The sequence below is a fragment of the Paenibacillus salivarius genome (genome assembly GCF_051307165.1).
Taxonomy (GTDB): domain Bacteria; phylum Bacillota; class Bacilli; order Paenibacillales; family Paenibacillaceae; genus Fontibacillus.
On sequence record NZ_CP195592.1, the window covers coordinates 957,672 to 1,073,014 of the forward strand.

The following is a 115,343-nucleotide window of genomic DNA, read 5'->3' on the forward strand; positions in this document are numbered from 1 at the left end:
TTAGAAATTACGCGGCTTGGGTCAAAGAAAATCAAATCATTATTGAAGGTCATATTGAGCCGGAGCCTTCTATGATTTTCTTTGACAACTGGGGAGTATACTGTGTTCGCTCGAAAATAAAGTTCAAATTTACATCCTTCAATGAATCAAGAGATTTATTGTATAACGCGGATGATCGAGGAAAGTTTAAAAAGAATGTCTGGTACACAGGATATGTAGATGTTGAAATGTTTACAAATGTAGGCGGAGTCTGGGGAGATACTCTTAAAGTTGACGGGGGAGCCGATTTACTGAAATATTCTAATTTAAAAATATTAAAGAAGTAAATCGTTCGTAATTAATGCAAGAAAAGGGTGAAAGTGATGAAAAGGAAAATCGTTAAAAATATCGTTATAGGTATAACCGTAAGCTCCATGCTGACTCCTTTGTTAGCTTCGCCGTCACACGCAGAATCGTCAGGTTTTAAAGATGTATCCGATAACCACTGGGCTAAATCCGGCATACTAAATGCTGTGCAACAAGGAATTGTAGGTGGATACCCGGACGGTTTATTCCATCCCGACAATGAGGTGTCCCGAGCCGAATTCATCAAAATGACAGCCGCCGCATTGAAACTTCAGGTGGAGACGGCGGAGCCCTCCGAGAGATGGTATGAGCCGTTCTTTGAAGCTGCGACCTCTGCCGGAATCTATGTGGAGGGGGATTTTGCCACCAAAGATTGGACGAAGCCGATGACTCGTTTGGAAATGGTGCATATTGCTGTCCGGGCGATCGGGGAAACGGGAGAAGATGATTACGAATTTATGTATAAAGCCGCAAAATCGGGGCTGATCTCCGGCACGGGAGACGGAAACCTAAATCCTGACGGCACAACCACAAGAGCGCAGGCCGTTGCAGTCATCCAGCGTATTCAACAAGTTAAGGGAGGTGCGACCCTTCCAATAGATGAAGCTGCCGTTACCCGAGCCGAAAAACTGATGAATGCCGAAAAAGATCCTTGGGGCAGGCCCATACGGACAACGAATCTTCCCTCTAATTACAAGGAGTACCCTTACATTCTCGAGGAATTGCCCAATGAAATGTATGAGATGAAAATCGGGTTTGGCAATGCTTTTGGTTATACACCTCCGGCAAAACTTCTAAAAAAGGATCCCGAATTTACGAAAGAAAATATCGACATATGGATGGACCATATTGTGAAATTTGGAGATTTATCGCTAAATATCGACTACAGAACTATGGACAGTCAGAAGTGGGTGGACGATATGTTAGTGCATATTCTTGAGCAATCCCAGGGATCTATTTCTAGACCGCTTAAAAAATATGCTGCTTGGGTCAAGGAAAATCAAATTATTATTGAGGGTCATATTGAGCCGGAGCCTTCCATGATTTTCTTCGACAATTGGGGAAAATACTATGTTCGCTCGAAAGTGAAATTCAAATTCACATCCTTTAAAGAATCGAAAGATTTACTATATAACGCAGATGATCGAGGAAAGTTTAAAAAGAATGTCTGGTACACGGGATATGTGGATATGGAGATGTTTACTAATGTAAGCGGGGTTTGGGGGGATACTCTTAAAGTTGGTGGCGGGGCCGATTTAATAAAATATTCGAATTTAAAAATATTAAAGAAGTGATTCTGAATTATGAAGCATTTATTCAAGAAAATTATTGTAACTATTGGGGTTTTAATTTTAATTTTTCCTTATATAGGGACAAATATTGCTCAAAGTGCTAATTCGATACGTGCTGAGATAGTTAATGGTGCGATAGAATTTCAAATTCCTTCTACCGCGGCAAGTTCTTCGATTCGCTACAAAACAATAGGATGGACGGTTCGTAGAGATAAAGTTTGTACGTATAAAAGTAACGGGAATAAGGATGTTTGCAATCCAAGGCAGGATAGCGACTATGTAGGATTTGAAGGGAGCAAGGAAGTTAAGCAAATTAAGCAAGAGCCCCAAAATCCCAAACCCGGAGAAACTGTAGTCACTTACTTTTCAGTTCCCGAACCGATGGTTTCTGCCAAGTTAATGGCTCATAATATGGGGGATGTAAAAGACGGGCAAGAAGTCTATTTAAGTGCAATCATGATCTCCATTGATAAGAATGGTAACAAACGAAGTGGGCCCTGGTACACATTATCTGATATTAAAAAGGCGGAAGGTTGGGCGCATCCCGAGGATTTGGACGATTATTTTGACATACCAACGATTTATCACAGCGCTGAATACCCAATAAAGCATGTTTTTGTCAAAGAGAGCAAGGAGGACCCGAGGTATCCTTTTAAATGGGAGGATGCAGGGAAATCCAAACCAGGGGTCGCGTTTCCATATACGATTAACGGCGGAAACGGCACGACGACGGATTCTGGTGGAAGAGAATACAAGATCGTAAAATCTTATCTAGTACCTATCGGAGAGTTATCCAAACGGAAATTTGAAGTTATTGCTGACGGTAGTGACCGCGTATTTAAAAGGAATTTTACGGTTGATTTAGGCGGCACCTATGTCGTATCGGTATGGAGGGAGAAATGTAAAGATGAACCGGGGGGCTGTGGTACGGGAGGCGAAGGATCCGGTGACTGCACCTACACCATCGAGCCCCCGGATCAGGTGGGAGACCTCACCGCCTCCGTCCTGGATCCCGATGCAACCGGGGAGATCCTGGCTGACGATGGGGCGAACCAGGGCATCCATTTTGACGCCGAAAGGGCGATTCCCACCTCGGAATACTTGTATGCCAATACGTGGGGCTTGAATTATCTCTTCCAGCATACTTTTGGACAGTTGGAAGGGGAGGTCATTTATCAATGCAAGGTGGATGTCACTTATCCGACGAAATGGGAAGAGGAACAGCCGGATATTCCCGGCCCTGACGGGAACCCGGTTCCCCAGGATCCGATTCCCCGAACGGGGAAGCTGGACATCACCTATGAATTTGAGTTGGAACCCCGGCGGTATTCGTACTGGCAGATCAACCAGCTTGAAGTGTTCGAAATCGATCAGGCGATCATGGAGAACTATGCCCTGCCGGGCGGCCAAGTTACGCTATACCCGAACGGGTATGATCCGCCAACGGTTGAACTCCGTAACAGCACGATCGTTGAGGACCATGTATTTCCGAAGGATACCGGAACGATCAGCTTTACTCCGGAAGTGATCGATGGCGGGAACCAGGAACCGACCGAAGCGGATGCTCCGGATGACACGGAAGCGCTGAAGGCTATCGCCGAATCCCAAACGGAAGATCCTGAAGTGCAGAATGACGGACTTATTTTTAATAGCGAAACGATCATGGATGATTCCTTGGTTGTCCAGGATGGGCCGATGCCTTCGGAAATTCCTTACCCGGACAGGATCGGGGACGATGTGCTTTATGAAGGCGGGCAATGGATCAGCAGCTCGCTGTTGAACAAAGCGAATGCCGAAAGTGACGGAACCATTTATTATCGCCTGCTGCCGGAACAGGTGGACGGGGGAAGCGACCGGCAATTTCCCATTTACGGCATTAACGACGTCACCGTCCATACGCCGGTGGTGAACTATTCGTCGGTCAGCGACGATCAACTGCACAACCAGAAAACAAAGCCGAACACCGCGCGGGCGGCGTTGATCCTGGAGCGGCCGTTTACGGTGCGGATTCCGACGAACGGTCAGCATTTGAGCGAATGGTCTTACCCGGGATACGGGGATCGTGACTATGCCAAATACTACCGGACGAAGCAGGTCCTGTTCCCTTTTGATGTGTATAACGAGAGTCAAACCCAGTTCATTCCTAAAAATACATGGATCGATATCCCCGTGGATCAACTGGATACGACGTTCTTTTTACCGGTATGGGTAGATGAAGGGGACTACCAGGTATACTTCCGGAATATTGCCGAAAACTCCCCGTATAACTACGCAAACCAGGGAGAACCCGATGCCAACCTGGATCTGATCCATCATATGGCGACCGACGAGGTATCGGTGGAGGTGATCGGTCGGGTCTATGATTTTCATGTAACGGATATCGCCGATTATAACTGGGAGACGGTGTTCCGGACCGGGAAAGGCAGCCCGGATGTACGAGGACTCTCCTACTGGATCGGCCGGAGAGGCATTGACGGCGATCCCCGCGGGAACAGCGCGACGTACACGCTGCCGATTCGTCCCGGAAGCCACCCGCAGAAAGGGTTTATGAACACGGCGATAAAGACGGGCTACCACTTCAAATTCGACTTCAAAACGAAGGGAAATATGTTCGGTAAACAGGACGGAATCCGCATCACGCCGACCTTTTACTTCGTGAGCAAGGACGGAAAGCAGCGGTTTGAGGCGGATGTCTATTACAAAACGAATACCCGCCAGTTTGTGAAGATCGGTTCGCCGGAGGATCAGGTACAGCGGTATGTTATTTTGAATGACCGGCTGCGAAATGTACCGACCGAGGAACTGAAGGATACGGCTTCTTACAAGTTCGAGAAATACGATATTTTCGGCAACATGATGAAGCACAGTACGAGAAGCAGTATTTGGAGAAGGTGACGAAGCAAAAGACGCCGGTAGGCGGGTATAGTCTGCTATTATTGCCCGAGCAATTACGGACGTTTATCGGGCCGAAGACGAATTTGCCGCCGTCCGTGGATCAGCTGAGAGCCAATGCGGCGATCCAAAAATGGTATGGGGAATACAGCTTGCCGGCCGATCCGTATGTCGTGAAAGCGGGAACGAATATCGCGGAATACGGACGGACGCACGGAGGGCTGGACGAAAAGTCGCCGATTTTCCGGAAAAACGGATACATCATCGTCAATTTCAACATCGAAACGATCCGGGATGGCGACCTGAATGACCCTCACCTGCAGTATATTGATGCTCCCATGATGAACAAGGTCGACCCGCAGACCAACCTGAAGCGGGAGAACCAGTGGGAAATGGAAGGCTTCCTGCCGGTCGTCAGCGATTCATTTGGAAATACGTTCGAACTCACGTATGGAGATGTTGTGTTCTATCATGCGGACAAGTCCAGCAGAGATGATTTTAGCTCCCAAGTGCCGCAGTAAAGAGGGGGTAGCGAACAAAAGGCCTCAAACTTCATGATGGCCTTTTGTTCTGCACCCGAAGCGAAAAAAGTCATGGGAGGAAGTCGTTTGAAAATAGAAGTGGATGCGAACAGCCTGAAGCAAACGGGGCGAACGCTGAATTCCACGGCTCAAAGCATCGATCAGATCCGGGACACCCTGCGGCGTGCAATGGGAAACTTAACGATGGAAAGCCGCTCGCGGCCGGACGTGGATGGAATGTACCGGCAAATCGATCAGCGCCTTGGGGAATTGGAGCAGAATTTGGCGCAATGGTCCGGCTTTGCCATCCGCAAGGCGGAACAGTTTACTACGGATGATGCTGCCGGGAAAAGGATCGAGTCGAATGCGGGCTGGGATTGGCTCAAGATTATCGGCAAGGCGTTGGATTTTTTGCCGGTGATCGGGATCAAGGGTGTAATTGAGGGGCTAGGCCGATATGTCATCGGCACCGCGGAAGGGATCAGGCTCTTGGGGATGGCGGATGAGTCACCGGGAGATGTTCGTTTTGCCGCCCGGCAAACCAACGGAGAAAATCAACCGGATTCGGTGGTTTTATTGGCGGGCCGAGGAGGAGACGTGGCCGGTTCTGTCCAACTGGCTAGTCAAAAGGAGCCGGGTGAGCCGAATATAAACGAGACGAATCTGGCGATGCTGCTGGAGCTATATGAAAATGAAAGAGGATACTCGCTATTTCGGGGCGAAGTGGTTTATAGAGATATGGCCATGGAGCATGTCCCGCTATTTTTGAAATTTGCCCTGGATAAAGGATATGATCCGGACACCTTCGAATACCTGGAATTCCGGGATCGATCCGAAGCGTATCGGAGAATGGAAGAAACAATAAGCGGTCTGCAAGAAGCGCATCAGGCATATAAGGAGAGTCTGCTTGACGGATATGAAACTCTGGCATTTGGCCGGGGATTATATATGGGGCTGGAAAATAGCGTCAACAAAACGGCGAATCAATTCGTTGAGATCGTTTCCCATCCGTTGGAAAGCGGCAAAGCAGCATTGCAAGGCATCAAGCAGATCTATATAGACCTAAATGAAGAAGCAAGAAAATTTGCAGCGGATCCGGTAGGCTACATCAAACAAACGGCAACAGATAAGTGGAATGATTATGCAGGCTTATATGCTGAACTGGAAAGTCTTGAACCGAGTCAGAGATGGGAACGCATCGGCGGAATCATTGGAGAAAATATGCTCGCCGTCGCGGCAAGTCTGATTGGGGGAGGCGTGGCTGGACAGGCGGTCAAGAAGGTATCCATAGTCGTCGGGTCAAAGATAGATGTAGATGTCCCGATAAAGGACAAGGTCCCCGATAAGCGGAAAGAGTCTTCTTCTGAGTCTAATGAGGATGAGAGGGGGGATGAGGGGACGGGTAAACCTGTACCTAAACACAACTATTCTGCTAACAGCAAAAATCATTTGATAAAACCTGAGGGTGTTAATAAAACAGGCGTAAGTGGCGGTCATAATGCAAAGGAGTTTTTCGACTATTTGGATGCCAATGGAATTCCATATAAAGTAGAGAACAAGGTTCCACATCCTTCTGTCTCTGGTGTATACGATGTGTACTATAAGATAGCAAAACAAGATCGTGGTGTATACACAAGTGAATTTAAAGCTTCAACTCATAAAAAGACAGTTTACGATGAAACTGTGTTTACAGATGAACAAATGTATAAATATTGTCAAGAGGCAATGGATAACGGAACCGAATATTTAACTAGAGGTGGGCAACAGGTAATACAAGGCACCGCATCAAATGGATTAAAATTTGAAGGATGGAAAAATCCAACTACTGGAGAAATAGAAAGTGTATACCCTGTATTAGAATGGAAAAATTATGGAAATTAGGAGGGTTTTATGTTAATAGATAAACAGCCGGTCATTCAAGATTTTTTTTCCTTTTTGAAGAGCGATTTACTTGATGTGCTAGAGTGTTTATCCAATGGAGAGCCGTGGCAAGATCATATGATGGGATATGAACTTCCAGAGCATTCTGAGGAGATTGAATTTAAAGAAGGCATAATGATATTCATTAACACTTCTTCGTATAACGAAATCATTATGAAAAGTACAGATTTCTATGATTGCTTGAAAGAAATATGTGTAGAATTTATTGGGGAAAACCCGGAACAAAAAGACCAAGTGAATCTACTTATTGACAAGATAAAGGTTGTTTTAAATTTGTAAAAACTCCACCCAGCGCTAGATAAACCAACAAAAAAACCAAGAAAAATAGGCAGGGTTTACATCTTACACATAAGGTCGTACAATACAACCAACAAACCAAACACTAAACAATTCAAACACTTGATAAACTTTCAAAAGCTCTTTCCAACTTGAACCATGAGTAGGAATGAGCTTTTTTGCATGCACAAAATCAAAGGAGGATGAAACGAATGGCAAAACGTGAACAGGTAGTGGTAGAAGAGTTGAAGAACCAGCAACTAGCACAGGAAGTAGAAAAAGAAGTGAGGTCTATTGCCCAGGCTCGCGCAGCATACGAACAGCTTATGGATGAAATTCGTGTTTACTGTCAGCAAGCAAGGGAATTACGTGAACAGGCGGCAGAGTTGCAGCAAACAGGACTTACAGATTTTCAGGTTAGCGAAGAGATTCAGCAGTTGTTGAAGCATGCGGAGCATCTGGATGCGGTAGCAGATCAGAAGGATGGACTTCCACGCCAACAAGCACTAGAACTCATAGACAGACTAGAGCAAGAAGCATCAGATTGCAAGCAGCTTGTACAGTATAACGAGGCAGTTCAAGCACGGCAGGAGCAAGAACTTGAAGATGCAAAGGCAGCGGCGGCGAAAATGGTTCAGGACGTAGCGGAACGGCTGGAACAAACAAGGCAGGTACTGGCTGAAAAAGTGGTTCAGCTTGCAGAACTGGAGGGCTAAGCAGATGAGTAACCGTATACCACAAACCGATCAGGACATGATGAATGCTCTGTTGCAGCGATACAAGGGAACAGGCAAACGAATTGAACTGATTACAGAAAAGGGAGCCTATGCGATGCAGGCGAGCAAAGATAACAGCAACTTCGTCATTGAGATCGTGGACGATAGTGAAGTCATTGAAGTTAATGGTGTAGGCTCTACAGAAGAATTGAGAGCGGCTGTTCAAGACACAGTACGTGAAACAATCAGCAACGCTATAGGCAGAACATAACCAGAGGGAGGAATAGAGAGATGTTGAACCTAAGTCCCGAAGCATTAGAAGCACGCCGGCAATACAGAAGACAGTATGAGCGTGAGTATAGGCGCAAATGGCGGCAGAAACCAGAGAATCGTTTGAAAGTAAAGGAGTACGAGCGCAGATACTGGGAACGCAAGGTACAGCAATCCAAGGAATAACACATGCAGCCCGACGCTCTTAGGCAGCACACCAATTCAAATGTACAACCAAGGACTTTTTACGGCAGCAGGCACGAAACCACGAAACCACGAGAGCAACCAAATACGAAAGTCACAGGAGAAAATAGGACAATGACGAAACATGAAGAATTCTTATGGGAACTACTACTTCACGAGATCGAAACGAAAGCAGAGTTAACACGTCTGTACTTTGATTGCTTTACATTCATCACTCAAACAGAACAGCTTGAGGCATTTCAATTGCATAAGAAACAAAGGGCAGAGAGTAGGAAGGCGTTAGAAGAATCCTGCTCTATGGATGAACCAGAATATTGAACATGTAATGAAACAAGGTCAGAGAATATTCATAGGTAGATGGATAAACAGCTTGGAGGCAAGATGCCCTCCCCCCGGTCGGGGAAACGATACCCCATGAAATGAGGTTAGGCGGTGAAAGCATGGAGAAAAAGCTGTGCGGAGCTAAAACGAGACGCGGCGAACCTTGTAAGAAAGCTGTTCTAGCAAATGGTCGTTGTAGGTTACATGGTGGAAAATCTACGGGGCCAAAGAATAAGGTTAAACATAGCGAGAGATTAAAGGGTAATAAAAACGCATTGAAACATGGGCTGTATGAAGCAATCTGGGAGGATACGCTCGGGCGGCCAAGTTACGCTATACCCGAACGGATATGATCCGCCAACGGTTGAACTCCGTAACAGCACGATCGTCGAGGATCATGTATTTCCGAAGGATACCGGAACGATCAGCTTTACTCCGGAAGTGATCGATGGCGGGAACCAGGAACCGACCGAAGCGGATGCTCCGGATGACACGGAAGCGCTGAAGGCTATCGCCGAATCCCAAACGGAAGATCCTGAAGTGCAGAATGACGGACTTATTTTTAATAGCGAAACGATCATGGATGATTCCTTGGTTGTCCAGGATGGGCCGATGCCTTCGGAAATTCCTTACCCGGACAGGATCGGGGACGATGTGCTTTATGAAGGCGGGCAATGGATCAGCAGCTCGCTGTTGAACAAAGCGAATGCCGAAAGTGACGGAACCATTTATTATCGCCTGCTGCCGGAACAGGTGGACGGGGGAAGCGACCGGCAATTTCCCATTTACGGCATTAACGACGTCACCGTCCATACGCCGGTGGTGAACTATTCGTCGGTCAGCGACGATCAACTGCACAACCAGAAAACAAAGCCGAACACCGCGCGGGCGGCGTTGATCCTGGAGCGGCCGTTTACGGTGCGGATTCCGACAAACGGTCAGCATTTGAGCGAATGGTCTTACCCGGGATACGGGGATCGTGACTATGCCAAATACTACCGGACGAAGCAGGTCCTGTTCCCTTTTGATGTATATAACGAGAGTCAAACCCAGTTCATTCCTAAAAATACATGGATCGATATCCCCGTGGATCAACTGGATACGACATTCTTTTTACCGGTATGGGTAGATGAAGGGGATTACCAGGTATACTTCCGGAATATTGCGGAGAACTCCCCGTATAACTACGCAAACCAGGGAGAACCCGATGCCAACCTGGATCTGATCCATCATATGGCGACCGACGAGGTATCGGTGGAGGTGATCGGTCGGGTCTATGATTTTCATGTAACGGATATCGCCGATTATAACTGGGAGACGGTGTTCCGGACCGGGAAAGGCAGCCCGGATGTACGAGGACTCTCCTACTGGATCGGCCGGAGAGGCATTGACGGCGATCCCCGCGGGAACAGCGCGACGTACACGCTGCCGATTCGTCCCGGAAGCCACCCGCAGAAAGGGTTTATGAACACGGCGATAAAGACGGGCTACCACTTCAAATTCGACTTCAAAACGAAGGGAAATATGTTCGGTAAACAGGACGGAATCCGCATCACGCCGACCTTTTACTTCGTGAGCAAGGACGGAAAGCAGCGGTTTGAGGCGGATGTCTATTACAAAACGAATACCCGCCAGTTTGTGAAGATCGGTTCGCCGGAGGATCAGGTACAGCGGTATGTTATTTTGAATGACCGGCTGCGAAATGTACCGACCGAGGAACTGAAGGATACGGCTTCTTACAAGTTCGAGAAATACGATATTTTCGGCAACATGATGAAGCACAGTACGAGAAGCAGTATTTGGAGAAGGTGACGAAGCAAAAGACGCCGGTAGGCGGGTATAGTCTGCTATTATTGCCCGAGCAATTACGGACGTTTATCGGGCCGAAGACGAATTTGCCGCCGTCCGTGGATCAGCTGAGAGCCAATGCGGCGATCCAAAAATGGTATGGGGAATACAGCTTGCCGGCCGATCCGTATGTCGTGAAAGCGGGAACGAATATCGCGGAATACGGACGGACGCACGGAGGGCTGGACGAAAAGTCGCCGATTTTCCGGAAAAACGGATACATCATCGTCAATTTCAACATCGAAACGATCCGGGATGGCGACCTGAATGACCCTCACCTGCAGTATATTGATGCTCCCATGATGAACAAGGTCGACCCGCAGACCAACCTGAAGCGGGAGAACCAGTGGGAAATGGAAGGCTTCCTGCCGGTCGTCAGCGATTCATTTGGAAATACGTTCGAACTCACGTATGGAGATGTTGTGTTCTATCATGCGGACAAGTCCAGCAGAGATGATTTTAGCTCCCAAGTGCCGCAGTAAAGAGGGGGTAGCGAACAAAAGGCCTCAAACTTCATGATGGCCTTTTGTTCTGCACCCGAAGCGAAAAAAGTCATGGGAGGAAGTCGTTTGAAAATAGAAGTGGATGCGAACAGCCTGAAGCAAACGGGGCGAACGCTGAATTCCACGGCTCAAAGCATCGATCAGATCCGGGACACCCTGCGGCGTGCAATGGGAAACTTAACGATGGAAAGCCGCTCGCGGCCGGACGTGGATGGAATGTACCGGCAAATCGATCAGCGCCTTGGGGAATTGGAGCAGAATTTGGCGCAATGGTCCGGCTTTGCCATCCGCAAGGCGGAACAGTTTACTACGGATGATGCTGCCGGGAAAAGGATCGAGTCGAATGCGGGCTGGGATTGGCTCAAGATTATCGGCAAGGCGTTGGATTTTTTGCCGGTGATCGGGATCAAGGGTGTAATTGAGGGGCTAGGCCGATATGTCATCGGCACCGCGGAAGGGATCAGGCTCTTGGGGATGGCGGATGAGTCACCGGGAGATGTTCGTTTTGCCGCCCGGCAAACCAACGGAGAAAATCAACCGGATTCGGTGGTTTTATTGGCGGGCCGAGGAGGAGACGTGGCCGGTTCTGTCCAACTGGCTAGTCAAAAGGAGCCGGGTGAGCCGAATATAAACGAGACGAATCTGGCGATGCTGCTGGAGCTATATGAAAATGAAAGAGGATACTCGCTATTTCGGGGCGAAGTGGTTTATAGAGATATGGCCATGGAGCATGTCCCGCTATTTTTGAAATTTGCCCTGGATAAAGGATATGATCCGGACACCTTCGAATACCTGGAATTCCGGGATCGATCCGAAGCGTATCGGAGAATGGAAGAAACAATAAGCGGTCTGCAAGAAGCGCATCAGGCATATAAGGAGAGTCTGCTTGACGGATATGAAACTCTGGCATTTGGCCGGGGATTATATATGGGGCTGGAAAATAGCGTCAACAAAACGGCGAATCAATTCGTTGAGATCGTTTCCCATCCGTTGGAAAGCGGCAAAGCAGCATTGCAAGGCATCAAGCAGATCTATATAGACCTAAATGAAGAAGCAAGAAAATTTGCAGCGGATCCGGTAGGCTACATCAAACAAACGGCAACAGATAAGTGGAATGATTATGCAGGCTTATATGCTGAACTGGAAAGTCTTGAACCGAGTCAGAGATGGGAACGCATCGGCGGAATCATTGGAGAAAATATGCTCGCCGTCGCGGCAAGTCTGATTGGGGGAGGCGTGGCTGGACAGGCGGTCAAGAAGGTATCCATAGTCGTCGGGTCAAAGATAGATGTAGATGTTCCGGTGAAGGACAAGGCCCCCGATAAGCGGAAAGAGTCTTCTTCTGAGTCTAATGAGGATGAGAGGGGGGATGAGGGGACGGGAAAAGCTAATCTAACAGAACCTTCTTTACCTAAAGGTGGAAAACCTAGAGGAAACTATACAAAAGGTGACTCACACGGTATTAAGAAAGAGAGTGAAACAGCCGATCTAATGGCAGATCAAGGATATGACATTGAGATGCTAGATGAAGTAAACGGTGGTAATGGATACGGAATAAAAGAGTCGTCAAATCCAGATTTTCTAATTGAAGGTAAGGTATTTGACTGTTATGCACCAACAATAGACACAAATGTAGATAACCTTCTTAGAAACATAACTAAAAAAACTAAAACACAAGCAGAAAGAATAGTTCTAAATTTAGATCAGTTCCCTTCTGGGAAAGTCGCCGAAATTATTCAAGGGATTTTAAGAAAAGCAAATCCAAATGGTGATTTAAAGAACTTAAAAGAACTATTTATTGTGAAAGATGGGGAAATTACACGAGTTTTTGGGGGATAGAAGTTAATGGATTATGAATTGTTTTTACTATCTAATGTAGATAATAATTCATTAGGTGAGATGCTAGAAAGATTTACGACTGAGTATGCGAACAGGAAGGCTTCGTTGAGTTGTAACGATGAGGAAATAGTTATTGGGTCTGAACTATTTTCATTAGTTCTTGAAATTGAAGATATTTCTGATATCGATTTTGTTAAAAATCATTATAACTTAGATGTGAATGTTTGTATTAGAGTTCAATTATTTGGTAATACGTTCTATCAAGGACTAGAGCTTTTGTTTAAAATTATGGGAAGGCTTATAAAACATATTGATGGAAATCTATTATTTCTAGAAGATGGTTCAGCTCAGTTGCTTAGAATTGAGAATGGTCAGCTAATTGTCAATAACGCTTTAGATCAGTATCAGACGAAATATTTAACCACAAGTCTACTTAGACTACTTGACCGTCCTTACATTGAAAAGGAATTGTCAAACTAAGATGTAAATGTGAATCTGTGGGGCTACCCAGTGCCGAATGACTCAATCATTCAACCAATAACACATATAACCCATGTAATACCCGTAAAAAGATTTCTTCATTTCGGTTGTACACACATCAAATGCTTTAGTTTTATAACCTAAATAACGCTATTCCGTTACATTGAACAGGTCGATTATGGTCAGATACCACCATAATTGATCTGTTTTTTGTTATCTTCGTTTTCTTGCGTTTTTTTCAATTTTACTCGCAACTGTAGAATACGCGCCACGATAGAGAGGATGAAATAACAGTAAATCGCATCTTTTAGGGTAGATACCGTCACTATTAAGAGTAGGGCGGCTAAAACGAAGGTTTTTTTCATAACGTCCGCAACTTAATTAAACCATTCAACGATTGTTACAGCGCAAGGAAGAAATCTGCTGACGAGCAGTTGACATAGAACAGGCAGGGAACGTATAAGGCTAGCCACCTGCCCTCTAATAAAGCCCGAAATTCATGAAAAAATTCGGGAGGGGGCGGCACATGAAAAGGGTAACGGTATCCATAGACCGTATAGTCATTGACTTTACAGACGTGTACTGGGACTTCTTCAATGAGTTCCATAAACGAATTTGTTACTATTACGGGGTCAGGATGACGGTGGGGGACAGGGGATTTCAATACCGTATCAGAATCAACACAGGGGAACACTTCCTGCATATCTCCTATAAGTTGGTTTATGCTCCGAAAACTCGAAAGAACACGCTCAGGATCGAAGCCTATCCGAAGTCGCTTGTTTACTTCCGTCATTGGCTCGAACAAATCCGAGAGTACGCTGATCAGATCTTGTTTGTAAGGTGTGATGTAGCATTTGACATTCCTGTTCAATTAAGTGATCTGTTCACGATGTCTACGAAGGGTCGTAAGCTACGCCTGTTTAAAAACACTCGCTATTACAACGGCAAGCATCAGCGTCAGGAGGATGGTTATTGTCGGGTGTATGACAAGAAACGTCAGTTGTTGGAGACAAGGCGACAGAAAATCAGAGGGGAGCGAACGAGAATGGAAATTGTATATGCCCCTAAGGAGAAGATACCGCTTGCTACACTCGTTCAGTATCCGCCGCAATTTAACAGCAAGTATCTATGTGCTGTACTGACAGACCTGTCCAAGTTCAGCCCAAAGGTGGGGCGGCTAGTGCAGGAAATTCAGCAAGAAGAACTTCTGACGCAGGATACGACCCCTTATTACCGTAAGCAAATTCAGGAACAAATGAAAACTCAGGATGTTATTGACCTGAATGAAGTAGCGGCAGAGCAATGGCAGAAAGCGATAACTCTCCCCTGCGCCATTCTATCCGGTAAGGTTAGTCATCTTCCTGTACAAGAAGTTCGCTTAGGCTGATGTTTAATGTCTTACAGATAATATCGAATGTACTGAGATGAACTCTGTCAACATCACTGGAGCATAGATGACTTATGGTATTTGGTCGCAGTCCTGTTAACCTTGCTAGTTCACGCTGAGACATATTACGTTCAGCTAGAATCTCTTTGAGTTTGACGACAACGGGCAATATGACACCAACTTCCGACCGGATATAATTACCCCTATCATACGATTTCTTATCACCTTATGGAAATGATTGATTGTATCGCTTAGTAGGTATATAATCGCATTGTATCTACTAAGCGTTACAGTAATTCAGATTTCTGTAACGGTGGGGAGGAATCAGAGTGAATGTCATCGGTTACGTCAGAGTATCAACGCAAGGACAAGCCAAAGATGGCTACAGTTTATCGTATCAGCAGGATGCAATTCGCTCCTACTGTCAGGAGCAAGGATGGAATCTGATGAACATATACAGCGATGAAGGTATCAGTGGGGCGAAGGTCGATGAAGAAGCCCTAGAAGTGGACAGAATCGGCTTTCAGAGCATATTAGCCGCCCTGTCTACTCAATCCATTGATTCAGTTATCGTCCTCAATACAAGCCGTTTATGGCGGTCTGACATTGTGAAAGTGTTGGTGCATCGAGAGTTCAAGAAGCATGGGGTGGACGTTCGGAGCATCGAACAGCCGACCTATAGCATTTACAAGAAAGACCCAAACGACTTCTTGATTAACGGAATGATGGAACTGCTTGACCAGTATCAACGGCTCGAAATCGCCCTCAAGCTAGGCAGGGGGCGTTACAAGAAAGCGGAGCAAGGCGGTTATGCCGGAGGGAGAGCCACCTTCGGCTACAAGGCAAAGAAAGGTCAGAAGTACATCCAAGTGGACGAGAAGCAAGCTATAACCGTCCGCAGAGTATTTCAGCTAAAGGAAAAGCATCCGGCATGGACTTTGACCCAAGTTGCAGAAACTATGAATGAGGAAGGATATAAAACTGGGCAAGGAAGATTGTTTACGAAAGTGCAAATTAAACGAATTTTGGACAAACGTGATTTTTATAGTGGAACATACCGCTATGGAAATATAGAAGCAGATGGCTTGCATGAAGCCATACTGTGACAAGTATTGATTGGAGAGGCTTGCGTCCCGTTGCGAACCGAAAGGTTAACGCTTGAACTGAGGTTGCCCCCATTCTTTACCTATCACGACAAACTAACAATCCGTACACAGGGGTGATTTCTTTTATGCACTACAAAATGCGTCATGTCTATGTTGGTTTAGACCTGCATAAGGCCCACCATACAGCGGTTATCATTAACTGTTAGCATGAGCGACTGGGTGAAATTCAAATCCAGAATAAGCCATCTGCCTTTGACGACTTGGTGAAGTTCGTCAAGAAACATACGCCAAAAGGGATGACCCCTGTCTATGGATTAGAGGATACGGGCGGCAACGGCAGAGCATTAGCCGTTCACCTTGTCGAGAAGAAGCAAATCGTCAAAGAAGTCAATTCTGCTCTGTCCTACAACGAACGTATGAGTAATGCAACGACCCAAAAGAGCGACAGCTGGGATGCGTTTTGCATTGCGAAGGTTCTGTTTGCAAGGCTCGATGACCTGCCGGATGCGAATCCGCAGGACATTTACTGGACTATCGGGCAACTGGTTGCAAGAAGGAATTCTATCATAAAACATGCCGCAACGCTCAAGAACCAGCTTCATCAGCAGTTAAGCTATCATTATCCGTCCTACAAGAAGTTCTTCTGTGATATTGACGGGAAGGCGGCTCTAGCCTTTTGGGAGAAGTACCCTGCTCCACATCACTTGGAGTCGGTGGGGGCGGAGGAACTAGCGGCATACCTCCGTAAAGCTAGCCATAACACCTGTTCTACACGGAAAGCAGAGGAAATCTTGGAACTGATGAAGAAGGACGGGGAAACGAAACGGAACTACCAAGCATCAAGAGACTTCCTAGTCGTGAATATGGTACAGGACATGAAGCGGAGCAGAGAACTGATTAAGGAGACGGAAGCACAGCTTCGTCAGGTGCTAGCCGAAACCGACTTTAAGTTGCAGTCGATGGACGGAATCAGTACCGTTACAGCGGCGGAACTGATTGCCGAAATCGGGGACATTCGCCGCTTCTCCAACGCTGACAAGCTAGCCCGTTTTGCAGGAATCGCTCCTATCCGTTTTAGTTCAGGAGGCAAGGGAAAAGACCAAGCAAGCGGACAAGGAAATCGTGTATTAAACGCCATTTTCCATAACCTAGCCGTTCAACAAATTCAAGTAGCTAAAGGCGACAACAAGAAGCAACGTAATCCTGTATTCTACGAGTATTACCAACGGAAGCTAGCTGAAGGAAAAACCAAGAAGCAAGCCCTTATATGCGTCATGAGAAGGCTTGTAAACATCATCTACAGCATGATGAAGAACAAGACAGAGTATCGGGTGGCAACTCTAACAGAACGCCAAGCAAGCTGATATAATGGTGGTAATTGGAAGAACCAGTTGCCACCTTCTTTATTCCCAAGTTTAAGATTACAACTTAGGGGACGCCTAAAGCTGAAAATGATGTCGACATAGAAAATGCTAAAAAAATAACTCATTTTGATAATCCAGCAGACCCATTTAGAGATGCATTTGGTGCGGGTTCAAAATCACATCCAGAAGAATGGAATAAACTAATCAAGGATATGGAGGATAGTGGTGTTGAGGTGGTTTATCGAGAAGGTGCAATGGGTTATGGACCTCTGAGAAAAGGCGAACCAGGCCAGATTCTAATAGATCCTGAAGCATCCATGAGTGCTTTGAGACATGAATATAGTCACTATACAGAGGCTAAATCAAATGGATTCCCATCTGCTGCCGAATCATATCAGGACTGGGAAGGGAGAATTGCAGATGAACTTAAAGCATATACAATTGAAATTGAAGAAGCTAAAAGATTAGGATTGGATAATATAGCAGAACAACTGCAAAAGAACTTTGAGGCAGAGAAGCAGTACATTTTGGATAGATACGGACCAATAACCGAATGAGTATTTATTATTAAAGGGGGGAGATTTACTATGGCTTCAATAGCTGAATTAGTAGAAGAAATTAAAACTGATAAGATTAAAAACGGTGATTTAATAGTATGTTTAGAAGCTAAGAATTTAAGAGTTGTTGCGATGGCAATGTTCAAATTGATTGAAAGAAATTACTGTGATTATAGAATTGTTGACAGGTTAGCTGAACTTGGAGAACTTTTAACTGACAATAAATTTATTGGACCATGGCAATTCGGTCATGTTGCAATCGCTACACTATCCCTTTTGGATAATGAGGATGCAAAGGTTAAGTTTAACGAACTTTTTGAGGGCCTAAGCGATAATGATAAATTTTTAGTAGAGAATTTTATTGAGTCAGAGTCATACAAAGCTTAGAGGAAACCTTTTATTCTTTACCCATACTGCACCATCCTAAGCGCACCATGCACCATCCATTGAACTGGCGGGTGGTAACGAAGCTAAGCAAATTCGATTATTCATGCTCTGCGAAGATTAAACCTAATCGGTAAATCATTCAAAAGTGTGATGTGATGCGGCACTCTAATCGAATCTATTCGGGAGTTACCGTTAATATCTAGGCAGTCTTGTTATTCATGGAATATTCCAATGTGACAAATTCAAGATTCAAATAACGCTCAATGCTTCTGTATGTCTGGTGTGATTCCTGCCTGTAGAGTGTCTAACCTATAAGGGAAGACAACTTGAAAGGAGAAATTAATCATGATGCATCCCGTAAAAGAATGCATTCAGAAGCTAGGACTAACACATCGGGCGTTTGTTGTCCTGTATGACATCTCATGGGAGAGGCTTCGTAGTTGCTTGTATGGCTACACCGATTCCATCCCCCGCGCCATCCTGAATGTTATGATACAGAATGGCTATGATGAACTAGAGGCACAGCGTCAATATCTCGTATGGCGGAAATGGAGAGTACAACAAGAGCTTGCCGCCCCCGCCGCCGTGCTAGAAGGGAGGGCTAACGCATGACAAGACTACCGTTAGATACAGTCCTAACCCTAATGCGGCGGGAAAACGTGCTCGGTCATGGCTCTGATATGGACGAGCTTGCCCGTATCTTTGCCAAGCATGTTAACGATACTCTGTCACAGGAGCAAGCCGAACTAAGCCTAGCTCACTACCTCGCCAAATCAACGCATAAGGATGTCGTTCATCGAAATCAAGTATTAGCAAAGTTAGCTCGGTTCCTGAATCAGTATGGATGGGATCTATCCGATTATCATGTAGACTACTACAAAAAATACCTGCCGTTGTTTCGATAAACCTTTTCCCCCGCCATTGTGCTGGGGTTCTTTTTGCTGTTTCGTTGGGGTTTATAAAAATATGGGGGCGGGGATGGTTCGGGGTTATTTCACGATCTCAATCATCTACATATCTATTCTTGGGTCATTAATGGCTGATTCAAGTATATTCAACTGTATCTGCCTATCGTTGTTGGATGACTTCTTTAGAGCTTCTTTTCTTCCTGTTATGCTATCCTCTATTTCTATCTTACTCGTGTTCCTATTCTCTATTCTTACAGTTTAGCGTCCATTTCAGTCTCACCCCCCGCCCGCTCCGCAGGCGGGGAGTTCACCTGTGTGAAGGGAGGACAACAGAGCGTTCCCCCTCTTGCGAGGGAGAACGACTAGGCTGTGTGAAGTTGAGGTATCCCGAGCCTACGAGACATCTGGCGCACCCAGGTGTAGCTTTACTGCGCGGATAGTCGGAACCATCACTCTGTCAAGGTTCCCTGTCCATTTGGACACTACGACGGAAAATCTGGGGAAGTTGAAGTAAGGCATCACGTCTTACTTTGCCAAAGGCGAATCTTCCGCTTCTAACGCGACTTTGTTCATGTAATGGAAAGGAATTACATGATCACATTCGGCTGATGAACGCCGAGGCATTTTTTAACGTGTTCTTCTGCGACCACGGGTAGAGCTTCGTATATTCATTTTTACGACCTTAATAGACCTGTTACTTTCTCTATACGACTAGACTAGGACAGAGTTAAGGGAACCGCATCAAGTTTCTATAAAATATTCTCATAGGAAACACGCTGCCCCTGCGCCAGCGAGGGCGGTTCCTTCTTTCCCAAGACACTGGGGGGGTTCTTCGATTGCCCAGTCCTGATTCCACGAAATGATTAAAAATATATATACTATGCGTCCCGCCCCCCCTTTACATGCCTCCCGTGATATGGTTCTGTATTTCCCACAGCAAGTTGATTTCGCCCTTTGACAATCGCATATAGAAGCCTGTGAACTGCCCCGCCGTCCGCCTGTTTGACGTATGCGGAATACGCGGCGGCAGTGGATGATTCCAAGGGCGTTACGAAAACTGGAATTACTGAAACGGGGTGATGTCATGAAAGAGCGTGTAATCGGTTATGTCCGTGTCTCTACGCAAGGACAGGTCAAGGATGGCTATTCCCTTGCCTACCAAACGGAGGAGATACAGCGGTACTGCGCCGCCCACAACCTCGAACTGCTGGACATCTATAAGGATGAAGGCATTTCAGGGGCAAAGGTGGACGAGGACGAGCTAACCATAGAACGCGAGGGGCTTCAAGAAATGCTGTCTGATCTGAAATGGCGAGATGTGAAGTTTATCGTTGTTCTGAACACTAGCCGTCTATGGCGAGCAGATATCGTGAAGGTGCTGATTCAGCGGGAGCTAAAGCGGCATCAAGTCAATGTCAAAGCCATTGAACAGTCGCAATACAGCATCTATGCCCATGATCCAAACGATTTCCTAGTCAATGGCATGATGGAGCTACTAGACCAATACCAGCGGTTAGAGATTGCCTTGAAGCTAAGCCGAGGGCGGCTATGCGGGAGGTAGAGTAGCATATGGCTATTCAGCCGCCAAAGGACAAAAGACGCTCTCCAGCGACCCTGTACAGGCTGAGACGGTACGTAGGCTGTTCGAGATCAAGGCAGAGCATTCGTCATGGTCGTTGTCCTAAATCGCGGCAGAACTGAATCAGGCGGGCTACAGAACGGTTCAAGGCAAGCCATTCACGAAGGTGCAGGTGAAGCGAATCCTAGACCGTGAGGACTTCTATCGGGGGATGTATCGCTATGGACAGATAGAAGCGAAAGGTGTACACCAGCCGATTATTCTCTAATCTCCACCGCCACGCTTAAATGTGGCGTAGCCGTATCGTATAGAGCAAGTAGAAGTACCTTTTATTAATGGTTAAACCAGAAAAGAATGGATAGGCTTGCGTCCCAATGCGGGTCATGCGAATGACTAACGCTCGAACTGAGGTTGCCGACTTTCTTTTCTATTTATTACATTCGTAGATCGAGGTGATTTCTTTTGAATCAACATTATAAACAAAAGCATATTTACGTAGGTGTAGACCTTCATAAGGCTACTCATACTGCCGTGATCGTAAACTGCTGGTATGAGAAGTTGGGCGAAATCCAGTTTGAGAACAAGCCCGCCGCCTTCGAGGAATTGCTTCCGTTTGTTAAGAAGTTATGCAAAAGAGGCATGACCCCGATCTATGGATTGGAGGATGCGAGCGGCTATGGGCGGTCATTAGCCGTATTCCTCGTAGAGAATAAGCAGAAGGTGAAAGAAGTCAATTCGGCATTGTCCTTTGCTGAGCGCAAGAGCTACCCGACTACACAGAAAAGCGATAGCTGGGATGCAGAGTGTGTGGCGAAGATACTTGTTAGCAAGCTCGAAATCCTACCCGATGCGAATCCGCAGGACATCTATTGGACAATCGGGCAACTTGTAGCGAGGAGAAACGCGCTGATTAAGGCTCATACTGCGCTCAAAAACCAGCTTCACATGCAGTTGTCCCATCACTATCCTAGCTACAAGAAGTTCTTTAGCGGTATTGATGGGAAATGTGCCTTGGAGTTCTGGCATACCTACCCCGCCCCGCACCATCTGAAAGGCGTTGGTTTAGAGGATTTGCGGGAGATGCTGTTGAAATCCAGTCACAACACCTGTTCGACTAAGAAAGCCGAGGAAATCATGGCATGGGTGGCGGCTGATGGCGAGACTAAGCGGGAGTATCAAGAATCTAGGGATTTCCTGATTCAAAGCCATGTCCGAGACATCCGTTTTAAGAAGGAAGAAGTTCTGAAGGTAGAAGATCAACTAAGCCGCATGATGAAGCAACTGGGCTTCCAGCTAGAGACAATGCCAGGCATCGACCTAGTAACAGCATCGGCTCTAGTTGCTGAGATCGGAGACATTCACCGTTTTTCCTGTCCTGACAAGCTGGCTCGTTTTGCTGGCATTGCTCCTGTAAAGTTCAGTTCGGGTGGGAAAGGCAAAGAACAGAAGAGCAAGCAGGGCAACCGCACCCTACATGGCATCTTCTATAACCTTGCTGTCCAGCAGGTGCAAGTTTCCAAAGGAAGCAAGCTCCCCCGCAACCCTGCTTTCCTAGCCTACTATGAACGAAAGCAAGAGGAAGGCAAAACGAAAGGACAAGCATTAGTTTGCATCATGCGGCGGCTGGTCAACATCATTTACGGCATGATGAAGAACAAAACACCGTACATCGCCCCGCCCCTCGCTGAACAAGTTGCCTAATGATAGAATGGTGGTAGTTGGAAAATCTGACTGCCACCATCCTTTTAGTGGGATTTAGCTTTACCACATAGGGGACGGGTGAAATTCCTAAGATTAAAAGTGCTAAAGAGGTTGAAATAGTAAACCACAGAGGAGAATCTTTAGGAGCGAATCAATTCGTTGAGATCGTTTCCCATCCGTTGGAAAGCGGCAAAGCAGCATTGCAAGGCATCAAGCAGATCTATATAGACCTAAATGAAGAAGCAAGAAAATTTGCAGCGGATCCGGTAGGCTACTTTAAACAAACGGCAACAGATAAGTGGAATGATTATGCGGGCTTATACGCTGAACTGGAGAATCTTGAACCGAGTCAGAGATGGGAACGCATCGGCGGAATCATTGGAGAAAATATGCTCGCCGTTGCGGCAAGTCTGATTGGGGGAGGCGTGGCTGGACAGGCGGTCAAGAAGGTATCCATAGTCGTCGGGTCGAAGGATTGATGTAGATGTCCCGATAAAGGACAAGGTCCCCGATAAGCAGAAAGAGTCTTCTTCTGAGTCTAATGAGGATGAGGGGACGGGCAAATCTATTGGTAATCAGTCAGTAATCAAGGTGATGTCCGAAAATGATGCAAATGTATAGATCAAATCCAAATTATGATTGCTCTGAAATAGCAGATGATTTGGCCAATGCATCAGGTGGCAAAGGAGAGATAATAACAATACGCTCTTCAGATAAGTATGGACAAATAGAAGTGAATGAATATGATCGAAGGTTGAATTTGAGTACCACACAGTGTACTCAGACGGTAAATATGTCTATGATCCTCGATATAGCAAAGTGCCAGTACTAAAAGAAACATATTTAGATCGATTAAGCAAAGACAATGATGGGAAGATAGCTATTACAAATCAAGTGCTAGAGTAAAGGAGAAATAAGATGAACCGAAAAAGTTTTTATTTTAAAGATTCATCGGAAATAAATCGGGATCAGAGAATGGCATATACTATTTCGAAGCTTGGTACATTTGATTGGGTTAGATTTAATATGTACTCTGAAGATGATATATATAAGACGACTCCAGGATTTTACTTTAGATTCTCAAATGGCGGTAATCTATACAATAAATTGAAAGAGTGTATAAAGGAGTATGAAGGGAAACTAAGTTGGAGTATGTATATGAGTAGAGATACAAAGCATCAAAATTATATTATTGAACCCAGCGAAGTTTGTGTGGCAAAATCTACAAAAGAATATTATGAGTATTATGATGTGAGGAGGATTTTAAAAGAGAGGTATGGCTATATATGTGAAACAGCAATTGAGGACATAGAACCTCTGTGCAATCATATTGAGACATGGTTTAACCTGAAAGACGCAAAACCAAAACTTCCTGATTAATATAGAAACTAATGATTCAGTTTTACAACTCAATAACAAGATCGAATCATATAACCAACAAAGCCACAATACGAGCTATCCGGCCGTATTGTGGCCTTTTTCATTCTCTGATATGACGAAGGTTGGATGCAATAGACCCCTCCCAGTGCCCAATGAATCCATCATTCAACCAATAACACATAAATCCATTAAATACCCGAAGGCTTCCCGTCAGCCATTTAAATATGATTAGTCAGCATTGTCACTGATTACCGCCCGGTCCATGATTTCGCTAGCTCCGCCCAAGCTAGTGACTTCATAAGACTTGTGGTTAATTGCAATGTGGAAGTTTTCCTCCGGATCACTGACCATATGGCCGTATAACACGATTTCGTAAGTGATGGGATCATTGATTTCATAATATTCGGAAATAACGACATCCGTGTTGAAATGAGTTTTCATATATTCTTTTGCAATAGGAACAGCCTTGTTAAAAATGGCGTTTTTCTGTGATTTGGGGATACACCCGGCGAGCAGGCTTAGAGTGAGAACGGAAATAAAAGTGATTTTCAATATTCTTAACATAATTCACCTCGTTTTCTATATAAGTGCTATGTCATCCTGTGTATTTCTATACTATAGTTCAACTTATATAGCACAATAAAAAACCTTTTTATCTGTATGTTTCTATGTATGATACTATATTGATATAATTTTTAAGAATTTCAATACGGATAAAATTGTTATCGTATAACGCAGCACTGAACCTCCAGGTCAACCCTTGTGGAGTATCTGGTGGATTATGAAATCGATAGGGTAGACGTTGTTTGCGGCAGGATGGAAAATTTTGGATGGATTCTATGAGTTCTACGGAAAAATAAAGGGCAACCCCTGGAACATGTCTCAGTCTGATGCGGCACGGATGTATCATAAGCTAGAGTCCGATTATCAGACGAATCAGTTCCGTCAAGCGGAGGTGCTCTATGAAGCCGTCACAAAGGCTATGAATAACATTGGAGTTTAGGCCTTGATAATACGTATCTGTAATTACGGTATTAACCTTGTGGCAGAATAATCAAGAAAAGATAGCTGAACCGGTTTATAGACCCGATGAGAAAATACCCTTAGAGAACATCATTCAATTCCCTCTCCACCTTTTTTTCTTTGATAATCTTTGCCACGCTAATACTGGAAACTTCATATGTTTTATGATTGATGCTTATGGTGAAAGTTGCTCCAGAATCATCAACCATATGACCATACAGAACAATTACAGAGTTAGCTGGGTCGTGAATTTCATAGTTGCTGAGAATTGTGACGTCAATATTATAATTATCTTTCATGTATTCTTTCGCAATAGGAACGGCCCTGATATAAATGGCCTCTTTCTGCGCTTTGGACATACAACCGACAAGTAAACTTAAAATTAAAATCGATACCAGAGTTACTTTGAACAATTTCAACGAATTACCCACCGCCATTCTTCTCCTTTCTTCTATCTGTTTAGTTTATCTGCTACAATTTCACTGGCAATCACGACTTCATTGTAAATGAGATTTCATAATAACCTTCGCACAGGTCTTTTATATCTTGAGATTGTTATTTATAATACTTCTATACTATATTAACCTATACTTGAATATTGTGGAATGGGAGGGGCGGCATTGTCTTGAATTATACATCTGATCAGGATTATCATACTTTTTCTTCTCAAGCTTATGTTAGAGCATCAAAAAATGGTGAAATCGTGGGTCGCAATCAGGATTGGGAAATCACCACACCCGTTGGGACGGTGCTGCATGATACGAATGGTTCCGGATTCGATGCAACGATTTTTAAGAATATCAATACGGATGAAATTGTCATCGCTTACCGCGGAACAGAACCGCCGGGCCGGCCATTGTGGAGTATGCTGGTGGATTATGAGACCGATGGGATGGACGTGGTTGGCGGCAGGATGAAAAACTTGGAGGAATTCCATGAGTCCTACGAAAAAATAAAGGACAACCCTTGGATCATGTCTCAGCCCGATGCGGCACGGATGTATCACAAGCTGGAATCCGATTATCAAACGAATCAGTTCCGTCAGGCGGAGGTACTCTATGAAACCGTTGCAAAGACGTATCCGAATTCGGAGATTACGACCACGGGCCACTCTTTGGGCGGGGCGTTGGCGGAATATGTAGCCGTTCGCAACGGACTCTCCTCCACCAGCTTTAATGCGCCCAGCATTAACCATCTCCTGTCCGACGAGCTCAGAGAGAAAAGCGAGAGAGGCGACTTCGACAAAACCAACGTAGCTTATGTGGACCCGGGGGATTCCATCGGTTCAGGATTGGCCGATCCGGATAGACATGCAGGTTCAACCTACTATACATATTCAACTTATGAAGAAGCCAACAAGAAGTACCAGGATTATACATACACATATAAGGTTCCCCTGGTTGTAGCCGTCGGGGAGCCCGATTTTTGGAATTTTCCGAAATTTAAAATTATTTATGTACCGGTAACAAGATCTATACAAAGCTTTGGGGTTTTCAGGAAAATGTATAATTCCATCTCAGGCGAAGCGCGTCATGGGCTGGATAGGTTTACCTTCGATGATGAAGGCAACATATCCAATGATCTATTTACCATGGATGGCCAGCGTCTGGATGGTTCGCCAAGGTGGAATTCTTACGAAGAGAGCTTGAGGGTACAGGAACAGATCTCCGGTCAGGGAACCGGAATCGGAATGAGCGGGATTTTTTCAACCGTCAACGGGACGATTCAACTCAGGCCGGAAGCATTAAAGGAAGCGGGACAAATCTTAAATCGTCACGTTCTGGAGTTTCAGGGGGAGCTGCCCGCCGCGATTCGGACGATCCAGCGTTTGGTGGAGTCGAGCAGCAGCCGTTCACTCCAGCCGATCGTAATAAGCTTGATTCAAACGTTGCATACGTTCAATAACTGGTATGTGAACGAAGGGCAGCAAATCGCCGACTATATTAACAAGAAGGCGGACGACTTTATCCGTGCGGATCGTGGTTAGAAGGGGGAACGCAGTTGAGCAGAATCATGGTGGAATTGACGGATCTCATGAATGCGGACCGGGAACTGACCAAATTGCTTTGGACGCTTCAGGAAAATGAACAGCATGTCCGCGCCGTCACGGAGGGAATTGCCGACTGGAAGGGACAGGCCGCGGACGAACTGCGGAACCGGCTGAACGTATTCTTTAAAGGATTACAGAATCAAATTCATTTTATTGAAGAGCGGAGAACGGAATTGGTCAAATATACCTACCGGATGGAACGGATTGACCAACAATAGTAAGTATGAGATAAAAATAGTTTTAAATGACCAGCTCCGGGGAATGAGACCCGGGGTTTTTTTAACATTGAACTACACAATTCGACATTTTTCTCAAAAATTAGGTGATATAATTTTCCTACGACTACAGTCGCAAACCGAGAAAATGACGAAAGGCAGTTGGTTTTGAGGCATGTCTTCTTTTTACTATCGCAGATCGCCCCGGATCATCCATGAACAGGGTGAGCGGAAGCTCGAGGTGTTTCGGCCGCCGAATATCCCGCAAGCTCCGTCGCTGAATCTGATTTCGATTATGGTTCCCATTATTGTTACAGTGACGGGAGCCGCGGCGATGATGATGTTTTACAAACGGGCCGGCAACTCTTCCTTTGTCGTGGTGCAAATGATCTCGCTTTGTACGATGGTAGCTTCCTATTTCGTCCCGGTATTGGTGCATTTGCAGCAAAAAGGCAAGCACCGCCGCGCGATAAAAAAACGGAATCAAGGCTATGAAGCGCATCTGAACGAGCAGCGCGAGATACTGCAGAGCTGGAAGAACGAGCTGATTTTAAATTGGCACCAAACCCACTTGGAGCCGCTGTTTTGCACTCAGGCTTTTATCGATCGAAGCCCGTCGATTTGGGAACGGATTCCCCAGGATGCCGACTTCTTGAAAATTCGGGCCGGGATCGGTACGGTACCGAGCGGCTTCGATGTTTCGGTCCCCAAGCGCGAAGGCATCGAGAAGGACCCGCTGGTCGAGAAGGCCAACGAACTGGCCGAACGGTTCTCGACCATACCGAATGCTCCGGCACTTATGGATTTAAACAAATACAGGGTCGTGGGACTCGTCGGGAACGAAGAGGATTTAAAAGGGTTTTGCAGAGCCTTGGTTACTCAAATCGTAACCCACCATTCGCCGGATGAAGTCAAGCTTGCGGCATTCATGAGCAAAATGCAGACGGGGGAATGGGATTGGCTCCGCTGGCTCCCGCATGTATGGGACGACAAGCGGTCCGGCCGCTTCCTTTTCCAGGACGGTTCCTATCAGGCTCAAGTTTTGGAGCAGCTTCATTCGTTGCTGCAGCGCCGGCTATGGATGAAAGAGAAAGAGCAGGCAATTCCGTTTTTCGTCTGCTTCCTCCCCTATATCGATATGCTGGAACACGAGCCCATTTTGCCGCTGCTTATGAAAGAAGGCGACGCCATCGGCGCAACCTCGATTGTGCTGGCCGAGAGGCGGGATCTGCTTCCGAAAGAATGTCAGTTGGTGGTGGAGCTGCATGGGGATGAGGCCGTCATGCGCTCGACGAACGTAACGGGAGGCTCGGCGGGAGCGTCGTACGCAAAGCCAAAAGATGAGGTGCCTTATGTGCAGGCGTTCAAGCCCGATCGGATGTCCGCCGGGGAAGCGGACCATTTTGCCCGCATGGCGGCGCCATATCGCGTGAAGACAAGCTCGGCGGATGAAGTGGTCAATGTCCTGACGTTATTCGATCTTTACGGTATCCAGAAGATTGACGAATTGGACGTCGCAGGCAAATGGGAGGAGCACCGGTATCCGAATACCCTGCCTTTCCCGGTAGGGGTACGAGGCGGCATGAAGCCAGTCGTCATGAATTTGCATGACAAAATTGAACGAAAAGGTCATGGTCCTCACGGCTTGATGGCCGGGACGACCGGTTCGGGGAAAAGTGAGGTCATCCAATCCATGATCGCCTCGCTGGCCGTTCAATACCATCCGCACGACCTTGCGCTGATGCTTATCGACTATAAGGGCGGCGGCATGTCGAATACCTTTGCCGATTTGCCGCATGTCATCGCCACGATCACCAACCTGGAGGAAGAAGGGTTGATCGAACGCTCCAAGGTTTCCTTGAAGGCGGAATTGAACCGGAGACAGAAGCTGTTCGTCGCTGCCGGCAACGTCCAGCATATTGACGAATACTACAAGACGGAATGGAGAAGCAAAGAGCCTTTGCCGCATTTGTTCATCGTGATTGACGAGTTCGCCCAGCTCAAGAAGGACCAGCCGGAATTTATGAGCGAGCTGGTGTCCATTGCGGCGATCGGCAGAACCTTGGGCGTGCACCTGCTTCTCGCCACGCAAAAACCGGGCGGGGTCGTGGATGACAAGATCTGGAGCAACTCCAGATACAGAGTCTGTCTGCGGGTACAGGACGAAGGGGATAGCCGTGAAATGCTGAAAATTAGCGACGCCGCCTATATTACGACCCCCGGACGAGGATACTTCCAGGTGGGAAGCAATGAGGTTTTCGAGCTCGTCCAGTTTGCCTGGAGCGGCGCGCCGTATGACCCGAACAAATCGGTTCGGCAATCCAGCTTTTCCGCTTACCGCTTGGGATTGGACGGCGGGCGCAGCAAAATCGCCAATCCGTTGGAGGGGTCCTCGGCAGGACTGGAGCGAAGCAGCGGCGGCAAAGCAACGGGACTCGAGGAGAAACAACTGAGCGTGCTTATTCGTTACGTTGCGGATTACTGCAGTCAAGCGGGAATCGAACGGTTACCCGGACCTTGGCTTCCGCCTCTTCCGTCATATTTGACGCTCGATCAAATTCCGGAATCGCCGGAAATCGGGGATAAAATCATTTATCCGACCGTGGGACTGGTGGATGACGTCGCCAATCAAACCCAATTTCCGCTGAGGATCGACATCGAGTCGGGCAACTGGGTCGTTTTTGGCATGCCGGGCACGGGGAAAACCACGTTTATTCAAACGCTGCTCTACTCGATTGCCGGGAATTGTACGCCTGACGATATTCACGTCTATGCGCTCGATTTCGGCAGAATGCTTAAGGATTATCTTTTGATGCCGCATACGGGAGATATCATTCTCGATGAAGAGGAAGAAAAGCTCGTACGCATGGTCGCCTTGCTGGAAGAAGAATTGTCCAGCCGGAAAATGCTTTTTGCGGAAACCGGCGTCAAATCGAGACTCGCGTACTGTGCGGATACGAATCAAAAACTGCCGGCATTCTTTGTCATCATTGACGGTTATGTCAACTTCAAAAAGCAATATGAAACCCTTCACGACAAATTGGAAGTGTTATTCCGGGAAGGCTCCAGTTACGGGATCTATTTCCTGCTTACGGCCAACCGGGTATCCGATATTTACGACAAAGTCCGCAGTAATTTTCCAAATGCGGTGTCCTTCCTGCTGTCGGACGCCGGGGATTACCATTACGCCGTAGGACGTCTTGGCAAAAACCCGGCAGACCTTCCGGAAGGCCGCGGCTTTATCAAAGGCCATATGCCGCCTTATGAATTCCAAACGGCGCTTTCCGTGGACGGCTTGAACGAGTCCACAAGAGCGAAGCTGGTGAAGGAATACTTCCAGCAGTTGGATGCAAACTGGAAGGGCACAAGGCCTACCTCGATCCGGGTCCTGCCGGATACGATCCCGCTGGAAGAAATTTGGAGTGCGGGGGCAAGCGGAGACAAGGGGACGATGATTCTCGGCCTTCAAGTCGCAAATCTACGGGAATTTTCGTGGAGCATGGAAGAAGGACCGTATTTTATAATCGGCGGAAGGATGGAAAGCGGCAAAACCTCGATGCTGATGACGCTTGGCATCACGGCTTCGCGCCATTTCTCGCCGGAAGAGCTGCATTTGTTTTTGTTCGACATCCGGCGCTCGTCTCCAGGTTTAAGCTCATTGAGAGACTTGGCGCACACCCGTGGCTTTGCTTCAGACGAACGCGCGCTGGAGAAGATATTGTCGGAGTTGAACCAGGAAATCGAAAGAAGGGTCCAGGCCGAAATCCCGGCAGTTGGCCTTCCGCGGCTCATGCTATTGATCGACGACGCCGATGTGATGGCCAAACGGATCTCCTCCAACTATGCCTTAACGGAGAAACTCGAATATATCGCCCGGTACGGCAGGGAGTACGGGGTGTACATTATCGCTGCCGGACAAGCAAACGATATGAACCAAAACTGGGATGCGTGGCTGAAGGAAGTCAAGTCGGCGCAAATCGGATGGCTCCTTGGAACTACGGATTTAACGGAAGCCCAGTTATTCAATATTAAAATTCCATACGAGCAAAGCGGAAAGATGCTTCCGTCCGGCGAAGGCTTCTATATCAAACGAAAATATGAGCGAGTAAAAATAGCCCATGCCTTCGCGCACGGTAACGAACAATTTATCGAACAAGCAAATCTGGTTAATTCGTCATGGGTAGAAGGGTTGAGCACACGTTAAAAAATCGACATAAACTACCAAATATTGTATTGATAAAAGTTGGGTCTCTTGGTACTATTTTATTAGATTCTATTAAATATTGATATTTAAGGAGGGTATGACATGGCTCGCATTTTAATTACTCCCGAAGAAATTGATAAGGTAGCTTCCCAGTTTACATCAAGCGCCGAGCAAAGCGAACAGATGAAGAACAAATTGAATTCCGCGATCCAAGCGATGCAAGGACAGTGGGAAGGGATGACGCAGCAGAAGTTTTTCAACCAATTCGAGCAAGATAAGAAGAACATGGACTTATACATAACCATGCTGCGCGAAGTTGCCAAAGAATTGACCGCGATCGCGACTCGCTTCAGAAATGCGGACCAACAAAGCTAAGGCAACCATCAAGGGCCAGGTACTTGTTTACCTGGTCTTTACTATATCTGCAGCATGAAATAGAAGGAGACTGATTGCTTGTGAGCTACCAGATTCAAGCAACCGCCGAGACCCCCGCTTTAATCATCTATTTGCTGGATATCAGCGGCTCAATGACACTTGAATTCGAAGGCAGACGAAGAATGGATATTTTGAACGAAGCGCTAAGAACAGCTATCCGGCAAATCGTCTACCGTTCGACGAAAGGTTCCAGATTATCGCCGAGGTACCGAATAGCCATATTGGCATACAGCGACGAGGTTTACGATCTTTTGGACGGCGTGAAATCCATCGATCGGATTGCCAACAGCGGCAGCTTGCCCGAGTTATATCCGAAGCGGTTCACGGATACGGCCAAGGCGTTCAGACAAGCCGAGAAAATACTGTTGTCGGAGCTGCCGAATCTGATGCATGGGCCGGCACCGCTTGTTTGCCACATTACGGACGGCGTATACACCGGAGAGGACCCGGAGCCAATTGCCGAACGCATCAAGACGCTTCGGGTCAACGACGGAAACGTGCTGGTGGAGAATATTTTCATGACGGACGAGGCTGCCGGAGGCAAGATAAGGGATATTAAAGCTTGGGGAGGCATGCTGCCGGGCAGTTTCTCGGCGGATCCTTATACCGAGAAGCTCAAGCGCATGTCTTCCGTGCTTCCTGAATCTTATCGCGAGTTGATGATCGAGTCCGCCTACTCCATTCGCCAAGGGGCCTTGATGATGTTGCCCGGCACCAGCGCGGACCTGATTTCCCTTGGATTTCAAATGTCGGCCGCTACCCCGATCGGGTAACGGACAGGAGGAGTAAAGCATGAATACGACGTTACTGACCTTGATGATCGAGTCGACGGGCAGAAGCCTGGATTTGGAGCTGCCCGGGGATGTCCCTATTAGGGAAGTGCTGGAGCGGGTTCTGCCCGGTCTTGAAGAATGGGGGCCATACCCGTTCATGGAGAAGGAATGTCAGTTCTTGATCAGCGGCGGAGATCAGCGATGGAAGACGATCGACATAAGTCGTACCTTAAATGAACTTGAAGTGTTGGACGGCTCTTATTTTCGCATCGAGAAAAAACAGAATTTTTCAACGCATACCATCGATGAATCGGAAAAGGTGAAGTGAATTGTTTCCACCCGAACAAAATCAATTGTTTTCACTGCTGGGACGCGGTTATCGTGTCGAGGAGCATCCGCGCTTCGCGGGTTTTCCTTACGGGCAAGAAGGCCGGCAGGGAACGGTTTATAAAATCGTTCGCTCCGAAGATGAAGAGACCTTTGCATTAAAAGTATTCCGTCCCTCGTTCAGGTACCCGACGATCGTGAAAAAGGCGGAGATTTTGGGGAATTTCTCGCATTTGCCGGGATTGAAAATCTGCGCGCGAACGGTCATTCAACCGCAAGAGAGCAGAGAGCTGCTGGGCGCGTACCCGGAGCTGTTGTATGCCGTACAGATGCCGTGGATTGATGCGGATACGTGGAGCGATATTTTAACTGCCCGAGAAGAATTGCCGTTGGAACAAAGCATACGGATCGCCGAGAGCTTTATCGAAATTATGATCGCCTTGGAAGAAAACGGCCTGGCTCATACCGATCTGTCCTCATCCAATGTGATGATCGGGGACCTGGTTTCCGGAAGCTCCGTTCAGTTGGTGGATTTGGAGGATCTCTATATAAGCAAGCTTGAGGAACCGGATGACTTGCCGGATGGCGTCGACGGATACAGGCCCCCCTTTATGATTCAGCAGGAATGGCAGTGGGGGCCCTATGCGGACAGGTTTGCCGGGGGTATTTTGGTTGCGGAAATGCTTACGTGGCCGGACCCGGAGATTCGCGAGAAATGTTGGGGAGAAAGCTATTTTTCACCAAAGGAGCTGCAAAAAAACGGCGAACGGCAAGCTCTGATGATCCGCACGCTTGAACGTTTATACGGGGGGCCGGTCTCGGGCTTGTTCGAGAGACTGTGGAACGCGGAGCAGCCGCAGCAGTGCCCGTCCTTTGCGGAATGGTCGGTCATGCTCGCGGCAGGGCTCGAACAGGTTGCCCTCCAAGCTTCGGTATCCGCTGAAAAAGATGAGGATTGTACAGTTGCCGTTGAGGATAACGCCGCTTCCTCTTTTTTACATGAGGAGACGGAGGAGAACCTCCCTAGAACATCCATAGAACAGATGCCCGACGAGGAAATGGAGAACATGCTGCATCGGGCCAGATCGCTTGAAGGGCAAGGGAAAATGCCGGCAGCCCTTTGGGAGTACGGCCGATTGATCGATATGCTCCAGCGGGGCTCTTCGCTCCATAGAGAGATTGAAATGGTTATGACTCAAATCCAAGAAACCATCGATGTTCCCGAGGATGAACGGAATACAGGTGTCGAAAAGATTCGAAAACAATACAAGGCTTCAACCCAGGAAGGCACCAATCTGTATGCGAAGCTGTGGATCATCCTGTTGGGTTTGTCGTTTGTGATCCTTTTTATCGCTGTACTGCTCTACTTGATTTGACTTTGGTTGTGAAGGAGGAAGGCGCGGATGGCTGAAAATGTCCGGGAGGATACTTTTCATTTCACGGTTTCGGAATTTTATTTTATTACTCAAATGCTGGGCCTTCAACATATCGCCGGCTTTACGGACCCGTTCCCGGGGTACCTGATCGAGGAGCTGGAGGAGGAGTTTTCGAAGGTTCGACGACAGCTTATGGACAGAGGCGTTCTTCTTGAAAAGGAAGGCTCGGAGGAGCTGGAAATCGATGAATTGTTGGGCTTATGCCTGGCCTGCTGCGGTTCGGATACCGCCGTGTACTTGAAGAAGACGATTCTGGGGGAAGGGGACTATGAAGCGTTTCTATATTTCACCCCCAGCTTGGTCGTGGAACGGACCTGGAGTGCCGGCGGCGTGATCACGATCAGTCCTTTGGCGAATCCGGAGCTGACCATGAATATTCTCGCGAAGTTTTTTCCGCTTACGCTGGATGGGGCGACGCCGGTCCAGGTTTTGCTGAAAGATACGAACGCGAATGCCTGGGAATCCTCTACCGGGCCGGAGCGGGAATCTCTATTAAAAGAACGGCTTACCGTTAAAGAAGAAATCGACTTTTTGCTTCGGCTGGAAGGAAATCCGGATCGCTCGGGAACGATGGCATTTTGGACCCGATACGGGGCGAGCTGGGGGGAGACCGGTTATCGTTACCGGCAGCAGGGGGAGGATCTCCTTCTGATTACGGAGCCTGGCGAGAACGAGCTTTCCATTCAGGATTACCGGCCGGGGCCTGTTCTTGCGGCATTGGAGCGACTGGCGGCGAAATATGATTTGGTGAATGAGGGGGCAAGAGCATGAGCAATCGCATCAAAATTGAACCGGAGCAAATCAAGAAGATCGGGGATCGTTTTTTGCAGTGCTGCGAATCGAACCTGACGATGGCCAAGGAATTGAAGTCTTTAATCGACGGACTTGAAGGGAACTGGGAGGGGAAATCCCGCGAAAAGTTTTATTCTTCCTACCAGGATGCCCATAAGCAGTTAGAGAGCGCGTCTACGCTGCTTAAGAGCGTAGGGACCGAGTTGAACGCGATTGCCGAAAGATTCAGAAAAACGGATGAAAGCACTTAAGCGAGGGAGGGATCTTCATGCCAATACGTGTTGATGTCGCGATTCTGGAGAGCATCGCCAGACAGGTGCGCAACGGAAGCAGAAGCTTATTGAATGAGGGATCCAGCATGAAGAATACCGTGCAGAACATGCTGTGGAAAGGGAAGTCCTTTCAACGATTCAATGAGGGATTTCAAGATGCTTGTACCAAATTAAACCGGACAAGAGAGCAGATGGATGCGTTTGCCGATCAGCTCGAAAGAATTGCGGAGGCGTTTCGGCAGGCGGATTTGGCGGAGGACCGGCGAAGAGAGCAGGAGGAACGGGCTCGCCGGGAACGTGAGGCTGCGGCTCGTTCGTCCAGGTACAGATAGGAGGTTAACGGTTTGAAAATCGAGTTGAATCCGGGCGATTTGAAGCAAACCGGGAAGACGCTGAAATCGGCGGCCCGTGAAATGGAGGACCTTCAATCGGATCTGCAGCGGGCGATGAACCGGTTGACGCTGGAGAGCCGCAGCCGCTCCGATGTGGACGGCAATTTCAGAAGAATCAGTCAAAGCCTCGGGGAACTGAATAAGGAGCTTCTTGAGCTGTCCGACCTGTCCACACGCAAAGGGGAAGAGTTCGCGGATGACGATGCCTACGGCCAAAAGATCGAAAAAGGGAAATGGTGGGAGGTCTTTAAGACAGGCGTCAGCATGGCGCTGGACTTCGTCCCGATCATCGGGAATGCGAAAGGGATCATCGAGGCCGTGACCGGTCGGGATTTAATTACCGGGGAGAAGCTGGCCGCGTGGGAGCGGGCCTTGGCGATTGCAGGTCCGCTGGGCAAGACGGTGCGCAACGGGGCCAAAGTCCTGAAGTTTGCCGATGAGGTCGCGGACGGGGTCCAATTCGTCGCCAAGCATGGCGATGAGGTTGCCGGCCTAGCAGGGAAAACGGATGACGTTGCCGCCGCCGTGAATCATGGTGCGGATATCGCCGGAGCGGCTGCCGGCACGACCAAGGCGGGAGATGCGGTTAGCGATGCCGGCAAGTTGTCCGGGCAGCTCGGGAGTAAGACCGCGAATGCCGCAGATGTGCTGAAGGATGGTGAAAAGCTGTCCGATTCCGTGGCAACCGTGGCTCAGGCCGGAAACCGGGCTGCGAACGCCGCGGAAGTTGCGGACGGCTTAAGCGATGCCGAAAAGCTGGCCGCGGTGGCGGCGGCAGGCGGGGCCGGAACGGTCGTGGGCGGGATTGCCGCCGGCATGGCGAAAGCGGGCAAAGCCGCGGATACGGCCGGAGATGCGGTGAGCGATGTGACCAGAGCGGCGGATAAAGCCAGCGATGCGAGAAAAGCGGGAGACAGCGCCTCGCATACGCCGGACGTTTCCCAGAAGCAAAGCAAAAACCCTGAATCCGGGAACCCCAAAAGCATGGCGGGCGACCCGATCCATATGGGGACAGGGGATCAGTTGATCAGTCATACGGTGCTCAAGCTGTACGGCGCGGCCGTGTGGCCGTTCACCCTTCACTATCACTCGGGATTACTGCAAGTGAGCGAGATGGGGGCGGCATGGACTCATAACTATGCGATGCGTCTGGATCTCGAGGAAGCGTCTTCTTCCGAGAATCCCGTCATCACGGTATGCTGGAACGCCTCCCGCAAAAACAAATATGAACGGAGAACTGACGGGGTCTATCAGACGGAAGACATCGGCGTAAAATTCGATGAGCTACATCCGGTAGAGGACGGGTATGAACTGATTTATCGGAGCAAGCAGGAGACGTTCCTGTTTTCCAAGGACGGGCGGCTGCTCGAGCATCGCAATGCGGAAGGACAGGTGCTCCTAGTGGAGCAGAACGAGCCGGGGTTGACGGAGCGCTTGACCGACAACATCACGGGACGGAGCTTGCGGTTCGTGTATAACGAAACCGGGCTGCTGACTGCGGTGGAAGACGGGAAACGGACCGTCCGTTTTGCGTATAATGAAAATCGTCACATGAGCCGTTTGGTGGACGCTAACGGACAGGCGACGGACATCGTTTGCGACGAGGAAGGACGCATCTTGTCCGTATCGACCAATGGGAAGCTGGAGTTTGAGAACACGTTCGATGAACGGCACCGGATCGTGGCCCAGCTCGATCCGAACGGACAGATGACTTATCTGGACTACGATACGGATTCGCTTCCTGGACACACGATCACCACATTGACCAATCCGCTGGGACTTCAAACGCGGTATGTCCATAATGCCCATGACCTGCTGACGGAAATGGAGCACCCGGACGGACGGAAAATCAACTATACATACAATGAACAGGGGCAGGAAGTCCGCCGCGCTTACTCGGATGGACGCGTCATCTCCCGGAGCTACGACGAACGGGGAAGGCTCGCCGAGGTTACGGATGAACTTGGCCGCTCGACCCGCTACGCGTATAACGAGCGGGATCAACGGGTACGGGAGATTGATGCCGAAGGCCGCGAAACCCGTTACGAATACGATGAGCTGCATCGTTTGGTGAAGGTGATCAGGGCGGATGGAAGCTTGTCGGAAACGGGGTATACGGCTGCAGGACAAATCTCGTTCTACCGGGATTTCAGCGGCGCGGTCCGAACCTTCACTTACGGAACTAGCAGAGAGCTTGCGGGATGGGAGGACGCGGAAGGCCGGCGGACCGAGGTTGCCGTGGACGAAGCCGGGCGGATCGCGACGGTGGAAGATGCGCTTGGCAATGTGTTCATGCGCGAATATGACGGTAACGACAACCTGATCCGCGCGCAAGATGCGCTGGGACATACGTGGGAATATTTTTATGATGCAGACAATCATCTGATCGTAAGCAAGGATCCTTTGGGAGCGGAAACCCGGTATACGTATACGGTTTCGGGAAAACTGGCCAGTGTAACCGACCCGCTGGGGCATACCGCTGAGTACCGCTATGATGAGGCGGACCGGCTTATAACCCAAATCAATCCGGCCGGAGAGCGGACGACGCTGGAGTATGACGCGGGAGATCGGCTGGTCGCGGTTGTCGATCCTTTGGGACGCAAAACGCAGTACCAATATGATGCGGCGGGCAGAATGCAAGCGGTGATTGACGGGGAAGGGCGTCTGGTCCGGCAGTTGACGTACGACCAGGCGGGCAACCCGATTGCGGTCACGAACGGGCTGGGACATACCGCCCGGTACCGGTTTAACGAAGTGAACCGGTTAACCGAGGAAACCGACGCTTCCGGGCGCGTGACCCGGTACAAGTACGACGCGCTTTCGCGGCTGACGGAAGTGACGGAGGCGGACCAAGCCGTCTATCGTCAGGAGTGTGACAGGGAAGGAAGAATCACCGCTTATGAAGACGCGGGAGGCAGCCGGACGGAGCTGCGTTATGACCAAACGGGTCTGCTGATCGAGGAACGAAACGCGTCCGGTCACGGAATCACGTATGCCTACGATTTGCGGGGATTGCTCTCGAACCGGGTCAACGCCAGACAGCAGTCGACCGCCTACCGTTACGATGCGGCCGGGCGTCTGGTGGGCCTGGAGGATGAGGCCGGTGAAATCCGGATCGCTTATGATGCCGGCGGCCGTGTCGTCTCCCTCACGGAAGGGGAGGCCGTGCTCTCCCGTGTTTACGACGCGGCAGGGCGGTTAGTCTCCAGCACCGACACGCTGGGGTACACGATCGGCTACAAGTATGACGAGGCCGGGCGTCTGACAAGGCTCACCTACCCGGACGGCAAACAGGTACACTACCGCTATAACGCCGCCGGAGAAATGGTGGAGGTCAAGGACTGGAAGGGACGCTTGACCCGGTACGGGTATGACCAAAGCGGGAAGCTGGCGGAGACGATCCGGAGCAACGGAAGCAGGGAGAAGCGGACGTACGATGCCGCGGGGCAACTGATCCGCATCCAGGACAGTACCCCGCAAGGCGTGATGCTGCAGCAGTACCGGTTAACCTATAACGGGATCGGGCAAATCGTCCAGGAAGAAGACAAGCAGTATACGTACGACAACCTGCGGCGCTTGAGCAGCGGAGCAGCCAAGGGCCGGATTGTCAGCTATGAGTACGATCGGACCGGGAACATCACTTTGACGCGGGATTCTCTGAATGGCAAGGGATCCTCTTTCAGTTATACAGCGGATAACCGGCTGCAGGCTCTCGGAGACTACCCGGTGGAGATGGACGCGGACGGGAACCTGCTGTACCGGAGCAACGGGGAGAGCATGGCTTCGTATGAGTACGATGCTCGCAATCGCTTGGTAAAATCCGGGAAGGCCAAGTATACTTATAACATGCTGGGCACCCGGACCACCCTGACCTGGAGAGGGAAAACGACACAGTACGTGACGGACGATCTGGGCGAACTGAGCCGGGTGCTGATGGAGCTGGATGAAGACGGGGCGCCGAAAGCCTACTATGTGTACGGCTTGGGGCTCATTGGCCGGGAAGATGCGGAAGGCAACTACGTTAGCTATCACAGCGATGTCCGGGGCAGCACGACCTTGCTTACCGACGAGAACGGCCGAGTCACGGACCGGTACACCTATGGGAACTACGGGGAATTGGAAGAGCACATCGGGATCACGAACCAACCGTTCCGGTACAATGGCCGGGATGGGGTGATGACCGATCCGAATGGCTTGTACTACATGCGGGCCCGCTATTACGATCCGGAACTGAAGCGATTCCTGAACCGTGACGTCATCCAAGGCGACCTGACGGACGGGCAGACGTTGAACCGGTATGCTTATGTGAACGGGGATCCGGTGGGGTATGTGGATCCGCTGGGGTTGTCTAAGTGGGATGTTGAGCCAAAGAAAACTCCATACCGGTATGAGCTCGATTTGCAGATGTTTGCATCTAAGGGGACGGGTGATGCTCCAGTTCCTACAAAGCCGGGTGGGGGAAGCAATCCTAGTGATTTTGTTAACCCACACTCTGAAAAGCATATGTATGACCCAAGTAGGCCATCAACTCCAAATCGTTCACAATATGGTGAAGATGTTGATGTTGGGAGATTAAGACAAGAGACAATGACTAATCCTGATAAAGCATATTCAAACTGGCCAAATCCTAATAACCCTAATACGCAAAGAATAACCAAGTATTATAAAGAATTTGACGGGAACATTAGTACACCTGACACTCCGACAGGAAGTCATCGAGTCTTTGAAAACTTGGATGACCCTACAAGAAGTTCCCACTTCCCTTATGTTCCAAGAAAATAAATATTGGTGGTGTTTAGATGAATGGCATGCTATATCATGCTTACTTGCCCGAAGGTCATGAACATTATGTTTCCAAGGAAGTGATAATGTCGGGAGGTATAAACCATACAACAAAATCAAATAACCGATACAGCAATGGTGGCAGGGTCAAACTTGATGTAACTGAGCGGTTTAGACCTTTGAATACACCGAATTGGGTTGATTTTAGAAAAGCAATCGGTGTTGATATGGTTAATCGGTTTACAAGGTCATTTTGCTTTCCTGAATTTACAAGTAAAATCTTAGTCTTTGATGGGGATATTTCTTTATCCATTTATGACCAAGCATTTTATGAGGATTTGAAGGATACTGATGAGGAAGCACTTAATTTTGATACAGGTGAAAGTTTAGAACACTGGGTAAAACTGTATTGGGATAGCTTGATGACACTTGATGAATACAAAGGAAAGAAACCCTATCCTAAACCGGAAGTATTGGTTTTTGAACCAGTTCCTAAAGAGATTATCCAAGTATGTGAAGAATAAATAACGTCGACCTTGATTGGCTTCATGCCTTTCAAGGTCTCTTTTTTTGGTGGGGGCTACCCAGTGCCGAATGAACCCATCATTCAACCAATAACACATATAACCCATATAATACGTGCATAAAGATTCGTCATTTCGGTTGTACGTACGAAAGGCTTGAATATTATACCCTAAATAACGCTATTCCCTTACATCGAACAGGTCGATTATGGTCAGATACTACCATGATAGACCTGTTTTTTGTTATCATAGTAAATGGTGTTGCGGGACCGTTGGAGAAAGCACATGCGGAAAGATTTATGAATAGAGTTCAAGTTATCCCTGATAATCCGTCCTCTAGAGCTATGAACTTAGTAGAAACCAAAAAAGTCGGAGCGAATGATAAGATTATATTTGGTACTGGTGATAATTTAGGAATTACAACTATGACCGGCGATGCTAAATTTATAAGAGGGGCTTCTGCCCAAGGAGTGGATTTTGATGCCTATATTCACTCTCCAGTTCCTTTAGGAGGTAGATAAAATGAGTGATATTTTAATACCAAAACACTTGGAAAGCACATACAAGATGTTAAAAAATGCTTTCCCAAATGGTATTGGAAACGAAGAGTATTTTCCGCTAATGTCCTTGCTGTACGAGTATATGTCAGACAGAAACTTGGCTGAGGTTATTTCTGCAATAACTGGGCAAGACATTGCTATTACCCTTAACGACACTCAAAAAGCAGTATCAGTAAACATGCCAAGTGATGAATACATGCAGAAAATAAGGAAAAAACTTTTACCTCACGGTTTTGAGGAATGGACAGAAGAGGAATAAATACTGTGGACCTTGATTGGCTTCGTGCCTTTCAAGGTTTTTTCATATAAAAGAAATGCCGCAATACTTTCGCGGTGATTTCATAAAATTATGGTTTGATTTTGAAGGACGTATCGTTGCAACACTAATGCAATGAAAGAAAGCAAAATTATACATGCTTACAATTTGGTAAATGTTGCATAAATGATATGTTACAAAGCCGCGTCATTACTGAACGAATCCCTTACTTGGGGTATAGCGAAGCAGGACGATACCCTGAAAAATACAGGTATCCATCCCAAAATTCCTGTTTGGCGATAACGTCAGAATGCTCAAAGAAAAGGAAGTTGATTACTTTCTTGCGATGCTCCAACAGGAACTACACTCCATGTTCGGTATCGTCATAGATAAGGCTGATTGGAAAGTCATGCGGCAGGACGTTTGCTGGAACTTCTATGTGGGGGAGAAAGGATTACATCAGACAGTTTTATCTTTGTTAAAGCTGCCGAAGATGAAAACATGTGCTTACAACCAAATTGAATCCGTATCATTCAGCAACAAGAGCAAGAGGATATTGTTCTATGACAAGGAAAGAGAATCTATCGCTCATCATGCGGCAGCAGATGTAGTAGACGGGCAAAAGGTATTCTACGGCTTGAAATCCAACCTGCAAACTATGAGATGAAGAATTATGCTGCCATCAGAAAGGCAAGTGACTTATTGACGAGAGGTTTCTTTGAATACGTCATGAACAGGAATTTGTCACTTGTCCAGTTACCGCCTAGCATAGAGTGGATTTTATTTGAATATGTGCAGCAGCATACGCCAAAGAAGGTCGAAGTCGGCATTGGCTTTCAAAAGCTAAAAGATGTACTTGGTATGGGGGCATTGAAATTGCTTTATAAGTCCAGCACGTTGGATGAACGCAATTCGTTAATGAAGGAACTTGGGGTTCCGTCAACGTCCCTGCCGCCATTAGAGATAGATTATTTGCAGATGTAGGCTGTCAGCGCGAAGATCGTGTTAATGATACCGATACGATTTTCTTAGAACTGATGAAAATTAGCACCGTTACAGCGGCGGAACTGATTGCCGAAATCGGAGATATTCGCCGCATCTCTAATGCTGATAAGCTAGCACGTTTTGCAGGAATCGCTCCTATCCGTTTTAGCTCGGGCGGCAACTCTAACAGAACGCCAAGCAAGCTGATATAATGATGGTAATTGGAAAAACCAATTGCCACCTTCTTTATTCCCAAGTTTAAGATTACAACTTAAGGGACGGATGAAGTTAATCCACTCTTCCGTACGGGTAGTAATTCCGAAAGAGTACCAATTGACCCTGCAAAATTTGACCGCATGAAAGCGCAGTTTGAACGGCAAGGCGGAGTTATCATGCAAGGTCCTGAGGTTACTGCTCGACTCTACAAGTATCAAGCAGAAGCCTCTAATATCGGTCCGACATTATCATGCATAAGAAGAATCCAACGACATCTGCTGTATTTGAGGAATTCATTCACTCAACTCAAAATCGAACAGGCAGAGCTACTGGTGACAATTGGTTGCAGATGGAAATTGAGGCGCAGGAAAAACTTATTCGGTATAGGAAGGCATATGGTATTCCAAATAATGAAACGAGACAGACGATTCAAGCACTTAGGGATTATAGAAAATTACTTAGTGAAGAGTGAGGTTAATTCAATTGTTTGAGTTAGAAATTATTAAAGCTGATTCACTTAAAGAAGTGAACCTCATAACAGTCGAAGCTAGACTGTCAGGTAGCATCGACAGTCCGTTGATAAAGACAGTTCTTGTCAATAAGGAACAAAAAGATATACGGTTCTTCCTTAAAGGGCCAATGTTTGTGGATGGTCCTAACGTAAAGCGTGCGAAGGAATATCTCTACCTTGCATTCGACGGTACGAACTATAATGGGTGGTAATTGGTATTCCCGAGTTTATTACAACTTAGGGGACGGGGAATACTAAAACTTATTATCATGTAACGACTAAAGAATCTGCTAAAGAAATCATGGAGTCCCAGACGTTAGGAAGGCCAGGAAACCCGTGGGAATCGAGAGTTTTTGCGTGGAAAGAACAACCGACTAAATCACAAGCTAAAGCTGCTGGAATCGGAAGTCCGAACTGAAACTGTGCTTGAATAATTATGTTGAAAACCACAAATCTAGCGTTAAGATATTTTTTCGTTAGGAGAAAGGGACATGACCAAAAATTCGATTTACGGAGAAATTCTCTATGTTGGATTTGTGGCTGAAAAAGGCAGAGTATTTAGTCAGATCCGGAGTTATTCCTACAGAAAAGCATTAAGGGAACATGCTGCTTTCTGGCAAAGGATGATATGGAGAATGATGGATTGTTCATATACCGAGGAAGACGAGCAATTAATGGATGACTTTATCGGACTTTGTCAAACTCAAAAGAGCTTCGAAAATATATATTCCGCAATTAAAAAAAACGGAAAACAGGCAAAATATTCGAATCAGTATGAAACAATTTGGTATGAGCAAGGAGGATATGTTAGTCCTAAACTTTATGAATGAGTTGTTAATGGAATTAGATACTTAATTACAGGATGTAATCGCGTATTCGATGGGCAATATGGATAAATCCATGAAAACAAGATACAAAAACATATATAATGACTTGATTGAACATTGACAGGCTCGCCGTTCTTCAAGTCTCCTTTTTGAAAAAAAGGCTTCGTTCTTTGCGGATGATGTTTTATCAAATATCATTCCTAAAGATCCGGAGCCTTTTTAAATTCCTCGGGTGTTTTAAAATCCTCATTTTCTCAGCTCAAAAAACTGGCTGTCCCGGCGCGGATGGTAAGTCAGCTCGCTTACTCCGGATTGGGTGATGATCGTGTCATCGGTAAAACGGATTATGACCGTATTGTTATCGACCATATGCTCGTCCCTGAAAACGCGGACGCGTAGCTTGCGGTCCACCGCTTCCTGGAAATCCTGTTCGGTCAAAAGGCGTCTGATCGTCGGCATGACGTTTCGGTATCCCTTCTATGAATGATGTTTTCTACTACTACTTACTCTGGCGATTAGCATATCAACAAACAAACCGGTTTGTCCAGCGAACGCGGATATGGAGCCCACCCGGAAATACAGGCTCAAGCATACGATGGATAAAGCCAGCAAAACGGTTTTCGGAAGGGAGAGACTACGAATGACGGTTTTAAGAGCTTGCAGATGCAGGATAGTCGGGCGGGATCCCTATAAATCGAGAAGCCCGGGGAAAAAGGGAAGAAAGGAAAGACCAAGCGGACCGAGAAAGATCGAGCCGATAAAAACAAAGCATCCGACGGCGGGACTGCTGCGCCGGGTGGCGCGGGAGATGCTGCCGTTCTCCAGAGCGGTCGCTGCAAGCCCGGAATATGCGGTCCTGTGGAGCAAAGCCGTAACCGGTGCCGATCTGGACCGGATGAAGAAACTGGCGTGCGCGGTGTCGCCAAGGCTCGCCAAACGCGGGATGGGCACGAACGGGATCGGATATTTCATATCGTTCGAGGATGGCGGATCGTATTATTCTTGCGGAATCACCATTCCGCCGGGAAAGGTGAGATTTCATTTTAATCCGCAGGTACACCGGCTTATCGTGCGGGCGCTGATTCCTTATTACCGTGCAATCTCCTGCCGGCCGCGTTATCGGTCGGCCCTGGCAAGGGCGATTCGCCGGAACGACCGGCAGGCCGCGGCCCGCCTTGTGCGCCAGCGAATCGGAACGGCTGCGCTCAAATCGGTGTCCATCGAAGACGCTGGACTGCTGCTCAGCTTTAAATACCCGTTCAGCAAATACAGATATTCGTATATGCTGCTGCGGGAATTCAATTAAACGCGTTCCCCCCACCGGACGATAAGGCCGCAATGGGTAAGCCCGCTGCCGAAGCCGTACAGGAGCAGCCGGTCGCCGGGTTTGACCTGCCCGGAGTTCAGGCCGGACTGGAGGGCAAGCGGAATGGAAGCGGAGGACGTGTTGCCCATATCCTGAACGCTTTGCAATGTTTTGGACAGCGGCATGCCCGAATTTTCGCAGATCGATTCGATCATTCGCAGGTTAGCGCTGTGCGGTACGAACCAGTCGATATCATCCAGCGTCAGTCCGGATTGTTCAAGCAGCTTGTCGATCCCTGCGCTCACGGTGCGTACCGCCCATTTGAACACTTCTCGCCCGTTCTGGACGATACGGCCTTCTTCGCCGGGAAGAGGGACGCCGTCCATATGCGTCGACAGCCCGGAGCGGTATACGTGGATACCTCCGCTTCCCTGGGTCCCCAGAATGTGCGACTCGAATCCGGGCTGGTCGGGATCCGCTTCCACTAGCGCCGCGCCGGCCCCATCGCCGAAAAGAATACAGGTGCTGCGGTCGGTGTAGTCCGTAATTTTGGACATCGTTTCTCCGGCGATCACCAGTACCTTTTTATGCAACCCCGCGGTGATCATCCCGTTCGCGGTATGAAGCGCATACGTAAAACCGGCGCAAGTTGCATTCAGGTCCATTGCACCGGCATTCTCCATGCCGAAATGCTGCTGGACCCGGCAGGCTACCGAGGGAAAAGAATAATCCGGCGTCGTTGTCGAAACGATAATCAGATCGACATTATCCAGGCTGACGTTATAGTCGTCACGCAATCTTTCCGCCGCCCGGATACACAAATGGGAAGTAAACTCATTTTCCGGGGCGATATGGCGCTCCTTGATACCGGTTCGCCGGACGATCCAATCGTCATTCGTATCGACGAGCTTCTCCAAAGCATCGTTGGTAAGGATCCGTTGGGGTACATAAGTGCCTAACGCAGTGATACGGGCTTTTGATGGAAGTTTCATAGCGAATCACGCTCCTCTTACGGGCTTTTATCATCTGGTATTAGTACCTGGTATTAAAATCAATATATCATCCCTGCGTTCATTTTCCAAGCGGCATTTATCCTAAATTTCAAGAAAGCGTCAGTTTTGGAGCGCCGGCTACCTGGTATCTCTGTAAAAAACGATATCGATGCGGTCTGGCTTTTTGAAGGCGATGACAATTCTTATACAGCATACCCCTGATCATATCCTCAAGAATCATCCGCCAAGGAATGGTATAATGGGGAGGATGGAAAGGAGTGTACGTTTATTTATGAAAACGCTGGTATTGGCGGAAAAACCGTCTGTTGCCCGGGAAATCGCCCGGGTCATGGGCAGCCGCGATAAGCATAAAGGCCATTTTGAAGGTCCTAAATATGTCGTGACCTGGGCGCTGGGGCATTTGGTCGGCTTGGCCGAGCCGGAGGATTACGACGGAAAGTACGGTACATGGTCACTTGAGGATTTGCCGATTCTCCCCGGAAAAATGAAGCTGAAGGTGCTGCGGGAAAGCAACCATCAATATAAAGCGGTACAGCAGCTCATGCGCCGCCAGGACATCGGGGAACTCATCGTAGCGACGGACGCCGCCCGGGAGGGCGAGCTTTTGGCGAGATGGATCATGGACATGGCCAAATGGAACAAGCCGTTCAAACGGCTATGGATTTCCTCCCAGACGGACAAGGCGATCAAGGAGGGCTTCGCGGCTCTAAAACCGGGCGCCCAATTCGACCGGCTGTACCAATCGGCTCGCTGCCGGGCGGAAGCGGACTGGATGGTCGGCCTCAACGTCACGCGGGCGCTGACCTGCAAATTCGGCTCGCCCCTGTCCGCCGGGCGCGTCCAAACTCCGACCCTCGGCATGATTATGCAGCGGGAGCGGGAAATTATGTCCTTCCGTTCGGAAGAGTATCATACAATCCGGGTCGATCTGGGCTCGTTCGAAGCGGTATGGCGCGGAAGCGGCGGCGATGCCCGCATTTTTGCGGCGGATCAGGCGGAAAGCTTGCAGCGGAAGCTGGAAGGACGCAGCGGAAAAATCGTCAAGCTGGCCAAAAGCGAGAAGCAGGTTCCGCATCCGCAAGCGTACGACCTTACCGAATTACAGCGGGACGCCAACCGTTTCCTCGGCTTTTCGGCCAAGCAGACGTCAAGCGTGCTGCAGCGTCTGTATGAACAGCACAAATTGGTTACTTATCCGCGCACGGATTCAAGATATTTGACGAGCGATATGGTCGATACCTTGAAGGAGCGCATAACCAGCGTAGCCGTCGGCCCTTACGCTGCGCTCGCCAGACCGTTGTTGCGCAAGCCTCTGCCTGTCAGTAAGCGGATCGTGGACGACAGCAAGGTGACCGATCACCATGCGATCATCCCGACGGAGCAGACGGTGCTGCTGAATGCGCTGAATACGGAGGAACGCAAGCTGTACGATTTGATTGTTCGTCGTTTTATCAGCTTATTCTACCCGCCGGCCAAATTTGATAACGTTGCGGTCGTGGTTGAGGTTGATGGGGAAAAGCTTCATGCCAAAGGCGTGACGGTCAAGGATAGCGGCTGGAAAGCGGTCTATGACGGGCAAGCCGTGGAGGACGACGAAGATGGGGATGCCGAGGAAGAGAGCGGCAGCCAGCTTCCGGAGCTTTCGCAAGGCCAGACGGTTACGGTGAAGCGATGCCGTCTTTTGAGCGGACGGACCCAGCCGCCGAAGCGTTACACGGAGGCAGCTTTGCTGACGCAGATGGAGAAGCACGGCCTCGGCACGCCGGCGACACGCGCGGACATCATCGAGAAGCTGGTCAGCTCCGACACGATCGAGCGGCAGGGATCGCTTCTGCATCCGACCGGCAAAGGCAAGCAGCTGATCGAGCTCGCTCCGGCCGACCTCCGTTCACCGGAGCTGACCGCCAAATGGGAAGGGGAGCTGGAGCGGATCGCCCGCGGCCAGGGCAAGCCGGACCCGTTCCTCGGCGGCATCCGGGAAATGACGGTGGAGCTGGTGCGCGGCGTCAAAAACAGCGAAGCCTCGTACAAGCCGCACAATGTTTCGAACAGCCACTGCCCGGATTGCGGCACACGGCTGTTGGAGAAAAAGAGCAAACGCGGGCTTTTGCTCGTCTGCCCGAGCGAAGATTGCGGTTATCGCCGTTCCGGGGAAAAGCGGCTTTCGAACCGCCGCTGCCCGCAGTGCCACAAAAAGATGGAGATGAAGGAAGGCAAGGCCGGCCTTTACGTGCAATGCTTGCCTTGCGGCATTACGGAAACGCTCAACAAAGACTCGAAGCACATCAACAAGCGGGAACAGCAAAAGCTCGTCAAGCAGTATGCGAAGCAGGAAACGCTGGGCTCGAATTTGGGCGAGCTGCTGAAAGCGGCGCTGGAGAAAAAGGGCGAGTAGAGGGAAGGGTGGTTTTGAGGCAGCCCCGTCCATTTTTTCGCATAAAAGGCAAAACCGGACGGGATGCTATAACCGGAGGTGATGCTCGTGCCGCACAACAAAGCGGAAAAGACCCAGAACCGGCAAAACAGTTCCAGTATCAAGGAAGAGCGAATAGCGCTAAACCCGAAAAAGCAGCGTGAATATCCGCCGAACCTGAACGAGATTCCGAAAGAAGAATCCTGAGTAGATCCGTTACCGCAGGACGCTCCCCGTCAGGGGAGCTTTTTAAATGCCGGGATTAGCGGTATAATGGAGTCAGGAAGGCCGGTGCTTTTAGGATGATTGCGGGGGGAGGCGAATCACATTCGAACGGGTCTAGCGGTCTGGTTTATTTTTATAAATGTGGTAGCCTACATCGTCATGTCCGACGACAAACGCCGCGCCAAGCAGAGAAAAGAGCGCATTCCGGAAAAAACGCTGTTCCTGCTCGCAGCGATCGGCGGGGCCTTGGGCGTGCTGGTCGCCATGAACGTGAAACGGCACAAGACGAAACATGCCAGTTTCCGGATCGGCATTCCGCTGCTGCTGCTTTTGAACGCCGTGCTGTACGGCTATTTTTTAACCTGACCGGTTGAAGGTTTCGTTTCATTCCGGGCTTCCGCGGTTTAATATGGGTATCATGGTACGCATTTTTTAGAGAAGAGGGGGCTTTCCCATGTTGTTTTCTAAAATAGTTGCCGCCTATGACGGTTCCAAAGCCGCCAACAAGGCGCTGGATCGCGCAGTTGAACTGGTAAAGGCAGCTCCGGGAGCGACGCTTGAAGTGCTGCACGTGTTCGATTTTCCGCGCTTCTATGTCGCAGAAGGCTTTGCGCCTGTGCCAGCCAAGGTGAATCAGGATTTTTACGAACTGGCCGAAAAAACGGTCCAAGAAGCGAAAAGCCGCCTGGAAGAAGCCGGCGTGACGGCAAAAGTGGAAATGATCCAAGGAGCTCCGGCGGAATCGATTTTGGATTACGTGAACAAAAACGGAGCCGACCTGATCGTGATCGGCAGCCGCGGGCTCGGCGGAATTCGCGAGTTCGTCCTCGGCAGCGTCAGCCACAACGTCGTCCAGCATGCGCGCATTCCGGTGCTGGTCGTGAAATAAAACAAGAAGAACGCCGGTGGACGGCGTTCTTTTTTTGTTTATCGAGGCTCTGCGGCCGATCGGGAGGAAATAGCGGACAAAAATGTCCTTATTGCTCTGTTTTCGGCTATACTCTTAAAAATAGCGGTAAATTTAGTTCTTATTTACGAGGATCAGGCCTGATTTCATGTGATTTTGGCTGATTTGCGGTAAATAAGGGACATTTTTTCCTCTATTTCTTGCAAATCAGACTCCGTGGGGCGAATAAGGGTCAAAATGGTCCTTATTTTTTTTGCATTCCGCTGCGCATGCAAGCTCAAGAGGCATGGCTCGTGCACCGCGGCTATAACGGTTACGTGGCTAATCGTATAAGACGGTTAACACGCAACAGTCATCCCTCGGTATCACCGCAATCGGCACCTACGCAACACATCCCACAATTACTCATAGCTGACACGCACCTACGCCAATTAGGCCACTACACCTCATACCACCGTATACGCCAGCATTCACATAAACCAAATACATTATATAAGCTACTTTACCGCACACCGCGCACACCGCACATACAGCGCACACCGCACTTACCGCATCCTTAAGGCACACTTACCACATCACCGCACACTTACCACATCACCGCACACTTACCGCATCACCGCACACTTACCGCATTACCGCACACTTCCGATACCTCCGCAGACTTACAAGCACTCCCACACCATTCATCCCTTTCGGTCCCATTCCACCGCCGCTCACTTCACCCTGAACGTACGCGGAGCATATCTGCGCACGAGCACGAACGCGGCCGCGAGATAGAGCAGCGATACAGCCGCCGCGATGGCGGAAAAGACGGCCGGGCCGGGCTTCAGGTTGAGGGCGATGATAAAGACGGCCGAGACAAGCCCGCTAAAGATGTGTAAGTACGGGTTTTTGGCGTTCAGCTCCGTCGTATATGGTTGGAATATATAGTACAAAAACAGATGATGCACCGAGAAAAATACGGCGAGCGAGAGCGTGCTGATCCAGAGCAGCAGGAGCTGGGCATCCGCTTGGAAACCTACGGCGACGACGGCCGCCAGGGTCAAAACCAAAGCGAGGGCGGCACCGAGGAACAGGTTCATGCCCAGCATTTTGCCCAAGCGAATCCGGAAGTGTTTTGCCGCATCCCGGCGGTAGAAGCTCTGCCGCAGCAGTTTGAGATCGCAGTGGAAGAACATCGCTTTGCATATATTTTCCCCGACGGTGAAGAAAGCCATAATAATGATAAGGATCGGCAACAGCGCTCCCATTTTGGACGGGATCAAGGCTGCCTGCTCCGGAAACAGGATGGCGGTCAGGAGCATCGCCGCTCCAGCGGCCCCAAGAATGGCCAACCGCCTGTAGAGCGGTTGCCGGATCAAGCTTTTGTGCCGTGCAAAGAAGATGGCGTTGATATAATCGTAACCTTCCTTGTCCTCAAACGATTTCCCGCCAACGCTCAGCGCCTCCGCCGAGTAATCGCTGTCCTTCGCCTGGACCGACGTTTTCTGGGCTTCGGCCATCATCCGCCCGAGGTCGAGCAGCGGGTCATCGCGCCGGGTCGCCGCGTCGACCGCATCCGTGTAATCGGTCCGGGCGAAGAGGAGCACGCAGGCGCAAATTCCCAACACGAGACAAACAAAGGAAAACGGCAATGCCGTGGCTAACGCCGCGCCCCAAGCCGGAACGGAATCAAGCAGCAGCGGGGTGTAGGCGGCCGCGTATCCGATGAAGATGACGGACCAGACGACAAGGTTGTTTTTGATCAATACATTCCCCGTTTTCCGATACAGCCATAAATGAACATATTCGCAGAAGATACGCCATAAGACGGCGGCTGCCGTCAGGGCGATGCCTTGCAGGACCGGCGCGCCGAGCAGCGATGAGAAAAGCAGCACGGCAGCCAGCAAGTAGACGAAATACGTAAAATACTTGTAACTCAACGTCGCCCGCATATATCTCGTTGCCGGTAGCCGCATCAGCTTGACCGCAATATATTTGCCGCGCTTCGGTTCGAGCACCTTGGCATTGGAAACGCCGGCCACGATAAAGGTAATGAACCAGAAAATGTGCCAAAAGATGTCCAATTGGCGTTCCGGCGACATTTCATTGCCCAAGGCGACGACCGGATAATAAATGACGAGGCCCACGTAGAGCATACCTGCCAGAAAACCCCACAATACTGTCAGGAGGAAGGCCGCTATGGCTCCGGCTCTTTTCAGGCCCAATCTGGAGTATGCGTTATCCCCGACCAGTTTGCCGATGAACGGCAGCTTTTGAACATAATAGATCAACCGGTTCGCAAAAGAGGATGCCTGAAGATTGAGAATCGTGTTAAGCGTTCGAAGCATCCGGTATTCCCTCCCCTGCATCCTCATCCTGCAAAAGCTCGATGATGCTTTGTTCGAACTCGGGGCTGCCCAGCAGTTCCCGCGGCACGGAAGACAACCGGCCCTTGTTCAAAATGACCAGTTCGTCGCATAGATCCGAAGCGAGCTGCAAAATATGCGTGGAGAAGATCAGAATATGATCCTTTTTCATCTCGCGCAGCAAATTTTTCATTTCCAGGGCCACGATGACGTCAAACGAGGTCAGGGGTTCGTCCAGCAGGATGACCGGCGGCTTCGTGATCAGGAACAGCAGCATCTGGATTTTGTTTTTCATGCCGTGGGAGTAGTTTTTGATGAGACGATGCCGATCCTCCTCCGTCATTCTCATCATTTCGAAGTAATCGTCGATGCGATGGTCCGGCTGCAGTTTGTCCTGGTTAATGTCCATAAAAAATTTGACGAACTCGTAACCTGTAAGAAACTCCGGCAAAATCGGCAGCGAATAAACATATCCGATATCCTCCTCGCGAAGATCGCGGGCCGTATCGCCCTCCTTCAGCCATGCTTTGCCGCCGTCAAGCTTCGTTTCCCCGCTCAATCCGTTAAAAAGCGTCGTCTTCCCTGCGCCGTTTCGCCCCAACAGACCGTAAATCTTCCCTTTTTCGAACGTAAACCCGGCGTTTTGCAGCACATTTTTGCTTCCAAAGCTTTTGGCGATGTTCTCCAGAATCAATTCCACGAGTGAGAAATCCTCCTTCTTTCGCAACTGTTTTTTGTTAATACGAACGTAACCGAACATGGTGTCGCGATCTTTAGAAAAAGGGTACCATGTTCCTTGCGATTTGGGAAAAAGGTAGGGTGGCTTGAGATAGGTTAACGAGTAATACGTTCTTCCCATTTTTGGTACGCATGCAGATCAACGAGGCGGCGAATCAACGTTTTAGCTCCATAAAAAGCGAACGTTTAAAAACGACGAGATTTGAATGTTCGTGTTTAGGTTGACATGCAGAGTGAGGAGTTGGTAAACTTACTATAGAATTAATTTTATCACTGACAATTAAAAATGATCTCGTATATAGCCGGAAATAGGGTCCGGCAGTCTCTACCCGGAAACCGTAAATTTCCGGACTACGAGGAATTCAGCGTTGGCAGGCCGGGCACTTGCTTGTTTTGTGTTCAGGGCAGCGGCAAATACAGCGCGGTCAGCATGCGTATTCCTCCGACAGGTCCGATCTTTCCCTATGAGAACCGTTTTCTCTGTGAAGGTCGGGCTTTATTTTTTGGAAGAAAGCAAAAAAATCATAGAAAGCAGGTTGAAACATGTCGATACAGGTCGCCGTCATCATGGGAAGCAGCTCGGATTGGGAAACGATGCAGCATGCGTGCAAGGTTCTTGAGGAACTGGAAATCGGTTATGAAAAAAATGTCGTATCCGCACACCGTACGCCTGATTTAATGTTTGAGTTCGCGGAGCAAGCGGCCGGACGGGGGATCAAAGTGATCATCGCCGGCGCGGGCGGCGCGGCTCATTTGCCGGGAATGGTCGCGGCCAAGACGGTGCTTCCGGTAATCGGCGTACCGGTGAAGTCGGCTGCGCTGAACGGGCTGGATTCGCTGCTGTCGATCGTGCAAATGCCCGGCGGCATTCCTGTCGCAACGGTGGCGATCGGCAAGGCGGGAGCCATCAACGCCGGACTTCTGGCGGCGCAAATGCTCGGCGCGTTCGATCCGGCCTTGGCGGCGCGGCTGCAGGAGCGGCGCGACCGCTTGCGGGACGCGGTGCTGGAGAGCAGCAGCGAGCTGGTGATGGGAGCGGATCTGGGATGAGCGAAAACACGATGCGCAACCAAGGCGGTGCCGAAGCACCGGTGATCAAGCCGGGCGGAACGATCGGCGTGCTTGGCGGAGGCCAGCTCGGCCGGATGATGGCGCTCGCGGGAAGCAATCTCGGCTACCGGTTCGTGGCGCTGGACCCGACGCCGAACGCGCCTTGCGGCCAGGTCGCGGAGCAGATCGTCGCCGGATACGGCGACAAGGCGGCCGCGGGCGAGCTAGCCGAGCGCGCGGACGTCATCACGTACGAGTTCGAGAACGTGGATGCGGAGGTCGCCGCGCTGCTTGAAGAGCGGTCGTACGTGCCGCAGGGCAGCCGCCTCCTCTATACGACCCAGCACCGGCTTCGGGAGAAGCGGGCGGTCGAGGCGGCGGGAGCCCAAGTGGCGCCGTACGCGGAGATCGGCAGCGAAGAGGCCTTGCGCGAGGCGGTACGGCGGCTCGGGCTGCCGGCGGTGCTCAAGACGGCGACCGGAGGATACGACGGCAAGGGCCAATGGGTGATCCGCTCGGAGAGCGAGATCGGCCAGGCCTATGCCGAGCTGAGCCGCGCGGGGACGGAGCTCGTGCTCGAGCAGTTCATTCCGTTCGTGAAGGAACTGTCCGTGATCGCGGCGCGCAGCCCGCGCGGCGAAATCAAGACGTTCCCGGTCGCGGAGAACGTTCATGTGGACAATATTTTGCATTTGTCCATCGTTCCCGCCCGGGTAGCGGATGAGATTCAGCGCGAAGCGGAGCGGCTCGCTTCGCGGATCGCGGAATCGATGGAAGCGGTCGGCCTGCTCGCGGTGGAAATGTTTCTGACGGAAGACGGAACGCTGTACGTCAACGAGTTGGCACCGCGCCCGCACAATTCGGGCCATTATACGATGGAAGCCTGCGCGACTTCGCAGTTTGAACAGCATGTCCGGGCGGTATGCAACCTGCCGCTGGGCGAAACGGCCCTTCGGACCCCGGTCGTGATGGTCAATGTGCTCGGCGAGCATTTGGAGGCCGTCTCGGATGCGGTCGTTACCGGGCAGTGGTTCGGGCGTGAAGGATTGCCGTCGACGGAGACAGGCACAGGCGCTAACGCTGGCGTTATCCCCAAAGTGCATTTGTACGGAAAAAGCGGTTCCGCCCCCAAACGCAAAATGGGACATATCAATCTGCTTTGCGACGATGTGCGGAACGGTCTACAATGGGTAGAACAAACTAATATTTGGAGGAATCAGAATAAATGATCGAACGTTACAGCAGACCGGAGATGCGGGCCATCTGGACCGAGGAAAACAAATTCAAAGCCTGGCTCGAAGTTGAAATTTGCGCTTGCGAAGCTTGGGCAGAGCTTGGCGTGATCCCTAAGGAAGATGTCGCTTTGCTGCGGCAGAACGCCTCCTTCGACATCGACCGGATCTATGAAATCGAACAGGAGACCCGGCATGACGTGATCGCCTTCACGCGGGCCGTATCCGAGAGCCTTGGCGCGGAGCGCAAATGGGTCCACTATGGCTTGACCTCGACGGATGTCGTCGATACGGCGCTCGGATATTTGCTGAAACAGGCGAACGAGATTTTGGAAAAAGATATCGTCAATTTCATCGAAATTTTACGGGAAAAGGCGATTGCCTATAAAGATACGCCGATGATGGGACGCACGCACGGGGTGCATGCGGAACCGACGACGTTCGGACTCAAGATGGCGTTGTGGCACGAGGAAATGAAACGGAATCTCGAGCGTTTCCGCCGTGCGGCCGACAATGTGCAGTTCGGCAAAATTTCCGGCGCGGTCGGCACTTATGCCAATATCGATCCGTTTGTCGAAGAGTTCGTTTGCCGTAAGCTCGGTACGAGCCCGGCGCCGATTTCGACGCAAACGCTGCAGCGTGACCGCCATGCGGAATATATGGCGACCCTGGCGCTGATCGCCACGTCGCTGGACAAATTCGCGACCGAAATCCGCGCCCTGCAAAAGAGCGAGTTCCGCGAAGTGGAAGAAGCGTTCGCCAAAGGGCAAAAAGGTTCGTCCGCGATGCCGCACAAACGGAACCCGATCGGCTGCGAAAACATTTCCGGCCTTTCCCGCGTGATCCGCGGCCATATGATTTCGGCCTACGAAAACGTAACGCTGTGGCATGAGCGCGACATTTCGCACTCTTCCGTAGAACGGGTCATTTTGCCGGACGCGACGATGCTGCTTAACTACATGCTGAACCGTTTCGGCAATATCGTGAAGAACCTGACCGTTTTCCCGGAAAACATGAAGCGCAACATGGCCCGCACGTACGGCGTACCGTTCTCCGGCCGCGTCTTGACGAAGCTGATCGACAAGGGCTTCAGCCGCGAGCAGGCATACGACACGGTGCAGCCGCGCGCGATGCAGGCTTGGGAGACCCAACGCCAATTCCGCGACATTATCGAGGAGACGCCGGAAATTACGGCCGTCCTGAGCAAGGAAGAAATCGATGATGCATTTAACCCGGCATGGCATCTGAAAAATGTCGACACGATTTTCCGCAGATTAGGATTGATCGAAGGGTAATTTTGCAAAGCAAATAAGAAGCGGCAGGCGGGTTCGACGAAAAAGGTCACGGCTGCCGCGTTACGAGGAGGACAGTGATCATGTCAAAACCGATCTCCACAACGGCCATCTCCACGGCGCAGGAGCTGGTAAAGGCTCCGCTGCTTTACAAAGGAAAAGTCCGGGAACTGTACGATCTCGGCGAGCATTACCTGATCGTGGTGACGGACCGGATTTCCGCGTTCGACTACGTGCTGGAACCGGCCGTGCCGGACAAGGGGAATGTGCTGAACCGCTTGAGCGCGTACTGGTTTGAACAGACCAAGGATCTGATCGCCAACCATGTCGTTCATACGGATGTCGAGCTTCTTGGGGACATCATCCCCGAGGAGCATAAGGAAGCGCTCCGGAACCGGATCATGGTAACGCGAAAAGCACAGCGGATCGATATCGAATGCGTCGTTCGGGGGTATGTCACCGGCGGCGGCTGGAGGCAGTACCAGAACGGCGGCGAAATCAACGGGATCAAGCTTCCGGAAGGGCTGCGCAAGAACAGCAAGCTGGCTGAGCCGATCTTTACGCCGGCGGCCAAAAACGATGTCGGCCACGACGAGGATATTTCGTTTGCGGCCATGTCCGAGCTGGTCGGCGCCGAACTCGCGGAGCGGCTGAAAAACCGCAGCCTTGAGCTATACGGCTTCGCCCGCGATTATTGCGAGGCGCGCGGCATTATTTTGGCGGATTGCAAGCTGGAATTCGGTTTGATCGACGGAGAGCTGATCCTCATCGACGAAATTTTCACGCCGGACGCCTCCCGCTTCTGGGCCCGGGAAAATTATGCGCTCGATATTGAGATCGACAGCATGGACAAAGAACCGGTCCGGGCCTATCTGGCAGGCTCGGATTGGGACAAGAACAGCCAGCCCGACCCGCTGCCGCCGCAGGTGGTGGAGGAGACCACGCGCCGTTACCGCGATATTTTTCAAAGGCTGACAGGCACAGAACTCAAGTAACAAGATCAGTTCAAATATATCCATTACTAGGAGGAACACGGGGAAATGATGAAAGCTCGCGTTTATGTCACCATTAAGCAAAGCGTACTCGATCCGCAGGGGGTTGCCGTTCAAGGCGCGCTGCATTCCATGGGATTCAAGGAAGTGGACAGTGTCCGGATCGGCAAGTATATGGAAATCGAGCTGGACACCAGCGACCGTTTCGAGGCGGAAGCCCGGGTCAAGGCGATGTGTGAAAAGCTGCTCGCAAATACGGTTGTTGAAGATTACCGCTTCGAATTGGAGGGCTGATGCATGAAATTCGCAGTACTCGTATTTCCCGGCTCCAACTGTGACATCGACTGCTACAAAGCGGTGGAAGATACTACCCATCAGCCTGTCGACTATGTGTGGCATACGGCCACGGACCTTTCCGCTTACGACGGCATTCTCGTTCCGGGCGGTTTCTCCTACGGCGATTACCTCCGCTGTGGCGCCATTTCCCGGTTCGCTCCGGTGATGGCGGAAGTTGCGAAGGCTGCCGAGCAAGGCAAATTCATTCTGGGCATCTGCAACGGGTTCCAGATTCTGACCGAAGCCGGTCTGCTTCCGGGGACGCTGCGGCGCAACATGTCGCTGAAGTTCCGCTGCCATGACACGGTGCTTCGCGTCGAAAACAACGACAATCCGTTTACGACGCAGTACGCGGCCGGGGAAGAAATCACGATTCCGATCGCGCACGGCGAAGGCAATTATTATTGCGATGATGCAACATTGGCTACATTGAAGGCGAATAACCAGATCATTTTCCGTTATGTGAACAATCCGAACGGCTCCGTTGAAGATATCGCGGGGATTTCGAACGAGGCCGGCAACGTGGTCGGCATGATGCCCCATCCGGAACGCGCGGTGGACAGCCTGCTCGGCTCGGAAGACGGCAAAAGAATGTTTACTTCGATATTAAAGGCATGGAGGGATCGTCATGAGTCAGCAAGTGTCCGCTAAGGAACCGAATGCGGAGCAAATCGCGGAGCAGCAAATTTACAAACAGATGGGCGTTTCGGACAGCGAATATGAGCTGATTTGCGGATTCCTCGGCCGGAAACCGAATTATACGGAAATCGGCGTTTTCAGCGTCATGTGGTCCGAGCACTGCGCTTATAAAAATTCCAAGCCGCTGCTGCGCCGTTTCCCGACGGACGGCCCGCGCGTATTGATGGGTCCCGGCGAAGGCGCGGGAATCGTCGATATCGGCGACAACCAGGCGGTCGTGTTCAAGATCGAAAGCCATAACCACCCTTCGGCGGTCGAGCCTTACCAAGGCGCGGCGACGGGCGTGGGCGGGATTATCCGCGATATTTTCTCCATGGGCGCAAGGCCTGTCGCATTGCTGAATTCCTTGCGTTTCGGCAACCTGGAGAGCGATCGCGTCAAATACTTGTTCGAGCATGTCGTGTCCGGGATCGCCGGCTACGGCAACTGCATCGGCATTCCGACGGTCGGCGGCGAGGTGGTGTTCGACGAGAGCTATGACGGCAACCCGCTCGTCAACGCGATGTGCGTCGGTTTGATCGACCACGATAAGATTCAGCGCGGCGTCGCCAAAGGCGTCGGCAACCCGGTGTTCTACGTGGGTCCGCCTACGGGCCGTGACGGCATTCACGGCGCGACGTTCGCTTCGGAAGAGCTGACGGAAGAGTCGGAAGCGAAGCGTACGGCGGTTCAGGTCGGCGATCCGTTCATGGAGAAGCTGGTCATGGAAGCGTGCCTGGAGCTGATCGACACGGGCATCGTGCTCGGGATTCAGGATATGGGCGCGGCGGGCTTGACCTGCTCCAGCGCGGAGATGGCAAGCAAGGCAGGCAACGGTCTGGAGCTGTATCTCGACCAGGTGCCGCAACGTGAAGAAGGCATGACGCCTTACGAAATGATGCTGTCGGAATCCCAGGAGCGGATGCTGTTCGTCGTGGAGCCGAAGGACGAGGCGCAGGCGATGGAAATTTTCGAACGCTGGGGCGTCATTTGCGCCAAAGTCGGCAAGGTGACCGACGACGGCCGTTTGAAGCTGTTCCATCACGGCGAAGTGGTCGGTGATATGCCGGTGACGGCGCTTGTGGACGAATGCCCGATCTACGATAAACCGTCGGCAGTGCCGGCTTATTATGAGCAGAACGCTTCGGTCGACACGCTGCGTTATGCGGAAGTTGCCGATCTTGGCTCGGCGTTGGAAAAGGTGCTGGCTTCGCCGTCGGTGGCAAGCAAGGCTTGGGTTTACAACCAATACGATTATATGGTCCGCACCAGCACGGCGGTTCGTCCGGGTTCGGACGCGGCGGTGGTCACGATTCGCGGAACCCGCAAAGGGCTGGCGATGACGACGGACTGCAACGGACGTTTCGTGTACCTGGACCCTGAAGTCGGCGGACGGATCGCGGTCAGCGAAGCGGCGCGCAATATCGTTTGCTCGGGCGCGGAGCCGCTGGCGATCACGGACAACCTGAATTTCGGGAGCCCGGAGAAGCCGGAAATTTTCTGGCAGATGGAAAAAGCGGTCGACGGCATGGCGGAAGCTTGCCGCGTGCTGAACGCGCCGGTTATCGGCGGAAACGTCAGCTTGTACAACGAGAACTTGAAAGGCGCCATTTATCCGACGCCGGTCGTAGGCATGGTGGGACTGGTACATGATACGGACCATATCACGACCCAAGGCTTCAAGGCCGAAGGCGACGTGATCCTGTTGCTCGGCGAAACGCGCGGCGAGCTTGGAGGCAGCGAATTCCAGGCGGTCGTACACGGCGTGACCGAAGGACGTCCGCCGCAGCTTGACCTTGACGTCGAGAAAAAACTGTTGGACGCCGTGCTTGGCGCGATCCAAGGCGGCTTGGTCCGGTCCGCGCATGATCTTGCGGAAGGCGGCCTGGCTGTCGCTTTGGCCGAATCCTGCATCAGCGGCGGACTTGGCGCTCAAGTGGATTTCCATACGGATCTCCGTTCCGACGTGGCTTTGTTCAGCGAATCCCAATCCCGGATTTTGCTTTCGGCATCCGCGGATCAAGCGGAAAAGCTGGTTGACTTCATCGCTACGCACGGCGTGCCCGTGCAAAAGATCGGTCAAGTGGGCGGCCGCGAGCTGAACGTTCGCGTGAACGGAACCCCGGCATTGAACAGATCGGTAGAGACGCTCAAACAGGTTTGGGAGGATACCATTCCATGTCTCATGAAGTAAAGGCGAAGCTGGAAATGGAGAGCCTTTGGACAGGAGATTATTACAATGAGGGCACGGGGCGGAGCGATATTTTCGATACGTTAAAAGAAGAATGCGGCGTTTTCGGGGTCTTCGGACATCCCGAAGCCGCGTCCCTTTCCTACTACGGTTTGCATGCCTTGCAGCACCGTGGGGAGGAGAGCGCGGGACTCTGCGTTACGGACGGAAAGAGCTTTAATTATCACCGCGAAATGGGGCTGGTCAAAGAGGTGTTCGACCGCGACCGGTTAGCCTCGCTTGCGGGTGACCGTTCGATCGGCCATGTGCGTTACTCGACGAGCGGCGACAGCCGGTTGACGAATGCGCAGCCGCTCGTGTTCAAATACCGCGACGGGGATTTGGCGGTGGCGACGAACGGAAACATCGTCAACGCGCCGAAAATCCGCCGCGAGCTGGAGCAAAGCGGGTCGATCTTCCAGACGACGAGCGACACGGAGGTGATCGCGCATTTGATCGCGCGGTCGCCGAAGGATTTCGTCGAAGCGGCGAAGGACGCGCTCCGTCAGTTGGTCGGCGGCTTCGCCTTCCTGCTGATGACGAACGACAAGCTGCTCGTCGCCAGCGACCCGAACGGCCTGCGGCCGCTCACGATGGGCCGGCTCGGCGACGCGTATCTGTTCTCGTCCGAGACGTGCGCGTTCGAGGTGATCGGCGCGGAGACGATCCGCGACATCCGGCCGGGCGAACTGTTGGTACTGGACCGGGACGGGCTGCGCGAGGAGCGCTTTGCCGAGGCGGGACGCAAGGCGCTGTGCGCGATGGAGTACATTTACTTCTCGCGTCCGGACAGCGATCTGAACGGGTCGAACCTGCACGCCGCGCGCAAGCGCATGGGCCAGGTGATGGCGCAGGAGTCGTTCGTGGACGCGGACGTCGTAACCGGCGTGCCAGATTCCAGCATCTCCGCCGCGATCGGCTATGCGGAGCAGACCGGCATCCCTTACGAGCTCGGTTTGATCAAAAATAAATACACCGGCCGGACCTTCATCCAGCCGAGCCAGGAGCTGCGCGAGCAGGGCGTGAAGATGAAGCTGAGCGCCGTCCGCCGCGTGGTGGAAGGCAAGCGCGTCGTCATGATCGACGACTCGATCGTCCGCGGCACGACGTCGCGGCGCATCGTCAATCTGCTGCGCGAAGCGGGAGCGACCGAGGTGCATGTACGCATCACCTCGCCGCCGTTCAAAAACCCGTGCTTCTACGGCATCGATACGCCGGACCGCGCGGAGCTGATCGCTTCGTCCAAATCGGTCGAAGAGATTTGCCGCGAGATCAACGCGGACTCGCTGGAGTTTTTGAGCCCGGAAGGCTTGGTGCGCGCCGTGGGCGGAGACAACCAGGGCGATTACAAAGGCGGCCTGTGCATGGCCTGCTTCGACAACGATTACCCGACCCGGACCGATTTCGACGGCGAGGAGAAGTTTGGCTGCACATGTTGATTCTTGGTTCATGCCGTAGGTATTTCATGGCGTGAAACGATAAATTGCTTTAAGGCGGCATGTTTAACGGGAATTTCTCCGGTTATTTTGCTCCTGCACTCGCAATTTCGCAAAACAACCGGAAAACCTCCTGTTATTTTGCTCGATTTTGACTTCAGTGGGCTATGTAGTCCGAATTAGAGGGAGTTTTTCCCACTAAAGTTTCTATGGAGTGTTGAAATGCGAAATTAGCAGGAGCTTTTCCTGTTAATTTGCTGGTATAAGGTGTAAACCTACTTTGCGGATCACGGAATCCGCCAATAACTTTAAGGAGAGTGTCCTCACGTGTCTGAAGCTTACAAAAACGCCGGGGTGGATATCGCGGCAGGCAATGAAGCGGTTGAACGGATGAAAAAGCACGTCAAACGGACGTTCCGCCCGGAAGTGCTGACGGATTTGGGCGGCTTCGGAGCTTTGTTCGGCTTGAACAAGGATAAATACGAGGAGCCGGTGCTGGTTTCGGGAACGGACGGCGTCGGAACGAAGCTGAAAATCGCGTTCGCGATGGATAAGCACGATACGATCGGGATCGACGCGGTGGCGATGTGCGTGAACGACATCGTGGTTCAAGGCGCGGAGCCGTTGTTTTTCCTCGATTATTTGGCCTGCGACAAAGTCGTGCCCGAGAAAATCGAGTCCATCGTCGCCGGCATCGCCGAAGGCTGCCATGAATCGGGCTGCGCCCTGATCGGCGGGGAAACGGCGGAAATGCCGGGCATGTACGCCGAAGGCGAATACGACATCGCCGGATTTACCGTCGGCGTCGTCGACAAGAGCAAAATCGTGAACGGCAGCACGATTCAGGCCGGCGATACCGTGATCGGCCTCGCGTCGAGCGGCGTCCACAGCAACGGCTTCTCGCTCGTGCGGAAGCTGCTGCTCGAACAGGCCGGCCATGCGCTGCAGGACCGCCTGCCCGAGCTTGGCGGCGAAGCGCTCGGCGACGTGCTGCTTACGCCGACGAAGCTGTACGTGAAGCCGGTGCTCGACTTGCTGGAAAAGGTGCAAGTCAAAGGGATGGCTCACATCACCGGCGGCGGCTTCATCGAGAACATTCCGCGTGTGCTGCCGGAAGGCGTCAATGTCGAAATCGACTACGGCACGTGGCCGATTTTGCCGATCTTTTCGCTGCTCCAGCAAACGGGCAACGTCAGCAACCGCGACATGTTTACGACATTCAACATGGGGATCGGGCTGGTCATTGTCGTTGCGGAGCAGGACGCCGAGGCGGCATTGTCGGCGCTTCGCGCTTCCGGAGAAACGCCGTACGTGATCGGACGGGTGACGGAGGGCGACCGTATCGTTACGTTTAAAGGAGCGGAAGTCTGATGCCGGCCGGGTCCTCATTCCGGATCGCGGTATTCGCATCCGGTCAGGGGAGCAATTTCCAGGCACTGGTCGACGCTTTGCGTGCGGGGAAGCTGGGCAATGCCGAAATCGTTCTGCTCGTCTGCGACAAACCGCAGGCGCGGGTCGTCGAACGTGCGCGGCAGGCAGGTGTGGACACTTTTCTGTTTCAACCGAAGGAATACGGCCGGCGCGAGGATTACGAAACGGAAATCGCCGCGGAGCTTGCTAACCGGCAGGTGGATCTTATTGTTTTGGCGGGGTATATGCGGCTCCTTACACCGGTGCTCGTTGAGCCTTACGCCGGTAAAATGATCAATATCCATCCTTCGCTGCTCCCCGCTTTTCCGGGCAAAGACGCCATCGGTCAGGCATGGGAATACGGAGTTAAGGTCACCGGCGTGACCGTCCATCTCGTGGACGGCGGCATGGATACGGGGGCCGTCGTGGCCCAGGAGCCGGTTCCGCTGCTGCATGGCGACACCATCGAAACGTTGGAGGAAAGAATCCATGTGGCGGAACGGGAATTGTACCCGAAAGTCGTCTCCTGGTTCGTCAACGGGAAGATTTCCGTGGAAGGCAGAAAGGTTACGGTTAGTCGCTAATTGCTGCACGATCAGTCGATATTTCCCGAGAAATATTCGGTCATCATTCGTCAATTTAAAAGGAGGAGCCAATCGTGAGTATCAAAAGAGCGCTCGTGAGCGTTTCGGATAAAACGGGTATCGTGGATTTTTGCCGCGAGTTGTCACAGCTTGGTGTGGAGATTATTTCGACGGGAGGAACGAAGAACCTGTTGTCGAAGGAAGGAGTTCCGGTCATCGGAATCTCCGAGGTTACGGGCTTTCCGGAAATTTTGGACGGACGCGTCAAAACGCTGCATCCGGCCGTTCACAGCGGGTTGCTGGCGGTACGGGACAGTTCGGAACACCAGGAGCAAATGAAAGAGCTGGGTCTTGATTATATCGACCTTGTCGTCGTAAACCTGTATCCGTTCCAGGAGACAATCGCGAAACCGGATGTCGCTTATGAGGACGCGATCGAAAATATCGATATCGGCGGTCCGACGATGCTGCGCTCTGCGGCGAAAAACCATGCGTTCGTCAGCGTGGTTGTCGATGCGGCCGACTACGGCACCGTGCTGGAGGAGGTTCGCGCGAGCGGGGATACGACGCTTGACACGCGCAAACGGCTTGCGGCCAAAGTATTCCGTCATACCGCGTCTTATGATGCCCTGATCTCCGATTATTTGTCGAATGTGACCGGCGATCCGCTCCCTGAGCGCTTCACCGTGACATATGAAAAAATCCAGGATCTCCGCTACGGCGAAAATCCGCACCAAAGGGCGGCGTTCTACCGTAAGCCGCTCGCGGCGGCGGATACATTGACGACAGCTGAACAGCTGCACGGCAAGGAGCTTTCCTACAATAACATCAACGACGCAAACGCGGCATTGCAAATCGTGAAGGAATTCGAAGAACCTGCCGTTGTGGCCGTGAAGCATATGAACCCTTGCGGCGTCGGCGTTGGCGAGAGTATTTACGAAGCGTACCGCAAGGCTTACGATGCCGATCCGGTTTCGATTTTCGGCGGGATCGTTGCCGCGAACCGCATCATCGATGCGGATACCGCGACGCTGCTCAAAGAGATTTTCCTCGAAATCGTTTTGGCGCCGGGATTCACGCAGGAAGCGCTCGATATTTTGACCCAGAAGAAAAATATCCGGTTGCTGAAGCTGGGCAACTTGGAGTCCGCAAGCAGCCGGAAGAGCCAGTTTGTCGTGACTTCGATCGACGGCGGCATGGTGGTGCAGGAAAACGATGTCCACTCGTTGAACGTCAACGAGCTTCAAGTCGTTACCGACCGCAAGCCGACCGAGGAAGAATTGAAGCAGCTGCTGTTCGGCTGGAAAGTCGTTAAGCACGTGAAATCCAACGCCATCGTTTTGGCCAAGGACGATATGACGATCGGCGTCGGGGCCGGTCAAATGAACCGCGTCGGCGCCGCGAAGATCGCCATCGAGCAGGCGGGCGACAAGGCGAAGGGCAGCGTGCTCGCATCGGATGCGTTCTTCCCGATGGGCGACACGCTGGAGGAAGCCGCAAAAGCGGGCATCACGGCGGTCATTCAGCCGGGCGGATCCGTGCGTGACGAAGAGTCGATCAAAGTCGCCAATGAATATGGCATCGCCATGGTGTTCACGGGCGTAAGACACTTCAAACATTAATCCGGTTTTCAAAAATGGCAAGGACGGCAGGACCGCTGCGGCGGCCTGCCTTTTTCATAGGTGCGCTGCAGGACCGAAGTGAGCGATTAATTGCGCAATAAGTGAGCAATTGATGCAGTTTTTACAACATTTTTCCTGAAAGTAGCTGAGTAAGAGCACCAAAGTTGTATTTTTTACAGCATATTGAGCCGGTTTGAGCTGTTTTCCCTTCATATGCCTGAAAACGTTGTATTAATTGCAGCCTTGGGATCGAGGAGTCGCTTAGCGGGGGGAAATTGTTGTAATATGTGCAACATGTGTGGAGAGCGGAATGTAATTAGTTATTTCGATAAGCAAAAGGAGGGGCAGTGTACATGGATATTCTAGTAATCGGCGGAGGCGGACGCGAGCACGCGATCTGCTGGGCGCTCGCCAAAAGCCCGAAAGCCGGGACGATCTACTGTGCGCCGGGAAACGCCGGAATCGGGGAGATTGCGGAGCTGGTGCCGATTCAGGTTCATGAATTCGATCGGCTGATCGCATTCGCCAAGGAGAAAAACGTGGGTCTCGTCGTCGTCGGGCCGGATGATCCGCTCGTGGACGGGATTGTAGACCCTTTTGAAGCCGAGGGCATTCCTGTATTCGGACCGCGCAAAAACGCGGCGCTGATCGAGGGCAGCAAAACGTTCATGAAGGATCTGCTGAAAAAATACGATATTCCGACGGCCGCATACGAAAAGTTTGACGAGTATGAAGCGGCGTCGGCTTATTTGCAGTCCCAACCGGTGCCGATCGTCATTAAGGCGGACGGTTTGGCCGCAGGGAAAGGCGTTACCGTGGCGTTTACCCGTGAGGAGGCCGAAGAGGCGCTCCGCAAAATCATGGTGGAAAAGGTGTTCGGCGAGTCCGGCAGCCAGGTGGTGATCGAGGAGTTTTTGGCGGGACAGGAAATGTCGATCCTTGCGTTCGTGGACGGGGAGACCGTGCGTCCGATGGCGGCGGCGCAGGACCACAAGCAGGTATACGACGGAGATAAAGGGCCGAATACCGGCGGTATGGGCACTTATTCTCCGCTTCCGCATATTGCGGACAGCATCATCGAGGAAGCGGTGGAAACGATCATCAAGCCGACCGCAAAGGCCATGGTTCAGGAAGGACGCCCGTTCCGGGGAGTGCTGTTTGCCGGGCTGATGATTACGCCGGAAGGGAAACCGAAGACGATCGAATTCAACGCACGCTTCGGGGATCCGGAAACCCAAGTGGTCCTTCCGCGATTGAAAAGCGATTTGCTGGATATTTTTCTGGCAGCGGTGAACGGTACTTTGGCAGAAGCTGAAATCGAATGGAGCGAGGAAGCGGCGGTTTGCGTCATTTTAGCTTCGGGCGGATATCCGGCTTCTTATCCGAAGGGCTTGCCGATTCACGGGCTTGACCGCGTTTCGGAGAAGGATGCGCTCGTCTTCCATGCGGGCACGGGCAAGAGCGAAGCCGGCGAATGGGTGACGAACGGCGGCCGCGTGCTTGGCGTCGTCGGACTCGGCAAGGATATCGCCGAAGCTCGGGTTAAGGCTTACGCCGCAGCCGATCGGATTACCTTCGAAGGCAAGCACAGCCGTACGGATATCGCTGCCAAGGCTTTGGTATAATTTCGATTTGAGGAAGCGTCCTTTTAGACCGTCCGTTACCGGGCGGTCTTTTTTTATGGTTCGGATTATCCTTGCGGCAGGAATTGCGGGTGTATTGGGGCGAATTCTTACCATTGCAATTCGGATCAAAAGCTCCGAAAACGATCGTGATACATTGTTAACGAAAGGAGAGCTGCCGGATGTACGAATGGAACGAGATGGTCCAGCGGATGATCGACTGGGTCGACGAACATTTGGAAGAGACGTCCTCGCTGCTGACGATGTCGCGGCAATTGGGATACTCGCCTCATTACTGCACAAAGCAGTTTCATGCCTTGACGGGGATGACGCTTCGGGATTATGTCCGGATGCGCCGGATTAGCCGTGCCGCCCTGGAGCTCCGCGACACGGACAAACGGGTGCTGGACATTGCCGTCGAATGCGGTTTTTCGTCCCAGGAGGCGATGTCCCGGGCGTTCGTCAAAGCGTTCGGCTTTACGCCGGGCGCCTACCGGAAATCGAAACGTCCCATCAGGCTGGCCGTCCGGCAGGAAGTGTTTTCTCCTTATCATTACGCGATGAAGGAGCAGTGGAACATGAACTTTACATCCGCGATCAAGCATATCGAGGTTAAGGTTGAGTACATTCCGGCCCATCAATTTATCGGAATCCGGGACAAGGAAGTATCGGACTACGGCTCGTTCTGGTCGAACGGGCATGACTGCGACGAAATTTGCGGGACATTGGAGAGCATGTCCTCGCGGACGCTGATCGGACAGCTCGGCCAGACGGCCGGATGGTTTTACGACAACGGGAAGAAAGGCTACTTATATGGAATCCCCGTCCCCGTGGAAGATTCGGGCTTGATTCCGGACGGGATGGAAAGCAGGCTGATTCCGGCATCCGAGTACCTGGTGTTTTTTCATCCGCCCTTTGACTATCTGAAGGACAATTGGGCCGTGATGCAGGCGGTGGAAGCACTGGCGTGGAACTTTAATCCCGAATCGCTGGGGTATGCATGGGACGAAGAGGACAAACAGGATTATCAGCGGCATTTTCCGGAAGGGTACGGATACGCGGTTCTGCGGCCTGTCAAACGGATTTGAGAATTGGGAAATTTGGGCCATCCGGCACGTTCGGATGGTCTTTTTATATGAATACGTAACTGTAACGGTTGCCACCGACGCTATTCAGCATAAAATTAACACTTTGCATGGCTAACGGTTGCCTCAGCGCTTATTAGGCAAAAATGTGGTAAATCGGGTCCCCAACAGCTCATTAACAGCAGGGGCAACCGTTAGAATCTAAAGGTGTGTGTTTACGGCAATTTAGCGCCTGCTACGAGCGTTAGCGCGAATATAGTAGTCGACGGATCGATTCTAGAGGTCTTAACTCATGTTTAAGGGCCATCCGGCACACTCGGATAGTCATTTTACATAAATACGTAACTGTAACGGTTGCCACCGACGCTATTCAGCTAAAAATCAACACTTTACATGGCTAACGGTTGCATCAGCGCTTATTTAGGCAAAAATGTAGTAAATCGGGTCCTTAGCAGCTCAATAACAGCAGGGGCAACCGTTAGAATCTACAGGTATGTGTTTTCGGCATTTTAGCGCCTGATACGAGCGTTAGCGAGTAAATAGTAGTCGACGGATCGATTCTAGAGGTCTTAACTCATGTTTAAGGGCCATCCGGCACGCTCGGATGGTCATTTTACATAAATACGTAACTGTAACGGTTGCCACCGACGCTATTCGGCTAAAAATCAACACTTTACATGGCTAACGGTTGCATCAGCGCTTATTTAGGCAAAAATGTAGTAAATCGGGTCCTTAGCAGCTCAATAACAGCAGGGGCAACCGTTAGAATCTAAAGATATGTGTTTTCGGCATTTTAGCGCCTGATACGAGCGTTAGCGAGTAAATAGTAGTCGGCGGATTGATTCTAGAGGTCTTAACTCATGTTTAAGGGCCATCCGGCAAGTTCGGATGGTCTTTTTGCATGAATACGTAACTGTAACGGTTGCCACCGACGTTATTCGGCTAAAAATCAACACTTTGCATGGCTAACGGTTGCCTCAGCGCTTATTAGGCAAAAATGTGGTAAATCGGGTCCCCAACAGCTCATTAACAGCAGGGGCAACCGTTAGAATCTAAAGGTGTGTGTTTACGGCAATTTAGCGCCTGCTACGAGCGTTAGCGCGAATATAGTAGTCGACGGATCGATTCTAGAGGTCTTAACTCATGTTTAAGGGCCATCCGGCACGCTCGGATAGTCATTTTACATAAATACGTAACTGTAACGGTTGCCACCGACGCTATTCAGCTAAAAATCAACACTTTACATGGCTAACGGTTGCCTCAGTGCTTATTTAGGCAAAACTGTGGTAAATCGGGTCCTCAGCAGCTCATTAACAGCGGGAGCAACCGTTAGAATCTAAAGATATGTGTTTTCGGCATTTTAGCGCCTGATACGAGCGTTAGCGAGTAAATAGTAGTCCGGCGGATTGATTCTAGAGGTCTTAACTCATGTTTAAGGGCCATCCGGCAAGTTCGGATGGTCTTTTTGCATGAATACGTAACTGTAACGGTTGCCACCGACGTTATTCGGCTAAAAACCTACACTCAACACGGCTAAAGGTTGCATGAGCGCTTATTTAGGCAAAACTGTGGTAAATCGGATCCTTAGCAGCTCAATAACAGCGGGAGCAACCGTTAGAATCTAAAAGGTATGGGTTTTCGGCATTTTAGCGCCTGATACGAGCGTTAGCGAGTAAATAGTAGTCGGCGGATTGATTCTAGAGGTCTTAACTCATGTTTAAGGGCTATCCGGCACGTTCGGATGGTCTTTTTGCATGAATACGTAACTGTAACGGTTGCCACCGACGCTTTTCAGCTAAAATTCAACACTTAACATGGCTAACGGTTGTATCAGCGCTTATTTAGGCAAAAGTGTGGTAAATCGGGTCCCAGCAGCACATTAACAGCGTGAACGACCGTTAGAATCTAAAGGTGTGTGTTCGGCATTTTAGCGCCTGCTACGAGCGTTAGATCGTTAGCGTGTAAAAAGTTAGTCGACGGGTCGATTCGATCTATGGGCCGTAACTTATGTATGATGCTGGCTGTTAGTTACAGTCCTAACGCATTTTGTTGCCGAACCGGATCCCCCCATTGTCACTCTCCCCTCCTTCCGGAAATGGATTTCGCTTGGATAAAGCGTTCGGCCCGGGAAATAATATCCGGGAGGAGGCGATGATGTTGAGCAACGAGAAGAAAGACATGCTCCCGGTATCCGGTGAAAACGTAGAAGTGGAAGGCGTCTATACCGATGAACTCGGCCGTGAAAACTATTTGCAAAAGGGCGAGGAATTCCCCGCCGATCTGGTGCTGGGCAAAACGGAGTGGAAGCTCACGGAGCTGGCACAGATCAAGCATGCGGAGGGGCGTACCAACCAAAAGCTTGTTCCGAAGAAAGATTAACAGGTGCCCGCGCGGCAAATTCGGATCGTACAAAACACTCTTTGAGCGGCTATGTGTTTGCTTGCCGTCAAAGGGTGTTTTATTTTGCACGCAAAAGATACCTCTTGAACCCGCGCCGTTTCCGGTGTAACGTTAAAAGAATGAGAGACATGTTACTGTAATAAAGCGAGGAGATCGAGATGAACCATACGGAACGGCAAACGGTAGAAATGGCGGATATCGTGCGTGCCCATCATGTTTTGAAAGAAGTCGTAAGACGTACTCCGCTTCAGCTTGATCCGACACTGTCGGCTAAATACGATTGCAAGGTGTATTTGAAGCGCGAGGATTTGCAAATTGTCCGCTCTTTTAAAATCCGAGGGGCTTACAATATGATCCGCAGTTTGAGCGAGGAGGAGCTGGCCAAGGGGATCGTGTGCGCAAGCGCCGGCAACCATGCGCAAGGGGTCGCCTATTCCTGTCATGCTCTGGGCATTCACGGTAAAATCTTTATGCCGAGCACGACGCCGAATCAGAAGATTAAACAGGTTAAACGGTTCGGCGGGTCCGCGATCGATGTGATTTTGACGGGGGATACGTATGACGACGCCTACGAAGAGGCGATGAAAGCATGCAAAGAGGACGGCAGAACGTTTATCCATCCGTTTGACGATCCGAAAATCGTGGCCGGAAACGGAACGATCGCGATGGAAATTATGGAGAGCCTCGATGCTCCGGCCGATTTTGTGTTCGTGACCATCGGCGGGGGCGGCCTGGTTTCCGGGGTAGGCACTTACTTCAAAACGGTCAGCCCGGAAACGAAGCTGATCGGCGTGGAGCCGTCCGGCGCGGCATCCATGGCGGAATCGATCAAGCAGAAGAAGGTCGTTACGCTGGAGTCGATCGACAAGTTCGTGGACGGGGCGGCCGTCAAACGCGTCGGTGATCTAAACTATGCGATTTCCGCCAGTTTGCTGGACGACATCGTCAAAGTGCCGGAAGGCAAAGCCTGCACGACGATCCTTGAACTGTACAACGACAGCGCGATCGTTGTGGAGCCGGCCGGGGCGCTACCGGTTTCCGCGCTCGACATGTACCGTGAGCAAATTCGCGGCAAAACGGTCGTGTGCATCGTCAGCGGCGGCAACAACGATATCGACCGGATGCAGGAAATGAAGGAGCGCTCCCTTATTTATGAGGGGCTGAAGCATTACTTCCTGATCAACTTTCCGCAGCGGGCGGGCGCGCTTCGCGAGTTTCTCGAGCAGGTGCTCGGCCCGAACGATGACATCACGCGGTTCGAATATACGAAGAAGCACAATAAAGAGAACGGCCCGGCCTTAGTCGGGATCGAGCTCAGCGATAAGGCGGATTACGAGGGGCTGGTCAAACGGATGGAATCCAAAGGGATCGCCTACACGGAATTGAACCGCGACTTGAATTTGTTTAATTTGCTGATTTAACCGCATATGGATTATCCGGAGTTTGTTTCCGGCAAGGGGCTGTCCTACTCGTCACGATGACGGGAGACAGCCTCTTTTTGCGTTTTAGGGAATCAGACTTAGGGGCTGTTCCACAAGTCATGAAGACAATGGGGCGGCTCTTTGCTTAAGTCGGCGATTATCACAAAATTATAAAAGCCTCTTTACAAGGTTAAAATACTAGTGTACTATTCAACTATAACACTAATACTCGGTGCCAGACATTACATACGCCAAACATGCACGGCACACGGGACGCGCACGGCACATCGCACGGCGCACGGATGCAATGCACGGCACATCGCACGGCGCACGGATGCAATGCACGGCACGGCGCACGGCACCGCACACGGCACGGCGCACGGTACATCGCACGGCGCATGGCACGGCGCACGGATGCAATGCACGGCAACGGCACGGCGCACGGGTGCAATGCACGGCACGGCGCGGCACCGCACACGGTACAACGCACGGCGCACGGCACCGCACACGGTACAACGCACGGCGCACGGCACCGCACACGGCACCGCACACGGTACAACGCACGGCACCGCGCACGCGCACAACACAAGACTTAACACAAACAATAGGCGAATCAAGAACTGTATTGGATAAGGAGCGATGAAGGTGAAAATGCAAAACGGGAATGGAGAAAACGGAACGGCTGGACCCGTGCTCACTGTAAATGGGGTAACCAAGCGGATTAAAAACAAAGCGAGCGTCGACAAGCTTTCTTTTGAGCTGCATAGCGGGGAAATCGTCGGCCTGCTGGGTCCGAACGGCGCGGGAAAAACGACGACGATCCGGATGATCGTCGGATTGATCGGCATGACGGAAGGCGATGTGCTGGTTCGAGGCAAAAGCATCCGGCATGACTTTGCGAACGCCATTGCCGAAATCGGCGGGATTATCGAAAATCCCGAGTTTTACCCATACATGACGGGCTGGGACAATTTGAAGCAATATCAGCGGATGGCGGAAGGCATTACGGAAGAGCGGATCAAAACCGTGGTGAAGCTCGTCGGCCTGGAGGGTGCGATGCGCAAAAAGGTCAAAGCGTATTCGCTCGGCATGCGGCAAAGGCTCGGCATTGCCCAGGCGTTGCTGCACGAGCCGTCGATCCTCATCCTCGATGAGCCGACGAACGGTCTGGATCCGGCCGGAATCCGCGAAATGCGCGATTACCTGAAGAAGATCGCCGCGGAAGAAGGCATCGCGGTACTGGTATCCAGCCACCTGCTGTCGGAAATGGAGCTGATGTGCTCCCGCGTCGTCGTGATCCAGGAGGGCAAACTGGTGACGATGCGCCCGCTCGGCCAGGCGCCGGCCGCCGATACGGAGCGGGTCAATGTGACGCTTCGCGTGGACGATGCGGCACGGGCGGAGGAGCGGCTCGCAAGGATGGAGGAAATCCGCATCCTGGACGTGTCGGAGGAGCGGAAGGAAATCACCGTGTCCGTGCGCGACGCCTATATCCCAAGGGTCGCATCGGCACTGGGAGCCGAGGGTATCGGTCTTTACAGGATCGAGGAGAGAAAAGAAACGCTGGAAGACGAGTTTTTGAAATGGACGGGAGGGAACCGCATTGCGTAGTTTTGGCCGGTTAGTCACGAACGAATGGTTAAAGATGTACAAGAAACGGAGCTTCTTTTTTCCTTATGCGGTGATCGCCGCTTGCATCGTTTTCATCGCTTTTATGGTCAAGAGCTTCGGAGAAACGGATCAAATTGCGTCGGGCCTTGCGTTCCTGGAAGGCATGTTTGAAAGCAATGGAGGGATCGGTCAGCTGCTCACGCTTCTGGCGATCGTCGGCACGGCCGGCACGGTAGCCAAGGAGCATAGTCTCGGGACGATCAAGCTGCTGCTGATCCGGGCGCAGAGCCGCGGCAAAATACTGGCCACGAAGTATGTGACGGTCCTTTTGTATACCTTGTCGCTTACCTTGGCCGCTTTCGCGGCAGCGCTGCTTACGGGCGGAGTCGCGTTTGGATTCGGATCGGAGGGGGGCAGTTGGGAGAAAGCGCTGCTTGGCGCGGCAGTTCAATTGGCCTACAGCGTGATTTACGTAACCGTCACCTTTATGGTCGGGGTTCTGACCCGTTCCACCGGCGCCACGATCGGCGTGGGCATGATGCTTGTCATGCTGGAAAGTCTTGTGCTCCTATTGCTGGCAAGGTATGATTTTGTCAAATATGTTCTGTTCGCCAACACCGACTTGTCGGTTTATCTGGAGGGAGGCACGCCGCCCGTGTCCGGGATGACCCTGGCATTTTCGCTGATCGTGCTGGCGGTTTATATGGCTTTGTTTCTCGGAATCAGCTTTGGTACGTTTAGAAAACGGGATGTCGCTTAAACCTACGGCCTTCAATCCCGGCGGAAAGGAAGGGTCACATTGTGATCGAATTTGACAACAATCTGCCGATCTATTTGCAAATCATGAATTATATCAAACGGGAAATCGTAACCGGCAAACTGAAGCCGGGCGACAAGATTCCGTCCGTCCGGGAGCTCGCGGCCGAGCTGCAGATCAATCCGAACACCGTGCAACGCACGTTTCAGGAGCTGGAGCGGGAAGCCGTCGTGGAGACGAAACGGGGACTTGGAAGATATGTGACAAGCGAGGAATCGAAAATTATGACGATCAAAAAAGAGATGGCCGGCGATCTGCTGGACCGCTTTATTCATGGCATGCAGGAGCTCGGCTTTTCAAACCCGGATATCGCGAAAATCGTGGCTGAAGCCGTCAGGGAGGAGAGACAAGGTCATGACCGATAAGTTACTTCAATTTGAAGGAGTATCCAAGTCTTATCGCTCCAAAACAGCCCTTAATCAAGTCACCTTCGGCATCGGACCCGGTAAAATCATCGGACTGCTCGGGACGAACGGCAGCGGCAAGAGCACCATCATGAAGATTGCCGCCGGACTGATCCCGGCTTCGGCCGGACGCGCCACGGTTCTCGGGGTTCCGGCGGGGCTGGCGACCAAATCGCTCGTGTCCTTCATGCCGGATCAGCCGCTGACGGAATCTTGGATGAAGGTAAAGGATGCGGTCGGGTTCTACCGCGACTTTTATGAGGACTTTGATGAAGAAAAAGCGCGCCGGATGCTTGATTTCATGAACTTGCAGGAACGTGAGCGGGTCTCCTCCTTATCCAAAGGGATGAACGAACGGTTGCAATTGACTTTGACGCTGTCCCGGAAAGCGAAGTTATATTTGCTCGACGAGCCGATCGGCGGCGTCGATCCGGTGGCCCGGACCAAGATCCTGGATGCGATCGTCGAATTTTACGATGAGGACAGCAGCATGATCGTTTCCACTCACCTGGTTCGCGATATCGAGCGGATATTTGATGAAGTGATTTTTATCAAGGACGGATCGCTGGTGCTACAGGATGAAGTGGATAACTTGCGCATGAAATACGGTAAAAGCGTCGACGACATGTTCAAAGAGGTGTTTTCGTCATGATCAATTTGTTGAAATACGACTGGAAGCGAAATGCGAATACGTATCTTGGCGTGGCCGTCGTTCTGGTAATTCTGGAGGCGCTGATCGCATATTTCGGAATTAGACAGGACTGGGGAACGCAAGCGATTTTGCCGTTGTCCATCATGTTGTATGCTTGCGCCGGTATATTTCTCATCGTTCTGGGCTGCAAAACATTCGAACACAATCTGAAAGCCTACCACCGCAGGCTGCTGCCGCTTCACCCGGTATGGGCGGTATTTTCCGCCATTCTGATTTCCTTGGTCTCTCTCCTTCTCCTGCTCGCGTTGATGTTTGTCCATGCACTCGTGCTGGATTACACGTCATTTGTTGGTCTGGAGGAGCTTCTTGAGGGCGTGAGTGCGAAGGAAATGTTTTATGTCCTTTTGTCGGGAATATGGATATATACGCTGCTCATGATTACGATCTTTCTGGCGATTACCGTGGGCGCCATGGTCAGCATCCGGGGCAAAGCGGGATCATGGGTCGCGATCTTGTTTTTCTTTGTCATCCAGAATGTGTTCGGTTTTATTGAGAGCAGGTTATTCGGGGGAGACGTTGGTAACTTCTATAATTTTGGGGTATTTAGAGTCGAAACCGGACCGAGCGGAACGAGTACGGAAATCACCGCGTCGGAATTGACGGGATTCAATGGGGGGACTATCGTCTTCGAACTGGTCGTCGTCGCGCTCATGGTGTGGGCTATCACTTACATGATCAATCGGAGAATGGAAATATAAATGCGAAAGACCCCGCGGTTGCGGGGCCTTTTTTTTGGCCTTCGAAGGACTTACGATTTGGGACGCCGGCCGAAAATAAATTTTTGACCCAGAATCCCGATGACGAAAATAATAAGGCTGTCCCACGGGGAAACGGTAAAAGACGGCATAATCCGTCCGAGCAGCAATCCGACGGCGACGATACCGACGGCGATCCCGAGGTAAACGGCAAGCGATTTCGGATCGAATTTCCGCGGTTGGGGGTTCTCCTGGTGCTCATTGTTTTTTCTTGAGCCGGGACCGAGATAGCGGATAAACAACTCGACAAGTACGATCGACAGCCCGGCGATAAGCAGTAATGAAGCGCTGCTGATTAACGTATATTCCAGCTCGCCGCCGAACCATTTGCTGAAAAATCCGGTGATCATGTAAACGAAGAAGACCCAAGTCAGGGCGACCCAGGGAATCATCGTGTAGTATATGATTTTTTCCTTCGTGCTGCGGGGCTTCCGCATGTTGATGTCTTCCGCCAGCTGCTGGCAGTAAGCTTGAGCGTCAGGGCCGAACAGGTCTCGGGCGAATACGCCTTTCTCCTGATTTTTGATGATTTGTCTTGCCAAATCAAGCAGGACCTCTTCCCCTTTGGCTTCCGTCAGCGAACTCGTACCGGAGCGGATGTACATGACCATTTCCCCGAAATAGGCCTCGTTGGCCGGGTTCATTTGCTGCCTCAACAATTTTGTTTCATGAATCATCTCATGAATGTACAATGATTTCCTCTCCTCCCAAGCAGTACAAATCTGAACTTTTCTCCCAGTTTGATTGGGAATTTCCGATTTTCTCCAGTAGTATACTGCAATTTTTGTCATGTTCGCAAGGGACTTCGGAAATGTACGTACCACTAAGACCGAAGCATCAGGGTGTGTCTATTTCATGAACAGGGAATAAAAAAGGGGAGGTTGCGACGAAACTACAACAAAATGGCAAAGGAGGTACAGGAACTATGGACAATTATGATTCAGAGTTAACCCGCCGTTATTTGTTGAACAGCAATTCTCGCGGCAATCTGGAGGAAGTGTTCGGTGAGCATGAAATGATGGAATCCGCTCTGGGGGAAGATTTGTCCGACGAACGGGATGGTTCCGACGAAAACCTCACCTGGAAATATTTTGCCCAATCCTATGAATAAAACCGATTGACACGCCCTCCGAACGGATGCTAAGATAAGTTTACTTCATTTATTCTGATTAAACTTATCGGATTAATATAAAATAGCATTCGGAATCCAGGAGGGATCGGCCATGGAACGGCAAATCACGATTCATCATGAACATGAGCAGATTACGGCAAGCATTCATTACGCGGATGAAGCGGTGAAAAGGGAAAGCCGCTGCAAAGGGCGGGTACCGCTTGTCGTCATCTGCCACGGTTTTGTCGGCAGCCGGATCGGCGTGGACCGGTTATTCGTAAACACCGCCAGAGAACTGGCAAAGCAGGGAAACCTTGTCGTGCGGTTCGACTATATCGGCTGCGGCGAGAGCAGCGGAGAATACGGGAATGAGGGGATCGAATCCATGGTAGCCCAAACCCGTACCGTGCTGGATTACGCGCTCGGCATCAGCGACATCGATCCGACCCGGGTGACGCTGATCGGCCACAGCCTTGGCGGTGCGGTCGCTTTGATTACGGCGGTGCGCGACCGACGGGTCAAAAATTTGATCCTTTGGTCCTCCGTGGGATACCCGTTTAATGATATCGTCAAAATCACGGGGCGCAAAGTATACGACCGCGCCGTTCAACAGGGCTCCGCCGATTATTTGGGATATCGCCTCTCTCCCGTATTCTTCGAATCCTTGGGTACGTATCAACCGTTTCAGGAAGCCGTCAAATTTTCGGGAGATGTGCTCGTCATTCACGGGACATCCGATGAAACGATCCCCGTCGACTATGCGTTTTTGTTTCAGAAGGTGTTCTGGATGCGGCAGGAAGGCCGCTGCGATAAGGAGATCATCTTTCAGGCGGACCACACGTATTCTTCGGGCGAAGCCCGGGATCAGCTGATCCGCAAAACCTTGGATTGGCTCGGTGGATTGGAGGCCGCGCAAACCGACTGGCAGAACTGGATGATTTAACGGGATACGAAATTCAAATCATTTTGAAAAAAGTGGTAAATCGCTCGCTTTCGGGATAGAATGGAGATATATCCGGACCGTCTCGACAGGAGGTAGGTAAGATGGCTTAGCCTGCACTGTTTATCGCGCACGGGGCGCCGACCCTGGCAATCGAAAGCAACGACTATACGAATTTTCTCCGGCAACTTGGACGAGAAATGCTTGAGCCGCCGCGGGCTGTCGTTATATTTTCGGCCCATTGGGACTCGCCGGTCCAGCTAGTGACGGAAGATGAAGTCCATAAGACGATTCACGATTTTTACGGCTTTCCGGAAGAAATGTACCGAATACGCTATGAAGCGCCGGGTAGCCCGGAACTCAGCCAGGAGATCCGCTCCTTGTTCCATTCCGGAAATTTGCCGTTTCGGACGGTCTCGGGAAGAGGCCTTGATCACGGGGCATGGGTAATTTTAAAGGCGATGTTCCCGGAGGCCGATGTCCCGGTTGTAGCCCTATCCGTCGATTCCACACGCACGCCGGCCGAACAATACGCGATCGGTAAAATGATTTCCGATTTGCGTCAACGGAATGTGCTGATTATCGGCAGCGGGGGGCTCGTGCACAATTTGCGCTTGATGAACCGCTCGGGGGCCGAACCGTCCCCATGGGCGGTTCTTTTTGACGATTGGATCGGGGAGCAGTTGAGCAACTGGAATTTGCGCGCCTTGTTCGAATACGACAAAAAAGCCCCCCATGCGCGGGAGGCCGTTCCGTCATATGCGACCGAGCACTTTGCCCCGCTGCTATACGCAATGGGGGCAGCCGACCCGGATCGTCGGGCGCGGAAGCTTTTCCAGGATTACGAATACGGCAGTTTAAGTTTGAACTGCTGGAGATTCGGCGGGTAGGTCGAAACTGGACGGAGGAATTTACCGAAATGAGCGTCTACCGTAATCGTGTGAATTTCTCCGTCCAAACCTCCGCCGCAAATAAGGAAGAACGAAAGCATCGAGTCCGATCCGTCCGGCGTTAGCGCCGGCCACGACGATAAAAATCTCAAGCAACAGCATCTGCGGGTTCGTACTAATCGTTCCGGAGAACAGGAACGCAAAATTCATGACCATGCCGAATAACGCGGCTGTCCAAGTAAACAGACCCAGGATGAGCCCGAGCCCGACCAACACCTCTCCCCAGGGAACCAGAAAGTTGAATACTTCAACTCCAGGCAAGGCGAAATGCTCCAGAAAAGAGGCCCACCAGCCTTGCACTGCCGGATGTTCTCCTCCGCTTTTTTCGATGGCTCCGAGAAGATAGCCTTCCGCATCAAAGCCGCCCGTGATTTTTCCCCAACCCGAAGTCAGCCATTGATATCCAAGATAAATCCGGACAATAGCCAACAGCCATGCCGCAACCGTATTGCTCCTCAACCATTCAACAAACATGTACACCTCTCCTTTGGATCGTTACACAAAATATACTAATTTTTAAACAATTACACAAGGTTCGATCGACCGATCCTCAATATATCCTTTTCGCGGAGTCATGAATCGACGTATAATGAGAGCAACATTTAATATCCCGGAGGAATCATGATAAAACGATTATCCCGCACATGCCGTATCCTGCTGATGTTGTCCCTTTGCTTGCTATTCGTTTCGGGATGCGGCGGAAGCCGTGAGGCCGTCTCCAATATGGACGAGCCCGCGGCCCCCGTCGCTGCCGAGCCTGAGGTTACGCCCGTTCCGGAATCGGAACCTGAAGAAGTTTCACCTTACAAGGCACCGCTGACAGGCATGCCTCTTCAGGAGCCGCTCACCCGCCGCCCGCTGGCGATCATGGTGAACAATGCTCCGGCCGCCAGGCCGCAATCGGGCCTGGACGGAGCCGATATCGTATATGAAGTGCTCGCCGAGGGAGGGGTTACCCGGCTGGTGGCGATTTACCACAGCCGGGCGGATGGCGCGAAGATCGGTCCGATCCGCAGTATCCGGCCGTATATGATCGAGCTCGGAGAAAGCTATCACGGCGTCCTTGTCCATGCCGGCGCAAGCAATGACGCGTTCGCCATTCTTCAGCGTCAGCACAAGGAGGATCTCGACGAGATTACGAATGCCGGAGCCTATTTCTGGCGGGACAAGACGCGTAAAGCGCCTCACAATTTATATTCCAATGTGGAAAAGCTGATGGAGGGAGCCGCAAAGCGGAATTATGCGATCGAGGATGCGAATGTTCCGGCTTATCTTTTCCGGGACACGAAGGATAATGTCGAGGGAGAAGCGGCAAACTCGGTAGAGGTCAAGTTCCAGCTGGACAATTACAAGGTGAAGTACGAATACGATCCGCAAAGCAATTTGTATAAACGAAATATTAACGGAAGTCCGCATACGGACCTGGAGACGGGCGAAACGCTGACCGCGGCCAATGTCGTCGTGCTGGGCGCCGACCATAAGGTGCTGGACGATGTGGGCCGGCTGGCCGTCAACCTTGATCTTGGCGGCGACGCGCTTCTGTTTCAGGGCGGGAAAGTGATCCGCTGCCAATGGGTTCACGCTTCGGATGATGTGATCCGTTTGGTGAAAAACAATGAAGAGCTTCCGTTCGTGCCCGGAACTACATATTTTAACGTCGTCCCTAATGAGCCGAGCTTCGATAGTCACGTCACCATCGAATAAACGGATAAGAAGGGGAGCAAAAGGGTAAATATAAGCAAAGCAAGTATAAAGATTCGGTGAAATGTTTGCGACAATATTTCCTATAATATGACGAGTTGTGTTAAGATATTCTAGGTGTGTTACAGGAGTGTAAAACTACACATAAAGAAAAGGGGAACCCAGATGCGAGGGAAGAAAAAGGACATCTTTTTCGAAACTTTGGAGAACATGGCGGATACGATCGTACATTCCGCTGATTTTTTCGCCCAGCAAGTATCGGAATTTAAAGATGTGGAGCAGTTCGCGAAGCAAATGAAGGAATACGAATCCAAATGCGACAGCTACACCCACACCATTATAGTTGAATTGAACAAAACGTTCATCACTCCGATCGAGCGCGACGATATTATGAACCTGACGACGACGTTGGACGATGTCATGGACGGACTGGAAGCGACGGTATCCCGTTTCTTCATGTACCACCTGAGCGAGCCGGACGAGCATATCGTTCGTTTTGCGGAAATCCTGCGTAATTCGGCGTACGAAATCCAAAAGGCCATTCATTTGCTGTCTCAAAAGAAATTGCTGGCGATTCGCGAGCATACGATACGATTGAACGACCTGGAGAACCAGGGGGACGAGCTATTGAGAATTTGCATTAACGAATTGTTCGCCAAAGTGACGGACCCGATCGTACTGATTAAGAAAAAGGAAATTTACGAACGTCTGGAAACGACGACGGATGCTTGCGAGCATGTGGCGAATATGCTTGAATCCATTATTATGCGCAATTCATAAGCTAGGCCTTGCTTTTCAATCGATTTATCGGGAGGTTGGGATTGCGCGGATTCATATATAGAGAAACAAGATCTGTGCAAAAAACAATATGGATACGAGTTTACTTATTATGATCATAGTCATCATACTGGCTCTCGGCTTTGACTTCATCAACGGTTTCCATGATACGGCGAACGCGATCGCGACTTCGGTATCTACCCGGGCATTGAAGCCGCGGACGGCGATCTTGATGGCGGCGGTGATGAACTTTCTCGGTGCGATCATGTTTACCGGGGTGGCCAAGACGATCGGCGGAAGCGTGGCAGACCCCGCCAAGCTAGATAACGGGCTCGAGGTGCTCATAGCGACCTTGCTCGCTGCGATTATTTGGAACCTGATCACCTGGTGGTTCGGCATTCCTTCGTCATCGTCGCATGCCCTGATCGGCGCGCTGGCCGGAGCCGTTTTTGTCGGAGCCGGGTCGGAGAAGTTGAACTGGAGCGGCTTTATTACGATCATCGAAGGGTTGGTACTGTCCCCGTTGATCGCTTTTGTTGTCGGCTATATAGTTATGATGGTACTTAAGTGGATTTTCGCCAAACGCAGTCCGCATACGGTCAATAAAGGCTTTCGGACGATGCAAATCGTAACGGCGGCGATCCAAAGCTTCACGCACGGAACGAATGACGCCCAGAAAGCGATGGGGATCATCACGTTTGCGCTGGTCACGGCGGATTTTCAGGATCATATGGAGGTTCCGTTGTGGGTAAAATTGTCCGCGGCAACAGCCATGGCGCTGGGACGTCCGTGGGCGGATGGAAAATCATCAAAACGATGGGCACGAAAATTTTCAAAATCGAACCGATTAACGGCTTTGCGGCCGACATCACGGGTGCTACCGTAATCTTCGGCGCAACTCTGCTTCATTTGCCGGTGAGTACGACGCATGCCATCACATCCGCGATTCTCGGGGTCGGCTCCGCGAAACGCTTTTCGGCGGTGAAATGGTCGCTGGCGGGACGAATCGTTATCGCTTGGGTCATCACGATTCCGATCGTGGCCGTGCTTGCGGGATTGATATATAAGGTGCTCTTCTAAGAAAGAGACATATGACATATGACAAAAAAGCCAATCCGTCCAGGTTGGCTTTTATTCATATTCCATGCCGGAAACAGGAGGGATCGGCTTGCTGCGAATCATGGGCATTACGCATGATCACCAGGTGGAACCAGGAATACCGCTCGAAGCGGTCAAGGATTCTAAATACGCATGGAGCTGGGTGGACTATAATGAACCGACGCCGGAGGAAGCGGAGACGCTGGACACGTTTTTCGAATTCCATCCGCTGGCGATCGAGGATTGTCTGCACGTGCTGCAGCGCCCGAAGATCGATTACTATGAGGATTATCAGTTCCTTGTGCTGCATGCGCTGGATCCGGATACGCTCGGGACGACGGAGGTCAATTTGTTTATCGGGGACCATTTCCTGGTGTCCTTCCACCATCAAAGCACGAAGGGATTCGATGAGGCATGGGACCAGGTGCTAAACCGGTCGCAAAAGCGGAAAGCTTGGGCACGAAGCCCGTTTGCGGCGGCTTATTTGGTCATCGATTCGCTGGTGGATCAATATTTTCCCTGCGTGTATGCCGTGGAAGACGAGCTTGACGAGCTGGAAAAGCAAGGAGGAAGGGAATCCGTCGAGCAGCTGATGAACCAGGTGTTCGATTTGCGGAGCCGGCTGCTGAAGCTTCGGCGGACGATCGTCCCGATGCGGGATTTGATGTACCGGATTCTGAATTCCCAGCATGTGCAGCTGGATCGGGAACCTCGGGCTTATTTTGCGGATATCCATGACCATCTGCTTAAGCTGAGCGAAATGATCGAGACGGACCGGGAAATGACGGCCGATCTTCGCGATTCATATATATCGTTGAATTCCAACCGGATGAACGGGATCATGAAAACATTGACGGTCATCACCACCGTTTTTATGCCGTTAACGCTTATTGCCGGAATTTACGGCATGAATTTTGCCTATATGCCGGAGCTGCAGTGGAGATACGGCTATTTTGCGGTTTTGGGATTCATGGGCGTGCTTTCGGTTTGGATGATCCTTGCTTTTTTGAGACGGGGCTGGTTTAAATAAGACGCCGCCGCTGAAATCAGCGGCGGCGTTTGCCGGTCTTTTTGCGGCCCCGGGAACCGGATCCCGATTTGGAAGTACCCTTGCGGCTTTTTTTGCCGCGTCTGCGGCGCGGCCTGTATTCGTCCAAGGCTCCGCCGGAATTTCCTCCCAGCAGCTTAGCTCCTTTTTTTCCGGGAATCAAGCCGGCGATCATTTTGGCCATCGGGGCAAACTGCTGGACCGTCTGCATGACCTTTTGCACTTTGCCCATGGTGGACAGAATGCCCTCGATCCCGCCAAACTTTTCGATCATGCCTCCGAGATTGGCGAGCGAAAACCCGGATCCGCTGGTTGCCGCCGCTGTCGTGGTTTCCGTAGCCGCCGCTGCGGGCAGAGATAAGGAACTGCCTCCCTGGGCGAATGGAGCGAATGCGGAAGCCTCGGCCTTGAGCGGAGCCAAATCCAGGACTTCATAAGGGTTCAGCCCGGGATAATAATCCGTGGTGGGATAAGAAGGCGGCGTCGCGCTCCGGTGTGGCGATTGATAATGTGGCATCGTATCACTTTCCTTTTCTTATTTTGATCAAAAGATGACTTTTTGAACTACCGCTTTTAGGCGTTTGTATACAATACTGTATGTAGTCGATTGACCGGGTGTATAGACGAATGTCCCGGTTGTGGTAGGCAACCGCCGGATTTTGGGCGTTCTTTCTGTAATGCGTGAAATCGTTAATGCTTGAAAAGGGGTGCTCTGCTCGGGTACAATGGGATTGTGGTTCACAGTAACGGTAGGGGATGATATTCCAGTGCAACTTAAGAAGTTGAACGATAAAACGATTGATCAATTATTCGAAGCCATTCTTACCCTTAAAGACATCGAGGAATGTTATATCTTTTTTGACGATTTGTGCACGGTCAACGAAATCCAATCGCTTTCCCAGCGTCTCGAAGTTGCGAGAATGCTTGGAAAGGGTAATACGTACAATCAGATCGAAGCGGAAACGGGTGCCAGCACGGCTACGATTTCCCGGGTAAAACGCTGCCTGAATTACGGCAATGACGGATATAAAATGACGCTTGAGCGTCTGGGGCGTTAATCATGAATCGGCTCGATGGGCGTACCCAAACCGGGGTGCTGGTGATCAGTCATGGTTCTCCGGATCCTCATTGGGTCGCTTTGGTGGATGAAGCCGTCGCTATGGCGGCGGCCGATCTGCCAGTAGAATTGCCTGTGGAAGCCGCCTTTCTCGAAATCGTGGAAGGCCGGCTTATTCAGGACGGAATCGACCGGCTTGAAGAAAAGGGAGTGACGGATTTGATCGTCATTCCCTTGTTCGTGTCTTCGGGCAGCACCCATATCGACGAAATCGCATATGCCCTTGGCGTTAAGAGCACGCCGGAAAATGAAACCGATCTTACGCGTTTCCGCCTTTCCGCACGCGTGTTTTTTGGCGATCCGATCGACGACGACCCGGTCATCGCGCAAATGATCTGGGACAAGGTCAAGGAACTGTCCTTGCGGCCGGAGCGGGAAGTGCTGCTTCTGGTGGGGCATGGCAGCGTGCACGACGGATTTCGCCAGCGGTGGGAGCGGGGGATTTCCTCCTTGGCCGAACGGACCGGTAAGCTTAGCGGGTTGGCCCATGCCGACTATGCGCTGCTCAATCCGGACAGTGTCCGGGAGAAGGTCAGCCTCTGGAGCGAAGCACGCGGGCTTGATGTTCTCGTCGCGCCTTTGTTCCTAAGCGCGGGATACTTCACGAAGAACGCGATCCCTTCACGGCTGGAAGGCTTGACCTACAGGTATTCGGGCGACGCGCTTCTGCCTCATCCGCTTTTGGCTCGCTGGATGTCGGGGCAAATATTGAATATAATGGAGATACTGAATAAATAGCGATAAAAGAACAGCGATACATTCATCATATAAAAGATAACGGGTGGCGTTTAAGGAATGAAGAGAGCTAGGCTGATATATAATCCTACTTCCGGTCGGGAAGAAATGAGGCGTTTGTTGCCCGACGTGCTGGATCGGCTGGATCGGGCCGGGATTGAAACGTCCTGCCACGCGACGGCGGGGGAAGGCGATGCCACGCGCGAAGCGGCGGAGTGCTGCGAGCGCGGATACGACATCATCATTGCCGCGGGCGGTGACGGGACGCTGAATGAAGTCGTGAACGGCATGGCGGGGGCCGCGTTGACGGTCGGCAAGGAGAACTTGCCTCCGCTGGGCATTTTTCCGCTGGGGACGACCAACGATTTTGCCCGCGCGATGAAGATTCCGAAGCGCTGGGAGGATTATTGCGACCTGGTGATCGAAAACAAAACGCGCCCGATCGATATCGGCAAGGCGAACGGACGCCATTTCATCAATATCGCCGGCGGAGGCTCGTTAACCGAGCTAACCTATGAGGTGCCGAGCCGGTTGAAGACGCTGATCGGCCAGTTGGCTTATTACATGAAGGGCATCGAGAAGATGGCCAGCCTTTCGCCGACGCAGCTCATCATCAACGCCGAAGGCCATGATACGCTCGAAGGCGAATTCATGATGTTCCTCATCGCGAACAGCAACTCTGTGGGCGGCTTCGAGAAGCTGGCGCCGGGAGCGCAAATCGATGACGGCATGCTGGACGTGATCGCCGTCAAGAAGTGCAACCTCGCGGAATTCATCCGCCTGGTGACGATGGCGCTGCGCGGCGACCATTTCAACGACCCGCACGTCATCTATTTCAAGACGCAGCGGATGGAAGTCACGTCCCCGGACAACGTTCTGCTCAATCTCGACGGCGAGCTCGGGGGCGAGCTGCCTGGCGTGTTCGAGATTTTGCCGTCGCATTTGCAAATATTTGCTTGATGGAGAGTATGCAGGGGGCGGCTGACTGGTGTCTAGCTGGCATTTCCCAAGAGGCAGTCACACACTAAGCCAAACCGGGCCCTCCCGGAACTTCCCGGCAACGGCGCGGTTCCAGGTCCTTGTTGACGGAAACGGGTCGGCTGGCTCCGGCATGCAGAATATGTGCTCAAGTGAGGCCCACTTGCCGGAGTAAAAGTAACCTTTATCATTTTTACCGCTGCCATGATGTTCGTGGCTCAAAACTGGATCTTTCGGAGAAGTGGATGCGGTCTGGTTCTGAGGTCAAAGTAAAGAAGCAACTGTTTTCGGGATGGATCGCGCGCACGGCTTGATTGGAAAAAATCCAATCATCTCCCTGATTTCGGTGCGATTGTCGTAGCTTCGTTGGAAAATATCCAATGAAATTGGCGGGAATTGACCGTCAGTTGCTCTTGGAGGAGGTTTTGGTTGGACTTTTTCCAATCAAGGGTTGATCATACTGTGAAATCTACGGGAATCGTTGGATTTTTTCCAATGAAGCATTAGAGAAAAGCGTGAATTTGAGCTTAAAACGAATGCGGTTCGCCGACAATTTGGATATAGAGTCAGTTCGATGAGTTCCCCTGCCGAGCCGGCGGGGGTTTTGTGCGAAAGAACGAAGTGGAAATGAGGAAATATGGCATGAAAAAACAGCAGGGAAAACCGCCGAAAGCCGGGCGCCATAGACATCAAGAGGGCCGGGCCGGGCGCGGACAGGCTAAGGCCTCGAAGGAGATCGATATCGCCGGATTGCCGGTCGCCAAAAACGATGAAGCCGTGATCGACATCATCGGGATGAATCATGACGGCGAAGGCGTGGGCCGGGCGGAAGGCTACACGTTGTTCGTGCAAGGGGCACTGCCCGGGGAAAAGGTCCGGGTCAAAGTGCTGAAGACGAAAAAACAGTACGGCTACGCCAAGCTGCTGGACGTGCTGGAGGCGAGCCCGGACCGCGTCGCGGCGCCGTGTCCGATCTACGACCAATGCGGCGGCTGCCAACTGCAGCATTGGAGCTACGCCGGGCAGCTCGCCTGGAAGCGCCAGCACGTCGTGGACGCGCTGGAGCGCATCGGCAAGCTGCGCGTCGCGGGCGGTTCGGCCGGCGCTGCGGCCGAGGCCGAGCTCGATGCCGCGGCCGGAGAGCCCGGCATCGCCGTGCTGCCGACGCTGGGCATGGCCGAGCCTTGGCGCTACCGCAACAAGGCGCAGGTGCCCGTCGGCGTCACGGACGGCGCGCTCGTCGGCGGCTTTTACGCCCGCGGCAGCCATCGCATCGTCGATATGGAAACGTGCTTGATCCAGCACGAGCATAACGACGATGTCGTCGCGCACGTCAAGGCGATCGGCCGCCAGCTTGGCGTCACCGCCTATGACGAAGAGACCGGGCGTGGACTGCTCCGCCATGTCGTCGTGAAAAAGGCGTTCCGCACGGGCGAGATGATGCTGGTGCTCGTGACGAACGGGCGGGACATCCCGCATGCCGACGCTTGGGTCGGCTTGATCCGGGAGCAAATCCCGCATGTGGTCAGCATCTGCCAGAACGTCAACACGAAGCAGACGAATGTTATCTTCGGAGACGAAACCCGTGTCCTTTGGGGACGCGACGTGATCTATGACTATATAGGCGACGTGCAGTTTGCCATCTCGGCGCGTTCTTTTTACCAGGTCAATCCGGTTCAGACCGAGGTTCTGTATGGAAAAACGGTGGAGTACGCAGGCCTTACGGGCCGCGAGACCGTCATCGACGCCTACTGCGGCATCGGCACCATCTCGCTGTTCCTCGCTCAGCATGCCGAACGGGTTTACGGCGTGGAAATCGTCAAAGAGGCGATCGAAGACGCCCGCGCCAACGCCGAACTCAACGGCATGAAGCACGTGGAGTTTGAAGTGGGGGCTTCGGAAGACGTCATCCCCCGCTGGAAAGAGCAGGGTATCGAAGCCGACGTCATCGTCGTCGACCCGCCCCGCAAAGGCTGCGACCCGCGCCTGCTGGAGACGATCCTGGAAATGAAGCCGGAACGGGTGGTGTACGTGAGCTGCAACCCGTCCACCCTGGCGCGGGACCTGCGCATCCTGGAGGATGGCGGATACCGGACGGTGGAGGTGCAGCCGGTGGATATGTTTCCGCATACGGTGCATGTGGAGTGCGTAATAGGAATGCAACGAATCGATACGTAGAAATCCTTTATTTTCAACACTTTGTGCGTTTTATGACTTTCACGGCAGACGGCAGCGACTTCAAAAATAAGGTGCTCAAAGATAAAATTGAGGTTTCCGTCGTTTTGGACCTGGATTTGGATGTCGGGTGCGTAGATATGTTGAATTCATAGGAATAAGTTAACGGATCAGCTTCGAAAATGGAGTAGCTGCAACATATGAATATACAAGAGAACACCCTTTATTGCGGTGTTTTCTTTTTTATAATCTGGCGAAGCGTTAGTACGTTGCGATCTAGCAGGATATCCAAGCAAACAGTCGAGTTACAACATGCCGGTAGGCTGAAGTAATGAGGTTTGGGAGAAAGAACTTGCATGGACAAAAGTATGTAGGGACAAGAACATGCAATTCAAGAACTTTTTTGTCAATTTTTCGGTTTCGTTTAGTAACATTAGCAATTAAAATAGGAAATAAGTCTAAGTAAAAATTTCCTAATGGCAGGCTGACCTCAACGTTCGTTTTCCCGATATGCATTAAAGGGAGGAGGAAATTTTATTCGTATTGAATCCCTTAGGGTTGACGATCGTATGTTTTTCGGTAGCGAGGAAGTCGTAATCCTAAAAATTTATGCGCCATTTCATTTGGCTAAAGTTAAATATAGCTCGTCTTCCATGACTTTTATGGTGGACATATGTGCTCTACAAAACCATTCCGATTTGAGCAGTTCGATTTCTATTTCAATTTTTGGTGAGGTGCCTTGATGCTAGAATTCATAGATAGCTATCTGACGGGTGACGCTTGGGAAGAACTTTGCAAATCATGTTTCAGGATGAAATACCACGATGAACATTTTACCGAAATACCGGCTGTTCATGGTGGAGACGGAGGGATTGAGGGATTCACTCGAACGGGAAGAGTTTATCAATGTTATTGTCCGGAACGGGAGTATTCAGATGATGAACTGCATAATCATTTGAGAGACAAAATGACAAAAGATATTAAAAAACTAGTCTCTTTGCAGTATGCAACGCGCTTAAAGGAATTAGGGGTACTAAATATTAAGGAGTGGCATTTTGTTGTTCCGAGATTTAAAGATTCTAGGATAGTGGCACATGCGGAGACGAAGAGGAAAGAAGTACTTGCTCTAAAGAAAAACAATCCCAAGGCCTATGACTATATTGATGATGGTTTTGCAATCATAATCAAGACAGCCGAGGATTTTAAGGTCGAGATTTCTCGGATTATTAGAACTACAATCACCGACGTTAAACTAAATTTTGCTATATTTCATGTGGGTAAGCCAGATTGGTCCAAGTGTGATTCGGAAAAGGCTGCAAACATTAAACGAAAGGTAAAGGCTGTATTGGGGGACGTTGATGAGTCGGATGAGGACTTTAATGACTTAGTCAATATGTATATCGAAGCGTATATTAACGGACTAGAGATTCTCAGAATCCTTCGAGAGGGCTATCCGGAAGTTTTCGAAGATATACATATGCTAGAGCAGTCGTATAAGAAACAAGTAAAAATGATAACCAGAATGAATTCAGACAGTTCAATGAATTCAAAAGTATTCAATGAAATACTAAATGATTTTCAAAATAAGCTAGAACAACAATTTAAATATCTCAATGCAGCCTCAATTATGGAATTAAAATTGGACTTAATAAGTGGTTGGTTAGCAGACTGTTCCATGCAATTCAAGGGTAGGTGAAGATGTGGACAGAAACTATGTACTTACTGATGAGATTATATTTGACGCTAAACCTGATGCTGTGCCGTTTAATTACCGTATTAGCTATAAGATCGCACAGCTTAGTCTTATTTTGGAATTAAATGCACGTGGTGGATGCTCATTAATGAAATTGCAGATGATTGCAAATGCATTAAGTACGATTAGCGATAGGGAAAAGTTGTGGGACTTTGTGAATAACGGCTCAAATAATTATACGGTCGTAAGGTTTGATCCAGCAGTAAACCGTGCAGTGAAGTATGCAATTGCTGAGGGGTTATTTAATCAACAGAAGAATGGTTTGTTTCGCCTTGCAAAAAAGGGAAAGGAATTCATTAAGGTAATTATGAAGGATCCAAGCCTTCTAAGCTCTGAGAAGAAGTATTTATTTTTGCTGTCTAATAAACTAACCGAAGAAAAAATCAAGGAGCTAACAACATTCTGGAGGTACACCGATGTTGAAAATAAATAGATTAAGAATAGAAATAAAGACAAAAGAAAAGGTTTTTGGATTTGACGAAACGTTTCAGTCGGGATTGAACCTAATTGCGAGCGATGATAATACCCGTGGTAAAAGCTCGATAATTGCAATGATTTATTATTGCTTAGGATTTGAGGAGATTATTGGTGGACGCGGTGAGAAGGTACTTACCGCAGCTTTTAAATCAATTATTGAAGAAGGGGAGAATGTTTGGACTGTACTTGAATCAGGGGCATATTTGGAAATAACCAATGGTATTGAAGTTATTACCATTTTCAGAGCAGCTAAGATGGAAAATAGGGATAATCGATTGATTAGTGTCTACTACTCAGACATGGAAAACATTCACCGGCAAGATACGCTGATGGAAGATATGTATGTGCATATGCCTAACGCTGCAAATAATAAGAAGGGCTTTCACAATTTTTTGGAAACGTTCTTACACTTTGAATTACCTCTTGTACCTGCTTCAGATGATGCTGTCAGGAAATTGTATCTTCAATTGATATTTTCTGGGATGTTTATAGAACAAAAGCATGGTTGGGCAGATATTTTAGCCGGAATGCCTATACTTGGGATTAAAGAATCAAAGAAGCGCGTGATAGAATTCATTTTAAACTTGGATACGCTGGATAATGAAAGAAAAAAAGATCAATTACGTTCTGAAGAAGATAATATTAAAAAAGAGTGGACTACAGTTGTAAGGGACATCACGCTGTTAGTAGAAAAGGAAGCCTGCAGCATTACAGGGCTACCGCTTTCCCCAAAAATATTAACTGACTTAGATTATTCAAAGATTACAATTCAAAAGGGTGGCGTACACATTGATGAATACATAAATGACTTAACTGAAAAGTACAATGATCTGCAGGCACTGAAACCTAGAATAATCGATAACTTTGAAGAGCTTCAGATCGAACTTAACGAAACCGAGGTAACAATACGTGAATATGAAAGGGATATAACTAAACTAAGAGATCTTTTAGATTCCGAACATATTAGTATTAGGCGATTACAAAATAATCTCGAGATCATCAAAACGGACATTAATAACAATAAGGATGCTGCACGTCTTCGAAATCTCGGATCAGGGCTCGACCTCTATACTTCTAAAGATATTTGTCCTACTTGCCATCAAGACATTGCAGACACATTACTTCCGCTTCCGAATCACATGCCGATTATGAGTATCGACGATAACATAAGACATTTAAATGCTCAGAAGGACATGCTTGAGTTTGCGATGTTAAGTCATAAAAGCAATAGTGAGCAATTTCAAAGCAGCATTAATCTTTTGGAAGGGAATCTATTTAAACTTCGGAGTTTGGCTAAATCGTTACGTAGTGATTTATACCAGACAAATGATAGCTATTCAGAAGCGATTGTCTATAAACGTTTAAGTATTGAATCCGAAATAAGTAATTTAAATAAATTATTGGATTTCTATTCAAATCATAAAGTTACCCTTGAAATTTTATCAGATAGATGGAAGGATTATCTTGAGAAGAAAGCCGCATTGCCTGAGAATAAGTATTCTCAGAAGGATCAGATTAAACTCAATCATTTACAAGAATACTTTGTTGATAATATAAGAAAATTTGGATACAAAAGTGTTTCAAATTTAAACCAGGTGGAAGTCTCGAAGGAAAATTATTTGCCGGCAATAGAAGGGTTCGATATGAAGTTCGATTCATCGGCAAGTGATAACATTAGAGCAATTTGGGCTTTTACTTTGGCGCTACTACAGGTTTCTTCGAAAGATTCAGGGAATCATCCTGGAATACTAATTTTTGACGAGCCAGCACAACACAGTATCGTCGTAAATGACATGGAAGAATTCCTCACTAGAATTATTAATGACTTCAATAAAAATCAAGTAATTATTGGAATTACCGTAAAGGATAGTGATACTCGCAGAGTGGTTAGTGAACTTCCAGAAGGGAAATATAAATTAATTATGGTACCTAATAAAGCATTCCAAAAAATCGACAAAAGTCTGTAGGAACCAGCTTCTCCGAGAATAACGTGAGTGACCAATCCAAGTCCACGGCTCTATCGTGTGCTTAATGTATAGTGGCAGAATAACAAAGTGTTATTTTCAATTTCCAAGATTGATATTGACTTTATTACTGGAAAGAGGTTATTTGCCCACAAAAGGGTTCGCTGTACCTCAGGCCTTTGGTGATATTCTTATTGAGCTTCGGTGTTGTATTAATTAAGGAATATCCAAGAGAACGTCTTCCACTGTCGGGGGCGCTCTCTTTTTATATATAACTACTTTTCAAAAAGCCGATTGTCTGAACTTGAATGTTCAGTACAATCGGCTTTTTGCATGAAAGGAGAAGTGTAAGATGACCAAGGTGATCGCCCTCGCCAATCAGAAAGGCGGCGTGGGCAAGACCACAACGGCGGTCAATCTGGGGATCGGTTTGGCAGCCGATGGGAAAAAGGTTTTACTGGTTGATGCGGACGCACAAGGCAATCTGACGGATTCGTTAGGTTTCCACGAACCGGATAATTTGTCGGTATCTTTGGCGACATTGCTGGCGAAGACGATGCTGGAAGAATCCTATGAAGCGCGGGAAGGTATTTTGCATCACCATGAAGGCGTTGACCTGATGCCAGGCAATATTGAATTGTCCGCTGTCGAGGTATCGCTCGTCAATACGATGAGCAGAGAAACGATTTTGCGTTCGTACATCGATTCCGTTAAAGCCGACTACGATTACGTGCTGATCGATTGCATGCCGAGTTTGGGCATGTTGACCATCAATGCGCTGGCTGCGGCAGACAGCGTGATTATTCCTGTACAGGCGCATTATTTGCCGGCTAAAGGAATGACCCAACTTTTGCAGACGATTGCCCGTGTGCGCAGGCAGATCAATCCGAAGTTGGTTTTGGACGGCGTGCTGCTCACGATGGTAGACAGCCGGACGAAATTTGCCAAAGACATTTCCTTTGTTCTTCGGCGCGACTACGGCGACAAGCTGCGCGTGTTCAACACCGAAATTCCCTTATCCGTTCGCGCGGCGGAAACGAGCGCCAAGGGAAAAAGCATTTATGCTCATGACCCCAATGGTCAAACGGCAAAAGCGTATGCCGCCTTTACGAAGGAGGTGCAGAGCATTGGCAGCGAAAGACGACATGCGCGCCAGCATCAAACTGACCACAGTCGCTGATTTATTCTCCACCGAGGAGAGCCGCGCCGATGAAAAGCGGGAAAAAGTGTTGGACATCCCTTTATCTGAAATCAGCGATTTTCCCGGCCACCCGTTTAAGGTGAAGGCGGATGAAGCGATGCTGGAAATGGCGGACAGCGTAAAGCAATACGGCGTTCTTGTTCCCGGCCTGGTTCGTCCGAAGGCGGACGGCGGCTATGAAATGGTAGCCGGACATCGTCGTAAAAAAGCGAGCGAATTGGCAGGCAGAGAAACGATGCCCTGCATCGTCCGCGAACTGGACGACGATCAGGCGACGATCATTATGGTGGACAGCAACCTGCAACGGGAAAATATTGCGCCAAGCGAGAAAGCATTCGCCTATAAGATGAAGTTGGAGGCGATGAAAAGACAGGCGGGCAGACCGAGTAAAGAAAATTCTACCCAAGTTGGGCAGGATTTACGAGGCAAATATTCAGTTGAAATTTTGGCAGATCAGGCAGGGGAAAGTCGCAATCAAATCCAGCGCTATATCCGTCTTACCGAACTAACCCCCTCCATTCTCGAAATGGTAGACGATAAACGGATCGCCTTCAATCCGGCCGTAGAACTTTCATACTTGGCCGAAGAAGAACAGAAAGCCCTGTACGAAACGATGCAGTCCGAGGACTGCACGCCTTCGCTGGCGCAGGCGCAGCGCATGAAAAAACTGAGTCAGGACGGGCGGCTTAACGTGGATGTCATCTTCTCGATTCTCACAGAGGAGAAGCCGAACCAGAAAGAAAAGATGACCATTCGGCGCGAGCGGATCGACCGTTTCTTTCCGAGGGACTTCACCGAAAAGCAAAAGGAAGACCTGATCGTACAACTACTGGAAAGCTGGTATAAAAAACGGCAACGGGAACAGGAACGTTAACCTGTATCTGAAACAGGGCGATCCTGTTCGGCAGCACTCTCCCCTTAGTCGGAGAGCTTTTTTATGCCCATTTTTGGGGAGGCGATATACATGTATTTTACGAAAGGGAGGCGTCGTCAGTATGAACGCCTGATGCAAGAAAAGCCGGGTTTCAACCGCATTGAAGTTTCGGAGGATGAAACCGAGGAGCCGCAAACGCGAAACAAGAAGCCTCGCGAAGCCGGTCAATCTAATCGGGTCGGAGAACGAAGGAAGATCGCAACGATCCAGGAAAAGAGGATGGACGATGGAAGAATTGAAACGAATGGTGGACAATTATGAAGTTTATCAGGCCATCTCCATTGGGAAGGTGGAAGTATTGCTTGGCATTGACGAATCCAATGCCGAACGTCCGTATATGGTTTGTACCTGCACCCGAAACAATTCTTTGGGTGTCGAGCAATTTTACGCGATTGCGGCCAGCGCAGATTATCTTGAGGCCATGAATGACTTCATCTCCCGTGTGCAATGGGAACTGGAGGATCTCAAAGATGAACGGGCAAGCGTCATGGTGCTCCTAACTACCCTTACTCAGGCAGAATGTCAGCCGATTCGTGAAGACATGCGCATAGACAACCAGGTTGTTGTCATTCGGCCGGAACGGCTGCGTCCCGAATATCGTACCGCAGTCAATCAGCTTGTGCTGGCGTTAAGCGGTTTTGGCACCTCTGCCTATTCCCGAGGTCGCGCCGTCTATGTGTTAAATCTGTATTCCGGAGAGGAGTCCCGCTGGAATCGGGAGGATTTTATGGGTCTGATAAAACCGGAGCATATGCCAGCATGGGCGCGAGAAAAACTGGAGCAGCATCAGGCTGTAACCTAGCAAAAGCCGAAGCGCCGTGACGAAGCCCGGTAAAGACATTCGATAGCACTTCAATCTCGGTTTGAAAGGAGACGTGAGCGATGTCGTGGACGTATCGGCACCGCAAGACGCTTATTATCGCCGCGATTGCCGTAAGCGTTTGTTTACTTGTGGCTGCGGCCATTTATTCTCTGATAAAGCAATCAGAGCAAGAGCAGAAACAGCAGCAAATGAAGGAACATTATGAAAAACAAATCGAAGAACTGAAATCGATAAAGGAACAATCGCGCAGAAGCGTTTGGACTGTGGCGCGCACCATTCCTGCCGGTGACACGGTGAAGGCGGAAGACCTCAAGTCTGTCCCGATGCCTGCGAATCTGGTGCCGCAAGGGATGATTACCGATCAGAATGCGGTCATCGGCAAAAGCGCCAAAATCGAATTACAGCCAGGCACGCCGTTGATGCCTTCCATGCTGTACGAGAGCGCGCCGATCCCGAAGGATTTGCGTGTGCAGGAGTTTCATGTCATTCAGCTTCCCTCCAATCTGCAAAAGGGACAGTACATCGACGTGCGAATCAACTTCCCGACTGGCGAGGATTTTGTCTTGCTGGCGAAGAAGAAGGCGCGGGAGTTGTCCGGCAATGTCATCTGGCTGGAAATGAACGAGCTGGATATATTACGGACTTCAAGCGCGATCATCGATGCCTACTTGCAAGGCGCGCGGCTGTATGCCCTGCCCTACATCGAGCCGGGCTTGCAAGAATCGGCGGTAGTCAATTATCCCGCCAATCCGAAGGTGCTCGATTTGATGGAACATGATCCGAACCTGCTCGAAAAAGCGACAACCGAGCTTGCCCGCCAACTGCGAACGACACTTGATGACAATCTGAAGGCGATGAGCGAGTCGGACAAACTGCGCGTAACGAGCGGCAGCGTAACGGTTCAGCAACAACTGCAAAACGAACGGATTGTCACACAACAAGGCAATGCCATGCATGAGGCGACCCCATCGCCGCCACCGGCAGGCGCAACGGCTACGGTCGACCAAGAACCGCCAGCTGCGCAGCCGCTGCCCTCCCCTTCCATTCCGACAACGACGAATGAGAATCGGCCGGAAGCGTCCGTGGAGCCTACACCATCTGTTTCGACAGATCCGGCACCAGTTTCGCCGTCTGAAGAGCCTGCAAAAGTGGATAAATTGGAGCACATTTTTAATCAGTGAAGGAGGCCGTCATGAAAAAAGTCGTGTTTTTCGGTGCGCCGGACAAAAGCCACCTGCTCCTTGTGCTGGGCAAGCTGCTCACGGCGATGGAGCGAAAGGTGTTGATCGTGGATTCCACCCTTGCCCAGTCCATGCAAGGCTATTTGCCGCAAGTAGAATTCGGCGATTCGCTGCGGGAGTTTGAAGGCATCGATGTGGCGACCGGGCTCATCACGCCAGCGCAATTGGAACGTTCCCTGCTTCAAGCCGGAGGCGAAGCGGCATACGATGTCATGCTGCTCGACACCGATCACACCGAATTTGTGAAAGGACTAGAGTTGCCGGGCTACGACAAGCGGGTTTGGTGCAGCAATTTGAGCCGGCTCAGCATGCATAAAAACGCGGAGCTGATGCAGCGGCTGTGCCTTCACGAAGCGGAAGGTCAGCCGCTTTCGTTTTACAGACTGATTGCTCCCACTCTGCAGATCGCCATACCCGAGTCGTATATCGATTCGCTGCTGCCGCAGCAGGCGATACGTTGGGAGGACACCGTGTTCCGCTTTCCGCTGGATGAACGGGATATGTCGGTCGAACTGGACAACCAGCATCATGGCCGCATTGACATCAGGCGGCTGTCCGGGACGTATCGCCGGAACGTGCTGGACATGCTGCAACAGTTGTTTGAATGCGATGCCAAAACCGCCCGGCGGGCATGGGCGCGATCCCGAAGGCGCGCGTAAATTCGGTAATGTTGCACGAAAGGAGATGAAGCAATGGGTTTTACCGTGGTGTTTTGGAGTCCGGTACCGGGACAGGCCGGTACGACGAGCAACCTGATTGCCGCCGCGGCGCTGCTCGGATTGGAATACTCCTCGCGCCTTTTGTTGCTTGGGCATTTGCAAAGCGAATATGCTGCCATTGAACGCGGCTTTTACCCGAGGCGATCCTGGATAAATAAAACGGACGCCCCGTCTGACGCTGGCATCGACGCGCTGCTCAGGCTTTTGCAAAACCGCAAACTGGAACCGAACAGGTTGCGGGATTACACGCTGCCGCTGCTCGCCGACCGACTCGACATCCTTCCGGGATCGAACAAGCCGGATGCATCGTTTGTTTCCGCCGCACAGGAATGGCTTGTGCCCCTTCTGGAACTGACAAGGCGCGCTTACGATCTGGTATTGGTGGACGGCGGAAGCGGCAACCTGTCGGCGTGGACACAGGCGTTGCTGCGTCAGGCGGATTTGCTGGTCGTCTGTCTGCCGCAAAACGGGCTCAAGCTGGAGCAGGTCTTTCCGCTAATGGAGGCGCAGCTTCAGTCCAACCGGAAGCATTTGCTTGTATTCGGACAATACGATCCTCGCTCCGCTTTGACCGTTAAGAATATCAAGCGCCAGTTTCTTCGGCGGGAGCCTGCGTACCCGATTGTCCATAATACGGGCTGGCTGGATGCGACCCGACAAGGAGAAGCCGTCCGTTTTCTATTTCGCAACCGACAGGTGCCGCGCGGTCATGAAAACTATCCCTTTATGCAACAGGTGCGGGCATTGGCGCAGGCGCTCATCAACAACGTCGGACTGAACAAGCCTCTTTTCGGCGGGAAGGAGGACGATGACCGATGATGTTCGCGCTGAACGCTTTGCTTCTGGCGGGCATCCTTATCGCGATCGGCGTCCTGCTCTATTTGCGCATGAGCCGCCGCTTGCCGGAGCAGCCGGACGAAAAACCGGTCTATACGCTGGAAGCGATGACCGCGTTTGTGAAAGAGGCACTGCACGAGATGACGAGCAGCAACCTGATCGACTTCGGCTTGTCGGAAGAAGAATACCGGCGCCGCAAAAACAAGCGGGCAGAATTGAAAAAAGCGCTGCGGGGCTGCACGTCCGGAGATTTGCGGGACAAGGCGTATGTGAAGCAGGTAATCGCTGATTTACTCAAACAGCGCTACCATCTGGACGACAATAATCTGAATCGCCTACTGCCGTTTGACGACCCGCAGGCGCTCACATCGCAAGATCAGTTTGATATCCTGCTCTTTCTGTTTAAGAAACAACATCGTTTGAAAGCGCTGGACGAACTGATCCGCAAATATGAGCTGGACCGCCCCAAACGGAGCCTGGAAGGCGAAGAGACTGAGTCGTACCGGATTACCGCCGACGAAATTCGCGATATTTACAAGCAGGAAGCGCGCAGGCTGTCTGCCGGGGACAAAACGCAGATCGTTGTGCAGCGGATCTACCAGCAGTACAAAGGGTTTAGCGTCATCGACGAAATCCGCGACATGAAAATCGACGGCGTATCGGGGGGCGTCTCCGGCATCCCGCCCTCGATGTGGGAAGGCGAATGGAGCCTGGAGGAGCAAGCGCAGCTTTCCGAGGTACCGAGGTCGCATGACAGCGTATGGCTGTTTTATAAAGGGAAATCTATTCATTTGAGCTTCCTGTCCTTCGGCTCGGAGGAAGAACTGAGACGCGTGTGCCAGAACGTGTACAAACATAACTTTCCCGGCCAATTGTCTGAGGCGAACGGCTTCAAGGTGAACGAAATGGCCGATGGCTCCCGCGTCGTCGTGCTGCGCCCCCGGTTCAGCGAATCGTGGGCTTTTTTTGTGCGCAAATTCGATGTGCAAAACGCCACGCTGGAACAATTGATCCAGGACGACAACGCTGAGCTTCCCATTGGGCTGATCCGATATCTCGTCATGGGCGAGCGCATTACGGCCATTACCGGCGCGCAGGGCAGCGGCAAAACGACGCTCTTGATGGCCATGGTGCGCTACATTCCAGCCATCTTGCCGATCCGGGTGCAGGAAATGAGCTTTGAGCTTCAACTTCGGAAAATATACCGGGAACGCAACATTTTAAGCTTGCGGGAAACGGAAACGATCTCCGGGCAGGACGGTCTGGACATCCAGAAAAAAACGGACGGCTCGGTCAATATTTTGGGAGAAGTGGCGACCGACCCGGTTGCGGCCTGGATGGTGCAGATGGCGCAGGTCGCTTCGCTGTTCACCTTGTTTACGCATCATGCCAAAACGTTCCGCGATCTCGTCTATTCGCTGCGCAACTCGTTGCTGAAGACAGGGGTGTTTACGAACGAAAAAGTGGCGGAGCAGCAGGTCGTGAGCGTCATCAACTTCGACATTCACCTCAGGCGGGACGCGGACGGACATCGCTACATCGAACGAATTACCGAATGCGTCCCGTTGGAGCAGGAAACAGCCTACCCGGAGACGTTCCGCTACAAAACGACGACCGAGGAGAAAATGACGGCGTTCATGGAGACGATGCTGGAATATTTCCGCCGCTCGACGGACCGCCCGCTATACGTCGCGCGGAACGTTATCGAATACCGCGACGGACGCTATGTCGCTGTTCATCCGTTGTCCGAGCGAAGCCGCAAGGAAATCGCCGCATGCCTCGCCGGGCCGGACCAGGCGGCGTTCGAAGCGTTTTTGGCGGTTTATTGGGGGGATGGCGATGAAACTTGAATGGCTGTCTCTATTGCTGGGCGCAGCGACGGTGCTGTTCCTCGCGATGGTGGCGGCATTTCAATGGGTATCCCGCCACGGTTCGGACGTGGAGGCCGTTCGGCGGTATGAAGCGCTGCGCAAACCGGGCAAAGCCCGCAAGAAGCAAGCGCTGCATAGCGTGTTGCAGCAGTTGTATCGCCTATGCGAACGCGTACCGATTCTACGCGCTTATTTGCACCAACTTCGCAAACGAATGACCATTCTCCAGCTTGGCGACGAATGGAAGCTGCGGCTGGAGACGATGAAGTCGGCGCTCCTCATATGGGGCGTGCTGCTCGCGGCGGCTGTTCCGCTGGCTATCGGCGTGCGCGACCCGGCCGCGCTCGGCATGATTGGCATCGGCTTTTGGGTTGGCCACGGAATCCTTTCGGACAATCTGGTCCATCGGCTGGAGACGCGATTGCTTCGGCAACTACGGCATTTTTTTTCGGATGTGCGTCATCATTATCATCGTCACGGCATGGTGGAAGAAGCCATTTATGAAACGGCGGACGGCGCGTCGTATGAGATGGCGCTGCACGGACACGAAATATACGAAGTGCTCACGGCAAGCGACGCCGAGCAGCGGCTGGCGCAGTATATCGAGAGCGCGCCGAACCGCTATTTGCAGGGCTTGGCCGGGCTGTCGCATCTGGTGAAGGAATACGGCGACAAACGAACCGCAACCGGTTCCGTGTACTTGAAGGCGCTCGGGAAGCTTGCGACCGAACTGAATCTGGAACTGCTGCGCCGCGAGCGCCTCAGTTTCCTGTTGCAAGGACTGACCGCCATCGCGCTGTTGCCGCTGCTGTTTACCCGGCCGATCGAAGCTTGGGCCAGCCATTACTTTCCGGCCATGGACGCCTTTTATGCGAGCACGACCGGCTGGATCGTGAAAATCGGCCTGATGGCGGTCGTATGGCTGTCCTACGTTCTGCTGCGGAACATTCAGGAACTGGACGCGAGTCCAAAACCAACCGGCCGAAAAAGATGGGAGAAACGGGTTTACGAATGGCCTTGGATGCGCTGGCTTGTGCATCGTTTCGGTCCCGCCCCCGGTTCCCGGGAAGCTGACCGCATGGTCAAGCTGCTTAAAGACACCGCATCGCCGCTTCGTCTGGAATGGCTCAATGTGCAGCGCATCGTGGCGGGTGGCATGGCTTTTCTGGCTGTGCTCGGGATGTTTATGGCGCTTCATGCCGCAAGCCGGCATCAAATCCTGTATGCGCCGGTAAAGCCGGGCATCCTGTTCGGCCAACTTTCGCCGGAGGAGGAAGCCAAGGCGCGCGAGGCGGCGGCGCTCGATCGCCGCATCATCGATCGCGTAAAGGAGGTGAAGCATCGCACCGAAGAAACGGTGACGGCCCTGCTCCGCAGCGAAACGCCGACGGCGAATCAAGACGATCAGCTTCGCGCCGCGGCTCGGCGAATTATGGGCAAGCTCACGAAGCTGGACAATCATTATGTGAAGTGGTGGGAAGCGCTCCTCGCCGCTCTCGCGGGATGGGGCGGCTACGCTATGCCGGTCGGCGTTCGGATGTTCCAGCGGCGCATGCGGCAGATGGAGATGAAGCATGAAGTGGATCAGCTGCAAGCCGTCATCGCCATGCTGGCGGATCTGGACCGGATGTCGGTCGAGCATCTGCTCATCTGGATGGAACAGTTTGCCCGCGTTTTCAAGGAGCCGCTGCAAACCTGCTTGCTCCATTTCGAACAGGGCGCGGATCAGGCGCTGGCGCAGCTGAAAGAGGATGCGCCGTTTGTGCCGTTCGTCCGCACGGTCGAAAAGCTGGAACTGGCGGCGCAAAGTTTGCCGATTCGGGAAGCGTTCGACGACCTGGAGTCGGAACAGGCTTACGCGCAGGAGCAGCGCAAACAGGAGTACGAGCAATTGATCGAGCAAAAGGCAGGCTGGGGAAAATGGATCGGGTTTGCGCCGATGATGGCCCTCATTTTCGGCTATCTGGTCATTCCGCTCGTCATCGTCAGCTTGCACCAGATGTCCGTTTACTACGAACAGCTTCAGCGCATTCAGTAAGCGGACATGTTGCGGCGCTTTCCAAACGGGAAGTGCTTTTTTATTTTCTATCTTACTTGAAGGAGAGATCGGTTCATGTCCAACGCACAAAAAGCACTCGTGATGGCGGCAGGCATTTTTCTTGCCATCGCGCTCATTACCCTCGCCGTCGTATTGTTTATTTCCGCGCAAGACTCCACCAAGGCGGCGCAAAGCAATTTCAGCAATATCCAGACGGAGCTGTCGCAAACGGCGTTTACGGTATATGACAACACGACGTTGTCGGGCAGTCAGGTGGTCAACGCGCTGCGCAAGTTCAGCGATCAGGACCAGTTCGGCATCCAGATTGTCACCGGGAAAAATCCGGCGGGTCAGTGGTATGGCAAGGTGATCAACACGGGTGTTCCGACCGACAGTGTGACCTACGGCTCAGTGGTTGGTGAAGCGCCGGGGCAACTGAGCCATGCGCTCGATGAATCGAATATCAACTACGTCAATCCGAGCGGCAAATTTCGGGCGCAACTGGTGCACGATAGCAGCAACGTCATTCGCGGCATCGTGTTCCGGCAGCAGTAAGCGCCCTTACTGACATCACAACGCTGATGGGGCGTCCTTTCGGGTATAGACGGACGCCCAGTTTTTCCAAGGAGGAAGCCGATGGAACATGCCCCCAGAACGATGCTGGAAATGAGTGTGGCCTGTCTTCTCTTTCTGATGGCCGTAACGAGCGGACTGCTGCTCTTTCAAACCGGGGCCGCGCTGAACGCCACCGCCTATGTGTCGGGAAAGTCGCTGGATCGCAACATGCAGATGACGTTTTCGCCGATTGCCGGCGACGGCACCGTATCCGGCGCAGAGGTAGCGCAATCCATTGCCCGGCTGGAGACGGGAGACGCGGAAATTGTGGTGGACGGCGTTCGATACGCGCCGCCGCTCGATCGGGACCCGTTCGTCCCCGCCGGCATTCGCCTGAATGCCCGGTATACGGCAGTCGCCCAGCGAGATGCGTCCGGACAACTGGTGCGTCTCATTTTCGCTTTACGCTAAGGAGAATGCCATGAACAGTATCTCGAAAGTTTTCGCGGCGCTCATTGCCGTTCTTTTGCTCTACCTCTACCCCATTTCCGCAGCCTTCGACCAGCAGGACGATATTACGGAACTGGTCGTCCTGAAAGCGACGACAACGTTTGTGGATGCAGTGCGGGACAAGGGCTTTGTGTCGCCGAGCATGTATACGGACTTTATGGAGGCGATTGCGGCAACGGGCAACACCTTCGATGTGCAAATGGAACACGGAAGCAAAAAGTACGTGCCGGTTTACGACGACCCGACAAGGCCGGATACGTTTCGGGGCAGCTACGAAGTGCACTACGACATGTTTTACAACGCGCAGATCCTGCCCGTTCTGTTCCCGAACAGCGCGGCCGCAATAGACGATCCGGCGAGACGCTACAAACTGCGGGTCGGCGATACATTTGCGGTCACGGTTAAAAATACGAACCGGACTCCCGGCACGATCCTGTTCGATTTCCTGAACCAGGCCATCAGTCCGAACGAAAAAATCTTCATTCCTTACGGCGGGGTGGTGCGCAATGAGGCTGATTGAATGGGCCATTGTCGGGGCGCTCATTTTCCTGCCGTTTGCGATCGTGAACCGGATTGAAGTCGAAACGCAGCGGAAGGCGCTATTGACCGAGCTGCGCTATAACGCCGCGCTGGATGCGGCGGTGGATGACGCGGCGCGGATGTTAACCGTCAATACCGACCAGCGGCGGGAGACGCAATACGAATCGGCCAAGCGGGTGGCGCTGAACAAGGACGAGGCGATTGCCGCTTTTTTTCGGACGCTGTACGCAAGCTTCGGCATTGCCGACGATCCCGTTGCGCAAGGCGTACTGGGTCGGTATATCCCGGCTATTGCGGTGATTGGTTACGACGGCTTCTACGTCTATGCCGAGGAGGAGTGGACGGGAGCCGACGGGAAAACGGAACGGAAACCGGTCTGGGGAGCGAAAAAGCCGTATGCTTACGCCGATTCATCGGGCAACAGTCTTTCGTTCACACTGGACGATTTCGTCCTCGCTTACGATGCGGGCAGCCGGAGCTGGCACGAAGGCTTGCGGGTCGACGTCGGGCAACAGACGAATATTGCGCTATTAAAGGATGCGGAGCGATTTGAGCAGGTGCGCCGGAGCACCATCGTCCGCGCAATTGAAGACGAACTCGCCTACCGGATCAACAAACACAACGAAGAGGTTTCCCGATTTGGTCTCTCTTACACGTTTACATTGCCAACGATTTCACAGGAAGAATGGAACAATACCGTGGATGACGTCGGGGTGCTTGCTTTTATCCAGGGCATTCCGATGGGAGGCAAGTTTTACAACAACTACGCCCTCGGCGGAAGCCGCGTGCTCAAGAAGCCGGAGATTGTCGGGGCCAGGAAAGGAAGCATGAAGGTGTATTACCGCAGCACATGCGGCTTAACTTATCCGGTGGAAGAGACGTTTTCCAGCGAAAAAGCGGCCGCGCAAAAAGGCTATATGCCGCTGGACTGTCCTGTCTCTCCATCTTAACGAGCCTTGGCTGTTTCGGAAAGTGGACACGCCGTCAGATCGGCTCTATGATGAGCGTGACAGCCGAAATCTTCCAAACTTGTCATGACCCCTATTAAGAGAGGAGCGAATGGCGTGAGAAAATGGGTAATTGCAGGACTTGTCGCCGCGATGATTTGCAGCTTGTTCACCGTAACGGCAAGCGCGGCGAGCCGACTTCCGTCCTTTGTCGGCGTCGTCATGGACGGACAAAAAATCTGGTTTCCCGATGCGCAAGCATTTGTCGATGAAAACGACCGGACGCTCGTGCCGGTTCGATTCATCGCGGAAAAGATGGGCGCGAACGTAGGCTGGGAGCCCAAAACCATGACCGTACCGATTGAGCGGGACGACCTGCATATTGTGCTTACGATCGGCGATAGCAGGGCGCTCGTCAACGGCAAGGAGGTGGCCTTCGATTCGAAGGCGATCACCAGCGGCGGCCGGACGTTTGTCCCGCTGCGTTTTGTCAGTGAAGCGCTGGGGGCGGAAGTGAATTGGGATAGCCCGACTTCAACCGTCTTTATTTCCACACAAGAAGAAGCCAATGAGAAGTATGATGAATGGGGCCGTCTGATTCGCGCAACCAACCTGCCCAAGAATGCGCATGATTATCCTTATATACTTGCCGATGTGCCGAATGAAGCGTATGAGATGGCCTATCCCTACTCGCATCCTACGGACAGCAAAGTTTCATCGGTATTGTATTCAACCATACCGGAATTCAATAAGAAAAACGTGGATATATGGATGAGCCAACTGAAAACGTTTGGTGCACTTTGGCTGAACGTAGATTACAAAACGATTGACGACACGTGGGCGCAGGCGGTATTCGCCACGAAAATGCAAAGCTCCAATGCGGAATTGAAATACATCCAGCGGTATGTGGATTGGGTTAAAGAAAACAAGATTCAAATTGAAGGATACCTTGATCCCGAGCCTTCCATGATTTATAAAGACGGGTTTGGAAATAATTATGTACGTTCCAAGTTCAGAATCAAATTCAACTCATTCACGGAAAGTAAAAATTTGCTGTACGATGAGCGGTTCCCCAATGATCGCAAACTCGATAAGCAGGTTTGGTACGAAGGTTACGCGGATATTTCCCTTTCCACGAATGTTGGCGGCGATTGGGGCAGTACATTGAAAGTCGATCCGGGAGCCAGTTTATTCCGCAATTATTTCATCAGAAAGGCGGACTCGGAATAGATGAATAGAAACAAATTCATAAAATCGGCGTTGAGCGTGCTTCTGGCATGCTCTTTTTTATTTTCGGGTTTTCCTTTCACAGCGAAAGCCGAAATCCCAAAAGTAAGAACCGAGGCAGGAAAAATCAGCTTTGAAATCACAAGTACGGCTGCAACGTCATCCATTAAATACAGAACTGTGGGTTGGACGCTGCGCCGTGACCAATTATGTTCGAATACGACGCCCAAGCAGTGCGGCGATCCGAGAAGCGGCCAACACGCTTCTTTTTTGGACCAGCAAGTACGGCAAGTAGGACAGGAACCGAACCCGCCCATCCCCGGCCAGCCTGTCACGACCTATTACGAAGTTAGCGAGGCGCTCGTCACGGAAGGTATGTGGAAAGCGGGCATGGGCGACATCAAAGACAACGACGACTTATATTTGTATGCCATCATGGTGTCCATCGACGGAAAAGGCAACGTGCGCAAAGGGCCCTTTTATACGCTGGATGAGATCAAGTGGGCCGAACCTTGGGCGCATCCGGACGACTTGGACGATTATTTCGGCATCCATGTACCCTATCGAAGCGCGGAATTTCCCGTCGATGTCATTGCGAAAACCTTAGGCGGCAAAGTCATTCAAAATCCGGAAGTTACGTTTCAAAAGGGCAAGTACAAAATAGGTGAAACAATCAATCATGAATTTCCCGAAACGATCGAGGATAACGGAAAAACGTATACGATCGTTCGATCCTATTTGTCGCCTAAGCAGGACCCGACGCGGAAAGACTGGCTGCAAGAAGACCCGGAAACCAATCCGAAGGTGCGAACGCGAAGCTTTACGGTTGCGCTGGGCGGGACAGATGCCATCGCCGAATATGCGGAGAACAATCCGGTGAAGGCCATTTATCAGAAGGAAGACGGCACCAAACTCAAAGAAGTGGACAAAGGCGTTTTCGCAACCGGCGATGAAGCGAACCATACGTTCGAAGGACAAATCACTTCCGGCGGTCAGACGTATGAAATCATCCGCTCTTACATTACGAACAATAATAAACCCGACGAGAAGCTGTTCATTCAGGAAAAAGGTGACCCCAAGCTCAAAGAGCGCTCCATTCTGGTGGGATCGGGCGGCTCCAACTTTATCGGCATTTACAAAATTCCCTCCTCGGTAACGGTCACGTCCCGGATTGAAGCGCCGGAAACGGTCGACCAAAACGTGACCGAAGTGGACGGGAATTTTGTTTTTGAAGTCAAGTCGTTAAAGAATTTGAAGTTATACGAAATCACGGATATTCGAAATGCCAGGCTCGTTCAAACGGGCGACAAAACCGGAACCCTCTCCGGCACGTCAACGAGTAAAACGATTCCGATCAAAATCCCGTTCACGTCCGGAGACAAAGTGAGCGTGCAAATCACCGTCGTCGTGAAGGATGTGGACGGCAATACGGGGGATTCGACATCGGACCATTCGGTGCGTAAAGGCGACGGGGGCGGAGAACCTCAACCGGGCGATTCCCAGCAGGCCGAAGCGATGGAGCCGAACGTTTCTGCCGTCATTCAGGCGGATGCGCGCGGCTCAGAAATATTTGATGTGCTGCAAGGCATTCCGACTTCAGAGAGCCTGTATGTGAACGCTTTGGCCAAATCGTACTTGTACCGAAACACGTTCACGGAAACGACCGGCACGAAGCAATACCCGATTCAGGTGAGTAAAACATATACCCTTACCTGGACGGAGACGCGATCCGGCCCGCCCGATGCGGACGGGAATCCGACGACCATTACCGTTCCGCGTTCAGATACACAGACGGTCACCAAAAACTATTTGATTGAACGCAAGTACAGCTTCTGGACGATTCAAAATCTCGAAGTGTACGGCATTCAAAAGGCGACGGTCTCCAATTATGCGCTTCCTTCGGGGACGGTTACACTGGAGCCGAATGGCTATACGCCGCCAACCGTTTCCGCCGCGCATGATGCGTCGCTCAGCGCGCATATTACCGATCCGGTTTATTCGAATGTGACGCTGCCCGGACAAACGATTTCCGGCGGTTCCAGCCGGCCTTCCGTACCGAACGAGGACTGGAAGTCAACTGCAGAAAGCGCCATCGGCAAGATTAAGGTGAAAAACGACTCGTTCGTTTTTAACGGAAATACGATTATGGACAATCGAATCGTTGAAGAAAAAGCGCCGACGCCGGGGGCGATACCGGCACCGCCGATGATTGGGCAAGATGTGCTGTACGGCAAAGGTTATCTCATTGACGCTTCCAAAACGAACAAAGCGAATCAGCCGAGTACCGGCACCATCTTTTATACGCTGGTCAAGGGCATTGGCGGCGGAGAAAACAAGAGCTTTCCGATCGGCGGCATCAATCCGGTGACCGTGCATACGCCGGTGGTGAACTACGCCTCGGTGTCGGACGATCAGGACCACAACCAGAAGACAACACCGACAGCGGGAAGATCCGCGCTTATTCTGGACCGGCCCTTTACCGTGACGATTCCGACAAGCGGCCCGCACAAGGACATCAAGGGCTACGGCAATCGGGATTATGCCAAGTATGTGAGGGACAAGCAGGTACGCTTTCCGTTCGATGTGTACAAAGCGGATCGCACGACGCTCGTCCCCAAGGACACGTGGGTATCCATCCCGGTCGGCCAGATGCAGACGACCTTCTATTTGCCCGTTTGGGTGGACGAGGGCCATTACGACGTGTTATTCCGTACCTTAGCAGAAAACAGCCCGGCATCCTTCACATCCCAGATGAATGCTAATCTGGACTTGTCCAAACATGTGGCTACGCAGGTGGTTCCGGTGGAAGTGATCGGCCGCCTTTATGACTTCCGCATCACCGACATTGCCGATTTTGCCTGGGAATCGGTGTTTCGCACCCAAAAGGGCAGCGCGACGCCGACAGGAAACGCCTATTGGGTCGGCACGAAAGGCATTGACGGCGCACCGCGCGGCAATACCCCTCCTTACGTGCTGCCGGTACGGCAAGGCAGTCACCCGGAGAGCGGCAAGAAAAACGTAGTGATCAAAACGGGTTACCATTTTAAATTCGAAGTCATGACGAAAGGCAACATGTTCGGCTCGGGCGACGGCATCCTCATTACACCAACGTTTTATTTTGTGGACAGCAAGGGGAAGAACAGGCAAGAAGTCGATCTCTACTATCATTCAGGCAGTCGGCGGTTTATTCGTATCGGCTCCAGCGACGATGCGGAGAAACGGTATGTGACGCTCGACGCTCGCCTGCGCAATGTGCCGAAGCAGGAGTTGACCGACACCGCCGCAACGCTTTGGTCGCTAAACGGTTCGCCCGGAGCGAGGCAGACGTTTATCGATCAATATGTAAAGGATGCGCAGAAGCCGACCTATGTAGGCGGCTACGATATCACGCTGCTGCCGCCTCAGCTTCGGACGTTTGTCGGAAGCATGCAGGTGCCCTCCGGCATCGATGCGGCACGCGCCAACGCTTCGGTTCAGCGGTGGAGGGGGGACTACAGTTTGCCCGCCGCGCCGTACGTGGTGCCGAAAGGCTTCAATCTGGCCGAGTACGGCCGCACGCACCGGCTGGACGACCATGCGCCCGTATTTCTGAAGGATGGGTACATCATCGTCAATTTCAACATCGAAACGATCCGCGATCAAGACTTGAACCATCCGCATCTGCAATACAAAAACGCGCCGCTGGACAATCAGTGGCGGATGGAAGGGTTTCAGCGCAGCTTCGTCGATCCATACGGGGCAACGTTCTCCCTGCTGGACGGCGACGTCGTCTTTTATCATGCCAATTTGTCCAGCTACGACGACTTTGGGACGGGAGGCACCCATTAAATTTACCAGACGGGAGGGATAAACATGTTGGAAAAGCTGCAAAGTGCCGCGCCAGAGGATACGGCTTATTTTTATTCCGCTTCTGCCGCAGAGGAGATCGAACGTGGCTGCATCGGCCACCTGCGCGGCGATTTTGGGCGGTCGGGCGAGGAGTTCTGGGTAACCTGGTTTCCCCGGCGCTCTCCCTTTGAAACGACTGCTTTTAAAGAAGAATTGGGTAAGGTCGTTCAAGCTATCGGCGATCAGAAGGTGCTGAAAAGCCGCCAGCATATGTTACGATTTTGCAGCGAGCATCCGGAGGCGCGCATCGGCGGTGCTTGGAGCACGGATGTATACGGGTTTTGCATGCAAACGCAGGATCACCGCTACTATTTGCGCTGCTTTCCCTTTGCCGGGGATTACAACTTTTACTTGTACTGCTATGCCCGGCCGGAGCGTTTGGTGGAGCAGCAACAGCAAGCGCCTTCCACGCCTGCCGCACAGAAGAAAAAAAAGGAAACGCAACGATAGGAGGACGCAATGAACGATCTCACTTGTTATCGGCTGCTGGACGGAGCCTCGCTTCCGCTTGCGACCAAGCTGGTGTACTGCTATTTACCAGATTTGGCGGGCGGAAAAAACAGCCCCGTGTGGCTTTCCTCCCGTCGGCTTGTGGCAGATATCGGACTTTCCCCTTCTATGTGTGTCGCAACCTAGAGCGAACACCTACCAGCCGGGAGGAAAAGAATATGCTGGAAAGACTGCAAACGGCCGTGTCGGAGGATGCGGCCTATTTTTATTCCGCTTCCATAGAGAAGGATACGAAACGGGGTTGCATCGGGCACCTGCGCGGTTATTTTGGCAGCAACGGCGAGACATTCTGGGCAAACTGGTTCGAGCATTTGCCAACGCTAAAAACGCCGGCTTTCCGGGCGGAACTGGATGCGGTTGTGCGGGCATTGACGGAGCAGGGACTTCTTCAAAGCCGCAGCCAGATGCACCGTTTTTGCCTGTCGCATCCGGAGGCCCGATTATCGGGGGCGTGGCATTCCGGCGTATACGGCTTTTGTTTTCAAACAGAGCGCCATCGGTACTACCTGCGTTGTTTCCCGCATGCGGGAGACTACAATTTCTATCTGTACTGCTACATCCGGCCGGATCGTTTGTCGGAACGGTCGCCGGAGCGTTAGCGTCTGCCGAGGAGGAAGTTTATGAATGATCTCACACGGTATCAACTGCTGGCCAAAGCGAAGGTCCCTCCTGCAGCAAAGCTATTGTACAGCTACCTGATGGACCGCGCGGGCGGGCGGCACGGCTGCGTCTTGTTGTCCGGCAAAAAGCTGGCTTTGGAGGTGGGTCTTTCCCCTTCGACCGTCCGCCGCAATCTGCACCTGTTGCAGCGTATCGGACTCCTTCGGATTACGGCCCGGTACTCCGAAGAAGGCATTCGCCTGACCAATCAAATCACGTTTCGGTAAGGGAGGTGCTCTCGTGACAGCCAAGTTGCAGCGCATCGTCGAACTGGCTGCCAGCACGGCTCGCACGGTGACGAATCAGCCGGAGCGGTGGGCGGATTTTTTGCGGACGGCGGCCTGGAACTATAAATATCCGTTTCAGGATCAACTGTTAATCTACGCACAACGTCCGGACGCAACGGCCTGCGCGCCGATTGACGTCTGGAACAAGCGGCTGGATCGCTGGGTAAAGCGCGGCACGAAAGGGATTGCCCTGATCGAAGATCGGGGCAACCACTTGGGCCTGCGCCATGTGTTTGACGTATCGGATACCCAGAGCAGAAGCCAGCCGCAGGTGTCGCTTTGGCAATTGCAGGACAGCGATACGGCTCATGTGATCGAAACGCTGGAAAATGCGTTCGGCGCGCAGCATGAGATTGAACCACGTGCGGATCTGCCTGCTGTGTTGCTCGCTGCTGCGCGGAATGCGGTGGATGACAACAGCGACGATTATGTGGCGGAGTTGATGAAAGAGCGGGAGCACAGTTTGCTGGAGGACCTGGATATTTCGCATGTGGAGCTGTTGTTCAAACAAGCTGCCGAAAAGGCCGTCGCTTACATGGCGATGACCCGTTGCGGACTCGATCCCGCACATTACATCAGCATCGAGGATTTGTCCGGCATCGGGTATTTCAACACGCTTCCTGCGTTGTCTCACTTGGGCGCAGCGATCAGCGATGTGTCCGAGATGATGCTGCGGGAAGTGGAATCGACCGTCCGGGCGCTGCGCCGGGAGGCACAACGTGCGAATGAGGGGCAATCGTTCCATACCCTTGCAAGACCCGATTCCTTGCCGCACAATGAAGCTACCCTGCAAGAAAGGAAGGATGAACATGGAACTGACGTACACGCCGCAAGGGGATTATCTGCTGCCCAACCTGACGCTGAGCGAAGCGGAGACGACCATCGGGAAGTACGGGATGATGCGCAAGACGTTTCTGAAAACCGAGCGGAAGGGCATGTACGCCCATCTGATGTTGTCGGAGCAGTTGAACCGGCATCTGGCGGACATCGACCGGACGGCGCGGGAGCAGATCGACCGGACGATACAGGAACTGCTCGCGTCTCACCCGGCCCCGGACAAGGCGAGCGATCCGCTGGCCTGGACGGGACATATGAACAACCTGAAGCAGCAGGCGGAGGAACTGATTCTGGCGGAACTGATTTATCATTAAAATGGTTTGATCGGGAAACGGAGGACCGAGGTCTTCCGTTTTTTCATGACCATGCCATCATCAATGGCATGCTCCGAGCCGCGCCGCTGCGGGAGAGCAAGTCGGACATCACAGCATTTTTCCTTGCTCACGAGGATGAGCGCGAGCGCATGTTGTATGTGCGCGGTTTGTTTCCGGCAGGCATCACCGAACTGACGCTTGATGAAGGCGTACGAGCAGGATTTGAACCGTATCGCAACGTTTTGCATCTGTGGACAGGGACGGCGGAGGAACGCACGGCGCAAAGCTTTTACGATTGGGGTGTCATCGCCGGGCATCTCGCCAGCATGATGCTGTTGAACGAATTTGACTTGTCGCGAAAGTCAGAACCATCCATCGAGCAACAGACGCTGTGGATGGAACAAGCGGAGGACGCAAAAGCCTCCGCTTTTTTCATGCCGCAAGCGGTCATTGACGCCATTTTGCAAAACGGCAGCGGTTTTGAGAACGGCAAGTATCGCATTGCGCTGCATTTCCAGCAGTCGCTGTCCGCACAGGAGAACGCCGATTTCCTGAAACGGGAATACGGGACCGGCGGGCGTCTTCCCGCGCTGATCGGCACGGATATTCACATGAATTATGACAGCAAAGGCATCACGCTGACCCGCGGCTCGATCATGAACCCGGATACGCAGGTGGTGCTGCCGTGGATGAACGTGCAGAAACGTATCGGCGAACTGCTGGCAGCGGGTCGTTACTTGAACCGGAAGGAAGCCGAGCGATTGCCCGCCTTTGCGGAAGAACAGGAGGAAAAGCTGCGGCTGCAAGCGGCGGAATTGGCCAGGCCCGATGCGCCGCAGCCGGATGCATCTTCGGGGCTTTCCCGACCAGACGCACAAGCGGAATCGGAACACACGCCGGTGAATCGGGAACGGGCACGATACGGTTATGACGCGGGCAGCACGGTCTGGATCGGCGCGGACGAATATGAAGTTGTGCAGCTGGAGCAACGAACAGTGACGCTGCAAGACCGTCAGTTCCCGCTCTTCATCAAAGAGGTGAATCGCCGGGATTTTGAGCGAATGCTGCGCGAAAACCCGCTGAACGATCATCTGATTACCGGGGAGCAGGAGCCGGAATGGACTGACGAAACGGCATGGGAAACGGCGGAAGATGCGGTTTTACCGGAAGAGCCGGTGACGGAGGGGCCAGAGACCGTATCGCAGCCAGACACTTCCCTTTCCTCTGATGGTGCGGCCGGCCGCGCCGCGCCAGCCCGTCCGTCTATCCCGGCTGTCAACTACCGGATTACGGATGATGAACTGGGGCATGGCGGCGCAAAAACGAAGTTCAAATGGAACATGGAAGCGATTTGGCTGCTGAACAAGCTGGAGCAGGAGCAGCGGCAAGCGACAGCGGACGAGCAGGCGGTGCTGGCTCGCTATGTCGGATGGGGCGGCATTCCGCAGGCGTTTGACGAAGCGAACACGCAGTGGGCAGCCGAATATGCGGAACTGAAAAATGTGCTGGAGCCGGATGAATATGCATCCGCTCGCGCGTCAACGC

The 115,343-nt window shown here is 51.2% G+C and carries 109 protein-coding genes, 4 pseudogenes and 1 riboswitch (1 of these 114 only partly in view); of the genes and pseudogenes, 102 read left to right on the forward strand and 11 right to left on the reverse strand.

Annotated elements, in window-relative coordinates:
- From ACSFXJ_RS04325 to ACSFXJ_RS04400, 16 genes are all read left to right on the forward strand, one after another.
- On the forward strand, positions 1-326 hold the end of the coding sequence (locus ACSFXJ_RS04325) for a copper amine oxidase N-terminal domain-containing protein (RefSeq protein WP_435924007.1). The gene continues 829 nt to the left of window position 1, outside the view; 326 of the gene's 1,155 nt are visible here — the last part of the coding sequence; its start codon lies off the left edge, out of view; the stop codon is at positions 324-326.
- Between the two features lie 36 nt (positions 327-362).
- Positions 363-1,640 (forward strand): S-layer homology domain-containing protein, encoded by a 1,278-nt coding sequence (locus tag ACSFXJ_RS04330; protein ID WP_435924008.1) that lies wholly within the window; start codon positions 363-365, stop codon positions 1,638-1,640.
- Between the two features lie 408 nt (positions 1,641-2,048).
- The gene (locus tag ACSFXJ_RS04335) at positions 2,049-4,532 is read left to right on the forward strand and encodes a DUF5704 domain-containing protein (RefSeq protein WP_435924009.1); all 2,484 of its coding nucleotides are present in this window, start codon (positions 2,049-2,051) and stop codon (positions 4,530-4,532) included.
- Positions 4,529-5,050 (forward strand): hypothetical protein, encoded by a 522-nt coding sequence (locus ACSFXJ_RS04340; RefSeq protein ID WP_435924010.1) that lies wholly within the window; start codon positions 4,529-4,531, stop codon positions 5,048-5,050. Before ACSFXJ_RS04335 ends, ACSFXJ_RS04340 begins: the two co-directional genes overlap by 4 nt.
- A gap of 87 nt (positions 5,051-5,137) precedes the next feature.
- Complete coding sequence (locus ACSFXJ_RS04345) at positions 5,138-6,931, forward strand: CdiA family toxin C-terminal domain-containing protein (protein ID WP_435924011.1); 1,794 nt, start codon at positions 5,138-5,140, stop codon at positions 6,929-6,931.
- Between the two features lie 9 nt (positions 6,932-6,940).
- Complete coding sequence (locus ACSFXJ_RS04350; RefSeq protein WP_435924012.1) at positions 6,941-7,270, forward strand: hypothetical protein; 330 nt, start codon at positions 6,941-6,943, stop codon at positions 7,268-7,270.
- Between the two features lie 209 nt (positions 7,271-7,479).
- A complete protein-coding gene (locus ACSFXJ_RS04355) occupies positions 7,480-7,983 on the forward strand; it encodes a hypothetical protein (protein WP_435924013.1) in 504 nt (167 codons plus the stop codon).
- A gap of 4 nt (positions 7,984-7,987) precedes the next feature.
- Complete coding sequence (locus ACSFXJ_RS04360) at positions 7,988-8,254, forward strand: hypothetical protein (protein WP_435924014.1); 267 nt, start codon at positions 7,988-7,990, stop codon at positions 8,252-8,254.
- A gap of 20 nt (positions 8,255-8,274) precedes the next feature.
- A complete protein-coding gene (locus ACSFXJ_RS04365) occupies positions 8,275-8,439 on the forward strand; it encodes a hypothetical protein (protein ID WP_435924015.1) in 165 nt (54 codons plus the stop codon).
- Between the two features lie 132 nt (positions 8,440-8,571).
- Positions 8,572-8,775 carry a hypothetical protein gene (locus ACSFXJ_RS04370; RefSeq protein WP_429827503.1) on the forward strand — a complete coding sequence of 68 codons (204 nt, stop codon included), beginning with the start codon at positions 8,572-8,574 and terminating at the stop codon, positions 8,773-8,775.
- Between the two features lie 122 nt (positions 8,776-8,897).
- Complete coding sequence (locus ACSFXJ_RS04375) at positions 8,898-9,131, forward strand: HGGxSTG domain-containing protein (RefSeq protein ID WP_435924016.1); 234 nt, start codon at positions 8,898-8,900, stop codon at positions 9,129-9,131.
- The gene (locus ACSFXJ_RS04380; protein ID WP_435924017.1) at positions 9,070-10,590 is read left to right on the forward strand and encodes a DUF5704 domain-containing protein; all 1,521 of its coding nucleotides are present in this window, start codon (positions 9,070-9,072) and stop codon (positions 10,588-10,590) included. Before ACSFXJ_RS04375 ends, ACSFXJ_RS04380 begins: the two co-directional genes overlap by 62 nt.
- Positions 10,587-11,108, forward strand: a complete 522-nt coding sequence (locus ACSFXJ_RS04385; RefSeq protein ID WP_435924010.1) for a hypothetical protein — start codon at positions 10,587-10,589, stop codon at positions 11,106-11,108. Before ACSFXJ_RS04380 ends, ACSFXJ_RS04385 begins: the two co-directional genes overlap by 4 nt.
- An 87-nt stretch (positions 11,109-11,195) precedes the next feature.
- Positions 11,196-12,968 (forward strand): hypothetical protein, encoded by a 1,773-nt coding sequence (locus tag ACSFXJ_RS04390; RefSeq protein WP_435924018.1) that lies wholly within the window; start codon positions 11,196-11,198, stop codon positions 12,966-12,968.
- A 6-nt stretch (positions 12,969-12,974) separates the two neighbouring features.
- Positions 12,975-13,448 (forward strand): hypothetical protein, encoded by a 474-nt coding sequence (locus ACSFXJ_RS04395; protein ID WP_435924019.1) that lies wholly within the window; start codon positions 12,975-12,977, stop codon positions 13,446-13,448.
- 526 nt (positions 13,449-13,974) lie between these two features.
- Entirely contained in the window at positions 13,975-14,835 is an 861-nt protein-coding gene (locus ACSFXJ_RS04400) for a replication initiation factor family protein (RefSeq protein ID WP_435924020.1), read from the forward strand.
- On the opposite strand, the gene ACSFXJ_RS04405 is transcribed toward ACSFXJ_RS04400, so the two are convergent.
- The gene (locus ACSFXJ_RS04405; protein ID WP_435924021.1) at positions 14,798-15,004 is read right to left on the reverse strand and encodes a helix-turn-helix domain-containing protein; all 207 of its coding nucleotides are present in this window, start codon (positions 15,002-15,004) and stop codon (positions 14,798-14,800) included. The genes ACSFXJ_RS04400 and ACSFXJ_RS04405 overlap by 38 nt on opposite strands.
- 160 nt (positions 15,005-15,164) lie before the next feature.
- Here ACSFXJ_RS04405 and ACSFXJ_RS04410 point away from each other — a divergent pair, with 160 nt between their 5' ends.
- From ACSFXJ_RS04410 to ACSFXJ_RS04450, 9 genes and pseudogenes are all read left to right on the forward strand, one after another.
- On the forward strand, positions 15,165-15,941 hold the full coding sequence (locus ACSFXJ_RS04410) for a recombinase family protein (protein WP_435924022.1): 777 nt from the start codon (positions 15,165-15,167) through the stop codon (positions 15,939-15,941).
- 125 nt (positions 15,942-16,066) lie between these two features.
- Positions 16,067-17,305 (forward strand): annotated as a pseudogene (locus ACSFXJ_RS04415) (IS110 family transposase).
- A gap of 233 nt (positions 17,306-17,538) precedes the next feature.
- Positions 17,539-17,862, forward strand: coding sequence for a hypothetical protein (locus ACSFXJ_RS04420; RefSeq protein ID WP_435924023.1), 324 nt, complete (start codon positions 17,539-17,541; stop codon positions 17,860-17,862).
- A gap of 30 nt (positions 17,863-17,892) precedes the next feature.
- A complete protein-coding gene (locus tag ACSFXJ_RS04425) occupies positions 17,893-18,249 on the forward strand; it encodes a hypothetical protein (protein WP_435924024.1) in 357 nt (118 codons plus the stop codon).
- 608 nt (positions 18,250-18,857) lie between these two features.
- Positions 18,858-19,154: a hypothetical protein gene (locus tag ACSFXJ_RS04430; RefSeq protein ID WP_435924025.1), complete on the forward strand. Its 297-nt coding sequence runs from the start codon at positions 18,858-18,860 to the stop codon at positions 19,152-19,154.
- Positions 19,155-20,241: 1,087 nt separating this feature from the next.
- Positions 20,242-21,004, forward strand: a pseudogene (locus ACSFXJ_RS04435) (recombinase family protein).
- A gap of 194 nt (positions 21,005-21,198) precedes the next feature.
- Positions 21,199-22,437: an IS110 family transposase gene (locus ACSFXJ_RS04440; RefSeq protein WP_435924026.1), complete on the forward strand. Its 1,239-nt coding sequence runs from the start codon at positions 21,199-21,201 to the stop codon at positions 22,435-22,437.
- A gap of 179 nt (positions 22,438-22,616) precedes the next feature.
- Positions 22,617-22,916 (forward strand): hypothetical protein, encoded by a 300-nt coding sequence (locus tag ACSFXJ_RS04445; protein WP_435924027.1) that lies wholly within the window; start codon positions 22,617-22,619, stop codon positions 22,914-22,916.
- 439 nt (positions 22,917-23,355) lie between these two features.
- On the forward strand, positions 23,356-23,817 hold the full coding sequence (locus ACSFXJ_RS04450) for a hypothetical protein (protein WP_435924028.1): 462 nt from the start codon (positions 23,356-23,358) through the stop codon (positions 23,815-23,817).
- A gap of 228 nt (positions 23,818-24,045) precedes the next feature.
- Here ACSFXJ_RS04450 and ACSFXJ_RS04455 read toward each other — a convergent pair whose 3' ends face one another.
- Positions 24,046-24,381: a hypothetical protein gene (locus tag ACSFXJ_RS04455; RefSeq protein WP_435924029.1), complete on the reverse strand. Its 336-nt coding sequence runs from the start codon at positions 24,379-24,381 to the stop codon at positions 24,046-24,048.
- A gap of 539 nt (positions 24,382-24,920) precedes the next feature.
- A complete protein-coding gene (locus ACSFXJ_RS04460) occupies positions 24,921-25,271 on the reverse strand; it encodes a hypothetical protein (RefSeq protein WP_435924030.1) in 351 nt (116 codons plus the stop codon).
- Between the two features lie 194 nt (positions 25,272-25,465).
- Between ACSFXJ_RS04460 and ACSFXJ_RS04465 the strand changes: the two genes are divergently transcribed.
- The 18 genes and pseudogenes from ACSFXJ_RS04465 (at position 25,466) to ACSFXJ_RS04550 (ending at position 44,399) form a co-directional block, all read left to right on the forward strand.
- The gene (locus ACSFXJ_RS04465; RefSeq protein ID WP_435924031.1) at positions 25,466-26,827 is read left to right on the forward strand and encodes a lipase family protein; all 1,362 of its coding nucleotides are present in this window, start codon (positions 25,466-25,468) and stop codon (positions 26,825-26,827) included.
- Positions 26,828-26,841: 14 nt separating this feature from the next.
- A complete protein-coding gene (locus ACSFXJ_RS04470) occupies positions 26,842-27,108 on the forward strand; it encodes a hypothetical protein (protein ID WP_435924032.1) in 267 nt (88 codons plus the stop codon).
- Positions 27,109-27,280: 172 nt separating this feature from the next.
- On the forward strand, positions 27,281-31,309 hold the full coding sequence (essC, locus tag ACSFXJ_RS04475) for a type VII secretion protein EssC (RefSeq protein WP_435924033.1): 4,029 nt from the start codon (positions 27,281-27,283) through the stop codon (positions 31,307-31,309).
- 102 nt (positions 31,310-31,411) lie between these two features.
- Entirely contained in the window at positions 31,412-31,684 is a 273-nt protein-coding gene (locus ACSFXJ_RS04480) for a WXG100 family type VII secretion target (RefSeq protein ID WP_435924034.1), read from the forward strand.
- 80 nt (positions 31,685-31,764) lie between these two features.
- Entirely contained in the window at positions 31,765-32,517 is a 753-nt protein-coding gene (locus tag ACSFXJ_RS04485; protein ID WP_435924035.1) for a vWA domain-containing protein, read from the forward strand.
- 19 nt (positions 32,518-32,536) lie between these two features.
- Positions 32,537-32,845: a hypothetical protein gene (locus ACSFXJ_RS04490; RefSeq protein ID WP_435924036.1), complete on the forward strand. Its 309-nt coding sequence runs from the start codon at positions 32,537-32,539 to the stop codon at positions 32,843-32,845.
- Between the two features lies 1 nt (position 32,846).
- On the forward strand, positions 32,847-34,220 hold the full coding sequence (locus ACSFXJ_RS04495) for a protein kinase domain-containing protein (RefSeq protein ID WP_435924037.1): 1,374 nt from the start codon (positions 32,847-32,849) through the stop codon (positions 34,218-34,220).
- Positions 34,221-34,247: 27 nt separating this feature from the next.
- Positions 34,248-35,051 (forward strand): hypothetical protein, encoded by an 804-nt coding sequence (locus tag ACSFXJ_RS04500; protein ID WP_435924038.1) that lies wholly within the window; start codon positions 34,248-34,250, stop codon positions 35,049-35,051.
- The gene (locus ACSFXJ_RS04505) at positions 35,048-35,323 is read left to right on the forward strand and encodes a WXG100 family type VII secretion target (RefSeq protein WP_435924039.1); all 276 of its coding nucleotides are present in this window, start codon (positions 35,048-35,050) and stop codon (positions 35,321-35,323) included. Before ACSFXJ_RS04500 ends, ACSFXJ_RS04505 begins: the two co-directional genes overlap by 4 nt.
- Before the next feature lie 17 nt (positions 35,324-35,340).
- Complete coding sequence (locus ACSFXJ_RS04510; protein WP_435924040.1) at positions 35,341-35,676, forward strand: WXG100 family type VII secretion target; 336 nt, start codon at positions 35,341-35,343, stop codon at positions 35,674-35,676.
- Positions 35,677-35,688: 12 nt separating this feature from the next.
- Positions 35,689-40,518: an RHS repeat-associated core domain-containing protein gene (locus tag ACSFXJ_RS04515; protein WP_435924041.1), complete on the forward strand. Its 4,830-nt coding sequence runs from the start codon at positions 35,689-35,691 to the stop codon at positions 40,516-40,518.
- A gap of 17 nt (positions 40,519-40,535) precedes the next feature.
- Positions 40,536-41,042, forward strand: a complete 507-nt coding sequence (locus ACSFXJ_RS04520; RefSeq protein ID WP_435924042.1) for a DNA polymerase III — start codon at positions 40,536-40,538, stop codon at positions 41,040-41,042.
- A 224-nt stretch (positions 41,043-41,266) separates the two neighbouring features.
- Positions 41,267-41,563, forward strand: coding sequence for a DUF1308 domain-containing protein (locus ACSFXJ_RS04525; RefSeq protein ID WP_435924043.1), 297 nt, complete (start codon positions 41,267-41,269; stop codon positions 41,561-41,563).
- A gap of 1 nt (position 41,564) precedes the next feature.
- Complete coding sequence (locus ACSFXJ_RS04530) at positions 41,565-41,861, forward strand: DUF3349 domain-containing protein (protein WP_435924044.1); 297 nt, start codon at positions 41,565-41,567, stop codon at positions 41,859-41,861.
- Between the two features lie 307 nt (positions 41,862-42,168).
- Positions 42,169-42,525 carry a hypothetical protein gene (locus tag ACSFXJ_RS04535; protein ID WP_435924045.1) on the forward strand — a complete coding sequence of 119 codons (357 nt, stop codon included), beginning with the start codon at positions 42,169-42,171 and terminating at the stop codon, positions 42,523-42,525.
- Entirely contained in the window at positions 42,522-42,842 is a 321-nt protein-coding gene (locus ACSFXJ_RS04540; protein ID WP_435924047.1) for a hypothetical protein, read from the forward strand. Before ACSFXJ_RS04535 ends, ACSFXJ_RS04540 begins: the two co-directional genes overlap by 4 nt.
- A pseudogene (locus tag ACSFXJ_RS04545) lies at positions 42,815-43,045 on the forward strand (transposase); the annotation flags it as partial. The gene ACSFXJ_RS04540 and the pseudogene ACSFXJ_RS04545, both read left to right, overlap by 28 nt.
- A 1,015-nt stretch (positions 43,046-44,060) precedes the next feature.
- Entirely contained in the window at positions 44,061-44,399 is a 339-nt protein-coding gene (locus tag ACSFXJ_RS04550) for a hypothetical protein (protein ID WP_435924048.1), read from the forward strand.
- 243 nt (positions 44,400-44,642) lie between these two features.
- On the opposite strand, the gene ACSFXJ_RS04555 is transcribed toward ACSFXJ_RS04550, so the two are convergent.
- Positions 44,643-44,855, reverse strand: a complete 213-nt coding sequence (locus tag ACSFXJ_RS04555) for a hypothetical protein (protein WP_435924049.1) — start codon at positions 44,853-44,855, stop codon at positions 44,643-44,645.
- A 181-nt stretch (positions 44,856-45,036) separates the two neighbouring features.
- Here ACSFXJ_RS04555 and ACSFXJ_RS04560 point away from each other — a divergent pair, with 181 nt between their 5' ends.
- Entirely contained in the window at positions 45,037-45,702 is a 666-nt protein-coding gene (locus ACSFXJ_RS04560) for a hypothetical protein (protein WP_435924050.1), read from the forward strand.
- Here the strand turns inward: ACSFXJ_RS04560 and ACSFXJ_RS04565 are convergent.
- The gene (locus ACSFXJ_RS04565) at positions 45,699-46,694 is read right to left on the reverse strand and encodes a ketoacyl-ACP synthase III (protein ID WP_435924051.1); all 996 of its coding nucleotides are present in this window, start codon (positions 46,692-46,694) and stop codon (positions 45,699-45,701) included. The genes ACSFXJ_RS04560 and ACSFXJ_RS04565 overlap by 4 nt on opposite strands.
- A gap of 292 nt (positions 46,695-46,986) precedes the next feature.
- Here ACSFXJ_RS04565 and ACSFXJ_RS04570 point away from each other — a divergent pair, with 292 nt between their 5' ends.
- The 4 genes from ACSFXJ_RS04570 (at position 46,987) to ACSFXJ_RS04585 (ending at position 50,242) form a co-directional block, all read left to right on the forward strand.
- On the forward strand, positions 46,987-49,110 hold the full coding sequence (locus ACSFXJ_RS04570) for a DNA topoisomerase III (protein WP_435924052.1): 2,124 nt from the start codon (positions 46,987-46,989) through the stop codon (positions 49,108-49,110).
- A gap of 87 nt (positions 49,111-49,197) precedes the next feature.
- Entirely contained in the window at positions 49,198-49,335 is a 138-nt protein-coding gene (locus ACSFXJ_RS04575; protein WP_435924053.1) for a hypothetical protein, read from the forward strand.
- A 120-nt stretch (positions 49,336-49,455) separates the two neighbouring features.
- Entirely contained in the window at positions 49,456-49,719 is a 264-nt protein-coding gene (locus tag ACSFXJ_RS04580) for a DUF1294 domain-containing protein (RefSeq protein ID WP_435925672.1), read from the forward strand.
- An 88-nt stretch (positions 49,720-49,807) separates the two neighbouring features.
- On the forward strand, positions 49,808-50,242 hold the full coding sequence (locus tag ACSFXJ_RS04585) for a universal stress protein (protein ID WP_435924054.1): 435 nt from the start codon (positions 49,808-49,810) through the stop codon (positions 50,240-50,242).
- Positions 50,243-50,973: 731 nt separating this feature from the next.
- Here ACSFXJ_RS04585 and ACSFXJ_RS04590 read toward each other — a convergent pair.
- Both ACSFXJ_RS04590 and ACSFXJ_RS04595 read right to left on the reverse strand, forming a co-directional pair.
- On the reverse strand, positions 50,974-52,590 hold the full coding sequence (locus ACSFXJ_RS04590) for a hypothetical protein (protein WP_435924055.1): 1,617 nt from the start codon (positions 52,588-52,590) through the stop codon (positions 50,974-50,976).
- The gene (locus ACSFXJ_RS04595; RefSeq protein WP_435924056.1) at positions 52,574-53,308 is read right to left on the reverse strand and encodes an ABC transporter ATP-binding protein; all 735 of its coding nucleotides are present in this window, start codon (positions 53,306-53,308) and stop codon (positions 52,574-52,576) included. Before ACSFXJ_RS04595 ends, ACSFXJ_RS04590 begins: the two co-directional genes overlap by 17 nt.
- A 310-nt stretch (positions 53,309-53,618) precedes the next feature.
- Positions 53,619-53,720, forward strand: a riboswitch (purine riboswitch).
- Between the two features lie 169 nt (positions 53,721-53,889).
- Between ACSFXJ_RS04595 and purE the strand changes: the two genes are divergently transcribed.
- From purE to ACSFXJ_RS04695, 20 genes are all read left to right on the forward strand, one after another.
- Positions 53,890-54,396, forward strand: a complete 507-nt coding sequence (purE, locus tag ACSFXJ_RS04600) for a 5-(carboxyamino)imidazole ribonucleotide mutase (RefSeq protein ID WP_435924057.1) — start codon at positions 53,890-53,892, stop codon at positions 54,394-54,396.
- Complete coding sequence (purK, locus tag ACSFXJ_RS04605) at positions 54,393-55,625, forward strand: 5-(carboxyamino)imidazole ribonucleotide synthase (protein ID WP_435924058.1); 1,233 nt, start codon at positions 54,393-54,395, stop codon at positions 55,623-55,625. Before purE ends, purK begins: the two co-directional genes overlap by 4 nt.
- On the forward strand, positions 55,622-56,923 hold the full coding sequence (purB, locus tag ACSFXJ_RS04610; protein ID WP_435924059.1) for an adenylosuccinate lyase: 1,302 nt from the start codon (positions 55,622-55,624) through the stop codon (positions 56,921-56,923). The genes purK and purB overlap by 4 nt, the downstream gene beginning before the upstream one ends.
- Before the next feature lie 80 nt (positions 56,924-57,003).
- Positions 57,004-57,915: a phosphoribosylaminoimidazolesuccinocarboxamide synthase gene (locus tag ACSFXJ_RS04615; protein ID WP_435924060.1), complete on the forward strand. Its 912-nt coding sequence runs from the start codon at positions 57,004-57,006 to the stop codon at positions 57,913-57,915.
- A 45-nt stretch (positions 57,916-57,960) separates the two neighbouring features.
- The gene (gene purS, locus ACSFXJ_RS04620) at positions 57,961-58,206 is read left to right on the forward strand and encodes a phosphoribosylformylglycinamidine synthase subunit PurS (protein ID WP_435924061.1); all 246 of its coding nucleotides are present in this window, start codon (positions 57,961-57,963) and stop codon (positions 58,204-58,206) included.
- A gap of 3 nt (positions 58,207-58,209) precedes the next feature.
- On the forward strand, positions 58,210-58,899 hold the full coding sequence (gene purQ, locus ACSFXJ_RS04625) for a phosphoribosylformylglycinamidine synthase subunit PurQ (protein WP_435924062.1): 690 nt from the start codon (positions 58,210-58,212) through the stop codon (positions 58,897-58,899).
- Positions 58,877-61,120 (forward strand): phosphoribosylformylglycinamidine synthase subunit PurL, encoded by a 2,244-nt coding sequence (purL, locus tag ACSFXJ_RS04630; RefSeq protein ID WP_435924063.1) that lies wholly within the window; start codon positions 58,877-58,879, stop codon positions 61,118-61,120. Before purQ ends, purL begins: the two co-directional genes overlap by 23 nt.
- Positions 61,105-62,595, forward strand: a complete 1,491-nt coding sequence (gene purF / locus ACSFXJ_RS04635) for an amidophosphoribosyltransferase (RefSeq protein WP_435924064.1) — start codon at positions 61,105-61,107, stop codon at positions 62,593-62,595. Before purL ends, purF begins: the two co-directional genes overlap by 16 nt.
- A gap of 324 nt (positions 62,596-62,919) precedes the next feature.
- The gene (gene purM / locus ACSFXJ_RS04640) at positions 62,920-63,963 is read left to right on the forward strand and encodes a phosphoribosylformylglycinamidine cyclo-ligase (protein ID WP_435924065.1); all 1,044 of its coding nucleotides are present in this window, start codon (positions 62,920-62,922) and stop codon (positions 63,961-63,963) included.
- Positions 63,963-64,586: a phosphoribosylglycinamide formyltransferase gene (purN, locus tag ACSFXJ_RS04645; RefSeq protein ID WP_435924066.1), complete on the forward strand. Its 624-nt coding sequence runs from the start codon at positions 63,963-63,965 to the stop codon at positions 64,584-64,586. The genes purM and purN overlap by 1 nt, the downstream gene beginning before the upstream one ends.
- Before the next feature lie 74 nt (positions 64,587-64,660).
- Positions 64,661-66,208 (forward strand): bifunctional phosphoribosylaminoimidazolecarboxamide formyltransferase/IMP cyclohydrolase, encoded by a 1,548-nt coding sequence (purH, locus tag ACSFXJ_RS04650; RefSeq protein WP_435924067.1) that lies wholly within the window; start codon positions 64,661-64,663, stop codon positions 66,206-66,208.
- A gap of 353 nt (positions 66,209-66,561) precedes the next feature.
- Positions 66,562-67,833 carry a phosphoribosylamine--glycine ligase gene (gene purD, locus ACSFXJ_RS04655; RefSeq protein WP_435924068.1) on the forward strand — a complete coding sequence of 424 codons (1,272 nt, stop codon included), beginning with the start codon at positions 66,562-66,564 and terminating at the stop codon, positions 67,831-67,833.
- 179 nt (positions 67,834-68,012) lie between these two features.
- Positions 68,013-68,918, forward strand: a complete 906-nt coding sequence (locus tag ACSFXJ_RS04660; RefSeq protein ID WP_435924069.1) for a helix-turn-helix domain-containing protein — start codon at positions 68,013-68,015, stop codon at positions 68,916-68,918.
- Positions 68,919-71,066: 2,148 nt separating this feature from the next.
- On the forward strand, positions 71,067-71,294 hold the full coding sequence (locus ACSFXJ_RS04665) for a hypothetical protein (RefSeq protein WP_435924070.1): 228 nt from the start codon (positions 71,067-71,069) through the stop codon (positions 71,292-71,294).
- 179 nt (positions 71,295-71,473) lie between these two features.
- Entirely contained in the window at positions 71,474-72,736 is a 1,263-nt protein-coding gene (gene ilvA / locus ACSFXJ_RS04670) for a threonine ammonia-lyase IlvA (RefSeq protein WP_435924071.1), read from the forward strand.
- A 639-nt stretch (positions 72,737-73,375) separates the two neighbouring features.
- Positions 73,376-74,347, forward strand: a complete 972-nt coding sequence (locus ACSFXJ_RS04675) for an ABC transporter ATP-binding protein (protein WP_435924072.1) — start codon at positions 73,376-73,378, stop codon at positions 74,345-74,347.
- Positions 74,340-75,107, forward strand: coding sequence for an ABC transporter permease (locus ACSFXJ_RS04680; RefSeq protein ID WP_435924073.1), 768 nt, complete (start codon positions 74,340-74,342; stop codon positions 75,105-75,107). The genes ACSFXJ_RS04675 and ACSFXJ_RS04680 overlap by 8 nt, the downstream gene beginning before the upstream one ends.
- A 38-nt stretch (positions 75,108-75,145) precedes the next feature.
- Positions 75,146-75,529: a GntR family transcriptional regulator gene (locus tag ACSFXJ_RS04685; RefSeq protein ID WP_435925673.1), complete on the forward strand. Its 384-nt coding sequence runs from the start codon at positions 75,146-75,148 to the stop codon at positions 75,527-75,529.
- The gene (locus ACSFXJ_RS04690; protein WP_435924074.1) at positions 75,519-76,220 is read left to right on the forward strand and encodes an ABC transporter ATP-binding protein; all 702 of its coding nucleotides are present in this window, start codon (positions 75,519-75,521) and stop codon (positions 76,218-76,220) included. Before ACSFXJ_RS04685 ends, ACSFXJ_RS04690 begins: the two co-directional genes overlap by 11 nt.
- Positions 76,217-76,978 (forward strand): hypothetical protein, encoded by a 762-nt coding sequence (locus ACSFXJ_RS04695; RefSeq protein WP_435924075.1) that lies wholly within the window; start codon positions 76,217-76,219, stop codon positions 76,976-76,978. Before ACSFXJ_RS04690 ends, ACSFXJ_RS04695 begins: the two co-directional genes overlap by 4 nt.
- 50 nt (positions 76,979-77,028) lie before the next feature.
- Here ACSFXJ_RS04695 and ACSFXJ_RS04700 read toward each other — a convergent pair whose 3' ends face one another.
- A complete protein-coding gene (locus ACSFXJ_RS04700; protein ID WP_435924076.1) occupies positions 77,029-77,727 on the reverse strand; it encodes a DUF1129 family protein in 699 nt (232 codons plus the stop codon).
- A 233-nt stretch (positions 77,728-77,960) separates the two neighbouring features.
- On the opposite strand from ACSFXJ_RS04700, the gene ACSFXJ_RS04705 reads away from it, so the two are divergent.
- From ACSFXJ_RS04705 to ACSFXJ_RS04715, 3 genes are all read left to right on the forward strand, one after another.
- Positions 77,961-78,146 carry a hypothetical protein gene (locus ACSFXJ_RS04705; protein ID WP_435924078.1) on the forward strand — a complete coding sequence of 62 codons (186 nt, stop codon included), beginning with the start codon at positions 77,961-77,963 and terminating at the stop codon, positions 78,144-78,146.
- A gap of 112 nt (positions 78,147-78,258) precedes the next feature.
- On the forward strand, positions 78,259-79,089 hold the full coding sequence (locus tag ACSFXJ_RS04710) for an alpha/beta hydrolase family protein (RefSeq protein WP_435924079.1): 831 nt from the start codon (positions 78,259-78,261) through the stop codon (positions 79,087-79,089).
- A 116-nt stretch (positions 79,090-79,205) separates the two neighbouring features.
- The gene (locus ACSFXJ_RS04715; RefSeq protein ID WP_435925674.1) at positions 79,206-79,976 is read left to right on the forward strand and encodes a dioxygenase family protein; all 771 of its coding nucleotides are present in this window, start codon (positions 79,206-79,208) and stop codon (positions 79,974-79,976) included.
- 21 nt (positions 79,977-79,997) lie between these two features.
- Here ACSFXJ_RS04715 and ACSFXJ_RS04720 read toward each other — a convergent pair whose 3' ends face one another.
- Positions 79,998-80,510 carry a DoxX family membrane protein gene (locus tag ACSFXJ_RS04720; protein WP_435924080.1) on the reverse strand — a complete coding sequence of 171 codons (513 nt, stop codon included), beginning with the start codon at positions 80,508-80,510 and terminating at the stop codon, positions 79,998-80,000.
- A 147-nt stretch (positions 80,511-80,657) separates the two neighbouring features.
- On the opposite strand from ACSFXJ_RS04720, the gene ACSFXJ_RS04725 reads away from it, so the two are divergent.
- From ACSFXJ_RS04725 to corA, 4 genes and pseudogenes are all read left to right on the forward strand, one after another.
- Positions 80,658-81,740 carry a DUF3048 domain-containing protein gene (locus ACSFXJ_RS04725; RefSeq protein ID WP_435924081.1) on the forward strand — a complete coding sequence of 361 codons (1,083 nt, stop codon included), beginning with the start codon at positions 80,658-80,660 and terminating at the stop codon, positions 81,738-81,740.
- Between the two features lie 162 nt (positions 81,741-81,902).
- A complete protein-coding gene (locus tag ACSFXJ_RS04730) occupies positions 81,903-82,517 on the forward strand; it encodes a DUF47 domain-containing protein (protein WP_435924082.1) in 615 nt (204 codons plus the stop codon).
- Between the two features lie 88 nt (positions 82,518-82,605).
- Positions 82,606-83,594 (forward strand): annotated as a pseudogene (locus ACSFXJ_RS04735) (anion permease).
- A gap of 88 nt (positions 83,595-83,682) precedes the next feature.
- Complete coding sequence (gene corA, locus ACSFXJ_RS04740) at positions 83,683-84,642, forward strand: magnesium/cobalt transporter CorA (protein WP_435924083.1); 960 nt, start codon at positions 83,683-83,685, stop codon at positions 84,640-84,642.
- A gap of 16 nt (positions 84,643-84,658) precedes the next feature.
- Here corA and ACSFXJ_RS04745 read toward each other — a convergent pair whose 3' ends face one another.
- Positions 84,659-85,177, reverse strand: coding sequence for a hypothetical protein (locus ACSFXJ_RS04745; protein WP_435924084.1), 519 nt, complete (start codon positions 85,175-85,177; stop codon positions 84,659-84,661).
- Positions 85,178-85,427: 250 nt separating this feature from the next.
- On the opposite strand from ACSFXJ_RS04745, the gene ACSFXJ_RS04750 reads away from it, so the two are divergent.
- The 26 genes from ACSFXJ_RS04750 (at position 85,428) to ACSFXJ_RS04875 (ending at position 112,587) form a co-directional block, all read left to right on the forward strand.
- Positions 85,428-85,718 (forward strand): YerC/YecD family TrpR-related protein, encoded by a 291-nt coding sequence (locus ACSFXJ_RS04750; protein ID WP_435924085.1) that lies wholly within the window; start codon positions 85,428-85,430, stop codon positions 85,716-85,718.
- A gap of 2 nt (positions 85,719-85,720) precedes the next feature.
- Positions 85,721-86,515: a sirohydrochlorin chelatase gene (locus ACSFXJ_RS04755; protein ID WP_435924086.1), complete on the forward strand. Its 795-nt coding sequence runs from the start codon at positions 85,721-85,723 to the stop codon at positions 86,513-86,515.
- A 57-nt stretch (positions 86,516-86,572) separates the two neighbouring features.
- Positions 86,573-87,472, forward strand: coding sequence for a diacylglycerol kinase (locus ACSFXJ_RS04760; protein ID WP_435924087.1), 900 nt, complete (start codon positions 86,573-86,575; stop codon positions 87,470-87,472).
- A gap of 660 nt (positions 87,473-88,132) precedes the next feature.
- Positions 88,133-89,668: a 23S rRNA (uracil(1939)-C(5))-methyltransferase RlmD gene (gene rlmD / locus ACSFXJ_RS04765; protein ID WP_435924088.1), complete on the forward strand. Its 1,536-nt coding sequence runs from the start codon at positions 88,133-88,135 to the stop codon at positions 89,666-89,668.
- Positions 89,669-90,407: 739 nt separating this feature from the next.
- Positions 90,408-91,361, forward strand: a complete 954-nt coding sequence (locus ACSFXJ_RS04770) for a hypothetical protein (protein WP_435924089.1) — start codon at positions 90,408-90,410, stop codon at positions 91,359-91,361.
- A 4-nt stretch (positions 91,362-91,365) separates the two neighbouring features.
- The gene (locus ACSFXJ_RS04775) at positions 91,366-91,851 is read left to right on the forward strand and encodes a hypothetical protein (protein WP_185177573.1); all 486 of its coding nucleotides are present in this window, start codon (positions 91,366-91,368) and stop codon (positions 91,849-91,851) included.
- On the forward strand, positions 91,835-93,862 hold the full coding sequence (locus tag ACSFXJ_RS04780) for a hypothetical protein (RefSeq protein ID WP_435924090.1): 2,028 nt from the start codon (positions 91,835-91,837) through the stop codon (positions 93,860-93,862). Before ACSFXJ_RS04775 ends, ACSFXJ_RS04780 begins: the two co-directional genes overlap by 17 nt.
- A gap of 349 nt (positions 93,863-94,211) precedes the next feature.
- Positions 94,212-95,039 carry a ParA family protein gene (locus tag ACSFXJ_RS04785; protein WP_185177571.1) on the forward strand — a complete coding sequence of 276 codons (828 nt, stop codon included), beginning with the start codon at positions 94,212-94,214 and terminating at the stop codon, positions 95,037-95,039.
- Positions 94,987-95,934, forward strand: coding sequence for a ParB/RepB/Spo0J family partition protein (locus ACSFXJ_RS04790; RefSeq protein ID WP_435924091.1), 948 nt, complete (start codon positions 94,987-94,989; stop codon positions 95,932-95,934). Before ACSFXJ_RS04785 ends, ACSFXJ_RS04790 begins: the two co-directional genes overlap by 53 nt.
- A 90-nt stretch (positions 95,935-96,024) precedes the next feature.
- Positions 96,025-96,255, forward strand: coding sequence for a hypothetical protein (locus ACSFXJ_RS04795; RefSeq protein ID WP_185177570.1), 231 nt, complete (start codon positions 96,025-96,027; stop codon positions 96,253-96,255).
- Complete coding sequence (locus tag ACSFXJ_RS04800) at positions 96,221-96,796, forward strand: hypothetical protein (protein ID WP_435924092.1); 576 nt, start codon at positions 96,221-96,223, stop codon at positions 96,794-96,796. The genes ACSFXJ_RS04795 and ACSFXJ_RS04800 overlap by 35 nt, the downstream gene beginning before the upstream one ends.
- 80 nt (positions 96,797-96,876) lie before the next feature.
- Positions 96,877-97,998: an SAF domain-containing protein gene (locus tag ACSFXJ_RS04805; RefSeq protein ID WP_435924093.1), complete on the forward strand. Its 1,122-nt coding sequence runs from the start codon at positions 96,877-96,879 to the stop codon at positions 97,996-97,998.
- An 11-nt stretch (positions 97,999-98,009) separates the two neighbouring features.
- The gene (locus tag ACSFXJ_RS04810; protein WP_435924094.1) at positions 98,010-98,717 is read left to right on the forward strand and encodes a hypothetical protein; all 708 of its coding nucleotides are present in this window, start codon (positions 98,010-98,012) and stop codon (positions 98,715-98,717) included.
- A 33-nt stretch (positions 98,718-98,750) separates the two neighbouring features.
- Positions 98,751-99,596: a hypothetical protein gene (locus ACSFXJ_RS04815; protein WP_435924095.1), complete on the forward strand. Its 846-nt coding sequence runs from the start codon at positions 98,751-98,753 to the stop codon at positions 99,594-99,596.
- The gene (locus ACSFXJ_RS04820) at positions 99,593-101,464 is read left to right on the forward strand and encodes a pilus assembly protein CpaF (protein WP_435924096.1); all 1,872 of its coding nucleotides are present in this window, start codon (positions 99,593-99,595) and stop codon (positions 101,462-101,464) included. The genes ACSFXJ_RS04815 and ACSFXJ_RS04820 overlap by 4 nt, the downstream gene beginning before the upstream one ends.
- Positions 101,454-103,523 carry a hypothetical protein gene (locus ACSFXJ_RS04825; RefSeq protein WP_435924097.1) on the forward strand — a complete coding sequence of 690 codons (2,070 nt, stop codon included), beginning with the start codon at positions 101,454-101,456 and terminating at the stop codon, positions 103,521-103,523. The genes ACSFXJ_RS04820 and ACSFXJ_RS04825 overlap by 11 nt, the downstream gene beginning before the upstream one ends.
- 75 nt (positions 103,524-103,598) lie before the next feature.
- A complete protein-coding gene (locus ACSFXJ_RS04830) occupies positions 103,599-104,078 on the forward strand; it encodes an ABC transporter permease (protein WP_274364784.1) in 480 nt (159 codons plus the stop codon).
- Between the two features lie 81 nt (positions 104,079-104,159).
- The gene (locus ACSFXJ_RS04835; protein ID WP_435924098.1) at positions 104,160-104,549 is read left to right on the forward strand and encodes a hypothetical protein; all 390 of its coding nucleotides are present in this window, start codon (positions 104,160-104,162) and stop codon (positions 104,547-104,549) included.
- Positions 104,550-104,559: 10 nt separating this feature from the next.
- Positions 104,560-105,108: a hypothetical protein gene (locus ACSFXJ_RS04840; protein ID WP_435924099.1), complete on the forward strand. Its 549-nt coding sequence runs from the start codon at positions 104,560-104,562 to the stop codon at positions 105,106-105,108.
- A complete protein-coding gene (locus ACSFXJ_RS04845) occupies positions 105,095-106,078 on the forward strand; it encodes a hypothetical protein (protein ID WP_435924100.1) in 984 nt (327 codons plus the stop codon). Before ACSFXJ_RS04840 ends, ACSFXJ_RS04845 begins: the two co-directional genes overlap by 14 nt.
- 114 nt (positions 106,079-106,192) lie before the next feature.
- Positions 106,193-107,305, forward strand: coding sequence for a copper amine oxidase N-terminal domain-containing protein (locus ACSFXJ_RS04850; protein ID WP_435924101.1), 1,113 nt, complete (start codon positions 106,193-106,195; stop codon positions 107,303-107,305).
- On the forward strand, positions 107,306-111,130 hold the full coding sequence (locus ACSFXJ_RS04855) for a DUF5704 domain-containing protein (protein WP_435924102.1): 3,825 nt from the start codon (positions 107,306-107,308) through the stop codon (positions 111,128-111,130). It abuts the gene before it with no gap.
- A 24-nt stretch (positions 111,131-111,154) separates the two neighbouring features.
- Positions 111,155-111,640, forward strand: coding sequence for a hypothetical protein (locus ACSFXJ_RS04860; protein ID WP_435924103.1), 486 nt, complete (start codon positions 111,155-111,157; stop codon positions 111,638-111,640).
- A gap of 9 nt (positions 111,641-111,649) precedes the next feature.
- Positions 111,650-111,826, forward strand: a complete 177-nt coding sequence (locus ACSFXJ_RS04865; protein ID WP_435924104.1) for a hypothetical protein — start codon at positions 111,650-111,652, stop codon at positions 111,824-111,826.
- Positions 111,827-111,858: 32 nt separating this feature from the next.
- Positions 111,859-112,299, forward strand: a complete 441-nt coding sequence (locus ACSFXJ_RS04870) for a hypothetical protein (RefSeq protein WP_435924105.1) — start codon at positions 111,859-111,861, stop codon at positions 112,297-112,299.
- Between the two features lie 21 nt (positions 112,300-112,320).
- A complete protein-coding gene (locus tag ACSFXJ_RS04875) occupies positions 112,321-112,587 on the forward strand; it encodes a helix-turn-helix domain-containing protein (protein ID WP_435924106.1) in 267 nt (88 codons plus the stop codon).
- Positions 112,588-112,735: 148 nt separating this feature from the next.
- On the opposite strand, the gene ACSFXJ_RS04880 is transcribed toward ACSFXJ_RS04875, so the two are convergent.
- The gene (locus ACSFXJ_RS04880; RefSeq protein WP_435924107.1) at positions 112,736-113,392 is read right to left on the reverse strand and encodes a hypothetical protein; all 657 of its coding nucleotides are present in this window, start codon (positions 113,390-113,392) and stop codon (positions 112,736-112,738) included.
- Positions 113,393-113,456: 64 nt separating this feature from the next.
- Here ACSFXJ_RS04880 and ACSFXJ_RS04885 point away from each other — a divergent pair, with 64 nt between their 5' ends.
- Complete coding sequence (locus tag ACSFXJ_RS04885; protein ID WP_435924108.1) at positions 113,457-113,798, forward strand: TnpV protein; 342 nt, start codon at positions 113,457-113,459, stop codon at positions 113,796-113,798.
- Positions 113,799-115,343 lie beyond the last annotated feature (1,545 nt).

Coding starts and splice junctions, on each gene's coding strand:
- ACSFXJ_RS04330 (WP_435924008.1), top strand. CDS start 363: ATGAAAAGGAAAATCGTTAAAAATATCGTTATAGGTATAACCGTAAGC.
- ACSFXJ_RS04335 (WP_435924009.1), top strand. CDS start 2,049: ATGGGGGATGTAAAAGACGGGCAAGAAGTCTATTTAAGTGCAATCATG.
- ACSFXJ_RS04350 (WP_435924012.1), top strand. CDS start 6,941: ATGTTAATAGATAAACAGCCGGTCATTCAAGATTTTTTTTCCTTTTTG.
- ACSFXJ_RS04355 (WP_435924013.1), top strand. CDS start 7,480: ATGGCAAAACGTGAACAGGTAGTGGTAGAAGAGTTGAAGAACCAGCAA.
- ACSFXJ_RS04360 (WP_435924014.1), top strand. CDS start 7,988: ATGAGTAACCGTATACCACAAACCGATCAGGACATGATGAATGCTCTG.
- ACSFXJ_RS04365 (WP_435924015.1), top strand. CDS start 8,275: ATGTTGAACCTAAGTCCCGAAGCATTAGAAGCACGCCGGCAATACAGA.
- ACSFXJ_RS04370 (WP_429827503.1), top strand. CDS start 8,572: ATGACGAAACATGAAGAATTCTTATGGGAACTACTACTTCACGAGATC.
- ACSFXJ_RS04375 (WP_435924016.1), top strand. CDS start 8,898: ATGGAGAAAAAGCTGTGCGGAGCTAAAACGAGACGCGGCGAACCTTGT.
- ACSFXJ_RS04380 (WP_435924017.1), top strand. CDS start 9,070: ATGAAGCAATCTGGGAGGATACGCTCGGGCGGCCAAGTTACGCTATAC.
- ACSFXJ_RS04395 (WP_435924019.1), top strand. CDS start 12,975: ATGGATTATGAATTGTTTTTACTATCTAATGTAGATAATAATTCATTA.
- ACSFXJ_RS04400 (WP_435924020.1), top strand. CDS start 13,975: ATGAAAAGGGTAACGGTATCCATAGACCGTATAGTCATTGACTTTACA.
- ACSFXJ_RS04425 (WP_435924024.1), top strand. CDS start 17,893: ATGGCTTCAATAGCTGAATTAGTAGAAGAAATTAAAACTGATAAGATT.
- ACSFXJ_RS04430 (WP_435924025.1), top strand. CDS start 18,858: ATGACAAGACTACCGTTAGATACAGTCCTAACCCTAATGCGGCGGGAA.
- ACSFXJ_RS04450 (WP_435924028.1), top strand. CDS start 23,356: ATGAACCGAAAAAGTTTTTATTTTAAAGATTCATCGGAAATAAATCGG.
- ACSFXJ_RS04455 (WP_435924029.1), bottom strand. CDS start 24,381: ATGTTAAGAATATTGAAAATCACTTTTATTTCCGTTCTCACTCTAAGC.
- essC (WP_435924033.1), top strand. CDS start 27,281: ATGTCTTCTTTTTACTATCGCAGATCGCCCCGGATCATCCATGAACAG.
- ACSFXJ_RS04480 (WP_435924034.1), top strand. CDS start 31,412: ATGGCTCGCATTTTAATTACTCCCGAAGAAATTGATAAGGTAGCTTCC.
- ACSFXJ_RS04490 (WP_435924036.1), top strand. CDS start 32,537: ATGAATACGACGTTACTGACCTTGATGATCGAGTCGACGGGCAGAAGC.
- ACSFXJ_RS04500 (WP_435924038.1), top strand. CDS start 34,248: ATGGCTGAAAATGTCCGGGAGGATACTTTTCATTTCACGGTTTCGGAA.
- ACSFXJ_RS04505 (WP_435924039.1), top strand. CDS start 35,048: ATGAGCAATCGCATCAAAATTGAACCGGAGCAAATCAAGAAGATCGGG.
- ACSFXJ_RS04510 (WP_435924040.1), top strand. CDS start 35,341: ATGCCAATACGTGTTGATGTCGCGATTCTGGAGAGCATCGCCAGACAG.
- ACSFXJ_RS04520 (WP_435924042.1), top strand. CDS start 40,536: ATGAATGGCATGCTATATCATGCTTACTTGCCCGAAGGTCATGAACAT.
- ACSFXJ_RS04525 (WP_435924043.1), top strand. CDS start 41,267: ATGATAGACCTGTTTTTTGTTATCATAGTAAATGGTGTTGCGGGACCG.
- ACSFXJ_RS04530 (WP_435924044.1), top strand. CDS start 41,565: ATGAGTGATATTTTAATACCAAAACACTTGGAAAGCACATACAAGATG.
- ACSFXJ_RS04535 (WP_435924045.1), top strand. CDS start 42,169: ATGCTCAAAGAAAAGGAAGTTGATTACTTTCTTGCGATGCTCCAACAG.
- ACSFXJ_RS04540 (WP_435924047.1), top strand. CDS start 42,522: ATGAAGAATTATGCTGCCATCAGAAAGGCAAGTGACTTATTGACGAGA.
- ACSFXJ_RS04550 (WP_435924048.1), top strand. CDS start 44,061: ATGACCAAAAATTCGATTTACGGAGAAATTCTCTATGTTGGATTTGTG.
- ACSFXJ_RS04555 (WP_435924049.1), bottom strand. CDS start 44,855: ATGCCGACGATCAGACGCCTTTTGACCGAACAGGATTTCCAGGAAGCG.
- ACSFXJ_RS04560 (WP_435924050.1), top strand. CDS start 45,037: ATGACGGTTTTAAGAGCTTGCAGATGCAGGATAGTCGGGCGGGATCCC.
- ACSFXJ_RS04565 (WP_435924051.1), bottom strand. CDS start 46,694: ATGAAACTTCCATCAAAAGCCCGTATCACTGCGTTAGGCACTTATGTA.
- ACSFXJ_RS04570 (WP_435924052.1), top strand. CDS start 46,987: ATGAAAACGCTGGTATTGGCGGAAAAACCGTCTGTTGCCCGGGAAATC.
- ACSFXJ_RS04585 (WP_435924054.1), top strand. CDS start 49,808: ATGTTGTTTTCTAAAATAGTTGCCGCCTATGACGGTTCCAAAGCCGCC.
- ACSFXJ_RS04590 (WP_435924055.1), bottom strand. CDS start 52,590: ATGCTTCGAACGCTTAACACGATTCTCAATCTTCAGGCATCCTCTTTT.
- purE (WP_435924057.1), top strand. CDS start 53,890: ATGTCGATACAGGTCGCCGTCATCATGGGAAGCAGCTCGGATTGGGAA.
- purK (WP_435924058.1), top strand. CDS start 54,393: ATGAGCGAAAACACGATGCGCAACCAAGGCGGTGCCGAAGCACCGGTG.
- purB (WP_435924059.1), top strand. CDS start 55,622: ATGATCGAACGTTACAGCAGACCGGAGATGCGGGCCATCTGGACCGAG.
- ACSFXJ_RS04615 (WP_435924060.1), top strand. CDS start 57,004: ATGTCAAAACCGATCTCCACAACGGCCATCTCCACGGCGCAGGAGCTG.
- purS (WP_435924061.1), top strand. CDS start 57,961: ATGATGAAAGCTCGCGTTTATGTCACCATTAAGCAAAGCGTACTCGAT.
- purQ (WP_435924062.1), top strand. CDS start 58,210: ATGAAATTCGCAGTACTCGTATTTCCCGGCTCCAACTGTGACATCGAC.
- purL (WP_435924063.1), top strand. CDS start 58,877: ATGAGTCAGCAAGTGTCCGCTAAGGAACCGAATGCGGAGCAAATCGCG.
- purF (WP_435924064.1), top strand. CDS start 61,105: ATGTCTCATGAAGTAAAGGCGAAGCTGGAAATGGAGAGCCTTTGGACA.
- purN (WP_435924066.1), top strand. CDS start 63,963: ATGCCGGCCGGGTCCTCATTCCGGATCGCGGTATTCGCATCCGGTCAG.
- purD (WP_435924068.1), top strand. CDS start 66,562: ATGGATATTCTAGTAATCGGCGGAGGCGGACGCGAGCACGCGATCTGC.
- ACSFXJ_RS04660 (WP_435924069.1), top strand. CDS start 68,013: ATGTACGAATGGAACGAGATGGTCCAGCGGATGATCGACTGGGTCGAC.
- ACSFXJ_RS04665 (WP_435924070.1), top strand. CDS start 71,067: ATGATGTTGAGCAACGAGAAGAAAGACATGCTCCCGGTATCCGGTGAA.
- ilvA (WP_435924071.1), top strand. CDS start 71,474: ATGAACCATACGGAACGGCAAACGGTAGAAATGGCGGATATCGTGCGT.
- ACSFXJ_RS04675 (WP_435924072.1), top strand. CDS start 73,376: ATGAAGGTGAAAATGCAAAACGGGAATGGAGAAAACGGAACGGCTGGA.
- ACSFXJ_RS04690 (WP_435924074.1), top strand. CDS start 75,519: ATGACCGATAAGTTACTTCAATTTGAAGGAGTATCCAAGTCTTATCGC.
- ACSFXJ_RS04695 (WP_435924075.1), top strand. CDS start 76,217: ATGATCAATTTGTTGAAATACGACTGGAAGCGAAATGCGAATACGTAT.
- ACSFXJ_RS04705 (WP_435924078.1), top strand. CDS start 77,961: ATGGACAATTATGATTCAGAGTTAACCCGCCGTTATTTGTTGAACAGC.
- ACSFXJ_RS04710 (WP_435924079.1), top strand. CDS start 78,259: ATGGAACGGCAAATCACGATTCATCATGAACATGAGCAGATTACGGCA.
- ACSFXJ_RS04720 (WP_435924080.1), bottom strand. CDS start 80,510: ATGTTTGTTGAATGGTTGAGGAGCAATACGGTTGCGGCATGGCTGTTG.
- ACSFXJ_RS04725 (WP_435924081.1), top strand. CDS start 80,658: ATGATAAAACGATTATCCCGCACATGCCGTATCCTGCTGATGTTGTCC.
- ACSFXJ_RS04730 (WP_435924082.1), top strand. CDS start 81,903: ATGCGAGGGAAGAAAAAGGACATCTTTTTCGAAACTTTGGAGAACATG.
- ACSFXJ_RS04745 (WP_435924084.1), bottom strand. CDS start 85,177: ATGCCACATTATCAATCGCCACACCGGAGCGCGACGCCGCCTTCTTAT.
- ACSFXJ_RS04755 (WP_435924086.1), top strand. CDS start 85,721: ATGAATCGGCTCGATGGGCGTACCCAAACCGGGGTGCTGGTGATCAGT.
- ACSFXJ_RS04760 (WP_435924087.1), top strand. CDS start 86,573: ATGAAGAGAGCTAGGCTGATATATAATCCTACTTCCGGTCGGGAAGAA.
- rlmD (WP_435924088.1), top strand. CDS start 88,133: ATGAAAAAACAGCAGGGAAAACCGCCGAAAGCCGGGCGCCATAGACAT.
- ACSFXJ_RS04770 (WP_435924089.1), top strand. CDS start 90,408: ATGCTAGAATTCATAGATAGCTATCTGACGGGTGACGCTTGGGAAGAA.
- ACSFXJ_RS04780 (WP_435924090.1), top strand. CDS start 91,835: ATGTTGAAAATAAATAGATTAAGAATAGAAATAAAGACAAAAGAAAAG.
- ACSFXJ_RS04785 (WP_185177571.1), top strand. CDS start 94,212: ATGACCAAGGTGATCGCCCTCGCCAATCAGAAAGGCGGCGTGGGCAAG.
- ACSFXJ_RS04795 (WP_185177570.1), top strand. CDS start 96,025: ATGTATTTTACGAAAGGGAGGCGTCGTCAGTATGAACGCCTGATGCAA.
- ACSFXJ_RS04800 (WP_435924092.1), top strand. CDS start 96,221: ATGGAAGAATTGAAACGAATGGTGGACAATTATGAAGTTTATCAGGCC.
- ACSFXJ_RS04805 (WP_435924093.1), top strand. CDS start 96,877: ATGTCGTGGACGTATCGGCACCGCAAGACGCTTATTATCGCCGCGATT.
- ACSFXJ_RS04810 (WP_435924094.1), top strand. CDS start 98,010: ATGAAAAAAGTCGTGTTTTTCGGTGCGCCGGACAAAAGCCACCTGCTC.
- ACSFXJ_RS04815 (WP_435924095.1), top strand. CDS start 98,751: ATGGGTTTTACCGTGGTGTTTTGGAGTCCGGTACCGGGACAGGCCGGT.
- ACSFXJ_RS04820 (WP_435924096.1), top strand. CDS start 99,593: ATGATGTTCGCGCTGAACGCTTTGCTTCTGGCGGGCATCCTTATCGCG.
- ACSFXJ_RS04825 (WP_435924097.1), top strand. CDS start 101,454: ATGAAACTTGAATGGCTGTCTCTATTGCTGGGCGCAGCGACGGTGCTG.
- ACSFXJ_RS04830 (WP_274364784.1), top strand. CDS start 103,599: ATGTCCAACGCACAAAAAGCACTCGTGATGGCGGCAGGCATTTTTCTT.
- ACSFXJ_RS04835 (WP_435924098.1), top strand. CDS start 104,160: ATGGAACATGCCCCCAGAACGATGCTGGAAATGAGTGTGGCCTGTCTT.
- ACSFXJ_RS04840 (WP_435924099.1), top strand. CDS start 104,560: ATGAACAGTATCTCGAAAGTTTTCGCGGCGCTCATTGCCGTTCTTTTG.
- ACSFXJ_RS04845 (WP_435924100.1), top strand. CDS start 105,095: ATGAGGCTGATTGAATGGGCCATTGTCGGGGCGCTCATTTTCCTGCCG.
- ACSFXJ_RS04855 (WP_435924102.1), top strand. CDS start 107,306: ATGAATAGAAACAAATTCATAAAATCGGCGTTGAGCGTGCTTCTGGCA.
- ACSFXJ_RS04860 (WP_435924103.1), top strand. CDS start 111,155: ATGTTGGAAAAGCTGCAAAGTGCCGCGCCAGAGGATACGGCTTATTTT.
- ACSFXJ_RS04865 (WP_435924104.1), top strand. CDS start 111,650: ATGAACGATCTCACTTGTTATCGGCTGCTGGACGGAGCCTCGCTTCCG.
- ACSFXJ_RS04870 (WP_435924105.1), top strand. CDS start 111,859: ATGCTGGAAAGACTGCAAACGGCCGTGTCGGAGGATGCGGCCTATTTT.
- ACSFXJ_RS04875 (WP_435924106.1), top strand. CDS start 112,321: ATGAATGATCTCACACGGTATCAACTGCTGGCCAAAGCGAAGGTCCCT.
- ACSFXJ_RS04880 (WP_435924107.1), bottom strand. CDS start 113,392: ATGGAACGATTGCCCCTCATTCGCACGTTGTGCCTCCCGGCGCAGCGC.
- ACSFXJ_RS04885 (WP_435924108.1), top strand. CDS start 113,457: ATGGAACTGACGTACACGCCGCAAGGGGATTATCTGCTGCCCAACCTG.